This window comes from Oxalicibacterium solurbis (assembly GCF_014635845.1).
Classification (GTDB): domain Bacteria; phylum Pseudomonadota; class Gammaproteobacteria; order Burkholderiales; family Burkholderiaceae_D; genus Oxalicibacterium; species Oxalicibacterium solurbis.
Genome location: NZ_BMDP01000003.1, coordinates 1 through 111,075, shown reverse-complemented (window position 1 = coordinate 111,075; position 111,075 = coordinate 1). Strand labels below are relative to the sequence as shown.

120 protein-coding genes and 3 tRNA genes (1 of these 123 only partly in view) are annotated in these 111,075 nt (G+C 59.0%); 97 read left to right on the top strand and 26 right to left on the bottom strand.

Annotated elements, in window-relative coordinates; translation table 11 throughout:
• Positions 1–164, bottom strand: the beginning of a protein-coding gene (locus IEV40_RS10455) for a LysR family transcriptional regulator (RefSeq protein WP_188421415.1). It extends 709 nt beyond the left edge of the window; 164 of the gene's 873 nt are visible here — the first part of the coding sequence; its start codon is at positions 162–164; its stop codon lies beyond the left edge, outside the window.
• A 120-nt stretch (positions 165–284) separates the two neighbouring features.
• Here IEV40_RS10455 and IEV40_RS10450 point away from each other — a divergent pair, with 120 nt between their 5' ends.
• Positions 285–1,472 carry an MFS transporter gene (locus IEV40_RS10450; RefSeq protein ID WP_188421413.1) on the top strand — a complete coding sequence of 396 codons (1,188 nt, stop codon included), beginning with the start codon at positions 285–287 and terminating at the stop codon, positions 1,470–1,472.
• A 37-nt stretch (positions 1,473–1,509) separates the two neighbouring features.
• On the opposite strand, the gene IEV40_RS10445 is transcribed toward IEV40_RS10450, so the two are convergent.
• Entirely contained in the window at positions 1,510–2,316 is an 807-nt protein-coding gene (locus tag IEV40_RS10445; protein WP_188421411.1) for an SDR family NAD(P)-dependent oxidoreductase, read from the bottom strand.
• Positions 2,317–2,476: 160 nt separating this feature from the next.
• Between IEV40_RS10445 and IEV40_RS10440 the strand changes: the two genes are divergently transcribed.
• Positions 2,477–3,415, top strand: a complete 939-nt coding sequence (locus IEV40_RS10440) for a GlxA family transcriptional regulator (protein WP_188421409.1) — start codon at positions 2,477–2,479, stop codon at positions 3,413–3,415.
• 29 nt (positions 3,416–3,444) lie between these two features.
• On the opposite strand, the gene glmU is transcribed toward IEV40_RS10440, so the two are convergent.
• Positions 3,445–4,812: a bifunctional UDP-N-acetylglucosamine diphosphorylase/glucosamine-1-phosphate N-acetyltransferase GlmU gene (gene glmU, locus IEV40_RS10435; RefSeq protein WP_188421407.1), complete on the bottom strand. Its 1,368-nt coding sequence runs from the start codon at positions 4,810–4,812 to the stop codon at positions 3,445–3,447.
• A gap of 18 nt (positions 4,813–4,830) precedes the next feature.
• Here glmU and IEV40_RS10430 point away from each other — a divergent pair, with 18 nt between their 5' ends.
• On the top strand, positions 4,831–5,727 hold the full coding sequence (locus IEV40_RS10430) for a DUF6279 family lipoprotein (protein WP_188421405.1): 897 nt from the start codon (positions 4,831–4,833) through the stop codon (positions 5,725–5,727).
• 24 nt (positions 5,728–5,751) lie between these two features.
• Here IEV40_RS10430 and IEV40_RS10425 read toward each other — a convergent pair whose 3' ends face one another.
• Positions 5,752–6,522 carry a helix-turn-helix transcriptional regulator gene (locus IEV40_RS10425; protein ID WP_188421403.1) on the bottom strand — a complete coding sequence of 257 codons (771 nt, stop codon included), beginning with the start codon at positions 6,520–6,522 and terminating at the stop codon, positions 5,752–5,754.
• Between the two features lie 131 nt (positions 6,523–6,653).
• On the opposite strand from IEV40_RS10425, the gene IEV40_RS10420 reads away from it, so the two are divergent.
• Both IEV40_RS10420 and IEV40_RS10415 read left to right on the top strand, forming a co-directional pair.
• The gene (locus IEV40_RS10420; RefSeq protein ID WP_188421401.1) at positions 6,654–7,415 is read left to right on the top strand and encodes a class I SAM-dependent methyltransferase; all 762 of its coding nucleotides are present in this window, start codon (positions 6,654–6,656) and stop codon (positions 7,413–7,415) included.
• Positions 7,416–7,541: 126 nt separating this feature from the next.
• Positions 7,542–7,922, top strand: coding sequence for a DUF1090 domain-containing protein (locus tag IEV40_RS10415; RefSeq protein WP_188421399.1), 381 nt, complete (start codon positions 7,542–7,544; stop codon positions 7,920–7,922).
• A gap of 74 nt (positions 7,923–7,996) precedes the next feature.
• Here the strand turns inward: IEV40_RS10415 and IEV40_RS10410 are convergent, their stop codons facing one another.
• From IEV40_RS10410 to IEV40_RS10395, 4 genes are all read right to left on the bottom strand, one after another.
• On the bottom strand, positions 7,997–8,317 hold the full coding sequence (locus IEV40_RS10410; protein WP_188421397.1) for a DMT family transporter: 321 nt from the start codon (positions 8,315–8,317) through the stop codon (positions 7,997–7,999).
• Positions 8,318–8,434: 117 nt separating this feature from the next.
• Positions 8,435–9,388 (bottom strand): tRNA 2-thiocytidine(32) synthetase TtcA, encoded by a 954-nt coding sequence (gene ttcA, locus IEV40_RS10405; protein WP_188421395.1) that lies wholly within the window; start codon positions 9,386–9,388, stop codon positions 8,435–8,437.
• A 2-nt stretch (positions 9,389–9,390) separates the two neighbouring features.
• On the bottom strand, positions 9,391–9,786 hold the full coding sequence (locus tag IEV40_RS10400) for a dihydroneopterin aldolase (RefSeq protein ID WP_188421393.1): 396 nt from the start codon (positions 9,784–9,786) through the stop codon (positions 9,391–9,393).
• Between the two features lie 26 nt (positions 9,787–9,812).
• Positions 9,813–10,589, bottom strand: coding sequence for an SDR family oxidoreductase (locus IEV40_RS10395; RefSeq protein WP_188421391.1), 777 nt, complete (start codon positions 10,587–10,589; stop codon positions 9,813–9,815).
• Between the two features lie 100 nt (positions 10,590–10,689).
• Between IEV40_RS10395 and IEV40_RS10390 the strand changes: the two genes are divergently transcribed.
• The 5 genes from IEV40_RS10390 (at position 10,690) to IEV40_RS10370 (ending at position 15,810) form a co-directional block, all read left to right on the top strand.
• The gene (locus IEV40_RS10390; protein WP_188421388.1) at positions 10,690–11,856 is read left to right on the top strand and encodes a class I SAM-dependent methyltransferase; all 1,167 of its coding nucleotides are present in this window, start codon (positions 10,690–10,692) and stop codon (positions 11,854–11,856) included.
• A 54-nt stretch (positions 11,857–11,910) separates the two neighbouring features.
• On the top strand, positions 11,911–12,105 hold the full coding sequence (locus IEV40_RS10385) for a DUF2905 domain-containing protein (protein WP_188421386.1): 195 nt from the start codon (positions 11,911–11,913) through the stop codon (positions 12,103–12,105).
• Between the two features lie 25 nt (positions 12,106–12,130).
• Positions 12,131–12,340 carry a DUF2905 domain-containing protein gene (locus IEV40_RS10380; protein ID WP_188421384.1) on the top strand — a complete coding sequence of 70 codons (210 nt, stop codon included), beginning with the start codon at positions 12,131–12,133 and terminating at the stop codon, positions 12,338–12,340.
• A 158-nt stretch (positions 12,341–12,498) separates the two neighbouring features.
• On the top strand, positions 12,499–13,830 hold the full coding sequence (locus IEV40_RS10375) for a hemolysin family protein (protein ID WP_188421382.1): 1,332 nt from the start codon (positions 12,499–12,501) through the stop codon (positions 13,828–13,830).
• Between the two features lie 309 nt (positions 13,831–14,139).
• Entirely contained in the window at positions 14,140–15,810 is a 1,671-nt protein-coding gene (locus IEV40_RS10370) for a tetratricopeptide repeat-containing response regulator (protein ID WP_188421379.1), read from the top strand.
• A 2-nt stretch (positions 15,811–15,812) separates the two neighbouring features.
• Here the strand turns inward: IEV40_RS10370 and arsC are convergent, their stop codons facing one another.
• Positions 15,813–16,184 carry an arsenate reductase (glutaredoxin) gene (gene arsC / locus IEV40_RS10365; RefSeq protein ID WP_188421377.1) on the bottom strand — a complete coding sequence of 124 codons (372 nt, stop codon included), beginning with the start codon at positions 16,182–16,184 and terminating at the stop codon, positions 15,813–15,815.
• 190 nt (positions 16,185–16,374) lie between these two features.
• Here arsC and IEV40_RS10360 point away from each other — a divergent pair, with 190 nt between their 5' ends.
• The 37 genes from IEV40_RS10360 (at position 16,375) to IEV40_RS10180 (ending at position 36,905) form a co-directional block, all read left to right on the top strand.
• Positions 16,375–17,448, top strand: a complete 1,074-nt coding sequence (locus IEV40_RS10360) for a gamma-glutamyl-gamma-aminobutyrate hydrolase family protein (protein ID WP_188421375.1) — start codon at positions 16,375–16,377, stop codon at positions 17,446–17,448.
• Between the two features lie 129 nt (positions 17,449–17,577).
• Positions 17,578–17,663, top strand: a tRNA-Tyr gene (locus IEV40_RS10355).
• Between the two features lie 59 nt (positions 17,664–17,722).
• Positions 17,723–17,796, top strand: a tRNA-Gly gene (locus IEV40_RS10350).
• A gap of 43 nt (positions 17,797–17,839) precedes the next feature.
• Positions 17,840–17,914: transfer RNA gene (locus tag IEV40_RS10345), tRNA-Thr, on the top strand.
• Positions 17,915–18,028: 114 nt separating this feature from the next.
• The gene (gene tuf, locus IEV40_RS10340; protein ID WP_188421373.1) at positions 18,029–19,219 is read left to right on the top strand and encodes an elongation factor Tu; all 1,191 of its coding nucleotides are present in this window, start codon (positions 18,029–18,031) and stop codon (positions 19,217–19,219) included.
• A gap of 80 nt (positions 19,220–19,299) precedes the next feature.
• A complete protein-coding gene (gene rpsJ, locus IEV40_RS10335; RefSeq protein ID WP_188421371.1) occupies positions 19,300–19,632 on the top strand; it encodes a 30S ribosomal protein S10 in 333 nt (110 codons plus the stop codon).
• Between the two features lie 198 nt (positions 19,633–19,830).
• Positions 19,831–20,493 (top strand): 50S ribosomal protein L3, encoded by a 663-nt coding sequence (gene rplC / locus IEV40_RS10330; RefSeq protein ID WP_188421369.1) that lies wholly within the window; start codon positions 19,831–19,833, stop codon positions 20,491–20,493.
• Between the two features lie 3 nt (positions 20,494–20,496).
• Positions 20,497–21,117 carry a 50S ribosomal protein L4 gene (rplD, locus tag IEV40_RS10325; RefSeq protein ID WP_188421367.1) on the top strand — a complete coding sequence of 207 codons (621 nt, stop codon included), beginning with the start codon at positions 20,497–20,499 and terminating at the stop codon, positions 21,115–21,117.
• On the top strand, positions 21,114–21,431 hold the full coding sequence (rplW, locus tag IEV40_RS10320; RefSeq protein WP_188421365.1) for a 50S ribosomal protein L23: 318 nt from the start codon (positions 21,114–21,116) through the stop codon (positions 21,429–21,431). The genes rplD and rplW overlap by 4 nt, the downstream gene beginning before the upstream one ends.
• A complete protein-coding gene (gene rplB, locus IEV40_RS10315) occupies positions 21,431–22,258 on the top strand; it encodes a 50S ribosomal protein L2 (protein WP_188421363.1) in 828 nt (275 codons plus the stop codon). The genes rplW and rplB overlap by 1 nt, the downstream gene beginning before the upstream one ends.
• 9 nt (positions 22,259–22,267) lie before the next feature.
• Positions 22,268–22,543: a 30S ribosomal protein S19 gene (rpsS, locus tag IEV40_RS10310; protein WP_186911225.1), complete on the top strand. Its 276-nt coding sequence runs from the start codon at positions 22,268–22,270 to the stop codon at positions 22,541–22,543.
• The gene (rplV, locus tag IEV40_RS10305) at positions 22,540–22,872 is read left to right on the top strand and encodes a 50S ribosomal protein L22 (protein ID WP_188422352.1); all 333 of its coding nucleotides are present in this window, start codon (positions 22,540–22,542) and stop codon (positions 22,870–22,872) included. The genes rpsS and rplV overlap by 4 nt, the downstream gene beginning before the upstream one ends.
• Positions 22,873–22,881: 9 nt before the next feature.
• Complete coding sequence (rpsC, locus tag IEV40_RS10300; protein WP_188421361.1) at positions 22,882–23,664, top strand: 30S ribosomal protein S3; 783 nt, start codon at positions 22,882–22,884, stop codon at positions 23,662–23,664.
• A gap of 2 nt (positions 23,665–23,666) precedes the next feature.
• Positions 23,667–24,086: a 50S ribosomal protein L16 gene (gene rplP, locus IEV40_RS10295; RefSeq protein WP_175624651.1), complete on the top strand. Its 420-nt coding sequence runs from the start codon at positions 23,667–23,669 to the stop codon at positions 24,084–24,086.
• Positions 24,087–24,098: 12 nt separating this feature from the next.
• Entirely contained in the window at positions 24,099–24,290 is a 192-nt protein-coding gene (rpmC, locus tag IEV40_RS10290) for a 50S ribosomal protein L29 (protein ID WP_188421359.1), read from the top strand.
• Positions 24,290–24,562, top strand: a complete 273-nt coding sequence (gene rpsQ, locus IEV40_RS10285) for a 30S ribosomal protein S17 (RefSeq protein WP_188421357.1) — start codon at positions 24,290–24,292, stop codon at positions 24,560–24,562. Before rpmC ends, rpsQ begins: the two co-directional genes overlap by 1 nt.
• 212 nt (positions 24,563–24,774) lie before the next feature.
• Complete coding sequence (gene rplN / locus IEV40_RS10280; protein ID WP_188381164.1) at positions 24,775–25,143, top strand: 50S ribosomal protein L14; 369 nt, start codon at positions 24,775–24,777, stop codon at positions 25,141–25,143.
• Positions 25,144–25,152: 9 nt separating this feature from the next.
• Complete coding sequence (gene rplX / locus IEV40_RS10275; RefSeq protein ID WP_188422350.1) at positions 25,153–25,467, top strand: 50S ribosomal protein L24; 315 nt, start codon at positions 25,153–25,155, stop codon at positions 25,465–25,467.
• Positions 25,468–25,473: 6 nt separating this feature from the next.
• Complete coding sequence (rplE, locus tag IEV40_RS10270; RefSeq protein WP_188421355.1) at positions 25,474–26,013, top strand: 50S ribosomal protein L5; 540 nt, start codon at positions 25,474–25,476, stop codon at positions 26,011–26,013.
• A 7-nt stretch (positions 26,014–26,020) separates the two neighbouring features.
• Complete coding sequence (gene rpsN, locus IEV40_RS10265) at positions 26,021–26,326, top strand: 30S ribosomal protein S14 (protein ID WP_188421353.1); 306 nt, start codon at positions 26,021–26,023, stop codon at positions 26,324–26,326.
• 14 nt (positions 26,327–26,340) lie between these two features.
• Entirely contained in the window at positions 26,341–26,736 is a 396-nt protein-coding gene (gene rpsH / locus IEV40_RS10260; protein WP_188421351.1) for a 30S ribosomal protein S8, read from the top strand.
• 10 nt (positions 26,737–26,746) lie between these two features.
• Complete coding sequence (gene rplF, locus IEV40_RS10255) at positions 26,747–27,280, top strand: 50S ribosomal protein L6 (RefSeq protein ID WP_188421349.1); 534 nt, start codon at positions 26,747–26,749, stop codon at positions 27,278–27,280.
• Between the two features lie 9 nt (positions 27,281–27,289).
• Positions 27,290–27,652 carry a 50S ribosomal protein L18 gene (rplR, locus tag IEV40_RS10250; protein WP_188422348.1) on the top strand — a complete coding sequence of 121 codons (363 nt, stop codon included), beginning with the start codon at positions 27,290–27,292 and terminating at the stop codon, positions 27,650–27,652.
• A 12-nt stretch (positions 27,653–27,664) separates the two neighbouring features.
• On the top strand, positions 27,665–28,183 hold the full coding sequence (rpsE, locus tag IEV40_RS10245; RefSeq protein ID WP_188421347.1) for a 30S ribosomal protein S5: 519 nt from the start codon (positions 27,665–27,667) through the stop codon (positions 28,181–28,183).
• Between the two features lie 10 nt (positions 28,184–28,193).
• Complete coding sequence (gene rpmD / locus IEV40_RS10240) at positions 28,194–28,373, top strand: 50S ribosomal protein L30 (RefSeq protein WP_229724068.1); 180 nt, start codon at positions 28,194–28,196, stop codon at positions 28,371–28,373.
• A gap of 25 nt (positions 28,374–28,398) precedes the next feature.
• Positions 28,399–28,830, top strand: coding sequence for a 50S ribosomal protein L15 (gene rplO, locus IEV40_RS10235; RefSeq protein ID WP_188421342.1), 432 nt, complete (start codon positions 28,399–28,401; stop codon positions 28,828–28,830).
• Between the two features lie 24 nt (positions 28,831–28,854).
• The gene (gene secY, locus IEV40_RS10230; protein WP_188421340.1) at positions 28,855–30,186 is read left to right on the top strand and encodes a preprotein translocase subunit SecY; all 1,332 of its coding nucleotides are present in this window, start codon (positions 28,855–28,857) and stop codon (positions 30,184–30,186) included.
• A gap of 24 nt (positions 30,187–30,210) precedes the next feature.
• Positions 30,211–30,429: a translation initiation factor IF-1 gene (gene infA, locus IEV40_RS10225; RefSeq protein WP_014004414.1), complete on the top strand. Its 219-nt coding sequence runs from the start codon at positions 30,211–30,213 to the stop codon at positions 30,427–30,429.
• 40 nt (positions 30,430–30,469) lie between these two features.
• Positions 30,470–30,583 (top strand): 50S ribosomal protein L36, encoded by a 114-nt coding sequence (gene rpmJ / locus IEV40_RS10220; protein WP_151449224.1) that lies wholly within the window; start codon positions 30,470–30,472, stop codon positions 30,581–30,583.
• Between the two features lie 28 nt (positions 30,584–30,611).
• A complete protein-coding gene (gene rpsM, locus IEV40_RS10215) occupies positions 30,612–30,977 on the top strand; it encodes a 30S ribosomal protein S13 (RefSeq protein ID WP_188421338.1) in 366 nt (121 codons plus the stop codon).
• Positions 30,978–31,014: 37 nt separating this feature from the next.
• Positions 31,015–31,416 carry a 30S ribosomal protein S11 gene (gene rpsK, locus IEV40_RS10210; protein WP_188421336.1) on the top strand — a complete coding sequence of 134 codons (402 nt, stop codon included), beginning with the start codon at positions 31,015–31,017 and terminating at the stop codon, positions 31,414–31,416.
• Positions 31,417–31,566: 150 nt separating this feature from the next.
• Positions 31,567–32,190: a 30S ribosomal protein S4 gene (gene rpsD, locus IEV40_RS10205; RefSeq protein ID WP_188421333.1), complete on the top strand. Its 624-nt coding sequence runs from the start codon at positions 31,567–31,569 to the stop codon at positions 32,188–32,190.
• Positions 32,191–32,339: 149 nt separating this feature from the next.
• Complete coding sequence (locus tag IEV40_RS10200) at positions 32,340–33,317, top strand: DNA-directed RNA polymerase subunit alpha (RefSeq protein WP_188421331.1); 978 nt, start codon at positions 32,340–32,342, stop codon at positions 33,315–33,317.
• Positions 33,318–33,441: 124 nt separating this feature from the next.
• The gene (gene rplQ, locus IEV40_RS10195) at positions 33,442–33,837 is read left to right on the top strand and encodes a 50S ribosomal protein L17 (protein WP_188421329.1); all 396 of its coding nucleotides are present in this window, start codon (positions 33,442–33,444) and stop codon (positions 33,835–33,837) included.
• Positions 33,838–33,963: 126 nt separating this feature from the next.
• On the top strand, positions 33,964–34,317 hold the full coding sequence (gene cutA, locus IEV40_RS10190; RefSeq protein ID WP_188421327.1) for a divalent-cation tolerance protein CutA: 354 nt from the start codon (positions 33,964–33,966) through the stop codon (positions 34,315–34,317).
• Positions 34,318–34,374: 57 nt separating this feature from the next.
• Positions 34,375–36,120, top strand: coding sequence for a protein-disulfide reductase DsbD (gene dsbD / locus IEV40_RS10185; RefSeq protein ID WP_188422346.1), 1,746 nt, complete (start codon positions 34,375–34,377; stop codon positions 36,118–36,120).
• A 146-nt stretch (positions 36,121–36,266) separates the two neighbouring features.
• Positions 36,267–36,905: a peroxiredoxin gene (locus IEV40_RS10180; RefSeq protein ID WP_188421325.1), complete on the top strand. Its 639-nt coding sequence runs from the start codon at positions 36,267–36,269 to the stop codon at positions 36,903–36,905.
• Positions 36,906–36,960: 55 nt separating this feature from the next.
• On the opposite strand, the gene hemB is transcribed toward IEV40_RS10180, so the two are convergent.
• Together hemB and yihA are read right to left on the bottom strand one after the other, a co-directional pair.
• Entirely contained in the window at positions 36,961–37,974 is a 1,014-nt protein-coding gene (gene hemB, locus IEV40_RS10175) for a porphobilinogen synthase (RefSeq protein ID WP_188421323.1), read from the bottom strand.
• A gap of 217 nt (positions 37,975–38,191) precedes the next feature.
• Positions 38,192–38,893 carry a ribosome biogenesis GTP-binding protein YihA/YsxC gene (gene yihA, locus IEV40_RS10170; RefSeq protein WP_188421321.1) on the bottom strand — a complete coding sequence of 234 codons (702 nt, stop codon included), beginning with the start codon at positions 38,891–38,893 and terminating at the stop codon, positions 38,192–38,194.
• A gap of 179 nt (positions 38,894–39,072) precedes the next feature.
• Between yihA and IEV40_RS10165 the strand changes: the two genes are divergently transcribed.
• From IEV40_RS10165 to msrQ, 5 genes are all read left to right on the top strand, one after another.
• Complete coding sequence (locus IEV40_RS10165; RefSeq protein WP_188421319.1) at positions 39,073–39,732, top strand: c-type cytochrome; 660 nt, start codon at positions 39,073–39,075, stop codon at positions 39,730–39,732.
• Positions 39,733–39,843: 111 nt separating this feature from the next.
• Positions 39,844–41,973 (top strand): cytochrome c biogenesis protein ResB, encoded by a 2,130-nt coding sequence (locus IEV40_RS10160; RefSeq protein ID WP_188421317.1) that lies wholly within the window; start codon positions 39,844–39,846, stop codon positions 41,971–41,973.
• Positions 41,974–42,052: 79 nt separating this feature from the next.
• Complete coding sequence (gene ccsB, locus IEV40_RS10155; RefSeq protein WP_188421315.1) at positions 42,053–43,204, top strand: c-type cytochrome biogenesis protein CcsB; 1,152 nt, start codon at positions 42,053–42,055, stop codon at positions 43,202–43,204.
• Between the two features lie 99 nt (positions 43,205–43,303).
• Positions 43,304–44,281, top strand: coding sequence for a protein-methionine-sulfoxide reductase catalytic subunit MsrP (msrP, locus tag IEV40_RS10150; RefSeq protein ID WP_188421313.1), 978 nt, complete (start codon positions 43,304–43,306; stop codon positions 44,279–44,281).
• 26 nt (positions 44,282–44,307) lie between these two features.
• A complete protein-coding gene (gene msrQ / locus IEV40_RS10145) occupies positions 44,308–44,949 on the top strand; it encodes a protein-methionine-sulfoxide reductase heme-binding subunit MsrQ (RefSeq protein ID WP_188421311.1) in 642 nt (213 codons plus the stop codon).
• 69 nt (positions 44,950–45,018) lie between these two features.
• On the opposite strand, the gene lysA is transcribed toward msrQ, so the two are convergent.
• Both lysA and lptM read right to left on the bottom strand, forming a co-directional pair.
• Entirely contained in the window at positions 45,019–46,302 is a 1,284-nt protein-coding gene (lysA, locus tag IEV40_RS10140; protein ID WP_188421309.1) for a diaminopimelate decarboxylase, read from the bottom strand.
• Positions 46,303–46,318: 16 nt separating this feature from the next.
• The gene (lptM, locus tag IEV40_RS10135) at positions 46,319–46,543 is read right to left on the bottom strand and encodes an LPS translocon maturation chaperone LptM (protein ID WP_188421307.1); all 225 of its coding nucleotides are present in this window, start codon (positions 46,541–46,543) and stop codon (positions 46,319–46,321) included.
• 39 nt (positions 46,544–46,582) lie between these two features.
• Between lptM and cyaY the strand changes: the two genes are divergently transcribed.
• Positions 46,583–46,912, top strand: coding sequence for an iron donor protein CyaY (gene cyaY / locus IEV40_RS10130; RefSeq protein ID WP_188421305.1), 330 nt, complete (start codon positions 46,583–46,585; stop codon positions 46,910–46,912).
• An 81-nt stretch (positions 46,913–46,993) separates the two neighbouring features.
• Here cyaY and IEV40_RS10125 read toward each other — a convergent pair whose 3' ends face one another.
• Positions 46,994–49,192, bottom strand: a complete 2,199-nt coding sequence (locus tag IEV40_RS10125; RefSeq protein ID WP_229724107.1) for a penicillin-binding protein 1A — start codon at positions 49,190–49,192, stop codon at positions 46,994–46,996.
• Between IEV40_RS10125 and IEV40_RS14660 the strand changes: the two genes are divergently transcribed.
• The 8 genes from IEV40_RS14660 to IEV40_RS10090 all read left to right on the top strand — a co-directional run bounded on the left by IEV40_RS14660 (position 49,191) and on the right by IEV40_RS10090 (position 57,605).
• Complete coding sequence (locus IEV40_RS14660; RefSeq protein ID WP_229724067.1) at positions 49,191–49,412, top strand: hypothetical protein; 222 nt, start codon at positions 49,191–49,193, stop codon at positions 49,410–49,412. The genes IEV40_RS10125 and IEV40_RS14660 overlap by 2 nt on opposite strands.
• 281 nt (positions 49,413–49,693) lie before the next feature.
• Positions 49,694–50,773 carry a pilus assembly protein PilM gene (locus IEV40_RS10120; protein ID WP_188421301.1) on the top strand — a complete coding sequence of 360 codons (1,080 nt, stop codon included), beginning with the start codon at positions 49,694–49,696 and terminating at the stop codon, positions 50,771–50,773.
• A complete protein-coding gene (locus IEV40_RS10115; protein ID WP_188421299.1) occupies positions 50,770–51,393 on the top strand; it encodes a PilN domain-containing protein in 624 nt (207 codons plus the stop codon). Before IEV40_RS10120 ends, IEV40_RS10115 begins: the two co-directional genes overlap by 4 nt.
• Positions 51,394–51,404: 11 nt before the next feature.
• Entirely contained in the window at positions 51,405–52,073 is a 669-nt protein-coding gene (locus tag IEV40_RS10110; protein WP_188421297.1) for a type IV pilus inner membrane component PilO, read from the top strand.
• A gap of 11 nt (positions 52,074–52,084) precedes the next feature.
• Positions 52,085–52,606: a pilus assembly protein PilP gene (locus tag IEV40_RS10105; RefSeq protein WP_188421295.1), complete on the top strand. Its 522-nt coding sequence runs from the start codon at positions 52,085–52,087 to the stop codon at positions 52,604–52,606.
• A 50-nt stretch (positions 52,607–52,656) separates the two neighbouring features.
• Positions 52,657–54,729, top strand: a complete 2,073-nt coding sequence (gene pilQ / locus IEV40_RS10100; RefSeq protein WP_229724066.1) for a type IV pilus secretin PilQ — start codon at positions 52,657–52,659, stop codon at positions 54,727–54,729.
• Between the two features lie 56 nt (positions 54,730–54,785).
• Positions 54,786–56,447: a bifunctional shikimate kinase/3-dehydroquinate synthase AroKB gene (gene aroKB / locus IEV40_RS10095; RefSeq protein ID WP_188421290.1), complete on the top strand. Its 1,662-nt coding sequence runs from the start codon at positions 54,786–54,788 to the stop codon at positions 56,445–56,447.
• 9 nt (positions 56,448–56,456) lie between these two features.
• Entirely contained in the window at positions 56,457–57,605 is a 1,149-nt protein-coding gene (locus tag IEV40_RS10090; RefSeq protein ID WP_188421288.1) for a deoxyguanosinetriphosphate triphosphohydrolase, read from the top strand.
• 6 nt (positions 57,606–57,611) lie between these two features.
• Here the strand turns inward: IEV40_RS10090 and IEV40_RS10085 are convergent, their stop codons facing one another.
• The gene (locus IEV40_RS10085) at positions 57,612–58,700 is read right to left on the bottom strand and encodes an enoyl-CoA hydratase/isomerase family protein (protein WP_188421286.1); all 1,089 of its coding nucleotides are present in this window, start codon (positions 58,698–58,700) and stop codon (positions 57,612–57,614) included.
• Between IEV40_RS10085 and IEV40_RS14725 the strand changes: the two genes are divergently transcribed.
• From IEV40_RS14725 to IEV40_RS10050, 7 genes are all read left to right on the top strand, one after another.
• Positions 58,689–59,291 (top strand): type IV pilin protein, encoded by a 603-nt coding sequence (locus IEV40_RS14725; RefSeq protein WP_308632382.1) that lies wholly within the window; start codon positions 58,689–58,691, stop codon positions 59,289–59,291. The genes IEV40_RS10085 and IEV40_RS14725 overlap by 12 nt on opposite strands.
• Entirely contained in the window at positions 59,225–59,923 is a 699-nt protein-coding gene (locus tag IEV40_RS10075) for a GspH/FimT family pseudopilin (RefSeq protein ID WP_371870053.1), read from the top strand. The genes IEV40_RS14725 and IEV40_RS10075 overlap by 67 nt, the downstream gene beginning before the upstream one ends.
• Positions 59,920–60,387: a PilV family protein gene (locus IEV40_RS10070; RefSeq protein ID WP_188421282.1), complete on the top strand. Its 468-nt coding sequence runs from the start codon at positions 59,920–59,922 to the stop codon at positions 60,385–60,387. The genes IEV40_RS10075 and IEV40_RS10070 overlap by 4 nt, the downstream gene beginning before the upstream one ends.
• A gap of 15 nt (positions 60,388–60,402) precedes the next feature.
• Entirely contained in the window at positions 60,403–61,479 is a 1,077-nt protein-coding gene (locus tag IEV40_RS10065) for a PilW family protein (protein ID WP_188421280.1), read from the top strand.
• Positions 61,469–62,110 (top strand): pilus assembly PilX family protein, encoded by a 642-nt coding sequence (locus IEV40_RS10060; RefSeq protein WP_188421276.1) that lies wholly within the window; start codon positions 61,469–61,471, stop codon positions 62,108–62,110. The genes IEV40_RS10065 and IEV40_RS10060 overlap by 11 nt, the downstream gene beginning before the upstream one ends.
• Before the next feature lie 70 nt (positions 62,111–62,180).
• Positions 62,181–65,561, top strand: a complete 3,381-nt coding sequence (locus IEV40_RS10055; protein ID WP_188421275.1) for a pilus assembly protein — start codon at positions 62,181–62,183, stop codon at positions 65,559–65,561.
• Positions 65,551–66,192: an energy transducer TonB gene (locus tag IEV40_RS10050; protein ID WP_188421273.1), complete on the top strand. Its 642-nt coding sequence runs from the start codon at positions 65,551–65,553 to the stop codon at positions 66,190–66,192. The genes IEV40_RS10055 and IEV40_RS10050 overlap by 11 nt, the downstream gene beginning before the upstream one ends.
• Before the next feature lie 60 nt (positions 66,193–66,252).
• Here IEV40_RS10050 and hpf read toward each other — a convergent pair whose 3' ends face one another.
• The 7 genes from hpf to IEV40_RS10015 form a co-directional block, all read right to left on the bottom strand.
• Positions 66,253–66,606 carry a ribosome hibernation-promoting factor, HPF/YfiA family gene (gene hpf, locus IEV40_RS10045; protein ID WP_188421270.1) on the bottom strand — a complete coding sequence of 118 codons (354 nt, stop codon included), beginning with the start codon at positions 66,604–66,606 and terminating at the stop codon, positions 66,253–66,255.
• A gap of 98 nt (positions 66,607–66,704) precedes the next feature.
• Positions 66,705–68,207 (bottom strand): RNA polymerase factor sigma-54, encoded by a 1,503-nt coding sequence (locus IEV40_RS10040; protein ID WP_188421268.1) that lies wholly within the window; start codon positions 68,205–68,207, stop codon positions 66,705–66,707.
• Between the two features lie 17 nt (positions 68,208–68,224).
• Positions 68,225–68,965, bottom strand: a complete 741-nt coding sequence (lptB, locus tag IEV40_RS10035; protein ID WP_188421266.1) for an LPS export ABC transporter ATP-binding protein — start codon at positions 68,963–68,965, stop codon at positions 68,225–68,227.
• Position 68,966: 1 nt separating this feature from the next.
• Positions 68,967–69,518, bottom strand: a complete 552-nt coding sequence (gene lptA, locus IEV40_RS10030; protein WP_188421263.1) for a lipopolysaccharide transport periplasmic protein LptA — start codon at positions 69,516–69,518, stop codon at positions 68,967–68,969.
• Positions 69,519–69,549: 31 nt separating this feature from the next.
• Complete coding sequence (lptC, locus tag IEV40_RS10025; protein ID WP_188421261.1) at positions 69,550–70,152, bottom strand: LPS export ABC transporter periplasmic protein LptC; 603 nt, start codon at positions 70,150–70,152, stop codon at positions 69,550–69,552.
• Positions 70,149–70,697, bottom strand: a complete 549-nt coding sequence (locus IEV40_RS10020; RefSeq protein WP_188421259.1) for a KdsC family phosphatase — start codon at positions 70,695–70,697, stop codon at positions 70,149–70,151. The genes lptC and IEV40_RS10020 overlap by 4 nt, the downstream gene beginning before the upstream one ends.
• A complete protein-coding gene (locus IEV40_RS10015) occupies positions 70,697–71,725 on the bottom strand; it encodes a KpsF/GutQ family sugar-phosphate isomerase (protein ID WP_188421258.1) in 1,029 nt (342 codons plus the stop codon). The genes IEV40_RS10020 and IEV40_RS10015 overlap by 1 nt, the downstream gene beginning before the upstream one ends.
• A 168-nt stretch (positions 71,726–71,893) precedes the next feature.
• Between IEV40_RS10015 and IEV40_RS10010 the strand changes: the two genes are divergently transcribed.
• From IEV40_RS10010 to IEV40_RS09980, 7 genes are all read left to right on the top strand, one after another.
• The gene (locus IEV40_RS10010; protein WP_188422343.1) at positions 71,894–73,918 is read left to right on the top strand and encodes a monovalent cation:proton antiporter family protein; all 2,025 of its coding nucleotides are present in this window, start codon (positions 71,894–71,896) and stop codon (positions 73,916–73,918) included.
• 189 nt (positions 73,919–74,107) lie between these two features.
• On the top strand, positions 74,108–75,613 hold the full coding sequence (locus tag IEV40_RS10005; protein ID WP_229724065.1) for a UbiA family prenyltransferase: 1,506 nt from the start codon (positions 74,108–74,110) through the stop codon (positions 75,611–75,613).
• Positions 75,610–75,987, top strand: a complete 378-nt coding sequence (locus IEV40_RS10000) for an SMR family transporter (RefSeq protein ID WP_229724064.1) — start codon at positions 75,610–75,612, stop codon at positions 75,985–75,987. Before IEV40_RS10005 ends, IEV40_RS10000 begins: the two co-directional genes overlap by 4 nt.
• A gap of 97 nt (positions 75,988–76,084) precedes the next feature.
• Complete coding sequence (locus IEV40_RS09995) at positions 76,085–77,623, top strand: ArnT family glycosyltransferase (RefSeq protein WP_188421254.1); 1,539 nt, start codon at positions 76,085–76,087, stop codon at positions 77,621–77,623.
• 138 nt (positions 77,624–77,761) lie between these two features.
• The gene (locus IEV40_RS09990; RefSeq protein ID WP_188421252.1) at positions 77,762–78,676 is read left to right on the top strand and encodes an AEC family transporter; all 915 of its coding nucleotides are present in this window, start codon (positions 77,762–77,764) and stop codon (positions 78,674–78,676) included.
• A 121-nt stretch (positions 78,677–78,797) separates the two neighbouring features.
• A complete protein-coding gene (locus IEV40_RS09985; protein WP_371870052.1) occupies positions 78,798–79,457 on the top strand; it encodes a response regulator in 660 nt (219 codons plus the stop codon).
• Positions 79,458–79,460: 3 nt separating this feature from the next.
• Positions 79,461–81,356 carry a sensor histidine kinase gene (locus IEV40_RS09980; protein ID WP_188421250.1) on the top strand — a complete coding sequence of 632 codons (1,896 nt, stop codon included), beginning with the start codon at positions 79,461–79,463 and terminating at the stop codon, positions 81,354–81,356.
• Between the two features lie 65 nt (positions 81,357–81,421).
• On the opposite strand, the gene IEV40_RS09975 is transcribed toward IEV40_RS09980, so the two are convergent.
• From IEV40_RS09975 to uvrA, 4 genes are all read right to left on the bottom strand, one after another.
• Complete coding sequence (locus IEV40_RS09975; RefSeq protein ID WP_188421248.1) at positions 81,422–82,327, bottom strand: transporter; 906 nt, start codon at positions 82,325–82,327, stop codon at positions 81,422–81,424.
• 471 nt (positions 82,328–82,798) lie between these two features.
• Positions 82,799–86,263, bottom strand: a complete 3,465-nt coding sequence (locus tag IEV40_RS09970) for an autotransporter outer membrane beta-barrel domain-containing protein (RefSeq protein ID WP_188421246.1) — start codon at positions 86,261–86,263, stop codon at positions 82,799–82,801.
• Between the two features lie 348 nt (positions 86,264–86,611).
• On the bottom strand, positions 86,612–86,890 hold the full coding sequence (locus IEV40_RS09965) for an acylphosphatase (RefSeq protein WP_188421244.1): 279 nt from the start codon (positions 86,888–86,890) through the stop codon (positions 86,612–86,614).
• 2 nt (positions 86,891–86,892) lie between these two features.
• Positions 86,893–89,742: an excinuclease ABC subunit UvrA gene (uvrA, locus tag IEV40_RS09960; protein WP_188421242.1), complete on the bottom strand. Its 2,850-nt coding sequence runs from the start codon at positions 89,740–89,742 to the stop codon at positions 86,893–86,895.
• A 187-nt stretch (positions 89,743–89,929) separates the two neighbouring features.
• On the opposite strand from uvrA, the gene IEV40_RS09955 reads away from it, so the two are divergent.
• The 22 genes from IEV40_RS09955 (at position 89,930) to IEV40_RS09850 (ending at position 110,923) form a co-directional block, all read left to right on the top strand.
• Entirely contained in the window at positions 89,930–91,123 is a 1,194-nt protein-coding gene (locus IEV40_RS09955; protein WP_188422337.1) for an MFS transporter, read from the top strand.
• A gap of 37 nt (positions 91,124–91,160) precedes the next feature.
• Positions 91,161–91,640: a single-stranded DNA-binding protein gene (gene ssb, locus IEV40_RS09950; protein ID WP_188421240.1), complete on the top strand. Its 480-nt coding sequence runs from the start codon at positions 91,161–91,163 to the stop codon at positions 91,638–91,640.
• Positions 91,641–91,786: 146 nt separating this feature from the next.
• The gene (locus IEV40_RS09945; protein ID WP_188421238.1) at positions 91,787–92,899 is read left to right on the top strand and encodes an NADH:flavin oxidoreductase/NADH oxidase; all 1,113 of its coding nucleotides are present in this window, start codon (positions 91,787–91,789) and stop codon (positions 92,897–92,899) included.
• Positions 92,886–93,374: a DUF1810 domain-containing protein gene (locus IEV40_RS09940; RefSeq protein WP_308632394.1), complete on the top strand. Its 489-nt coding sequence runs from the start codon at positions 92,886–92,888 to the stop codon at positions 93,372–93,374. Before IEV40_RS09945 ends, IEV40_RS09940 begins: the two co-directional genes overlap by 14 nt.
• 210 nt (positions 93,375–93,584) lie before the next feature.
• Entirely contained in the window at positions 93,585–94,313 is a 729-nt protein-coding gene (locus IEV40_RS09935; RefSeq protein WP_188421236.1) for a GntR family transcriptional regulator, read from the top strand.
• A 410-nt stretch (positions 94,314–94,723) separates the two neighbouring features.
• Positions 94,724–96,451 carry a fumarate reductase/succinate dehydrogenase flavoprotein subunit gene (locus IEV40_RS09930; RefSeq protein WP_188421234.1) on the top strand — a complete coding sequence of 576 codons (1,728 nt, stop codon included), beginning with the start codon at positions 94,724–94,726 and terminating at the stop codon, positions 96,449–96,451.
• A gap of 15 nt (positions 96,452–96,466) precedes the next feature.
• Positions 96,467–96,700, top strand: a complete 234-nt coding sequence (locus tag IEV40_RS09925) for a 4Fe-4S dicluster domain-containing protein (RefSeq protein ID WP_188421232.1) — start codon at positions 96,467–96,469, stop codon at positions 96,698–96,700.
• A 9-nt stretch (positions 96,701–96,709) separates the two neighbouring features.
• Positions 96,710–97,660: a HEAT repeat domain-containing protein gene (locus IEV40_RS09920; protein ID WP_188421230.1), complete on the top strand. Its 951-nt coding sequence runs from the start codon at positions 96,710–96,712 to the stop codon at positions 97,658–97,660.
• Positions 97,657–97,986: a ferredoxin FdxA gene (gene fdxA / locus IEV40_RS09915; protein ID WP_188421228.1), complete on the top strand. Its 330-nt coding sequence runs from the start codon at positions 97,657–97,659 to the stop codon at positions 97,984–97,986. The genes IEV40_RS09920 and fdxA overlap by 4 nt, the downstream gene beginning before the upstream one ends.
• Positions 97,987–98,039: 53 nt before the next feature.
• Positions 98,040–99,491, top strand: a complete 1,452-nt coding sequence (locus tag IEV40_RS09910; RefSeq protein ID WP_229724063.1) for an ABC transporter substrate-binding protein — start codon at positions 98,040–98,042, stop codon at positions 99,489–99,491.
• 2 nt (positions 99,492–99,493) lie between these two features.
• The gene (locus IEV40_RS09905; RefSeq protein WP_188421226.1) at positions 99,494–100,435 is read left to right on the top strand and encodes an ABC transporter permease; all 942 of its coding nucleotides are present in this window, start codon (positions 99,494–99,496) and stop codon (positions 100,433–100,435) included.
• The gene (locus IEV40_RS09900; protein WP_229724062.1) at positions 100,432–101,313 is read left to right on the top strand and encodes an ABC transporter ATP-binding protein; all 882 of its coding nucleotides are present in this window, start codon (positions 100,432–100,434) and stop codon (positions 101,311–101,313) included. The genes IEV40_RS09905 and IEV40_RS09900 overlap by 4 nt, the downstream gene beginning before the upstream one ends.
• Positions 101,303–101,638 carry a DUF971 domain-containing protein gene (locus IEV40_RS09895; RefSeq protein WP_188421225.1) on the top strand — a complete coding sequence of 112 codons (336 nt, stop codon included), beginning with the start codon at positions 101,303–101,305 and terminating at the stop codon, positions 101,636–101,638. The genes IEV40_RS09900 and IEV40_RS09895 overlap by 11 nt, the downstream gene beginning before the upstream one ends.
• A gap of 12 nt (positions 101,639–101,650) precedes the next feature.
• Complete coding sequence (locus IEV40_RS09890) at positions 101,651–102,424, top strand: ferredoxin--NADP reductase (RefSeq protein ID WP_188421223.1); 774 nt, start codon at positions 101,651–101,653, stop codon at positions 102,422–102,424.
• Positions 102,425–102,543: 119 nt separating this feature from the next.
• On the top strand, positions 102,544–103,302 hold the full coding sequence (locus IEV40_RS09885; protein WP_188421221.1) for an electron transfer flavoprotein subunit beta/FixA family protein: 759 nt from the start codon (positions 102,544–102,546) through the stop codon (positions 103,300–103,302).
• A 40-nt stretch (positions 103,303–103,342) separates the two neighbouring features.
• Positions 103,343–104,302, top strand: coding sequence for an electron transfer flavoprotein subunit alpha/FixB family protein (locus IEV40_RS09880; protein WP_188421219.1), 960 nt, complete (start codon positions 103,343–103,345; stop codon positions 104,300–104,302).
• Positions 104,303–104,371: 69 nt separating this feature from the next.
• Positions 104,372–105,121 carry a sulfite exporter TauE/SafE family protein gene (locus tag IEV40_RS09875; RefSeq protein WP_188421217.1) on the top strand — a complete coding sequence of 250 codons (750 nt, stop codon included), beginning with the start codon at positions 104,372–104,374 and terminating at the stop codon, positions 105,119–105,121.
• A gap of 149 nt (positions 105,122–105,270) precedes the next feature.
• Positions 105,271–106,596 (top strand): GGDEF domain-containing protein, encoded by a 1,326-nt coding sequence (locus IEV40_RS09870; RefSeq protein WP_188421215.1) that lies wholly within the window; start codon positions 105,271–105,273, stop codon positions 106,594–106,596.
• A gap of 14 nt (positions 106,597–106,610) precedes the next feature.
• Positions 106,611–106,955 carry a hypothetical protein gene (locus IEV40_RS09865; protein WP_188421213.1) on the top strand — a complete coding sequence of 115 codons (345 nt, stop codon included), beginning with the start codon at positions 106,611–106,613 and terminating at the stop codon, positions 106,953–106,955.
• Entirely contained in the window at positions 106,939–108,642 is a 1,704-nt protein-coding gene (locus IEV40_RS09860) for a putative bifunctional diguanylate cyclase/phosphodiesterase (RefSeq protein ID WP_229724061.1), read from the top strand. The genes IEV40_RS09865 and IEV40_RS09860 overlap by 17 nt, the downstream gene beginning before the upstream one ends.
• An 18-nt stretch (positions 108,643–108,660) precedes the next feature.
• Entirely contained in the window at positions 108,661–110,154 is a 1,494-nt protein-coding gene (locus IEV40_RS09855; protein ID WP_188421211.1) for an HDOD domain-containing protein, read from the top strand.
• Between the two features lie 64 nt (positions 110,155–110,218).
• Complete coding sequence (locus IEV40_RS09850; RefSeq protein ID WP_188421208.1) at positions 110,219–110,923, top strand: transposase; 705 nt, start codon at positions 110,219–110,221, stop codon at positions 110,921–110,923.
• The last annotated feature ends 152 nt before the right edge of the window (positions 110,924–111,075 follow it).

Here is a 111,075-nt window from a genome sequence, read left to right as displayed (position 1 = left end):
AGGCTTTTCGTATTGCGTTCGATCAGCCGCGCGCCGAGTTCGTCTTCCAGCATTTTCAATTGCAGGCTCAATGGCGGCTGCGCCATATGCAGACGGCGTGCGGCGCGGCTGATCTGGCCCTCTTCGACGATGGCCATGAAGTATTTCAACTGGCGGATATCCATATGACACCTCTTGAATTTACGTTCATATTTTATCTGTATGGATGTCCGATAAAAACGGTATTTTCCTTATAAGTCGATGCTGCCTAGACTGCCTGCATTCATATGAACAGCAGGTAAGGGATGGCGCAAAGCATGGTGAACAAGTCGACGATCTGGATCATGGCAATCGCCGGCGGCGTGGTGGTCGCCAACAACTATTACAACCAGCCGCTGCTGGTGGAGTTTGCACACACCTTCGGCGTGACGGAAAAATCGGCCGGCATCGTCGCCGCGCTGACACAGTTCGGCTATGCGCTGGGCATGTTGCTGTTCCTGCCATTAAGCGACAAGGTCGAGCGGCGCGGCATGATCCGCACATTGCTGCTGGTGTCGATGTGCGCGCTGATTGCTGCAGCGCTGGCACCGTCGATGTGGTGGTTGTCGGTATTCGGTTTCGCGATCGGTTTCGCCAGTGTGGTGCCGCAATTGCTGACGCCGTTCGCCGCGCAACTGGCCGAACCGAAGGAGCGCGGCAGTGTGGTCGGCATCGTGATGGGCGGCTTGCTGACCGGCATTCTGCTGTCGCGCACGGTCGCGGGTTTCGTCGGCGCGCATCTGGGCTGGCGCACGATGTACTGGATCGCTGCCGGTTTGATGGTCGTGCTTTTCTTCGTTCTTGGCCGTGCGTTGCCGAAGGGGCCGCCGACGTTCAAGGGCAGTTATCTGTCGCTGATGAAATCGATGGGCGAACTGATCCGCACCCAGCCGGTATTGCGCGAAACGTCATTGGTCGCTGCATTGCAGTTCGCTGCCTTCAGCGCATTCTGGACCACGCTGGTATTTCATCTGCACAACCTGCCGCAGCATTACGGCAGCGATGTGGCAGGCATGTTCGGTCTGGTCGGCGTGATCGGCGCGACGGCCGCGCCGTATGCAGGCAAGCTGTCGGATCGCCGCAGTCCGCGCTTGACGGTGATGCTGAGCAGCATCCTATTCGTCGTTGCGTTCGTCGTGTTCGGCTCGGTCGGATATGGATTGCTCGGCGTTGCAGCCGGCGTGGTACTGCTCGACCTCGGCATGCAATCCGGCCATGTATCGAACATGACGCGCAACTTCGCGCTGAAGAGCGAAGCGGTGGGGCGGCTGAATACCGTCTACAACGTCACACGCTTTCTCGGCGGCGGTATCGGCTCGGTGGCCGGCAGTCTGGCGTGGAATCACTGGCAGTGGCTGGGTGTGTGCGTAATGGGCGCCGTACTGTCGTTGCTGGCAATTGCCGTGCAGTTGTATTTCGGTCGCCGTCATGCCGCCGCGCCGCTATCCTGCTGAGCGGCGTGACGGCATGTGAAACATTTCGTTTGCGCGTTCAGGCAACTGCTTTCGTGCGGTACCGTTCTGCCGCATGCGTGCGCGACAGATTGGGCATCATCTTCTGGCGGGCTGCTTCATAGGCTTGCCAGTCGGCGATGTCCGGCAATGCAGGGATTGTGACCAGTTCGCCCTGATCGAGACCGGCCAATGCCGCGTCGACCATTTCTTCCGTTTTCATCACCCATTCCTGCGGCAGCTGTTCGATGGCGACGCCGGCGGCTTCCCAGAAGTTGGTCGCCGTCGCGCCTGGTGCAACGACTTGCACACGAATGTTTTTGTCTTTCAACTCGTGATGCAGCGATTGGCTGAATGCCAGCACGAATGCCTTGGAGCCACTGTAGACGCCGTTCAGGACTTCCGGCGTGATGGCGGCAATGGATGAAATATTGATGACGGTGCCTTTGCCGCGCGCGACCATGCCGGGAACCGCGGCGTAGGTCAGGCGTACCAGCGAAGTGACGTTCAGGTCGATCATCGCCTGCATGTCTTCCGGATTGGCGGCCAGCAGCGGCGTGGCGCTGCCGACGCCGGCATTGTTGACCAGTGCGGTGATGCTGGAATCGGCGCGCAACGCTTGCTCGACGCGCGCCAGATCGGCTTTGTTGTTGAGATCGGCGGCGATCACTTCTACGGTGCGCCCCGTTTTGTCGGCCAGATCGCGTGCCAGTGCATCGAGGCGCTGGCGATTGCGGGCGACAAGAATCAGGTTGTAGCCACGGCGGGCGAGGCGGTCTGCATAGAGGGCGCCGATGCCCGACGATGCGCCGGTGACGACGGCGGTGCCCATATTGGTTTGCGTCATGATGATTTTCCTTGGTTCCAGTGGTGTGCTTGCCGGGATGGCTTGCTGCTGGAAATCAGAATAGGGGCGCTTGCGTTTGACGTAAATGTCATATATACAGCTTTTTGAGACATTGCAATATCGTGGAATTGCCGTGTCCTGCATGTTGAAAGGCACCCTTATGCAAACCATCGGTTTCGTTGTTTATCCCGGATTCCAGGTCATGAGCCTGTCAACCGTCGCTGTTTTTGAAACGGCTAATCACGTTGCCGGTGAGGACGTTTATCGTGTTGCACTATTGTCCGAACATGGCGGGCTGGTGCCGACTTCTGCCGGGTTCTCCATCGATACCGCGCCGTTCGGCAATCGCCGTTTCGATACGGTGATGATCGGCGCCGGCATGGAGATCACGCCATCGACGCCGGGCTTGCTGGATTTCGTGCGCAAGGCGATGAAGACATCGCGCCGTGTTGCGGCTCCGTGCACAGGCGCTTTCGTGCTGGCGGAAGCCGGCCTGCTGGACGGCAAGCGGGCAACCACGCATTGGGCATTCGCGCGTACCTTGCAGAAGGACTATCCGCGACTGAAGGTCGAGGAAGACCGCATCTTCATCATCGATGGTCAGACGTGGACCTCGGCCGGCATGACTGCCAGCATCGATCTGGCGCTGGCGATGGTGGAAAAGGATCTCGGTGCGGAGGTCGCGCGTGAAGTGGCGCGCAAGCTGGTTGTATATCACCGCCGTGCCGGCGGGCAATCGCAGTTTTCGGCATTGCTCGAACTGGAACCGAAATCGGACCGCATCCAGAAAGTGCTGGATTACGCGAAGAAGAATCTGAAGAATGCGTTATCGGTCGATGAGCTGGCGGCTGTCGCCAGTCTGAGTCCGCGCCAGTTCAGCCGTGCCTTTACCGAAGAAACCGGACAGTCCCCGGCCAAGGCGATTGAACATCTGCGGGTGGAAGCGGCGCGCCTGATGATGGAGCAGGGCCGCTTGCCGATGGATACGATTGCCAATGAAACCGGGTTTGCCGATCGTGAGCGGATGCGGCGGGCATTCTTGCGCGTCTTGCATCAGCCGCCGCAGGCCGTGCGCCGCAATGCGCGTGTAGCTGCCTGAGCGAATCCGAGCAGGCTTGCGAGAAGAATTTATTTTTTCTTGACCGGCCGCTGCCAGTTGTCGACGGTAACCTGCTTCGCACGTGATACGGTCAGCTTGTCGGCCGGCGCATCCTTGGTCAGCGTGGTGCCGGCACCCAGCGTTGCGCCGCGGCCGACGCGGATCGGTGCGATCAGTTGCGTGGCGCTGCCGACGAATACGTCGTCTTCGATCACGGTGCGCGATTTGTTGACGCCGTCGTAGTTGCAGGTGATGGTGCCGGCGCCGAGATTGACGCGCGAGCCGACGGTGGAGTCGCCGACGTAGGTCAGATGATTGGCCTTGCTGTGTGCGGCGATTTCGCTGTTCTTCACTTCGACGAAATTGCCGATGTGCACATCCTCGGCCAGCACGGTGCCAGGACGCAGCCGCGCGAACGGGCCGATGATGCAGTCGTCGCCCACCACGGCGTTTTCGAAATGGCTGTACGGACGCACGTGCACGTTCGTGCCGATCTTCGTATTCGCCACCACGCAGTAGGCATCGATGCGCACGCCGTCGGCCAGTTCCACATTGCCTTCGAATACGCAGCCGACATCGATCGAGACGTCGCGGCCGCAGGTCAGCGAACCGCGCACGTCGAGGCGGGCGGGGTCCGCCAGCGTCACGCCGCGTTCGAGCAATGCATGGGCGATATTGCGTTGATGCGTGCGTTCCAGTTCGGCCAGTTGCACCTTGCTGTTGACGCCGTGGGTTTCCCACACGTGATCGGGTTGTGCCGAGACGACCTTGACGCCGTCGGCCACAGCCTGGGCGACGATGTCCGTCAGGTAATACTCGCCTTGCGCATTGTTGTTGGACAGTTTGGTCAGCCACGTTTTCAGTTGCCGGGTCGGTGCGACGATGATGCCGGTGTTCACTTCGCGGATGGCGCGCTCGTCGGCGCTGGCGTCCTTCTGCTCGACGATGCGAACGATGTTTCCCTTGCCGTTCTTGCCGTCGCGCACGATACGGCCGTAGCCGGTCGGGTCGTCCATGTTGACTGTGAGAATGCCCAACTTATCGCGGCCGGCCGTGTCCAACAGGCGTTGCAGCGAAGCGGCAGTCGTCAGCGGCACATCGCCGTACAGGATCAGTGTCGGTACATCGTCGTCCAGATGCGGCACGGCCTGCATGACGGCATGGCCGGTTCCCAGTTGCGGTTCCTGTTTGGCGAATTGCAGATCCTTGGCCTGCAGCAATTGCGGCACCTGTTCACCGCCATGACCGTAGATCACGCACAACTTTTGCGGCGACAGCGTGCGCGCAGTATCGATGACGTGCGACAACAACGGCTTGCCGGCAAGGAAGTGAAGGACTTTCGGTAGCGCGGATTGCATGCGCTTTCCCATGCCGGCGGCGAGGATGACGATGTTCATAGGAAACCAATGAAAAGAATGCAAAAGTTTATCATGCGGCCGGATCGTTTCTGGATGCAAAAACTGTGCATTGCCGGCCTGGCGCTGTTGTTATTTGCGTGCAGCGCGGCGCGCATGGGCTATAACAACGGCGAGCTTGTTTCATACTGGTGGCTGGATAGTTATGTCGACTTCGAGAACGATCAGAAACCCTGGGTCAAACAACATATAAGCACGCTGTTTGACTGGCATCGCAAGACGCAGCTGCGCGATTACGTGCAATTCGTATCGCGTATCCAGCATCGCGATCTTTCAACCGCCAGGCCGGCGGATCTGCTGAACGACTACAACGAAGGCAAGGCACGCATCCTGCGCATCGCCGACCGCGCCGCGCCGGAACTGGCCGACCTGGCGTTGTCGTTGACCCCGGCTCAGATCGCCAATGTCGAGCAGAAGTTCACGCGGAACAGCAACAAGTTCCGCAAGGAATATCTGTCTGGCGATACGGACGAGCGCCAGAAATTTCGTTACAGGAAAATGATGAAGCAGGCCGAATACTGGTTCGGCAACTTCGATCGGGATCAGGAAATACGGTTACGTGCATTGTCCGATGCGCGACCGTTGAACAATGAAATGTTGCTGGCCGAACGTCTGCAGCGCCAGCAGGAATTGCTCGCGTTGCTGCGGAAAATCCATGCGGAACGGCCGTCGCGCAACGAGGCGGCAGCGATGATCCGCAAATACATTACCGATACCGTCGACCGCTTCGGCGATCCGGAGCGGCAGAAGTTTGCCGAGGCGAGCAATCAGGCCAATGCGGCGCTGGTGGCGCAAATGATGCGCATGGCGACGCCGGAACAGCGGCGGCATTTCGTCAATACATTGCAGGACTGGATCGGCGATTTCAACCGTCTGTCGGCGCAGGCGCGTTCCTGATCACGTTCTGGATCACGTTTCTGATCAAGCAGGCAGCAGCATGACGAGCTTGTGGCCGCGGCTCGATGCCACATTGAACGTCACTTGTTCGTAGCGCAGCTCGCCTTTCTTCGGATGCCGGAACTGCCGCAATCCGCCGTCGCGGCCGACTACCTGTTGCGAATTCCATAGACGATCGAATTCTTCGCTGCCTTGTCGCAGTTGTTCGATCATGCCGGCCAGCGGCTCTTCGTCCGTCGCCTTGCCGCAATCGGCGCGAAATTCCGCCACCAATCGTTGCGCGCGTTCGGGCCAGTTCGTGATCAGCGTGCGTGCCCCCGGCGACAGGAATGTGAACTGCAGCAGATTCGGTTGCGGCACCTGTTTTGTGCGCTTGTCCAGCCAGCCGGTGAACAGGGTTGCCGCCGGCTTGTTCCATGCGACGACATCCCATTGGCGATCCAGCATGTAGGCAGGCACATCGATGGCACCGACGATGGCATTCGCATCGATCGCCGCGCGTTCGGTTGCGGGTTCGCGCGGATCCAGCCGGTCGGCCAGACGGAACAGGTAGGCGCGTTCGGCCGGCGTCAGCCGCATCACATCGGCCAGCTTGTCCAGCACCTTCACCGAGGCGGAAACCGGCCGACCCTGTTCCAGCCACGTGAGCCAGGTCGGGCTGACGCCGCATAACTGCGCCAGTTCTTCGCGCCGCAGGCCCGGCGTGCGGCGTGATCCGGTCACGTGCAGGCCGATGTCCTGCGGCTTGATGTGTTCGCGGTGTGTGCGGATGAAGCTGCCGAGCTTGCTGTGCATGGTGCTGCACTCCATGAAAAATCGGGATGCGGGTTCTGTCTGGCACAAAACATACCAGGATGTTTTGTTATCTTGTTACAGGATGAATGATTGCATATTCTGGCCTCACCCTCATGCAACCGGAGAGCAACATGAAGCAAACGGCAGTGGCAGCAAAACAATTCGGCGAAACGGCATCGGCCTATCTGACCAGCACTGTGCATGCGCAGGGCGAAGACCTGAAGCGGCTGCAAACCATCGTCGGAGGGCAGTCGATAGCGAAGGTGCTCGATCTCGGATGCGGCGGCGGCCATGTCAGTTTTGCGGTGGCGCCGTCGGTGGCTTCCGTGGTCGCCTGCGATCTGTCGGTGCAGATGCTGGAGGTGGTTGCGGCGGCGGCGCAGCAGCGCGGCTTGTCGAACATCGTTACCCAACAGGCGCAGGCGGAAAAATTGCCTTTCGACGATGCGTCGTTCGATATCGTGATCACACGTTTTTCCGCGCATCATTGGTACGATGTGCCGGCCGGATTGCGCGAAGCGCATCGCGTACTCAAGACAGGCGGCAGGATGATCGTCATCGATATCGTCGCGCCCGAACAGCCGTTGCTCGATACGATGCTGCAGTCGGTGGAGATATTGCGCGATGCGTCGCATGTACGGGACTATCGCATCTCCGAATGGTCGGCGATGTTGCGTGCCGTCGGTTTTGCTACACAGGATGCGGTGCAGCAGTGGCGGTTGAAGATGGTGTTCGCCGACTGGATCGCACGCATGCGTACGCCGGCAGAGCGCGTGACGGCCATACGCAGCCTGTTCGATGGTGCATCGGAAGAGGTGCGCCACCACTTTGCGGTGGAGTCCGATCATTCCTTCACGATCGATTCAGCCTTTTTCGAGGCAGTGAAGTCCTGAAGAAGAAATGAAGACTGGTTTGCGTGTGCGGATTGCGTGAGTGGTTCTGGCGCTAGAATGGCATGCCAAGTTTATATTTTCAGCCGCTTGTCGGCATAACCTGAAGCAATGACGAAGGAGAAATCCATGAAGCGATTTGCCATTCTGTTGCTGTTGTCTTCCGTATCTGCGTTTTCCGTTGCGGACAATGCGGCGAATTCCTGTGAGGAAAAGCGCGCAGATATCCTGGAGCAGATCGATCACGCCAGGCAGAATGGAAATGACAAGCGCGTCGCCGGCCTGAACAAGGCCTTGCGTGAGCAGGAAGCAAACTGTTCGCCGGCATCGCTGCGCAAGGCGCGCGAGAAAGATGTCGCCGAAGTGCGCGAGAAGCTGGCCGAACGCGAACGTGAGTTGCAGGAAGCCAGGGCGGAGGGCAAGGATGCCGGCAAGCTGGCCAAGCGCGAAGCCAAGGTGAAGGAAGCGCAGGATGAATTGCAGCGCGCACAGAAAGCGCTGGGCGAATAGTTGGCGCGGTTGAATGGTGTACAAAAAAGGCAGGTGTCGTTTCGACCACCTGCCTTTTCTTTTTCAATGCTGCATCAATGCGGCGTGGCGAGTTTCATCAATACCAGGCCGCTGACGATCAGGACGACGGCGACCATGCGCAATGCCGTCAACGGTTCGCCCAGTACCGTAACGCCGACCACAAACGCGCCGACGGCGCCGATGCCTGTCCAGATCGTATAGGCGGTGCCAAGTGGCAGCGTGCGCATCGCTAGCGCCAGCAACCAGAAGCTGGCAATCATGGCGACGAGGGTAATGGCGGTGGGGCCGAGGCGGGTGAAGCCGGCGGATTGCTTCATGCTCCATGCCCAGACGACTTCGAGCAAACCGGCGATCAACAGATAGATCCAGGACATTTCATTTCTCCAAACGGGTCGTCCCGGACAGTGGCAAAGGCGGGAGGTCGTCCACCCGCCTGGAAATTTTACTACTTGCTGTTGCTGTTTTGTCGTTGCTTCGTCGTTGCTTAGTCGCTATTCGTCCGCATGCAGCTTGATGACGCCGACTTGCGTAGCGGTGGTCGCGCACGGCTCTTCGTCGAATGCGATATCGCCGTTTGCCATCGCTTCGCCGGTCGGTTTCAGATCGGCGAATCCGAACAGATCGCGATCCATCAGGTGCGACGGCACGACGGTGGACAGCGACGCGAAGATGTTGTCGACGCGCCCCGGATGTTTTTTCTCCCATTCGCGCAGCATGTTCTTGATCTGCTTGCGCTGCAAGTTTTCCTGGCTGCCGCACAGATCGCACGGGATGATCGGGAAATCCTTCACCTGCGCATAGCGTTCGGTATCGGCTTCCTTCACGTAGGCCAGCGGACGGATCACGATGTGGCGCCCGTCGTCCGACTGCAGCTTGGGCGGCATGCCCTTGATCTTGGCGCCGAAGAACATGTTGAGGAAAAAGGTTTCCATGATGTCGTCGCGGTGATGGCCGAGCGCGATCTTGGTCGCGCCCAGTTCGTCGGCCACGCGATACAGGATGCCGCGGCGCAGGCGCGAGCATAGCGAGCAGGTCGTCTTGCCTTCCGGGATCAGGCGCTTGACGATGCTGTAGGTGTCCTGGTTCTCGATGTGGAACGGAATGCCGAGCTTTTCCAGATAGGCCGGTAGCACATCGGCCGGGAAGTTCGGCTGCTTCTGGTCGAGGTTGACGGCGACGATCTCGAAGTTGATCGGCGCGCGTTCGCGCAGCGTCATCAGAATGTCGAGCAAGGCGTAGCTGTCCTTGCCGCCGGACAGGCAGACCATCACGCGGTCGCCTTCCTCGATCATGTTGAAATCGCCGATCGCCTGGCCGACCTGGCGGCACAGCCGCTTGTGCAGCTTGTTGTTTTCGTAGGCGATCTTTTCGGCCTGCTTCGCCGTCGGCGGTGCAGCTTTTTCTGTTGCGTGCGGCGCTGCGAACTGCAATGCGGTGTCGGACATGTTCAGTCCTCCTTGATGCGGAATACTTCGACGCCGACCGATTGGCAATCCGGATAGACGTCGGGTTTTTCGGTGGAGACGCGCGCGGCGCGTACTTTCGGATGCGCGAGCATCGCCTTGATGACATCGTCGCACAGCGTTTCCTGCAGATGGATATGGCCTTCAGCCATGCGCTTGGCGATAGTCGAGCGCATGAAGTCGTAGTCCACCACTTCCTCCAGCAAATCGTGCGTCGGCGTCGATTCATTCAGCGGAATGAACAGGTCGACGTTGATCAGCACGCGCTGCTCACCCTTCTTTTCGAAGTCGTGTACGCCGATGTTGATCTGTACTTCGTAGTCGCGCAGGAACAGGCGGCGGCAATTGGCGAGGCTGGGATGAAAGAGGAAGGAATTCATGATTGTGGGTTGAGACGGAAAAAGGATCAGCCGGCGACGAACATCACGTCGCGCGGCAGGGAAATCAGGTGCTGGCCGCCGTCGACGACCAGCGTGGTGCCGGTGATGGCCGGCGATTCGGCGACGAAGCAGACTGCGGCGGCGATGTCGTCCGGCGTGCTGGAGCGGCCCAGCGGCGTCGCTTGATGTGCTTGCGCGAAGCCGGCTTCGGTCTGGTTGCCGGATACCAGTGTGATGCCGGGCGCGACGCCGACCACGCGCACCTTCGGCGCCAGCGCCTGCGCCAGCATCGTCGTGGCGCTGTGCAGCGCGGCTTTCGACAAGGTGTACGACAGGAAGTCGGGATTCAGGTTGTACAGCTTCTGGTCCAGCAGGTTGATCGTGACGGCTTGCGCGTCTTCCGGTGTCGCCGCGTGCAGCGCTTGCGCCAGCAGAACCGGGGCCAGCAGATTGGCATGCATGTGCGCATCCAGCGAGGCGCGTGAAATATCCTGCACTGTGTCGTAGTCGAAGCGCGAAGCATTGTTGATGACGCACGAGATAGGGCCCAGCAACGATGATGCGCGACGCAGCAGCGTGCGCACGGCTGTTTCATCGGCCAGATCGCACGACAGCGCAACGGCGCGCCGGCCCAGCGCTTCGATCTCGCCGACGACATCCCGCGCGGCATCGGCCGAACGGTGGTAATGCACGACGACGTCCCAGCCGCGCTGTGCCAGCGCGAGCGCAATCGTGCGGCCGATGCGCCGGGCGGCGCCGGTCACCAGTACGGTCTTTCTGGAAGCGTTCGACTGTGCGGACATGATCGTTTCGGTTGTGCCGGAATTTTTGTGCCGGGTGTAACGGTTGCGTCGGATTCGCCGGATTCAGATTATTTGCGCCGATTTCTCTACAATACGCGCCATGCAAGCCCACGCCCATTTACCAGAACCCTCGCCGGACGCGCTCGCTGCGTCGCAAGCCCTGAAGCATCTGATCGTCGACGAGATCCGCCGCCATGACGGCTGGATTCCGTTTTCGCGTTACATGGAATTGACGCTGTATGCGCCGGACCTCGGCTATTACAGCGGCGGCGCGGCCAAACTCGGCAAAGACGGTGATTTTACAACCGCGCCGGAGATGACGCCGCTTTTCGGCGCCACGCTGGCGCATCCGATCGGCGAACTGATGGCGCAGAGTGCGCCGCACATCCTGGAATTCGGTGCCGGCACCGGCAAGCTGGCAGCTGACATCCTTGCCGAATGTGCAACGGCCGGTATCGCGGTCGAAAGTTACGCGATTGTCGATTTGTCCGGCGAATTGCGCGCGCGCCAGCAGGAAAGGCTGGCCGCTTATCCGCAGGTGACGTGGCTGGATGCGATGCCGCGGGCGTTTTCCGGCGTGGTGGTTGGCAACGAAGTGCTGGACGCGATGCCGGTGTCGCTGGTGGCGAAGGGCGAACAGGGCTGGCGGGAACGCGGCGTGGCGTGGCGCGACGACCGCTTCGTCTTCGAGGACCGCGATTGCGATGCGGCGTTGCTGGCGCAGATTCCGGATGCGGATGCGCTGCCGGTCGGCTATGTCACCGAAGTGCATCCGGTTGCGGCAGGCTTCATGCGTTCGCTGGCTGGCATGTTCGACGCCGGTTATGCACAATCCGGCCGTGGCGGTGCGGCGATCCTGATCGACTACGGCTTTCCGGGGCATGAATACTATCTGGACCAGCGCAGCACCGGCACGCTGATGTGCCACTATCGGCATCATGCGCATGGCGATCCGTTCTATCTGCCGGGACTGCAGGATTTGACCGCGCACATCGATTTCACGGCGATGGCGCACGCGGCGGTGCAGGGCGGGCTGGACATGATCGGCTACATGAGCCAGGCCGGCTTCCTGTTGTCGGCCGGGCTGGCCGATCGCTTGCTGGGAACGGCACCGGAAAACGTGCAGGCTTATCTGCCGCAATCCAACGCGGTACAGAAATTGACGTCGCCGGCCGAAATGGGCGAGCTGTTCAAGGTGCTGGCGGTCGGCAAGGCGGTGGAATTGCCGGATCGCTTCGACCGTGCCGATCGGAGCTGGCGTCTCTGACGCGCTGTCTGTCGGACGGCGCATCAATCACATGGTTTCCCCTGAAAGGCGGTCATGGTCCGCTGGTTTCTTGTTATCTTTATAGCCGTCATCGTGTTCTCCGCTGCGTTGCCGTGGCTGGAAAAACTCGGCATCGGCCGCCTGCCGGGCGACCTGCGCTTCCGCTTGTTCGGAAAAACGCTGTTCCTGCCGTTCGCATCGACGGTGCTGCTGTCGTTGCTGGCCTTGTTGCTGGCGCGCCTGCTGTGACGGCGCGATTCGTCATGGAGGAAGAATGATTCGCTGGGTTGCCGCGATTTTTGTCGGGCTGACGGTGTTTTACGCGTTATTGCCCTGGATACTGGAAAAAGTGGGCGTCGGCCGCATCATCGGCGATGTACGTATCGATCTGGGACGACTGAAGCTGGTGCTGCCTTTCGGCTCGACGGTGCTGTGGTCGGCGGTCGTCTTTTTGATCGCCGAAGCAGTGAAACGATTCTGGTGAGGGCGTTTTGCAGGAAATGGCGCGTTTAAAAATGTCATGTTTTAGCGGGGATTTAAACCGGATTTCGTCAGTTTTGCTGCGTGATCGCATGCGGATGTTATGATTCCAATCCTTTCAACAGCAGGGCAGGCGGGTCCAAACCGTCGGTTCCCTTCGTAGTGGACATATTTATCATCATCGGCCTGATTCTCGTCAATGGCGTATTCGCCATGTCGGAAATCGCCATCGTTACCTCCAAACGCATTCGTCTCCAGAAACTCTCCGAAAACGGCAGCCGCGGCGCCAAGGCAGCGCTCGATCTGTCGGAGAGCCCCAGCCGCTTCCTCTCCACGATCCAGGTCGGCATCACGCTGATCGGCATTTTCAACGGTGCGTTCGGTGAAGCTTCGCTGGTCGAAAAATTAACGCCGGAAATCGCGCTGATCCCGGTCCTGACCGTCTATGCGCGCGAAATCGCGCTGGGCATCGTGGTTGTCGGCATCACGTTCGGTTCGCTGATTCTGGGTGAACTGGTTCCCAAGCGCATCGCGATGCAGTATCCCGAAACGATCGCCTCGCTGGTCGCCGCGCCGATGTTGTGGCTGTCGCGTCTGATGGCACCGTTCGTCAAGGTGCTGACGTTCACCACCGAATTCGTGCTGCGCATCCTCGGCATGCATCACAAGAAGGACGATGCGGTCACCGAGGAAGAAATCACCGGCCTGTTCCGCGAAGGTGCCGATGCCGGCCTGTTCGAAAAGACCGAGCACGACATCGTGTCGCGCGCGCTGCGGCTGGATGACCAGCGTGTCGGCAGCCTGATGACGCCGCGCATGGACATTCATTACATCGACATCGAAGATCCGATCGAAACCAATCTGGCGAAGATTGCCGACAGCTCGTACAGCCGTTTCCCGGTTTGCAAGAGCGATCTGTCGCACATCATCGGCATCGTGCACGCCGGCAGCCTGTTCGATCAGGCGATCCACGGCAAGGCGATCACGGCGGTCGATATCGAAGCTGCCGCACGTCCGCCGCTGTTCGTGCCGGAAACCATCAGCGCGATGCAACTGCTGGAAACGCTGAAGAAGAACCGCGCTGAACTGGCGCTGGTGATCGACGAGTACGGCGAGATCGAGGGCGTCGTCACGCTGAGCGACGTGCTGGGTGCGCTGGTGGGCGATGTTTCGGTGATCGACGAGCATCATGAAGTCGATGGCGTGCAACGCGACGACGGTTCGTGGCTGATCGACGGCGGCATGTCGTTCGATCGTTTCCGCGAACTGTTGCAGACGGAAGTGCGCTTCCCGGAAGAGGCGGCCGGCACCTATCACACGCTGGCCGGTTTCGTGATGACCTTCCTCGGCCATATTCCGCAAATGTCCGACAGTTTCGAGTGGGAAGGCTATCGTTTCGAAGTGGTGGACATGGATCGCAACCGTATTGATCGCCTGCTGGTCACACAGTTGGAGACGCCGGCCGAAGAGCCGGCTGCGAAAGTGGAAGCCTGAACCAGGTAGTCTTGCGGAAAACGACGGGCCGGCTTGCCGGCCCGTTTCATTTTGTCTTGACGATTCGGGCAGGTGGCAAGTGTCCACGCATTGTGCGAGGCTGAGATTTTTGCGATGTGCGCCGGATAGCTGGATGCATCGATCGGTTCGAAGGCCGGCTGCGACTGCCGGGCAGCTTGTTTTTGCATCAACGAAAGCACAGCTTGCGCATCAAAATACAACGGCATTCTTGCAAAGAATTTCCGTGCGGTAATATTCTGCATGGGGAGCAACCGCTTTCCACTGCTCTCTCGTCATCGGTTTTACATCATGCAAGAACTCGCCGGACTTACCGCTCTGATCATCGAACCGCATGCAGGCATGCGCGCCAGCATCCACAACATGCTGAGCTCGAGCGGCATGACCAGGATCGAATATGCCGCCAGCGCCAGCAGCGCGATTCGCCCGTTGAAGGGCAAGGCATTCGATCTGGTCGTCTGCGAATACGATCTGGGCGAAGGGCAGGACGGCCAGCAACTGCTGGAAGACCTGCGCCACAACAAACTCATTCCGCCTTCCACCGTTTTCATCATGGTGACGGCCGAGCGCAACCACGAAAAAGTCGTCAGCGCCGCCGAACTGATGCTCAACGACTATGTGCTGAAGCCGTTCACCGCCGAGATGCTGCTCGAACGCATTGCCAAGGCCATCGACAAGCGTGATGCGCTGACGCCGATTCACCAGATGATCGATCACGGCGGCTTGAACGAAGCGATCGAAGCCTGCGAGGTTGGCGAGCACACACATCCGCGCCACCAGGCGGACTTCATGCGTCTGCGGGCCGAGGTGCATATGATGCTGGGTGAGCTGGACGAAGCCGAAGCGCTGTATTCGGAATTGTTCGCGAAGCGCTCCATCGCTTGGGCGCGGCTTGGTCTGGCGACCACGCTGTTCATGCAGAATCGCCTGGCCGAAGCCGAAGACATGTTGCAGACGCTGGTCGATGAAAAGCGGCAATTCCTTGAAGCCTACGACTGGCTGGCGCGTACGCAGGAAGCGATGGGCCGGATGAGGCAGGCGCAGCAGACACTGGAAAATGCCGTGCATCGTTCGCCGTATGCGTTGCAGAGGTTGCGCCGGCTCGGCTGCGTGGCGCTGGAAACGGGCGACACCGATACTGCGCATCGCGTCTTCCAGCAAGTGGTCGCGAAGGCGCGGTTTTCGGAATTTCGCGAACCGGAAGATCATGTGCGGCTGGTCGAGACATCGATCGGCAAGGGCGAGTTGAAACTGGTGACATCGGCGATCCGCGAGCTGGCGAAATCGCTTGCCAATGTCCGCAAGACGCCGGCTTGCCGCGCGCTGGCGACGGCGATGCTGCACAAGCACAATGGCGATACGGAACAGGCGATCGAAGAACTGGAAGCGGCGATTGCCGCCTGCCGTGAACCGATCGGCATGTCCAACGACACGAAAATTACCCTGGCGCGCAATTGCCTGCAGAGCGGGCTGGAACAGGGCGCCGTCGAGGTGATGACGGCAGTGGTGGGCAATGCATCGAATAGCACGGCGGTATCACGTGCGATGCATGTATTCCGCGAAGCTGGGCGCGACGATCTCGCCAAGCGCGTCGCGCGGGAGAGCAAGAGCCAGGTTGTCGATCTGGTTGCGGCCGGTGCTGAAAAGGCGCGGCTGGGCGACTATCACGGCGCCGTGGCATTGATGTCGGAAGCGGCGGCCAAGTTGCCGGAGAATCCGCAGGTCGTCTTCAATGCGGCGGTCGCTGTGCTCAAGTGTCTGGACAGTACGGGCTGGGATGCGCAGCTTGGCGAACTGGCGCGCGACTATATTGCCAATGCGCGCCGCCTCGATCCGCGCAATCCGCGGCTTTCGCTGTTGACCAGCATGTATCGCGACATTTTGAAGAAATACGAAATCACGCGCGCCTACAAGCTGATTCCGCGTGTGCCGCCGGCCGAATCGGTCAGCTGGTCGGCCTAGTTTCAGCCCGCTTGCAGGATGCGCTCGACAAGCTCCGGCGGGCGGGCGATGACGGCGCGTTCATTGAAGCAGACGATGGGGCGTTGCAACAAGCCGGGATGTGCTGCCAGGGCGTCCAGCAGCGTATCGTCGTCAGCCTCGGCGAGCTGTAGTTCGGTGAAGGCGGTTTCACCATCGCGCACCATGTCGCGTACGGAGACGACACTTTCGGATTGCAGCAGACGGTGCAATTCCACCAGTTGCGCGCGCGTCGGCGGCGTCTTCTGATAATCGACGACCTGCAGATCGAAGCCGTGTCGTTCTGCGAAGGTTGTTGCCAGTTCGAGGGCGCCGCGGGATTTCGAGCAGCGCGGATTGTGATAGATGGTCAGCATGATCGGTCGGCAATGAAGAAAATGTGTGTCGCATTATGCCGTTTTCGGCATGCACGCGTTTGCTGCGACGGCGGATTTTTCTATAATCGACAGGCCGGTTCCGATCGCGATTTATGCAACGAAGCGGGCAAGCGCGGATAATTTGGCGAAAGCGGTTGTCTATCCCTGTTCCAGAATCTGAAGCGAAGCCATGTCCGATCAATCCGATATCAATCTGCCCCCCGTTCCCCCTGCCACTCCGGATGCGCGTCCCACTGCGGATCCGCTGCCGCCCGACCTGCCGACTGCATCGTCAGCTGCGCCGCCGACAGCGGCCGAAGATTCTGCTGCCGCCTCTAGCGCACCGTTCGTTCCCAGCGCCAAGCTGGAATTCAACCGGGATGGCACGCCGGCCTATCAGGCGCCGGACGATACGCCATGGAAGCATGTATGGCGCGTGTTTTCGGCGCGCATGCAAAGCCTGTCCGATCAGGCCGGTCGACGGCTGACGCAGCGCACGCTGAAGATCGGCGTCTCCGCGCGCATCTTCCATCCTGAAGCCGGTGCCAGGGGTTTGCAGGCGAAGACCTTGCAATACCTGGAAGAATCGATCGCGCAATGGGTAATGTCGCGTGACGTGCTGGTCTTGATGATCCCGACCGTCAATACCAACGGCATGCTGCATCCGAGCAAGATTCGCCTGCGCGACTACGCCAAGCATCTGGACGGCTTGGTATTGCAGGGCGGTGCCGACGTCGCGCCGCAGACCTATTCGCAAACGCCGACGCGCCCCGAATGGATAGGCGACAGTGCGCGCGACATGTACGAACTGGAGCTGCTGCACGAGTTCATCGAGGCCGGCAAGCCGGTGCTCGGCGTTTGTCGGGGTTGTCAACTGATCAATGTCGCCTTCGGCGGTACGCTGTATCAGGATATTGCGACCGACGTGCCGGATGCGATGCCGCATGTGAACGATTTGTACGACAGTCATCGCCATGCGATCAGCTTCCCGCCCGGCTCTTCGCTTGGGGCCTTGTTCGAATCCAATGCCGCGCCGCTGGTCAACTCCATCCATCACCAGGCTGTGCGGGACCTGGGGCGTGATCTGGTGGTCGAGGCCATCTCCGAAGACGGTATTGTTGAAGCGGTGCGCCACGCGAAATCGCGGTTCGTGATGGGTTTGCAGTGGCATCCGGAATTCCATCGTGCTGGCGGTGCGGAGCTGCTGGATTGCACGCCGATTCTCGACAATTTCCTGCGCGCGGCACGCGAAACGCGGTTTTGACCGGTTTCCGCCAGTCGGCGGGAACATCCGCTGCCGCATCTTCATTTTCATGCTGCAAAAATAAGTCTGCCAAACCCTTTCTTTTGTTGACAAAGGGCGATCACTCACATATAGTTTGGGGTTCCCCGCGGAGGGGTGGCCGAGTGGTTAAAGGCAGCAGACTGTAAATCTGCCCTCTTACGAGTACGCTGGTTCGAATCCAGCCCCCTCCACCAAGATGTACGCGGGAAAAGAATTGAAGCAGCAGGTTTGTTTGGCGAAGCAGGTAGCCCTCGCGGGTGTAGCTCAATGGTAGAGCTGAAGCCTTCCAAGCTTAAGACGAGGGTTCGATTCCCTTCACCCGCTCCAGTTTTCAAGTCGGACGCGCACAGTTGGCGCGGGCGGCAGGTAAGCCCTTGTAGCTCAGTGGTAGAGCACTCCCTTGGTAAGGGAGAGGCCACGTGTTCAATCCACGTCAAGGGCACCAAAGCATTTCGTTGCAAGGCGTTTCGTTGTTTTCGCGGTTGCGGTTTCAGTTTTAAACAAGCAGTCGGTCGGGCGTGTGCCTGAACATTCTCATCAAAATTGTTAGGAGTTCAAGATGGCAAAAGGCAAATTCGAGCGGACGAAGCCGCACGTGAATGTGGGCACGATCGGTCACGTTGACCATGGCAAGACGACGCTGACGGCGGCGATTGCGACGGTGTTGTCGGCGAAGTTCGGTGGCGAAGCGAAGAAATACGACGAGATCGACGCTGCGCCGGAAGAGAAGGCGCGTGGCATTACGATCAACACCGCGCACGTCGAATACGAAACTGCGAACCGTCACTACGCCCACGTTGACTGCCCAGGCCACGCCGACTACGTCAAGAACATGATCACTGGCGCTGCGCAGATGGACGGCGCAATCCTGGTCTGCTCCGCAGCCGACGGCCCAATGCCGCAAACGCGTGAGCACATCCTGCTGTCGCGTCAGGTCGGCGTGCCGTACATCATCGTCTTCCTGAACAAGGCAGACATGGTCGACGACGCAGAACTGCTGGAACTGGTCGAAATGGAAGTGCGCGAGCTCCTCTCCAAATACGAATTCCCGGGCGACGACCTGCCAATCATCAAAGGTTCGGCCAAGCTGGCCCTGGAAGGCGACAAAGGCCCGCTGGGCGAGCAAGCCATCCTGGCCCTGGCAGAAGCACTGGACACCTACATCCCGACGCCGGAACGTGCTGTTGACGGTACCTTCCTGCTGCCGGTCGAAGACGTGTTCTCGATCTCCGGTCGCGGCACCGTTGTGACCGGTCGTGTCGAACGCGGCATCGTCAAGGTCGGCGAAGAGATCGAAATCGTCGGTATCCGCGATACGCAAAAAACCACCTGCACCGGCGTCGAAATGTTCCGCAAGCTGCTCGACCAAGGTCAGGCAGGCGACAACGTCGGCGTGCTGCTGCGCGGCACCAAGCGTGAAGACGTCGAGCGTGGTCAGGTTCTGGCCAAGCCGGGTTCGATCAAGCCGCACAAGCACTTCACGGGCGAGATCTATGTGTTGTCGAAAGACGAAGGTGGTCGTCACACCCCGTTCTTCAACAACTACCGTCCGCAGTTCTACTTCCGTACGACGGACGTGACGGGTTCGATCGAACTGCCGAAGGACAAGGAAATGGTCATGCCGGGCGACAACGTGTCGATCACGGTGCAACTGATCAACCCGATCGCAATGGAAGAAGGTCTGCGCTTCGCCATCCGTGAAGGCGGTCGTACCGTCGGCGCCGGTGTCGTCGCTAAGATCATGGACTAAGTAACAAGTTGATGGTAACCAACGTTGCCGTCGTTCATGCTGCGGGTTTCGGCCCGCGGCTCGCTCTTTAAGGAAAAATCATGTCAACAGCATCGAAGTCTGCTCCGAACCAGAAGATCCGTATCCGCCTGAAGGCATTCGACTATCGTCTGATCGATCAATCCGCACTGGAAATCGTCGATACCGCCAAGCGTACCGGCGCTGTCGTCAAGGGCCCGGTTCCTCTGCCGACCCGTATTCAGCGTTTCGACGTTCTGCGTTCGCCGCACGTCAACAAGACCTCGCGTGACCAGTTCGAAATCCGTACGCACGTTCGCCTGATGGACATCGTGGATCCGACCGACAAAACGGTCGACGCCTTGATGAAACTGGATTTGCCGGCTGGCGTAGACGTGGAAATCAAACTGCAATAACCGGTTTGAAATACGCGGAGTTGTTTTTTCGCAGCAATCGGGACTGAAAGCGGCACTCTTTGATTTGGGTATTGTAGAAGTCCCGATCGACGGTTATAATGGCCGGCTTCGCCGAGGATTCCTTTTTTGGAGTCCTTTGGTTGTTTGTAGTTTTAAATACATCAGCCCCGCCCAATCGTAGGCGGGAATGGAGAAAAAATGAACCAAAACCAAGGCCTCTTGGGTCGCAAGGTTGGGATGATGCGCATCTTCACGGATGACGGGGATTCGATCCCTGTGACCGTGCTCGACGTGTCGAACAATCGCGTGACGCAAATCAAAACGCCTGACACCGATGGCTATTCGGCTGTCCAGGTTGCATTCGGCGCCCGCCGTGCTTCCCGTGTCAACAAGGCTGCTGCCGGTCACTTCGCCAAGGCTGGCGTCGAAGCCGGCACAATGCTCAAAGAATTCCGTATCGCTGCTGAAGCTGCCGCCGCCCTGAAGGTTGGTGACGCGCTGTCCGTCAGCCTGTTCGAAGTTGGCCAAAAGGTCGACGTCCAGGGTGTGACGATTGGTAAAGGCTATGCCGGTACCATCAAGCGTTACAACTTCGGCTCCGGTCGCGCTACCCACGGTAACTCGCGTTCCCACAATGTTCCTGGCTCCATCGGTATGGCGCAGGATCCGGGTCGCGTTTTCCCGGGCAAGCGCATGACGGGTCACATGGGTGACGTTACCCGCACCACGCAAAATCTGGAAATCGCTCGCATTGATGCTGAGCGCCAGTTGTTGCTGGTCAGGGGTGCAGTTCCGGGTGCAAAGAACGGCCAAGTGGTCGTGTCCCCGGCTGTCAAAGTCAAAGCAAAGAAAGGGGCTTAATCCATGGAACTCAAGCTCCTGAATGATCAAGGTCAAGCTGCATCGAACGTTGCTGCGCCGGATACGATTTTCGGTCGCGACTACAACGAAGCGCTGATCCACCAGATCGTCGTCGCTTACCAGGCGAATGCGCGTAGCGGCAATCGCAAGCAGAAGGATCGTGAAGAAGTCGCGCACACGACCAAGAAGCCTTGGCGTCAAAAAGGTACGGGCCGTGCTCGTGCCGGTATGTCGTCCTCGCCTCTGTGGCGTGGCGGCGGTCGCATCTTCCCGAATTCGCCAGATGAAAACTTCTCGCACAAAGTCAACAAGAAGATGTATCGCGCAGGTGTCTGCTCGATTCTGTCTCAGCTGGCTCGCGAAGGTCGTCTGTCCGTGATCGAGAGTCTGTCTGTCGATGCGCCGAAAACTAAATTGCTGGCCCAGAAGCTGAAAGGCATGGGTCTGGATTCGGTTCTGGTCATTACCGACAACCTCGATGAAAACCTGTTGTTGGCCGCCCGCAACCTGCCGAACGTGCTGGTTTGCGAGCCGCGCCACGCCGATCCGGTTTCGCTCGTGTTCTACAAGAAAGTGCTGATCACGAAGCCGGCTCTGGCCAAGATTGAGGAGATGCTGGCATGAGCGCCGTACAGAAATTCAGCGATGAGCGCCTGATGAAGGTGCTGCTCGCGCCGGTCATTTCCGAGAAGGCAACTTTTGTTGCCGAGAAAAACGAACAAGTTGTTTTCCTGGTCGCTCCGGACGCAACCAAGCCTGAAATCAAGGCAGCGGTTGAAATGCTGTTCAAGGTCCAGGTGGAATCGGTTCAGGTCGCCAACCGCATCGGTAAGCAAAAGCGTTCGGGCCGTTTCACTGGTCGTCGTAACCATACCAAGCGCGCGTTCGTGTCCTTGCAGCCTGGTCAGGAAATCAACTTCACCGAGGAGGCTAAATAATGGCACTCGTTAAAGTCAAGCCGACCTCGCCTGGCCGTCGCGGCATGGTCAAGGTCGTCAACAGCGACCTGTATAAAGGCCGTCCGTTTGCCGGTCTGGTGGAGGCGCAATCGAAATCCGCTGGCCGTAACAACAACGGTCACATCACCACGCGTCACATCGGTGGTGGTCATCGTCAGCACTATCGTGTCATCGATTTCAAGCGCAACAAAGATGGTATCCCGGCGAAAGTGGAGCGTATCGAATACGATCCGAACCGTACGGCCAACATCGCGCTGATCCTGTATGCAGACGGCGAGCGTCGCTACATCATCGCGCCGAAGGGTGTTGCTGCTGGCGATCAGTTGATGAGCGGTTCGGAAGCGCCGATCAAGGCTGGTAACTGCCTGCCGATCCGTAATATTCCGGTCGGTACCACGATTCACTGCATCGAAATGCTGCCTGGCAAGGGTGCGCAAATCGCCCGTACGGCTGGTGCCGGTGTTGTGCTGATGGCGCGTGAAGGTACGTACGCGCAGGTTCGCCTGCGTTCCGGTGAAGTTCGCCGCATTCACGTCGAATGCCGTGCAACCATCGGTGAAGTTGGCAATGCCGAACACAGCCTGCGCAAGATCGGTAAGGCTGGTGCAATGCGTTGGCGCGGTATCCGCCCGACCGTTCGTGGTGTTGTCATGAACCCGATCGACCACCCGCACGGTGGTGGTGAGGGCAAGACCGCCGCAGGCCGCCATCCGGTGTCGCCATGGGGCCAGCAGACCAAGGGCAAGAAGACGCGCAGCAACAAGCGCACGACTTCCATGATCGTCTCGCGCCGCGGCAAGAAATAAGGATAAGTCATGACACGTTCATTGAAAAAAGGGCCGTTCTGCGACGCCCACCTGGTGAAAAAAGTCGAAACCGCGCAAGCGAACAAAGACAAGAAGCCGATCAAGACCTGGTCCCGTCGTTCGACGATCATGCCGGATTTCATCGGCCTGACGATCGCGGTGCACAACGGCAAGCAGCACGTGCCGGTGTATGTCTCCGAGAACATGGTTGGTCACAAGCTCGGCGAATTCGCGCTGACCCGTACCTTCAAGGGCCACGCTGCTGACAAGAAGGCGAAGAAATAATGGAAACCAAAGCTATCCTCAAAGGCGTACGCCTGTCGGATCAGAAAGGTCGCCTGGTTGCTGACCAGATCCGTGGCAAGAAAGTTGATGCTGCACTGAACATCCTGCAGTTCAGCCCGAAAAAAGGTGCTGCGATCATCAAGAAGGTGCTGGAATCCGCTATTGCGAATGCCGAGCACAACGATGGTGCTGATATCGACGAACTGTTCGTGAAAACGATCTACGTCGAAAAGGGCCCGATCCTGAAGCGCTTTACTGCTCGTGCAAAAGGCCGCGGTGATCGTATCTCGAAACAATCCTGTCACATCTACGTGACTGTCGGTAATTAAGGAGTCGCGATGGGACAGAAGATACATCCAACCGGTTTCCGCCTCGCGGTTTCGCGTAACTGGGCGTCGCGCTGGTATGCCGGTAATGGCAACTTCGCTTCGATGCTCAACGAAGATCTGCAGGTTCGTGCCTATCTGAAAAAGAAACTGAAGAACGCTTCGGTTGGTCGCGTCGTCATCGAGCGTCCGGCCAAGAATGCGCGCATCACAATTTTCAGTTCGCGTCCTGGCGTCGTTATCGGCAAGAAGGGCGAAGACATCGAAGTGCTGAAGTCGGCGTTGACCAAGATGATGGGCGTGCCTGTGCACGTCAACATCGAAGAAATCCGCAAGCCGGAAGTCGATGCACAACTGATCGCCGATTCGATCGCTCAACAGCTCGAAAAGCGCATCATGTTCCGCCGTGCGATGAAGCGTGCGATGCAGAACGCCATGCGTCTGGGCGCGCAAGGCATCAAGATCATGTCGTCCGGTCGTCTGAACGGCATCGAGATTGCACGTACCGAATGGTATCGCGAAGGCCGTGTGCCTCTGCACACGCTGCGCGCTGATATCGACTACGGTTTTGGTGAAGCAGAAACGACCTACGGCATCATCGGCATCAAGGTCTGGGTTTACAAGGGCGATCGCCTCGCAAGTGGCGAAGCACCGGTTATCGATACGCCGGCTGACGACGACAAGAAGCGTCGTGCGCCACGCCGTGACGATGGAAAACCAGGCAGCCGTCCGGCAGCTAAGCGCGTGCGCGCTAAGAAGTCTGAAGATGCCCCGGCCGAGAAAGCAGGAGAATAATCATGCTGCAACCAGCACGCAGAAAATATCGTAAAGAGCAAAAAGGCCGTAATACCGGTATTTCGCACTCGCGCGGCACGGCTGTGTCGTTCGGCGAATTCGGTCTGAAGGCAGTCGGCCGTGGTCGTATCACCGCTCGCCAGATCGAAGCGGCGCGTCGTGCGATGACTCGTCACATCAAACGTGGCGGCCGTATCTGGATCCGTATCTTCCCGGACAAGCCGATTTCGAACAAGCCGGCCGAAGTCCGTATGGGTAACGGTAAGGGTAATCCGGAATACTACGTGGCTGAAATCCAGCCGGGCAAAATGTTGTACGAGATGGACGGTGTCGACGAGGCGCTGGCACGCGAGGCATTCCGCCTGGCTGCTGCCAAGCTGCCGCTGGCGACGACCTTCGTTGTCCGTCAAGTCGGCCAATAATCGGGAGTGACCATGAAAGCATCTGAACTCCAGGGCAAGGACCAAGCAGCCTTGACCAAAGAACTGAATGATCTGTTGAAGGCACAATTCGGCTTGCGTATGCAGTTGGCTACGCAGCAGTTGAGCAACACGTCGCAACTGAAAAAAGTGCGTCGCGACATCGCTCGTGTCAAAACGGTCATGAACCAGAAGGACGCTAAATAATGAACGATCAGGTAAAGCAAGCGCTCCGCCGCACGCTGGTTGGCAAGGTTGTATCGGACAAGATGGACAAGACCGTGACCGTGCTGATTGAGCACCGTGTCAAGCATCCGCTGTACGGCAAGATCATCATGCGCTCGAAGAAATACCATGCGCATAACGAAGGTAATCAAGCCAAGGCTGGTGACACCGTGGAAATCCAGGAAGGTCGTCCGATTTCGAAGACCAAGGCCTGGAGCGTGACCCGTGTCGTGCAAACGGCACAGATTGTCTAATTAGTTGTTGCAGGCCCGCCATTTCGGTGTGATAATGGCGGGCTTCGTTCCTGGAATTGCGGGAACGGCAGTAGATAGTGCCAAGCAGTAGTAGTAAGTCGAAGTTATTAGCAATCGTCCACCCCATCAGTTCGCTCCTGGTGAACTGCCGGGACCAAGACTGACCGCAAGCGCGTTGTGTGCTGACGGATTAAGTTGGGAAAGAAAACACTATGATTCAAACTGAAAGCCGGCTCGAAGTAGCCGACAACACGGGCGCTCGTGAAGTCCTGTGCATCAAGGTGCTGGGCGGCTCCAAGCGTCGCTATGCAAGCATCGGTGATGTGATCAAGGTCACGGTCAAGGTCGCTGCGCCGCGTGGTCGCGTGAAAAAGGGCGAAATTTACAACGCGGTTGTTGTGCGTACGGCCAAGGGCGTGCGTCGCCAGGACGGTTCCCTGGTTAAGTTCGACGGCAATGCGGCAGTTCTGCTGAATGCAAAACTGGAGCCGATTGGCACGCGTATTTTTGGCCCGGTCACTCGTGAGCTGCGCACCGAGCGCTTCATGAAGATCGTGTCGTTGGCGCCTGAAGTGCTGTAAGGAGTCGTGATGGATAAGATTCGTAAAAACGACGAAGTCATCGTTTTGACCGGTAAGGACAAGGGTAAGCGTGGCGTTGTGCAACGTCGCGTGGACGCCGAGTACGTGGTCGTTGAAGGCGTTAATGTCGCCAAGAAAGCGACCAAGCCGAACCCGATGACGGGTGCAACCGGTGGCATCGTCGATAAGTTGATGCCAATTCATGTGTCGAATGTTGCGTTGTTCAACGCGGCAACCGGCAAGGCAGATCGTGCTGGCTTCAAGGATGTGGATGGCAAGAAAATCCGCGTCTACAAGTCGAACGGCGAAGTTGTGAAGGTTTGATAGATCATGGCCCGTCTCCAACAATTCTATAAAGAAAAAGTCGTTGCCGACTTGACTTCCAAATTCGCCTATAAATCGGTGATGGAAGTGCCGCGCATCCTGAAGGTCACCCTGAACATGGGTCTGTCGGAAGCCGTTGCGGACAAGAAAGTGATTGAGCATGCTGTCGGTGATCTGACCAAGATTGCTGGTCAGAAGCCGGTCGTGACCAAGGCGCGTAAGGCTATCGCGGGTTTCAAGATTCGCGAAGGTTATCCGATCGGTTGCATGGTCACGCTGCGCGGCGCTCAGATGTACGAATTCTTGGATCGCCTGATCACGGTTGCGCTGCCGCGCGTTCGTGACTTCCGTGGTGTGTCCGGTCGTGCATTCGACGGTCGTGGCAACTACAACATCGGTGTGAAAGAGCAGATCATTTTCCCCGAGATCGAGTACGACAAGATTGACGCGTTGCGTGGTATGAACATCAGCATCACGACGACTGCGAAGACCGACGACGAAGCGAAAGCGCTTCTCGCCGCATTTAAATTCCCGTTCAGAAACTGAGGTCGCCATGGCAAAACTGGCACTGATTAACCGTGAACAAAAGCGTGCAGCACTGGTAAAGAAATATGCCGGCAAGCGCGCCGAGTTGAAGGCAATCATCGATGACCAATCGAAATCGGAAGAAGAGCGTTACGAAGCGCGCCTGAAATTGCAGGCTCTGCCGCGTAATGCCAATCCGACACGTCAACGTAATCGCTGCAATTTGACTGGTCGTCCTCGTGGCACTTTCCGCAAGTTCGGTTTGGGCCGTATCAAGCTCCGTGAAATCGCCATGCGTGGTGAGATTCCGGGTATGACTAAAGCAAGCTGGTAATAGGAGAATAAGCAATGAGTATGAGCGATCCTATCGCCGATATGCTGACCCGTATCCGCAATGCGCAAGGCGTGCAAAAAACTTCGGTGGCGATGCCGTCGTCGAAAGTCAAGATTGCCATTGCCAATGTGCTGCGCGACGAAGGCTACATTGAAGATTATGCAGTGACGGAAGCTGGCGGCAAGGCTGAGTTGAAAATCGGCCTGAAATACTATGCCGGTCGTCCAGTCATCGAGCGCCTGGAGCGCGTGTCCCGTCCGGGTCTGCGCATCTACAAAGGCAAGGATGAGATTCCGAGCGTCATGAACGGTTTGGGTGTGGCCATCGTGTCGACCCCGAAAGGCGTCATGACCGATCGCAAGGCGCGCGCAACCGGTGTCGGTGGCGAAGTCATTTGCTACGTCGCTTAAGGAGTGCAAGATGTCTCGTGTAGGTAAAATGCCGATTGCACTGCCGAGTGGCGCGGAAGCGTCCATCTCTGCAACGCAGATTACGGTCAAGGGCCCGCTGGGCTCCCTGAGCCAGGCGCTGAATGGTCTGGTGCAAATCGAAAACAACAATGGCACGCTGAATGTGGCGCCGGCAGATGACAGCCGCGAAGCCAATGCGATGTCCGGCACGATTCGTGCGCTGGTCAACAACATGGTCAATGGCGTCACCAAGGGCTTCGAGAAGAAGCTGACGCTGGTTGGTGTGGGCTTCCGTGCTGCGGCGCAAGGCGACAAGCTGAACCTGTCGCTGGGCTTCTCGCACCCGGTTGTTCATCAGATGCCGCAAGGTATCAAAGTGGAAACGCCGTCGCAGACCGAGATCCTGATCAAAGGTATCGATCGCCAGCGTGTTGGCCAGGTGGCTGCTGAAGTCCGCGCTTACCGCGCTCCGGAGCCTTACAAGGGCAAGGGCGTTCGCTATGCGGATGAAGTGGTTGTGCTCAAAGAAACCAAGAAGAAGTAAGGGTTGATGATGGACAAGAAACAATCCCGTCTGCGCCGCGGCCGCCAAACCCGCGCCAAGATTGCCGAGCTGAAGGTCAATCGCCTGGCTGTGCATCGTACCAACCTGCACATCTATGCCACGATCATCAGCCCGGATGCAAAGGTGCTGGCTTCGGCTTCCACGCTGGAAGCAGAGGTTCGCCAGCAGCTGGCAGGCCAGTCCGGCAAAGGTGGCAACGCTGCTGCCGCCGCACTGATCGGCAAGCGTGTTGCAGAGAAAGCATTGAAAGCAGGAATCTCCGAAGTTGCGTTCGATCGCTCCGGTTTCCGTTATCACGGCCGTATCAAGGCAGTTGCTGAAGCTGCGCGCGAAGCCGGTCTGAAGTTCTAAGGAAGAATCGTCATGGCAAAAATGCAATCGAAAATGCAAAGCGAAAAGCCGGATGATGGCATGCGCGAAAAAATGATCGCGGTTAACCGTGTGACCAAAGTGGTCAAGGGTGGTCGCATCATGGGCTTTGCCGCACTGGCAGTGGTTGGCGACGGCGACGGCCGCATCGGCATGGGCAAGGGCAAGTCGAAGGAAGTCCCGGTGGCCGTGCAGAAGGCAATGGAAGAAGCACGTCGGAAGATGATCAAGGTCACCTTGAAGAACGGTACGCTGCAACACACGGTGAACGGCAAGCACGGCGCATCGTCGGTGTTGATGCTGCCGGCCAAGGACGGTACTGGTGTTATCGCCGGCGGCCCGATGCGCGCGATCTTCGAAGTGATGGGCGTGACGAACGTGGTTGCCAAGTCGACCGGTTCGACCAATCCGTACAACATGGTGCGTGCAACACTGGACGGTCTGTCCAAGATGAGCACTCCTTCGGAAGTTGCCGCGAAGCGTGGCAAGTCCGTTGAAGAAATCCTGGGCTAAGGTGAACGCAATGGCAAATACGATCAAAGTCAAACTGGTCAAGGGTCTGATCGGCACGCGTGAGTCGCATCGTGCGACGGTTCGTGGCCTGGGCCTGCGTCGCGTCAATTCGGTTTCCGAATTGCAGGACACGCCGGCAGTGCGCGGCATGATCAACAAAGTAGCGTATCTCGTGAAAGTGGTGTCGTAAGCCTGGCTTACGTACGGAGAAAATCATGGAATTGAACACCATTCAACCTGCAGACGGCGCCAAGCACGCCAAGCGTCGCGTCGGTCGCGGTATCGGCTCCGGCCTGGGCAAGACAGCCGGTCGCGGTCACAAAGGTCAGAAATCGCGTTCGGGCGGTTTCCACAAGGTTGGTTTCGAAGGCGGTCAGATGCCGCTGCAACGTCGTCTGCCTAAGCGCGGTTTCAAATCGCTGGCGACGCCGTACAAGGCGGAAGTTCGTCTGTCCGATCTGCAGGCTTTGCCTGTCGAGGAAGTCGATATTCTGGCGCTGAAGCAAGCTGGCATCGTCGGCGAACTGGCTCGCGTTGTGCGCGTCATTCTGTCGGGTGAAATCAGCAAGAAAGTGACGCTCAAGGGCTTGATCGCGACTAAAGGCGCGAAAGCAGCGATCGAAGCAGCCGGCGGTTCGGTTGCGTAAAGCAGTCTGATAACGGGGTAAACATTGGCTACTGCTCCTCAGCTTGCCAAAGGTTCGGCCAGCGGATTTCCGTGGGGTCGTCTCTGGTTCCTGCTTGGTGCGCTGATCGTGTTCCGTATCGGTGCGCACATTCCTGTTCCGGGCATTGATCCGGATCAGCTGGCGCAGTTGTTCAAGCAAAACCAGGGCGGCATCCTGGGTATGTTCAACATGTTCTCCGGTGGCGCACTGTCGCGCTTCACGGTGTTCGCGTTGGGCATCATGCCGTACATTTCTGCATCGATCATCATGCAGCTGATGACGGTCGTGTCGCCACAATTGGAGGCGCTGAAGAAGGAAGGCGAATCAGGTCGTCGCAAGATTACCCAGTACACGCGTTACGGCACCTTGTTGCTGGCGACGTTCCAGGGCTTGGGTATCGCGATTGCACTGGAATCGCAGGTCGGACTGGTGATTGACCCGGGCTTGGCTTTTCGCCTGACGACGGTTATCACGTTGGTGACCGGTACGATGTTCCTGATGTGGCTGGGTGAGCAGATCACCGAGCGTGGTCTGGGCAACGGTATCTCGATCATCATCTTTGCCGGTATCGCTGCAGGCTTGCCGAATGCGATCGGTGGATTGTTCGAGCTGGTGCGTACCGGTTCGATGAGTACGTTGTCGGCAATCCTGATTTGTGCAGTGGTGGCTGTGGTGACGTATCTGGTCGTGTTCATCGAACGCGGTCAGCGCAAGATTCTGGTGAATTATGCGAAGCGTCAGGTCGGTAACAAGATCTATGGTGGACAGAGCAGTCATCTGCCGCTGAAGCTGAACATGGCGGGCGTGATTCCGCCGATCTTTGCATCGTCGATCATCCTGTTCCCGGCGACGATCACCAGTTGGTTTACGTCAGGTGAGACGACAAGTGCTTTCATTCGCTTCCTGAAGGATTTGGCGGCATCGATGGCGCCAGGCGAACCGATCCATGCGCTGCTGTATGCGATTGCCATCGTTTTCTTCTGCTTCTTTTATACCGCACTGGTATTTAACAGCAAGGAAACGGCGGATAACCTGAAGAAAAGTGGTGCGTTTGTTCCTGGTATTCGTCCAGGCGATCAGACGGCGCGTTACATCGACAAGATTCTGACGAGACTGACGCTGGCCGGTGCTGTGTACATCACGCTGGTTTGCCTGTTGCCGGAGTTCCTGATTGCGCGCTGGAAAGTGCCGTTCTATTTCGGTGGTACCTCGCTGTTGATTATCGTTGTCGTTACGATGGATTTCATGGCGCAAGTACAGAATTACGTGATGTCGCAGCAATATGAATCGTTGCTACGCAAGGCGAATTTCAAGGGTGGTATTCCGTCGCGATAAGTACGGGGACACAGGCGAGAACGAATGGCAAAAGACGACGTAATTCAAATGCAGGGCGAGATTCTCGAGAATCTGCCGAATGCAACGTTTAGGGTCAAGCTGGAAAACGGGCATATTGTGCTCGGGCATATTTCGGGAAAGATGCGGATGAACTACATTCGCATCCTTCCAGGCGACAAGGTGACGGTTGAGCTGACACCTTACGATTTGAGCAGGGCGCGGATTGTGTTCCGCACGAAGTAACTTTTAGAACGAATCAGAACTGTAGGAAAGAGGGCAAAAAATGAAAGTGCTCGCATCAGTCAAGCGGATCTGCCGCAACTGCAAGATCATCAAGCGCAAAGGCGTTATTCGTGTCATCTGCACCGAACCACGCCACAAGCAGCGCCAAGGTTAATTTAACGTTATCGATTGAGGAATAACGAATGGCACGTATCGCAGGGGTGAATATCCCCAACCATCAACATACCGTAATCGGCCTGACCGCAATTTATGGTATCGGTCGTCCTCGTTCGCAACAAATTTGCGAAGCGACGGGTGTGCCGACCACGAAGAAGGTCAAGGACCTCGACGATAACGAGCTGGAAAAGCTGCGCGATGAAATCGCCAAGTTCATCGTCGAAGGCGATCTGCGCCGTGAACTGTCGATGAACATCAAGCGTTTGATGGATCTGGGTTGCTACCGCGGCCTGCGTCATCGCCGTGGTCTGCCTCTTCGCGGTCAGCGTACGCGTACCAATGCTCGTACCCGTAAGGGCCCGCGCAAGGCAGCGCAGTCGCTGAAGAAATAATCCAGGCAAACGCTAGTCGGATTCAAGGAAACTTATAATGGCAAAAGCACCGAATAACGCCGCAGCACGTGTGCGTAAGAAAGTTAAGAAGAACGTTGCTGAAGGCATCGCGCACATTCACGCGTCTTTCAACAACACGATCATCACGATCACCGACCGTCAAGGCAATGCCCTGTCTTGGGCAACGTCCGGCGGCGCAGGCTTTAAGGGGTCGCGTAAATCGACCCCGTTTGCTGCGCAGGTTGCTGCAGAAGCTGCAGGCAAGGTCGCGATCGAATGCGGTATCAAGAACCTGGAAGTGCGTATCAAGGGCCCGGGTCCTGGCCGTGAATCGTCGGTTCGCGCGCTGAACAACCTGGGTATCAAGATCACCCAGATCCAGGATGTGACGCCGGTTCCGCACAACGGCTGCCGCCCGCCGAAACGTCGTCGTATCTAAAATCCGGGCGGTCGTTTCGACCGTCTGAATTGCAGTAAATGCCCGCCAATGCCCTTGGCGGGTTTTGTTCTTAAGCCCACCGTCTGATTGCAGGCAGATCAGACTAGCGCCCGATGAATTTGGGGCGTCATTTGATAAAAGGAAAACACCGTGGCACGTTATATCGGACCAAAAGCAAAACTCTCGCGTCGCGAGGGTACCGACCTGTTTCTGAAGAGCGCACGTCGTTCGCTCGATTCCAAGTGCAAGCTCGACTCCAAGCCGGGTCAGCATGGCCGCACCTCCGGCGCACGTACGTCGGATTACGGCAACCAGCTGCGTGAAAAGCAGAAGGTCAAGCGCATGTACGGCGTGCTGGAGCGCCAGTTCCGCCGCTATTTTGCCGAAGCGGATCGCCGCAAAGGCAACACCGGTGAAACGCTGCTGAAGCTGCTGGAAGGCCGTCTGGACAACGTCATCTATCGCATGGGCTTCGGCTCGACCCGCGCGGAAAGCCGTCAGCTGGTTTCGCATAAAGCCTTCACCGTCAACGGTATCGTCGTGAACATCGCGTCGTATCAGGTCAAGCCGGGCGATGTCATCGCCGTGCGCGAAAAGGCCAAGAAGCAGGCGCGTATCGTCGAAGCGCTGTCGCTGGCTGAACAAGTCGGCATGCCGTCGTGGGTGTCGGTTGATTCCAAGAAGATGGAAGGCACCTTCAAATCGGTTCCGGACCGCAGCGAAATTGCCAACGACGTCAACGAATCGCTGATCGTCGAACTGTATTCGCGTTAATCGTAGTATTTGCCGCCGCTGTATCGCATTCAAGAGCCGGATTACAAGCGCGCGGCGGCGCTGTTTTCTCCGGTTCTTCCAGCAGCAGTCGTTATCACTCCATCAGCCTTATCGGTGTAACGAGCCGAGGGTATTGAAAAGGACATTACATGCAAAACAGTTTGTTGAAGCCTCGTATCATTGAAGTCGAAGTGCTGGGTGCCGGTCACGCGAAAGTCGTGATGGAGCCATTCGAGCGCGGCTACGGTCATACGCTGGGTAATGCGTTGCGCCGCGTGCTGCTGTCATCGATGATCGGCTATGCGCCGACCGAGGTGACGATCGCGGGCGTCGTGCACGAATACTCGTCGCTGGACGGCGTGCAGGAAGACGTCGTCGATCTGCTGTTGAACCTGAAAGGTGTGGTCTTCAAACTGCACAACCGCGATGATGTCACGCTGATCCTGAAGAAGGAAGGCGAAGGCGCCGTGCTGGCTTCGGATATCGAACTGCCGCACGATGTCGAACTGATTAATCCAGACCACGTGATCGCGCATCTGACCGCCGGTGGCAAGCTGGATATGCAGATCAAGGTTGAAAAAGGCCGCGGCTATGTGCCGGGCAACGTGCGTCGCCTGTCGGAAGATACCAACAAGACGATCGGCCGTATCATTCTGGACGCATCGTTCTCGCCGGTTCGCCGCGTGTCGTACGCAGTGGAATCCGCTCGCGTCGAGCAACGTACCGATCTGGATCGTCTGGTCATCAACATCGAAACCAATGGTGTGATCACGCCGGAAGAAGCGATCCGCCAATCGGCCCGTGTGCTGGTCGATCAGTTGAATGTGTTCGCAGCACTGGAAGGCACAGAAGTGCCGGCAGATGCTCCTTCGCGTGCACCGGCTGTCGATCCTATCCTGCTGCGTCCGGTCGACGATCTGGAACTGACGGTCCGTTCCGCAAACTGCCTGAAAGCAGAAAACATCTACTACATTGGCGATCTGATCCAGCGTAGCGAGAATGAACTGCTGAAGACGCCGAACCTCGGCCGCAAGTCCCTGAATGAAATCAAGGAAGTGCTGGCATCCCGCGGTTTGACGCTGGGCATGAAGCTGGAAAACTGGCCGCCTGCCGGTCTGGAGAAGTAATTTGCTGCGAGGCGGGGTATACTTCGCCTCGCTTTGTTTGTTATTGATTGAACTACCGGTCCGCGTCGCTGGCAAGCGACGATAGAAGAACTGGATTTAAACTCGAAACCTGAAAGGAATCACCATGCGTCACCGTCACGGCCTCCGTAAGCTGAACCGTACTTCCTCGCACCGCCTCGCGATGCTCCGTAACATGACTGTTTCGCTGTTGCGTCACGAAGCGATCAAAACCACGCTGCCGAAAGCCAAGGAACTGCGTCGCGTCGTCGAACCGATCCTGACCCTGGGCAAGACCGATACGCTGGCGAACAAGCGCTTGGCCTTCAACCGCCTGCGCGATCGTGAAATCGTCGGCAAGCTGTTCTCCGAACTCGGCCCACGCTACGCAAACCGCAACGGCGGCTATCTGCGTATCCTGAAAATGGGTTTCCGTGTCGGCGACAACGCTCCGATGGCGTTTGTCGAACTGGTCGACCGTCCGGAAAACACCGAAGCTGTCGAAGACAACAGCGCGGAATAACGATCGCTTGACGCCGTCATTGATGGCGCGGCAATCGATAAAAAAGCCAGGCTTGTGCCTGGCTTTTGTTTTTTCGGCATATTCGTTTACTGTAACCGGATCGAACAAGCTGACGTACTACAGAACATGAACGACAAGGATGGATTCTGCGCGCTGCTGGTCATGACGACGGTTCCCGACGAGGCAAGCGCACAGAAACTTGCACATGCCCTCGTCGAACGACGCTTGGCTGCCTGTGTCCATCTGTTGCCGTCGATTCGGGCTGTCTATCGATGGCAGGATGCGATCGAGGAAGCCACCGAAGTGGCGGTTCATATCAAATCCGTGCAGGCGCGTTATGCAGAGCTGGAGATTGCGATACGCGAATTGCATCCGTATGACGTGCCGGAAATCGTGGCGGTGCCGATTGTAGCCGGTTCGCGGGATTATCTTGAATGGTTGAAAAAGCAGGTCGCTGGCGGTACAGACATCCAGGAGTAACAGGTGGATAGAGTGGGTAAAGAGAAACAATATTCGTTGTTTGCGCATGTGCGCAGCATGGCGGCAATGCTGCAAATGCTGATCGCGGTGATGTGCGCGATGATGGTGCTGCCTGCGCAGGCCGACGAGGATTATCTGGCCCCGGACGTTGCGTTCCAGCTGTCGGCGGGAATGGCTGATGCCGGAACCGTCGTCGTCCATTTCAAGATCGCGGACGGCTATTACCTGTATCGCGAGCGCTTTGCCTTCAAGGCATCCGATGCAGTGCTGGGAGCGGCGAATATTCCCGCTGGCGTCATCAAGTTCGACGAGACTTTTCAAAAGAACGTCGAAACCTATCACAGGGAAGTGACGATCCGCATTCCGGTCGAGGCAAGCGCCCCCTTCGTGTTATCGGTGACCAGCCAGGGATGTGCGGATAAAGGGTTGTGCTATCCGCCGATGGAAACGCATGTCAAATTGGATCCTACGGTCCTGACCGCAGGTGGAGTTGTCGGCAATGCCGCAAGCGGAGCGGCGGCTGGAGCAATGCACGACTCCGAAACCGGCCGAATCGAGCGTGCATTGCAGAGCGGTAGCCTGCCAACCATACTGCCGCTGTTTTTCCTGCTCGGCCTCGGCCTTGCCTTCACGCCATGCGTGTTGCCGATGATTCCAATTCTGTCGGGCATCATTGTTGGCGAGGGCGCACGCGTCGGCCGTACGCGCGGTTTCATCCTGGCACTGGTTTATTCATTGGGGATGGCGATAGTCTATACCGCCCTCGGCATCGCAGCCGGCCTGATCGGCGAAGGGCTGGCGGCCGCACTGCAGAATCCTTGGGTTCTCGGCGCTTTCGCGATCCTGATGGCCGTACTGGCCTTGTCGATGTTCGATGTATATCAATTACAGGTACCGGCAGCATTGCAGACACGTTTGACGCAGACGTCCGGCCGGTTTGCCGGCGGCAAGATGCTGGGCGTGTTTGTGATGGGGGCGATTTCCGCGCTGATCGTGGGGCCCTGCGTCGCGGCGCCGCTGGCCGGTGCATTGGTTTACATCAGCCAGACGCGTGATGTTGTCATCGGCGGTAGCGCACTGTTTGCGATGGCAATAGGGATGAGTGTGCCGTTGCTGGTGGTTGGCCTGTCGGCAGGCAGCCTGTTGCCGCGTGCCGGCATGTGGATGAGCGACGTCAAGCATTTCTTCGGGGTACTGATGCTGGCGGTGGCTTGGTGGATGGTGTCGCCTGTCATTCCAGCAGTGGTTCAGATGCTGGGATGGGCGGCAATCGGTCTCGGTTACGGTGCCTACCTGTTGTGGGGCGTGGGCAAGGGCTGGGCGTTGCGTGCGCTAGGATTGGCTTTCGCCGTGCTGGGTGCCGTACAACTGGTCGGCGTAACCGCCGGCGGGCACGATCCGCTGGCGCCACTGTCGCATCTGCAATCGACACCGGAAGCTCGGGTCAGCTTCGTTCGCGTGAAGACCGTGACTGAACTGGACAGGGTGCTAACGCAGTCTGCCGGCAAATATGTCATGCTGGATTTTTATGCGGACTGGTGTGTCTCGTGCATCGAGATGGAAAAACTGACTTTCCCCGATTCGCGCGTGCGCGCACAGTTGGCGGATATGGTGCTGCTGCAGGCGGACGTCACGAAAAACGATGCCGATGACAAGGAGATGTTGAAGCGTTTTCAACTGTTCGGCCCGCCTGGCATCATCTTCTTTGACAAGAGCGGCCATGAGATTCCGGGCGGTCGCGTTGTCGGTTTCCAGAATGCCGACAGATTTTCGCAATCGCTGGCGAACATACGCCGGTTCTGACGCGCGTTTCCTGCGGGAAGCGCAGACTGAAAGTCATACACATAGCTTCCCGTTATTTGTATAGTGGATATCTGTCTTTGGGCGGCACGACTATTTCGTTGTAGTCTTGCTGTAGTGAGATCGATTACAGTGCAAAGGAGAAAGTAATGACATTACGTTTGGGCGATACCGCACCTGATTTCGAGCAGGAGTCGTCGATCGGGAAGATCAAGTTTCATGACTGGGCTGGCGATTCGTGGGTGGTCCTGTTTTCCCATCCGGCGGATTTCACGCCTGTATGCACCACGGAACTTGGCCTGACTGCCAAGCTGAAACCCGAGTTCGACAAGCGCAACGTCAAGGCGATCGCACTGTCGGTGGACGCGGCGGAAAAACATCTGTCGTGGATCAAGGATATCGAGGAAACGCAGAAAACCGTCGTCGGTTTTCCGATCATCGCCGATTCGGACAAGACCGTTTCGACGCTGTATGACATGATTCATCCGAATCAGTCGGCAACGGCGACGGTCCGTTCCCTGTTCGTCATCGATCCGAAAAAGGCCGTGCGCCTGATCATCACCTATCCGATGAGTACCGGCCGCAACTTCGATGAAGTGTTGCGCGTCATTGATGCGCTGCAGTTGACGGATGGTTATGCGGTGGCGACGCCGGGCAACTGGCGCGACGGCGACGATGTCATTATTCCGTTGACCGTACAGGACGAGGCTGTGATCAAACAGAAGTATCCGAAAGGTTACAAGGCCGAGCGGCCGTATCTGCGCTTGACGCCACAGCCGAACAAATAATATTTGCACCAATAAAAAAGCGCTCCGCGGGGCGCTTTTTTATTGGGCGGCATGTTCAGCTGGTTTTCAGCCGGCGTGCAATATCCAGCGCGAAATAGGTCAGTACGCCATCGGCACCAGCACGTTTGAAGGCGATCATTGCTTCCATCATCGCCTTGTCGTGGTCGATCCAGCCGTTCTGCGCAGCAGCCTTGATCATCGCGTATTCGCCGCTGACCTGATAGGCGAAGGTCGGTACCTTGAATTCGTCTTTCACCCGCCGCACGATGTCCAGGTACGGCATGCCCGGCTTGACCATCACCATGTCCGCGCCTTCGGCAAGATCCAGCGCCACTTCCCGCAATGCTTCATTGCTGTTGGCTGGGTCCATCTGGTACGTCATCTTGTTGCTCTTGCCCAGCGTGGCCGACGAGCCGACCGCATCGCGGAACGGGCCATAGAAGGCCGAAGCATACTTGGCCGAGTACGCCATGATGCGTGTATGGATATGGTGACTGGACTCCAGCGCGACGCGGACGGCAGCGATGCGGCCATCCATCATGTCCGACGGCGCGACGATGTCCACGCCGGCCTCTGCCTGGGTCAATGCCTGCTTGACGAGAATGGCGCAGGTTTCATCGTTTAGTACATATCCCTGGGAATTGAGCACGCCGTCCTGGCCATGGCTGGTGTAGGGATCGAGGGCAACGTCGGTCAGGATGCCGAGCTCGGGGAAGCGTTTCTTGAGTTCGCGCACGGCACGCGGTACCAGGCCGTCGGGATTGGTGGCTTCGATACCGTCCGGCGTCTTCAGCGATGCACTGATGACAGGGAACAGCGCCAGAACCGGAATGTGCAGCGCCACGCACTCTTCAGCCACATTCAGCAGCAGATCGATCGACAGCCGTTCGACGCCGGGCATCGATGAAACTTTTTCACGCTGGTTCTCGCCATCGGTAATGAAGACGGGATAGATCAGATCCGCCGGCGTGATGGCGTTTTCCCGCATCATCGCGCGCGAAAATGCATCCTTGCGCATGCGTCGCATGCGGACGGCGGGGAATTGTGCGTTGGTCAAGAGTTTGGACATGGCGGTCTTCGGCAAAGAGGCAATCGTTAAAAAAGCGGCGAACCGGTGAAACTTTTTCGCTGCATGCTTATCCTAGATGGCAGATGCTATGCATCTCCCGCTTCTCCTCCCTGAGCGGGGCCGCATCGCTACCATAGCGATATGGCGTTATTGCCCTGGAGATACTCCCCTTTCTCCAGGGCTTTTTTTATGCGCGGCCGGTTCGCGGAATCCATATTCACGAGATGACCGGCGCGACATCGGAGGTCTCCTCCGCATCGTTCAATCCCAGCAATGACAGGATTTTATCGTCGGCCTCGTCGATGCCGCTGCGCTTGAGCGCGGAAAAAAGCTGGGCGGTGAATGGAAACGGCTTCCCTTCTTCATCCACATAGCTGCCGAGGCGGGCGCGTACCGCGCGCAGGGCATCGGCGCTTTCGCTGCGGTTCAATTTGTCCGCTTTCGTCAGCAGGCAATGAATGGGCTTGCCGGTCGGCGCAAACCATTCCAGCATCTGGATATCGAGATCGGTGAACGGCCGGCGCGAGTCCATGATCAGGATCAGTGCCGCCAGCTGCTTGCGCTGCCGGACGTAATCGCCCAGCAATTCCTGCCAGTGCAGCTTGGCGGAGCCGGAAACCTCGGCATAGCCGTAGCCCGGCAGGTCGACCAGCAGCCCGCGGATTTCGTCCACGCGGGTTTCATCCTTGCGGTGCTGGCCGACGTGGGCGCCGCCGATCGAAAAGTAATTGATGTGCTGCGTACGCCCCGGCGTCTTGGAGGCAAACGCGAGTTTCTTCTGGTTGGCCAGAATGTTGATGGCCGTCGATTTGCCGGCATTGGAACGCCCGGCGAAAGCAATTTCGGGAACTTGCGTATTTGGCAAATCGCGGAGATGATTCACCGTGGTGAAGAAACGGGCTTGCCAAAGTAGGGACATAGGGGGGATGGGAAAATACGTGAAGGCTGGCAAAAATGCCGAAAAGCTATTGTACAATCAACGACTAGGCATAATTGCCCCACGGAGGAACTAAAGCTTTCAATTGCAGTACGTGCAGAACGAACGGTAACAAAACGTCGCCACCTCAGGCCAGAATTTTAAATACTCAGGGTGTTTGAATGAATCGAGTTTGTTTTCCAATCATAAAAATCGCGTCCGTTGCAATGTTGGCAATCGTTTCCTCTCTCGCCAGCGCCCAAGCCCCTAAACCTGCCAAGTCCGATCCCGCCAAGGGAGAGGCGCTTTACAACACAGGCGATGCGGCACGCAACATTACGGCCTGTATTGCCTGCCATGGCGCTGCCGGCAATTCGACCATTTCGCAAAACCCGAAGCTGACCGGCCAGCCCGGCGCTTACATCCATAAACAGCTGCTCGACTTCAAGAGCCCTGCGCGCAACAATCCGATCATGACCGGTATTGCCAAGGCCATGACGGAAGAAGATATCCAGAACGTCGTGGCCTATCTGGCCAAGCAGAAACCGGCGCCGGGTGCGGCGCGCAATCCGGCGACGGTCGAACTGGGCAAGAAGATTTTCCGCGGCGGCATCGCCGAGAAGCACATACCGGCCTGTGCCGCATGCCACAGTGCGAATGGCGCAGGCATTCCGGCGCAGTTTCCGCGTCTGGCGGGGCAGCATCAGGACTATACGACGGCACAATTGGTCAATTTCCGTTCCGGCGCACGCAAGAACAGCGAGCCGATGACGACAATTGCCAAGCGGATGTCGGACGAGGAAATCCAGGCAGTCGCGGATTACGTGGCAGGCCTGAAATAAAAGGAATTACGCGGAAAAACAGGACGGGGGCGGCCTAGGCTGCCCCTTTTGTTTTTCAAGAAAGCATGTGGTAATGCGGCGCATGCCTGCGAACGAGAAATGAAGAGCGGAATGACGAGCGAAACTGAAACGAATGCCGCGGAGATAAATACCAGCGGTTGGGAATTGCAGACCAGCCGCCGCTGGCTGGCCGAAACAGTGGAACTGCTGTCATCCATGCGTTTTGCCATCAGCCTGCTGACGTTGATATCGATCGCATCGATCATCGGCACCGTGCTGAAGCAGAACGAGCCGATGCCGAACTACGTCAATCAGTTCGGGCCGTTCTGGTTCGAGATTTTCGACAAGCTGAGCCTGTATGCCGTCTATTCGGCCTGGTGGTTTTTGCTGATCATGGGCTTCCTCGTCGTCTCGACTTCGTTGTGCCTGATCCGGAATGCGCCCAAGATGCTGCACGACATGCGCAGCTGGCGCGACAACGTGCGTGAACAGTCGCTGCGCAATTTTCACCATCGAACGGAATGGGAAAGCGGTCTGGATCATGCAGCATTGGCTGAACAAACTGCCAACCGTATCGCCGCCGACGGCTACAAGGTGAAAGTATTCGAGCGGGAAAACGCCACGCTGATCGCGGCGCGCCAGGGGGCAGGCAACAAGTGGGGCTACATCTTCGCCCATGCCTCCATCGTCATCATCTGCCTGGGCGGTCTGCTTGATTCCGATCTGCCGATTCGCATCCAGAAACTGCTGTTCGACAAGACGCCATTCTCCGGCAGCGGCCTGATTTCGCAGATTCCGGCGGCGCATCGTCTCGGTCTCGGCAATCCGACTTTTCGCGGCAATACAATGATTCCGGAAGGCGGCAGCAGCAATACTGCAATCATTCCGCAGGCGGACGGCGTGCTGATCCAGGACCTGCCGTTCACTATTCAGTTGAAGCGCTTCGTCATCGACTATTACTCGACCGGCATGCCGAAACTGTTTGCCAGCGACGTCGTCATCACCGACAGCGAGAATGGCAAGTCTTTCCCTGCGACGATCAAGGTGAACGAGCCATTGATCTATCGCGGCATCGCCATGTATCAATCCAGTTTCGAAGATGGCGGAAGCCATCTGAAACTGGCCGGTTATCCGATGCAGGGCGTACAACGCACATCGTTCACGATGCAGGGCGAGGTCGGCAATTCATCGCCCTTGCAATCTGCAGGCAGCGATTACACGGTCGAATGGTCGGGCTTTCGTCCGTTCAATGTCGAGAACATGGCGCAGAACGGACAGGATGTGCGTGCCGTCAATCCACGACAGGGTTTCGGGCAATCCTTTTCCGCCAGCCTCGATAAACATCTGGGCTCGGCCGCGAAGAATGCCGAAAACAAGGATTTGAAGAACGTCGGCCCCAGTGTGCAGTACAAGCTGCGCGACAAGAACGGCCAGGCACGCGAGTACTTGAACTACATGCAACCGGTACTGATCGATGGTTCCTGGGTTTTCCTTGCCGGCATGCGCGATACGCCGGATGGCCCGTTCCGCTACCTGCGCATTCCGGCCGATGACAACGACACGGTGGAAGAATGGATGCGCCTGCGTGCAGCACTGGTGGATCCGGCCTTGCGTGTACAGGCAGCACAACGCTACGCAAGGCGCGCGGCGCCGGACGCGCGGGAAAACGTCACGCGCCTGCGCGAGCAGCTGCAAGCATCGTCGTTGAAAGGCTTGACCATCTTCGCCGGCGACGAACATGAATCCGGTTATGTTGCCGTTTCTCGCTTCCTCGAGAAAATTCCGCCGCAGGAACAGGAAAAAGCGGCGGACATCTTCATGAAGATACTCAACGGCAGCCTGTGGGATCTGTGGCAATTGGCGCGCGAACGCGACGGCCTGCCGCCGGTCGAACCCGATGAAAAGCACGGACGCTTCCTGCAGTTGGCGACCAATGCCTATTCGGATGCGTTTTTTTACGGTGCGCCGGTTTATCTGCAACTGCAGGGTTTCGAGGAAGTGAAGGCTTCTGTCCTGCAGGTGACGCGCTCGCCCGGCAAGAATGTCGTCTACTTCGGCTGCCTGCTGCTGGTGATTGGCGTGTTCTCGATGTTTTACATACGTGAGCGCCGTCTGTGGGTTTGGATCAAGCCGTCCGGCAACGGTGCATCGCATGCGTTGATGGCGATGAGTTCGCAGCGCAAGACGCTGGATTTCGAAAAGGAATTTGAAACGCTGAAACAGCAATTACCGTTGCCATAAATGGTGACGTGCTCACTATATACTGTGCGCTTTCGCCGACTGTAGGCGAGGCGACGCAGACTCATCACGGAGACATCGCATGGAAGTCGTACAAAATCGCATGTATGCGCAGGCCCCCGGATTTTTCCGGCGTCTTTCCACGATCGACTGGCTATATGGCGCAGCATTGCTGATCGGCACCTTGTTCGCGTTGCGGCAGTACGGCCATCACATGGATGGCTATGAACGTGCGGTTCTGGTGCTGGCGGCGCCGGTCTTCGCCTGGCTGGGCTGGCACTGGAAATCGGTGCGTTGGCTGATGGCGTTGCTGGCGGTGCTGTCGTTGTCGGCGATCGGCATGTATGGCGGCGTGCTGCAGGCGGCCGAGCAGAAGTTCTTCCTGAAATACCTGTTGTCCAGCCAGTCCGCCATCCTGTGGATGAGCACATTGTTCGTCTTGTCGACGCTGTTCTACTGGGGCGGTTTGGTATTGAAGTCGCCGACCGGCGCATCGATCGGTAGCAAGCTGTGCTGGGCCGCCGTCGTCATGGGGTTTACCGGCATGCTGGTGCGCTGGTACGAGTCGTATCTGATGGGTGCCGACATCGGCCATATTCCGATCTCGAACTTGTACGAAGTCTTCATCCTGTTCTGCATGGTGACGTCGTTGTTCTATCTGTATTACGAACAGACTTACGCGACACGCCAGCTCGGACCGTTCGTGCTGCTGGTCGTCAGCGCGGCTGTGGCCTTCCTGATCTGGTACATGGTCACGCGCGATGCGGCCCAGATCCAGCCGCTGGTGCCGGCGCTGCAAAGCTGGTGGATGAAGATTCATGTGCCGGCCAATTTCATCGGTTACGGCACATTCTCGCTGGCGGCGATGGTCGCGGTGGCTTATCTGCTGAAATCGCATGGCATGCTGGCGGATCGCCTGCCGTCGCTGGAATTGCTGGACGACGTGATGTACAAGGCGATCGCCGTCGGCTTCGCTTTCTTCACGATCGCGACGATTCTCGGTGCGCTGTGGGCGGCCGAAGCCTGGGGCGGCTACTGGTCTTGGGACCCGAAGGAAACCTGGGCGTTGATCGTCTGGCTCAACTATGCGGCATGGCTGCACATGCGGTTGATGAAAGGCTTGCGCGGTCGCGTAGCTGCATGGTGGGCGCTGGTCGGTCTGCTGGTGACGACCTTCGCTTTCCTCGGCGTCAACATGTTCCTGTCCGGTCTGCACTCCTACGGCGAGTTATAACAAAACCGGGATACATTGTTTAGCTTTCCGTAACGAAACTTCCATTGCGGCGGCCCGGTCAGACAGGCAACATACAGTCATTGTCTTGCAGGAGTCGCCATGCTGATCAAGCGCCAGCCCAACGGTATCGATCTACCGTTTTCGTCCGAAATCACGCCGCGCGCGGTGTTCGAATCGCGCCGTTCCTTCATCCGGCAGATCGCGCTCGGTTCCATTGCTGGCAGCGCATTGCTGGAAATGGCGACGCGCGAAGCGTTCGCTGCATCGGGTGCGCAGAAACTGACGGCCAAGGCGAACTCCTCCTATGTCGTGCTCGACAAGCAAACGCCATATCAGGACGCCACGACCTATAACAACTTTTACGAATTCGGCACTGACAAGAGCAGCCCGGCACGCAATGCCGGCGCCATGAAAACGCGTCCGTGGACGGTGTCGATCGAAGGCGAAGTCAAAAAGCCGATGACGCTCGACATCGATGCGCTGCTGAAACTGGCGCCGCTGGAAGAACGCATCTATCGGTTGCGTTGCGTCGAAGGCTGGTCGATGGTGATTCCGTGGATCGGTTATTCGCTTTCCGAATTGATCAAAAAGGTCGAGCCGACGTCGAATGCCAAGTACGTGCAATTCGTCACGGTCGAAGACAAGCAGACGATGAACGGCCTGCGCTATCCGGTGCTGGACTGGCCGTACACGGAAGGCTTGCGCATCGACGAGGCCAACCACCCGCTGACGCTGCTGACGCTCGGCATGTACGGTGAAGTGCTGCCGAATCAGAACGGTGCGCCGGTACGCATCATCGTGCCGTGGAAGTACGGCTTCAAGTCGGCAAAATCCATCGTCAAGATCCGCTTCGTCAAGGAGCAGCCGGCTACCGCCTGGAATCTGGCGGCTCCCAAGGAATACGGCTTCTATTCGAACGTCAATCCGCAAGTCGATCATCCGCGGTGGTCGCAAGCCAGCGAGCGACGCATCGGCGAAGACGGTTTCTTTACGAAGAAGCGGCCGACGCTGATGTTCAACGGCTACAGCCAGGTGGCGTCGCTGTACAGCGGCATGGATCTCAGAAAATATTTCTGATGCCGACGAACGGCACACACGCTGTCATGACATTCAACCCTACTCCGCGACAATTGAGCGTCATCAAGGTGCTGATCTTTCTACTGGCACTGATTCCGTTCGTCCGTCTGGCTTATGGCGCATTCACGGATGGATTGGGAGCGAATCCGTTGGAATTCATCACCTGGAATACCGGCGAATGGACGCTGTATTTTCTGACGATGACGCTGGCGGTAACGCCTTTGCGCCGACTGACGAAGTGGAACTGGCTGGTGCGACTGCGCCGCATGCTTGGCTTGTTCGCCTTCTTTTACGTGCTGCTGCATTTCACGGCGTTTTTCTGGTTCGACCATTTCTTCGACGTACAGGAAATGCTGAAGGACGTGGCGAAACGGCCTTTCATTCTGGTCGGCTTTACTGCTTTCGTATTGCTGATTCCATTGGCGGTGACGAGCACCAACGGCATGGTGAAGCGGCTGGGCGCCAAGCGCTGGCAATGGCTGCATCGGCTGATCTATCTGATCGTGCCGCTCGGTCTGCTGCATTTCTGGTGGATGCGCGCCGGTAAGCACAATTTCACCGAGCCACTGATTTTTCTTGTGATCGTCGGTGTGTTGCTGCTGGTGCGAGCGGTATGGGCGATGCAGAAGCGTGCGAAAGAAGCGAGGCAGGTGCGGTCGCCTGCATGAAGAATTTATTGCGCAGAAAAGAAAAAAAGCGGATGACGTGTCATCCGCTTTTTGTTTTTTATCCGCCGTTCACGGTAGCAACGATTCCAGCGCAAACAGATCGGCTGCCGATTCGCGCTGGCGGATCAGATGCACTTGCGCACCATCCACCATGACTTCCGCCGCGCGGCCGCGCGTATTGTAGTTGGAAGACATCGTCATGCCGTAGGCACCGGCGGAGAGAATGGCAAGCAGATCGCCTTGTTCGATTGCCAGCTCGCGCGCGCGCGCCAGCCAGTCACCGGATTCGCAGACCGGGCCAACCACGTCGTAGATCGCAGTCGCAGCATCGCGCTGCTTGACTGGTTGCACACCGTGCCACGCCTCGTACATTGCCGGACGCATCAGATCGTTCATCGCGGCATCGACGATCGCGAAATTCTTCGTCTCGCCATGCTTGATGAATTGCACTTCGGTCAGCAGTACGCCGGCATTGCCGACGATGGAGCGGCCGGGTTCGAACAGTACCTTGATCGGCGTGCCGTCGTATTTTGCCGCGCGCCACGCATCGATCTTGGCAAACAGCCGCGCCAGATAATCGCCGACGGCGACGGGTTTGTCACCATCGTAATCGATGCCGATACCGCCACCGATGTCGAGATGGTGAACATGGATGTTTTCTGCAGCCAGTGTGTCGATCAGTTCGATCAGTTTGTCGACTGCTTCCAGCAGCGGGGCATCGTCCAGCAATTGCGAACCGATGTGGCAGTCGATGCCGGTTACGTCGATATGCGGCAGCGATGCGGCGACACGATAGGTTTCCAGTGCGTCTTCATAGGCGACGCCGAACTTGTTGTCCTTCAGCCCGGTGGAAATGTAGGGATGTGTTTTCGCATCGACGTTCGGGTTCACGCGCAGCGAGATGGGCGCCTTCTTGCCCAGTTCGGCCGCAACCTCGTTCAATCGGTGCAGCTCAGGAATCGATTCGACGTTGAAGCAGAGGATGTCGTGCGACAGTGCCAGACACATTTCCTCACGCGATTTGCCGACGCCGGAAAAGATCACCTTGCGCGGCGAGCCGCCGGCTGCCAGCACGCGCAACAGTTCGCCGCCAGAGACGATGTCGAAACCGGAGCCGAGTTTGCCGAGCAAGTTCAGTACGGCGATGTTGGAATTCGACTTGACCGAGTAGCAGACCAGCGCGCCGTCGTCGCCACGGCCATGCTTTTTGCAGGCATCGGAATAGGAACGGAAATTTTCGACTAGTGCAGCCTTGGAATAGACGTAGGTAGGCGTACCGAACTGGTGCGCAATCTGCGTCAACGGAACATTTTCGGCGTGCAGTTCGCCGTGCTGATAGGAAAAGTGCGGCATGGAGCGGATGGGGCGATTATTTTGAATCGGGTGAAGCGGTCGACGGTGCTGTTTCGGCATCGGGGGCCGGCGCGGTTGCAGCCGGGCCGACCGTGCGGGCCGATGCGGATGAAGGCTTGCCCTGTTGAGGCATATAGAGCGGGCCGCGCTGTCCGCAGCCGCCGAGCACGATCAGCAAGGTCAATCCCATAGCTACGGACAGAGAGGGAAGGAAACGGGGCGTGCCGGAACGGAGCTTCACGATAGAATCACGGTTTGATGAAACGTGTTGGAGTGTAGCATGACCGAATCGGAATTCCTGGAGCAGGCGGAAGCCATGCTGGGCCGCATCGAGGCGGCGCTGGAGCGGGCGAACGACAGCGGCGATCTCGACGTCGAATGTTCGCGTAATGGCAATGTGCTGGAAATCGAATTTATCGACAACGGGACGAAAATCATCGTCAACAGCCAGGCGGCGATGCAGGAATTGTGGGTGGCGGCCAAATCCGGCGGATTCCATTTCAAATCGGACGGCACGCACTGGATTGGCACGCGCGATGGTGCGGAATTGCTGACGGCCTTGTCGAAGATGGTCAGCGAGCAGGGCGGCGCTGCGGTCACGCTGAACTGATTTGCATTTGCCTGCATAAAAACGGGAAGCCTTGGCTTCCCGTTTTTATGACCGAATAACGATCAGAGTCGGAACGCAGCGTCAGAACAGTTCGTTCTTCACCTCGTCGCGCGTCGGCTGGCTGGTTCCGGTCGAATCGCCGATACCCAGGCTGCGCACGCCGAGCTCCGGCGGGCTCTCTGCATAATAGTATTCGCCATTGACGGTGATGATGCCGTCCGGCACCGTCAAGTCGGCCATGGGCACGCCCTTCAGCGCGTTCTGCATGTAATTGATCCAGATCGGCAAGGCGAGGCCGCCGCCGGTTTCGCGGTTGCCCAGATTGCGCGGCTGGTCGAAGCCCATCCATGCGACGGCGACGATGCCGGGCTGATAGCCGGCAAACCAGGCATCGAACGAATCGTTGGTGGTACCGGTCTTGCCGGCAAGATCCGTGCGTTTCAATGCCTTGGCCTTGACGGCCGTGCCGCCGTTGACGACGTCCCGCAGCATGCTGTTCATGATGAAGGCATTGCGCGCATCAATGACGCGATTGGCTTCGTCGCCGGCACGTGCCGGTTTCACTTCGGACAAGATGTTGCCGTCGGCATCGGTGATCTTCGAGATCAGGTAGGGATTGACCTTGTAGCCGCCGTTGGCAAATACGCCATAAGCGCCGGCCATCTGCATTGGTGTAACGGCGCCGGCGCCCAGCGCCAATGTCAGGTACGGTGGATTCTTGTCGGCATCGAAGCCGAAGCGGGTCGCATATTCCTGGCCGTATTTGGCACCGATCTTGTGCAGGATGCGGATCGAAATCATGTTCTTCGATTTCATCAGGCCGCGGCGCATCGTCATCGGACCATCGTACTTGCCGTCGTAGTTTTTCGGCTCCCACGGCGGGCCGCCGGTCTGGCCGCTGTCGAAACTGATCGGTGCGTCATTGATGATCGTTGCGGGCGACAGGCCTTTTTCCAGCGATGCCGAATAGATGAACGGCTTGAACGACGAGCCCGGCTGCCGCCACGCCTGCGTGACGTGGTTGAATTTGCTGCGGTTGAAGTCGAAGCCGCCGACCAGCGCGCGGATAGCGCCGTCTGCCGTGTTGGCGGCGACGAATGCGGCTTGCACTTCAGGCATTTGCGTCACGTTCCAGTCTTTGCCTTCTTGCGTGACACGGATGACGGCGCCGCGCTTGATGCGTTTGTTCGGCGGTGCCTTGTCGCTCAGCATGGCGGCAGCAAAACGTAAGCCCGTGCCTTCGATGCGGATTTCCTCGCCGGAAATCAGTACAGCGCGTATCAGTTTCGGCGTGGCTTCCAGCACGACGGCGGCGACCAGATCGTCGCTGTCCGGATGATTGGCAAGCTCGACCTCGATCGCGTCCTCGGCCTCTTCCTTGTTGTCCGGAATATTGATGTAGCTCTCCGGTCCGCGGTAGCCGTGGCGCTTTTCGTAATCCATCACGCCGCGGCGCACGGCGAGATAGGCGGCATCCTGATCGGCCTTGGTGATCGTGGTGAAGACGTTCAGGCCGCGCGTGTAGCTGTCGTCCTTGAATTGATCGTAGGCAAGCTGGCGCGCCATTTCGGCGACATATTCGGCATGGATGCCGAATTCGCTGCTGTTGGTCTTGACCTTGATTTCCTCGGTCTTGGCCTGTTCATATTGCGGCTGGCTGATGTAGCCGAGCTGGTACATCCGCAACAGGATGTATTGCTGGCGTGCTTTCGCGCGTTTCGGATTGACGACCGGATTGTAGGCGGAAGGCGCTTTCGGCAGGCCGGCCAGCATCGCAGCTTCTGCAACGCTGATATCCCGTAATTGCTTGCCGAAATAGATTTGCGCGGCAGACGAGAAACCGTAGGCGCGTTGCCCCAGATAAATCTGGTTCATGTAGATCTCGAGAATCTGGTCCTTGGTCAGGTTGTTCTCGATTTTCCATGCGAGCAGGGCTTCATAGACTTTACGTTTCAATGTCTGTTCGCTGGACAGGAAGAAATTGCGTGCGACCTGCTGCGTGATCGTCGAGGCGCCTTGGCGCGCACCGCCGCCCAAGTTGTGGATTGCTGCACGCGCGATGCCGATATAGTCCACGCCGCCATGCTCGAAGAAGCGATCGTCCTCGATCGCCAGCACGGCTTTTTTCATGATGTCCGGAATATCCTTGCTGCGGACAAGATTGCGCCTTTCTTCGCCAAATTCGCCGATTAACACGCCATCTGCAGAGAAAATGCGCAAAGGAATCTTGGGGCGATAGTCGATCAACGCGTCCAGTGTCGGTAGATTCGGATAGGCCATGACCAGCGTGAAAAACACGATCAGGGCGCCAATGACGCCCAGTCCGGTGATCAATCCGATGAATCCCAGGCCGATGCGCAAAACGGTGTTGAGAGCGCTTTTCTGGGGTTTTTTACCTGCGCCGCCGGAGGCGGATTTTTTGGAAGCCATGCAAGAAAAGGAGAAGAAGCAGGAGAAAAAGTATCGCGCCATTATAGCGACGACGTTGCCGGAGGGATGAGTGTGTCCGGGAATGGCGGCAATTGCAAAATCTGCCGAGCCGCGTGGACAATTGGCAACGGATTTGCAAATTACTCGATGGAAATTGCTTTACACTTTTCAACCCTTGTTGCTAGGATTTAACGCGACGATTTATCAAAGTTCGCTAAATACGCGTTTTTAAAAGGTTTTTTCTTAACAAAGTCATTACATCGTCATCCGGACCGGGTTAAATCGGGCTTGGACAAGCTAAACGGCATCGCGTTCATATCTATAACAAATAAACGTTGGGGAGAGTTGCCCTTGGCCTTAGATTTTGGCTCCTTATTCGGCAAGAAGAATTCGCCGTTGATTGGTTTGGATATCAGTAGTTCCGGCGTGAAACTCGTCGAGCTTTCCGATACCGGCAAAGAATTGCGCCTCGAATGCTTTGCATCGGAGCCGCTGCCTCGTGGCGCGGTGGTCGACGGCAATATCGAGAACATCGAACAGGTGACGGACGCCGTTTCGCGCGTATGGAAAAAAAGCGGCACCAAGGCCAAGCTGGTCGCGATGGGCATGCCGCCTGCTTCCGTCATCACCAAGAAAATCATCCTGCCGGCCGATCTTTCCGAAGAGGGGCTGGAACTGCAGGTCGAAACTGAAGCCAGCCAGTACATCCCGTTTGCACTGGATGAAGTGCGTCTGGATTTCGATGTGATCGGCCCGGTCGAGAATTCGGAAGACGACGTCGAAGTCATGCTGGCTGCGACGCGCAAGGAAAAGGTCGAGGATCGCGTGGCAGTCGCCGAAGCCGCCGGCCTGACGCCGACCGTCATGGACATCGAATCGTACGCCGCACGTGCGGCAGTCGAGCGTCTGGCGGCGCAGTTGCCGAAGGGCGGCCAGGGACAGATTCTCGGCTTGTTCCAGATCGGCATGCAGGTCATGCATATGTCGGTTCTGGTGGACGGACAACTGGTCTACGAGCGCGAGCAGCCGTTCGGCGGCCATCAACTGACGCAGGAAATCGTCCGGACGTACGGCTTGTCTTATGAAGAGGCGGAAGCCAGAAAGAAGATCGGCGATCTGCCGGACGGTTATCAAACTGAAATTCTGGAACCTTTCCTCGATAGCGCCGCCGCAGAAATTGCGCGCGCCATGCAATTCTTTTTTACCTCCACGCCGTATACCCGTATCGACCAGCTGTTCCTTGCCGGCGGCTGCGCAATCATTCCCGGCCTGGTCGAGAGAGTCGCCGACAACACCAAGGTATCGGCATCGGTCATCAGCCCCTTCAAGGGCATGCAGCTCGGTCCCAATGTGCGCGAGAAACAGTTGCGCAATGAGGCACCGGCCTATCTGGTCGCGTGCGGGCTGGCTATGCGGAGGTTCGACCGATGATCAAGATCAACCTGCTTCCGCACAGGGAAGAAAAACGCAAGCAGCGCAAGAAGGAATTCGCGGCATTGATGGTGTTGAGCGCCATCATCGGCGCATTGATCGTTCTGCTGGGCGGTGGCTATTTCGCCAGCAAGTTGTCCGGCCAGGAGCAGCGGAACAATTTCATCAAGACCGAAAATGCCAAGCTCGACGTACAGATCAAGGAAGTGTCCACCCTCAAGCAGGAAATCGAGGCGCTGAAGGCACGCCAGCAGGCAGTGGAAGACCTGCAGAGCGATCGCAATCAGCCGGTCTACCTGATGGACGAGCTGGCGCAGCAGGTGCCGGAAGGCGTCTACCTGAAATCATTCAAGCAGAACGGGCAACGCGTCACGCTGAACGGCTATGCGCAATCCAACGAACGCGTTTCCGAACTGCTGCGCAATCTCGGCAATCAGTCGCAGTGGCTGGAGAAGCCTGATCTGATCGAGATTCGCTCCGTCAACTTGGGCAAGGATAAGGACGCGAAGAAGATATTCGACTTCTCGATCAATGTCGTCATCAAACGTCCGCGCGACAAGGACAAGGATGCTGCCGGTGAAAAACACAATGCGCCTGTGAAGGCCTCGAAGAAATCCTGAGGGAGGGCGACATGGCAGACATAAAACATATCAGCAGGTCGGTGCGTGCGCAATTCCAGGGGCTCAACGGTTTGCATCCGGGCCAGTGGCCGATCGTACCGCGCATGCTGTGCGCAGCAGGTGTCGTGGCAGCCGTCGTGGTCGTCGGCTGGTACTTCTACTGGAGCGATCAACTGGCCGATATCGACCGTGCCGTTGCGGCAGAAGTCTCATTGAAGGATGCCTACAAGTCCAAGGTGCAGCAGGCGGTCAATCTCGAAGGCTTGCGCAAGCAGAAGGAACAGGTCAACGAATACGTCGCCGCGCTTGAAAAGCAGTTGCCGAGCAAGGCGGAAATGGATGCGCTGCTGTCCGATATCAACCAGGCCGGTCTGGGGCGCGGCCTGCAGTTCCAGTTGTTCAAGCCGGGGCAAGTCATCGTCCGCGACTACTACGCCGAACTGCCGATCGATATCCGCATTACCGGCAATTATCACGACATCGGCGCTTTCACCAGCGATATTGCCAACATGCCGCGCATCGTCACGCTGAACAAGATGAACCTCGTGGCCGGCAAGGACAGCAGCGTGCTGACGCTGGATGCGGTAGCCAAGACCTTCCGTTATCTGGACGAGGAAGAGATCGCCGCGCAACGCAAGGCTGCTGCCGACAAGAAAAAGAAAGGCGGTAAGAAGAAATGAGGCGCATCGCGATGAACCGTCTGATTTTTTCGCTGTTGCTGCCGGTCGTGTTGTCCGGTTGCGGCGATGGCGGCGTACAGGAACTCAGTCAATGGATGAAAGATGTCCGTCAACACACGCGGGCATCGATCAAGCCGTTGTCGGAACCCAAGAAATTCGAACCGTTTACCTACGACGCCAAAGGGCGTGAAGACCCGTACAGCCCGAACAAGCTGGCCAGTGCACTGGCCAAGGCGCGCAAGAGCGGCGGCATCCAGCCGGATCTCGATCGTCGGCGCGAACCGCTGGAAAGCTATCCGCTGGATACGATGCATATGGTCGGCACGCTGATCAAGCCGGGGCTGACCTATGGTGTGCTGCAGGTGGACAAGTCGATCTTCCATGTGAAGGTGGGCAACTACATCGGCCAGAATCTGGGGCGCGTGATGCGTATCACCGATTCCGCCGTGGAGATTGTCGAGACGGTTCAGGATGCGTCCGGCGAATGGGTCGAACGCGAAGCCAAGCTAGAGTTGCAGGAGACGCAAAAATGATGTCGCTACAAAAACAACAATCGAACAATTCGCGGGGAGGCTTGCAGAAAATGCGGCAATTATTTGCGTTTATCGCCTTTGCGCTGATCGGCGGCACCGCCATGGCGCAGCAGAACGAAATCCAGTCGATCACGGCCGCCCAACAGGGAAGCAATGTCATCGTAAAAGTGGCGATGAAGAGTCCGGTTGCCAAGGCGCCGTTGGGGTTTGCGATCACAAATCCTGCGCGGATTGCGCTGGATTTTTCCGATACGGGTAACGGCACGGGCAAAGGGCTGCAGGATATCGGCCTGGGCGACGTGCGTAGCGTCAATGTAGTACAGGCGGGAGATCGGTCGCGGCTGGTTTTCAACCTGCAGCGCTCGCTGAATTATGCGACTGTCGTGGAAGGCAATGACGTCATCGTGACGATCGACGGCTCGGGTGGTCCGGCCAAGGCGCTGAATGCGGTTGGTGTGCCGGTTGCTTCTGCCGCACCGGCGGCGGGGGCGTCGCAGGCATTGCGCGATATCGATTTCCGTCGTGGCAGCAATGGTGAAGGCCGCGTGGTTATCGGTCTGCCCAGCGATCAGACGGTGGTGGATGTTCGCCAGGAAGGCAAAAAGATCGAAGTCGATTTCATGAAGACGACTTTGCCGGACGTGCTGCGCCGCCGTCTGGACGTTGCCGATTTCGGTACGCCGGTCAATATCATCACGACGCAGCAGCGCGGCGACAACGTCCACATGACGATCGAGCCGAAAGGCATTTGGGAGCACAGCGTCTATCAAAGCGATTCGCAGCTGGTGGTCGAAGTCAAGCAGATCAAGGAAGAGCCCAACAAGCTGGGCATGGGCACGCGCGATTATCGCGGTGAAAAACTGTCGCTCAATTTCCAGAACGTCGATGTGCGCGCAGTGCTGCAGGTGATTGCAGACTTCACCGGCCTGAACATCATTACCAGCGATACCGTCAGCGGCAACCTGACGCTGCGTCTGAAGGACGTGCCATGGGATCAGGCGCTGGATATCGTCATGCAGGCCAAGGGGCTGGACATGCGCAAGAACGGCACCGTGATCTGGATTGCGCCGCGCGACGAACTGCTGACGAAAGAGAAACTGGAACTGGAGCAGCGCTCGCAGATTGCCGATCTTGAGCCGTTGAGGACGGAAACCTTCCAGCTCAATTACCAGAAGGCCGAATCGTTCAAGAAGATCTTTGGCATTGACGATACCGGCGGCGGTTCGCGCAGCATCCTGACCAAGCGCGGCAGTGCCGTGGTCGATCCGCGTACCAACCAGTTGTTCATTACCGATATTCCTTCCAAGCTGGAAGAGATCCGTTCGCTGGTCAAGAAAACGGATATCGCGACGCGTCAGGTGATGATCGAGGCACGCATCGTCGAGGCGAGCGATACTTTCAGCCGCAATCTCGGTGCGAAACTGTCGTTCGGCGTGACGGGCCAGGGCAATTACCAGTTGGGAGGCAATCAAGCCACGCCTTCAGGTGGCAATACGACCGGACTGGCGCTTCCCGTGCTGGGCGGCAATTCGGTGAACCTGCCGGCGGCATCGATCAATTCGAACACTCCCGGTAGTGTTGCGCTCACGCTGTTCAATTCGGCGATGACGCGTTTCATCGGCCTCGAATTGTCCGCGCTGGAAGCAGACGGCAAGGGCAAGGTGATTTCCAGTCCGCGCGTCATCACGGCAGACCAGTTGAAGGCATTGATCGAACAGGGTACGGAATTGCCGTACCAGGAAGCGACCAGCAGCGGCGCGACCAGCATTTCGTTCCGCAAGGCGAACCTGAAACTGGAAGTGACGCCGCAGATCACACCGGACGGCAACGTCATCCTGGATGTGGACGTCAACAAGGATAGCGTCGGCGCCGAAACGCGTGCCGGTTTCGCGATCGATACCAAGCACATCAAGACGCAGGTGCTGATCGACAACGGCGGTACGGTCGTCATCGGCGGCATTTATACGCAGACCGATCGCTCGAACATCAGCAAGGTGCCGTTTTTCGGCGACATTCCGCTGTTCGGCAACCTGTTCAAGACGACCGGCAAGGTCAACGAAAAAACGGAGCTGCTGATCTTCCTGACCCCGCGCGTTCTGAACGACGAGGTTGCAATCAGGTAGGATGCCGGGTGTAGGCGGCGCCATATCGGCTGCCGCACCTGAAGAAAGTACGGGCAGTGAGCGGTAATATTTTTCTGGTCGGCCTCATGGGGGCCGGCAAAACGACGGTCGGCAAGGCGCTGGCCAAAAGACTCAACAAGCGTTTCGTCGACTCCGATCACGAAATCGAGGCACGCACCGGTGCCTCGATTCCGTTGATCTTCGAGATCGAGGGCGAGGCCAGTTTTCGCCAGCGCGAGGCGGAAGTCATCCGCGATCTTACGAGCCAGCAGGATATCGTGCTGGCGACCGGCGGTGGCGCAGTGCTGAATCCGCAAAGCCGTGCCTACCTGAAGGAACGCGGCACCGTCATCTACCTGCGTGCCAGCGTCCACAGCCTGCTGCAACGTACCAGCCACGACCGCAATCGCCCCCTGCTGCAGAATGCCGATCCGCGCAAGACGCTGGAAGATCTCACGCGCATCCGCGAACCGCTTTATAACGAAGTTGCCGACTTCGTCATCGATACCGGCCGTCCTAACGTACAATTCCTGATGCAATCGATTCTGTCGCAACTGGGGCCGGAATTCGGCCAGGGCGAACAGGATTGCGGACACCACTCATCATCAAGGCACGCCATGACGCCACCGCTTTCCACTTCCCAGACGCTGAACGTCGATCTGGGCGACCGCAGCTACCCGATCACGATCGGGCAGGGATTGCTCGGCGACAAGACGGTAGTCGCAGGCAAGATTCCCGGAAAACGTGTCGCCATCGTGACCAATACGGTGGTCGCTCCTCTGTACCTGCAACAGATCACTGCAGCGCTGACTGCCGCCGGCAAACAGGTCGTGCCGATCGTGCTGCCGGATGGCGAAGAAGAAAAGAACTGGGCCAGCCTGATGAAAGTGTTCGACGTGCTGCTCACCGAAAAATGCGACCGCAAGACGACGCTGGTCGCGCTCGGCGGCGGCGTCATCGGCGACCTGACCGGCTTTGCGGCAGCTGCCTACATGCGCGGCGTGCCTTTCGTGCAGGTGCCGACCACGCTGCTGTCGCAGGTCGATTCGTCGGTCGGTGGCAAGACCGGCATCAACCATCCGCTCGGCAAGAACATGATCGGTGCCTTCTACCAGCCGCAGGCGGTGGTGGCGGATACGTCCACGCTGAATACGCTGCCTGCGCGCGAACTCAGCGCTGGATTGTCGGAAGTCATCAAGCATGGCGCGATCATCGATCCGCCTTTCTTCGACTGGATCGAAGCGAATATCGACAAACTGGTGAAGAAGGATGCTGCGGCACTGGGCTACGCGATCAAGCGTTCGTGCGAGATCAAATCCGATGTCGTGCGCCAGGACGAACGCGAAGGCGGCCTGCGTGCCATCCTCAATTTCGGCCACACCTTCGGCCACGCGATCGAGGCCGGCATGGGCTACGGCGTCTGGCTGCACGGCGAAGCAGTCGGCTGCGGCATGGTGATGGCGGCGGATCTGTCGCATCGACTGGGCTTCATCGACGAGCATGCCAAGGCGCGCATCACTGCCGTCGTCAAGGCAGCCGGGCTGCCGACGGTCGCGCCTGACTTGGGCGAGCGCTGGATCGAATTGATGGAAGTCGACAAGAAGAACGAAGGCGGCCAGATCAAGTTCATCCTGCTCAAGCCGCTCGGCAAGACCGTCATCATGCCGGTGCCGCTGGACGTGCTGCAGCAGACGCTCGCAGCCTGCACCAAGGCCTGACGCGACTTGATGGATATCGAAATCCATCTCGCCCCCTATGCGGCCCGTTCCGAGCTATCGGCGGGCCGTCGATTCCCGGAAGAAGCGCCGTCGTCGCGCACTGAATTCCAGCGCGACCGCGACCGCATCATCCATTCCACGGCTTTTCGCCGCCTCGAATACAAGACGCAGGTCTTCGTCAACCATGAAGGCGACCTGTTTCGCACGCGGCTGACGCACAGCATTGAAGTCGCGCAGATCGCCCGTTCGATCGCCCGCAATCTGAAGTTGAACGAAGACCTGGTCGAAGCAATTTCGCTGGCGCACGATCTCGGCCATACACCGTTCGGCCACGCCGGCCAGGATGCGCTGAATGCCTGCATGGATGAATACGGCGGCTTCGAACATAACCTGCAGAGTCTGCGGGTGGTCGATCAGCTGGAACAACGCTACGGCGCGTTCGACGGATTGAACCTCACGTTCGAGACGCGTGAAGGCATCCTCAAGCATTGCTCGCTGAACAATGCGAAGAAGCTCGGCGAGATCGGCCGCCGCTTCATCGAAAAGAAGCAGCCGTCGCTGGAGGCGCAACTGGCCAACTTCGCCGATGAAATCGCCTACAACAACCACGACATCGACGACGGTTTGCGTTCGGGTTTATTGACGACTCAGCAGCTCGACGAAATCGATTTCTATGCGCGGCATCGTCAGGAGGTTGAGCAGGCCTATCCCGGTATTGCCGGTCGCCGCGCCATCAACGAAACGATACGCCGGATGATCAATGCGTTGATCGTCGACCTGATTCGTACGTCGCAACAGCGTATTCGGGATGCAAACGTGCAAAGCGTCGATGACGTTCGCAATGCACCACCGCTGATCGCGTTTTCCGAGGCGATGCAATCGGACGCCACGTTGTTGAAACGCTTCCTGCGCGAGAACCTCTACCGGCATTACCAGGTGAACCGCATGACCAGCAAGGCGCGTCGTATCGTCACCGAACTGTTCGATGCTTTCATGCGCGAGCCGAATCTGCTGCCACCGGATTACCAGCTTCCTTTGACGGAATCCCCGGCCGGTGTATCGGCACAGGCACGCGAGATTGCCGACTACATTGCCGGCATGACGGACCGCTACGCGATCCGCGAGCACAAGCGCTTGTTCCTGATCGACGAAATGTAAATGCGATCAGGCCAGTCCGCGTAGCGGATGGGTCTCGTCCCGCCATACCGGCGCAAAGAAGCGCTGCACCATATCTTCCGATACTTCCTCGATAGTGGCAGGTTGCCATTGCGGCCGATTGTCCTTGTCGATGATGGCTGCACGTATTCCTTCCATTGCATCCGGATGTTCGAAACAGTGATGCATCATCGTGCGTTCCATACGCAGGCACTCGGCAATCGTCATCGTGCGGCCGCGACGCAGCTGTTCAAGCGTCACGCACAACAACAGCGGCGAGCGCCGGCGCATGGTTTCTGCGGTGTGTCGTGCGAACGGATCGGCACCGTCGGCTAGTGAATGCATGATGTCCTGCACACTATCCAGAGAAAAGTGTTTGTCGATCAGCTGGCGATGCCGGGCAAGTGTGCCGGAGTTTGTGTCCACTTTTTCCTCGAAGGGCGCGCAGAAATGCCTTGCCGCATGAATATGATCGGTGTCGCGGGCTTGCAGCATGTCGCGAAGTGCTGGCAGCGTATCGGATGGAACGAAGATATCCGCCAGCCCTGTATGCAATGCGTCTGCTGCGCCAATCGTTTCCCCCGTTAGGGCTAGCCAAGTACCGGTTTCTCCCGGCATGCGCGATAGAAAGTAGCTGCCGCCGACATCCGGAAACAGGCCGATATTTACCTCCGGCATTGCCATACGCGTCTGTTCTGTCACGATGCGCAGACGTAGCGGAGAGCTGCTCTGCGATATTCCCATGCCGCCACCCATGACCAGCCCGTTCAGCAAGGCGATGTAGGGTTTGTGGTAGTGGTGAATCAGGTGATTGAGTGTGTATTCCTCGGTGAAGAAGGCCTCAAGCAAAGGACTGTTCGCCATCCCGGCGTTACAGAAAATCTCGTAAAAGAAGCGTAGGTCGCCACCGGCACAGAAAGCTTTCGGACTGACACTCTCGATCAGGGCGGCCTGGATGTGTGAATCCTGGAGCCAAGAGGAAAGGGCGGCGTTCAAGCCGCGGATCATTTCCAATGAAAGCGCGTTCAAGGCCTGTGCACGATTCAATGACACGACGCCAACCGGCCCTGCCTGGTCGGTAAGTAAATGCTCGCTCATGATGTGTGCCGAATGGATCGAAGACAGGCCATGTGCCGTTCGGAAAAGAAAAGACGCCGTTTGTCGGATAACGATGGCATGACTGCCGGGTTGATTTTACATTTCCGAAACAAGGGGGATTCCATGCAAGCAAAGTCATATTCTGCCATTCGACACGTCCGCGGATTCACGCTGATCGAAGTCATGATTACCGTCGTGATCATTTCGATTCTGGCGGCGGTTGCTTTGCCAGCCTATACCGATTATGTCACGCGAGGAAAAATCCCCGAGGCGACCAATGGATTGGCCAGCATGCGCATTCAGCTGGAACAGTATTACCAGGACAACAGAACCTACGAAGACGATGGCAAATGCGGCGGCATAAAAGACCCGGCCGAAAAAGACTTCACCTTTGCCTGTGTCCCTGCCAATAGCGGTCAGACCTACACGATTACCGCTACCGGTGCTGCAGCAAGCGGGATGAGTGATTTCGTCTATACGATAAATGAGAACGGAGACCGTCAAACGACAGGACTCCCGGAAAAATGGGGAACTGCCTCCACTTCCAGTCCTGTGAATTGCTGGGTAACCAAAAAGGGTGGTGGATGCTAATCCGGCGACATCAACATGGCGTGAGTCTGATCGAACTGATCATCGGCATCGCCGTGCTCTCCTTGTTGTTGGCAGTCGGCATGCCTTCGTTCGGCCTGTGGATTCAGAACTCTCAGACGCGCACGGCAGCGGAATCCATCCTGAACGGTTTGCAACTGGCGCGCAACGAAGCTGTGCGCCGGAATGCCAATGTACGTTTTACGCTGACCAGCGCGACAGGCTTGGTTGCATGGCAAGTTGGTTGCGTTGACGTCCGGGGCGATACATGTCCGGCGCTGATTCAGGAACAGGATGCAAGCGAGGGTGGCGGTAACGCGCGTGTCGGTATCAATACATTATTGCCGGCTGATCAGAACTATGATTCGGCGCTCGAAATCGGTGCCGGCATGGCTGCTGGCGAAGCGTCGGAAGATGGTAGCGAAGAGGCAACGCCTGGCGGCGCAGGTGTCACGTTCAATGGTGTGGGGACAATTCCGGATGCAAATATCGGCACCGACATTACACGCGTCGATGTAATGAATGCGGCATCGGCGGAAGCCCGACGTCTTGTGTTGATTGTCGGTGCTGGAGGTTTGGTAAAAATGTGCGATCCGAAATTTTCGCTGGCAGATAACGCGCAAGGATGCAAATGATGAAGCGTATGCCTAAACGGGTATCGAACTCGATCCAGCGCGGATCGGTCTTGTTGGAAAGCCTGATTGCCATTCTAATTTTCTCGCTTGGCATCCTCTCTCTGGTGGGTTTGCTGGGCGCGTCGGTCAAAGATACTGCGAGCTCAATGTATCGCACGCAGGCCAGTTTGCTGGCAAGCGAGGTCATCGGTGAAATGTGGGCGAAAAGCCAGACGACGACGAACGTCCCGACACTTCTTGCCGGTTACAAGGGCTCCGGACCGGAAGCGTGGCGCGAGAAAGTCGCCGCAGCGTTACCTGGTGTGGTTGAAGGAGCGGGCGAAGACGATACAGGCAGCAATCTGCCGGTCATTGATGTGGATGGCGACACCGTCACGGTGACGATCTATTGGAAGGCGCCAGGCGATACTTCGGCGCACCAGTATGTGATTGCGACACGCATCGTCGGCAACACCAATAGCTGACAGGAAGGACAAGGAATGCGATCACCTGTTTCACGGTTTCGGCAATGCGGCTTCAGTCTGGTCGAGCTCATGGTGGGCGTCGCCATCGGCCTGCTCGGTGTACTGATCATCATGCAGGTCTCGACCGTATTCGAAGGGCAAAAGCGCACCACGACCACCGGTTCCGATGCGCAGACATCGGGAAGTCTTGCGTTTTATTCTGTTGAACGCGATGTGCGACGTGCCGGCTTTGGTTTCAGCGTGCCGGGAATCATGGGGTGTACTGTCAAGCGCTATAGCGACGGCAAGGTGCTGCCGGATCTGATACTGCAACCGGTTGAAATTACCAAGGGAACAGGTAATGCGCCGGATGCGATTCGTGTCCTGTCCAGTGCCAAGAGCAACTGGAGCGTTCCGGTTCGCATGATCAAGGCGCATGCACAGAGTGCTACTGAAATGTCTGTCAATTCGACGCTGGGCATTCGGGCTGGCGATTTGCTGATTGCCTACGAGCCGGGCAAGAATTGCACGATGTTTCAGGCCACCGGCCCGGTCGGCAGTACGGGCAAAGCTATTTCCGATCCGGTGAAGGTGGAGCACGAGGCAGGCACGGCGCAGAGTGAGGGACTGTGGAATCCGGAGGACCCCACAGAAATATTCCCGCCAGGAGGATATGGCGTGGATGCGCAGGTATTCAATCTGGGCGGAATGATCGACCGCACCTATTCTTTGGATGGCACCAACCTGCAGGTCAGTGATGACGGCGGAGTGACGCAGCGTGTTATCGCAGCGGATGTCATGAATCTTAAGGCGCAATATGGAACGGTCAACGCTGCCAAGACATTGGTATGGGGAGATACCCTGGCCTTGGCCGATATCGGGCGTCTGGTGGCAGTCCGGCTGGCGATCGTGGCGCGCAGCCCATTGAAGGAAAAAGCGGATGCCGAAGGAAATTGCAACGCGACAGCAGCAGCAAATGCGCCGAAATGGGCAGGTCAAAAAGAGGATGAAAGTCTTGTCAGTGGAGACGACTGGCAATGCTACCGCTACAAGACATTTGAGAACGTCATCCCGTTGCGTAACATGATGTGGAAGGAAAGCGATGCGTCATGATTTTTTCAAGCGGCAGCAGGGCGTGGTCCTGCTGATTGCGTTGATCGTGCTGGTTGCCATGACGTTGGCGGGCATTGCCTTGGTGCGTTCGGTCGATACGGGCAATCTGGCTGCAGGCAATCTGGCTTTCCGCCAGGGGGCATCGCTCGCAGCGGATGATGGAATCGAGGCGGGTATTACATGGTTGAGCGGGCAGCAAGGTGGCGGCAACAGCCTGAAAGACGATCAGGCAGGCAACGGCTATTACGCCACCAGCCAGGATGCGCTGGATGTCACCAACAAGACCATCACATCGGCAGCGGTTGATTGGGATCACAACAGCTGCAAAGACCTTGATGTAACGAACTGCATACAGCCGTCGGCCTCCGTGGAGGTAAAGGACGATGGCGTGGTGTTGTACACCTACTCCTACATCATCCATCGTCTGTGCAGCAAGCCGCTCGGCTATAACGACAAGGACAATTCCTGCGTCACCTACCAGGGTTCGGACGACAAGAGTCCGAGCCGGGATGCGCCACAGGCCGGCGATACGCGTTTTGCCGGCGAGCCGGTTCCCTATTACCGAATTACCACGCGCGTGCTTGGTCCGCGCAACACGACGAGCTTCGTGCAAGCCGTCGTGCACTACTGAACAACTTTACTGCTTATTTGCAAAGTCTATTCACTGTTGCACGCGCAGCCGTGCAGCTTCGGGAGAAGTGATGAAGAACGATCGTCTGAAAAAGATTGCCTTCGCAGGCCTGCTACTGTGCGTGACGCATGCGTATGCCGATGTGACAGATATCGCCGATACGCCGTTGGCATCTTCGTCAGATAGTGTCGTCAAGCCAAACGTGATGTTCATCCTCGATGATTCGGGAAGTATGGCGTGGGACTACTTGCCTGATGTGGCTAATTTCAGCTCGGCTAGAGATAACAATGGCGATCGTCGTACTCGGTACTCTCCTTCTCCTTATGGAGAAAAGGCGAGCCAATGTAACGGTGTTTATTACAACCCCAATGTTGTATATAAGCCTCCAGTGTATGCGGATGGGACGAGTTATCCTGATGCGACTTTCAGTAAGGCTTGGGATGATGGATTTGACACATCAGATGGCACCACCAATTTAAAAGGCAGCTATTACTACACTTATTCAGGAAGCGAAAAAGCTTTAGGGTTTGTTTATAAGTCTAGTGGAGATGTAGATACAAGCAAGAATTTTTATCGGGAGTGCAATAGTGGCGAAGGGAGTAATCCAGGCTATAGCGTTTTCGTTAAGCATACGGTGGCAAGTACTTCTAGTGAAGCGGTAAACTTCGCCAATTGGTACAGCTATTACCGTACACGTATTCTGGCCATGAAGACAGCAGCGGGTTTGGCATTTAAATCAATTGGCGATAATTATCGTATTGGTTATACGACGCATAGCTATACCGGTGTTAATACCAATAATGCAGAATTTGAAAGAATCGACGATTTTACTTACGCTGATGATGGCAGCGGACAAAAAAACAAATGGTATGACAAGTTGTATAAAGCTATACCAAAAGACGGGACTCCTTTAAGGGCTGCGTTGTCCAAAGTCGGACGTATTTACGCAGGAAAATCTGATACTGGTGGTTCTCTCACAGGAAAGGACGATCCTGTTCAATATTCCTGCCAGCAGAACTTTGCGATTCTGGCGACAGACGGTTATTGGAATGGCGGGAGTGGCTATAAGATTGACGGGTCATCCATTGGGAATCAAGATGGCGGAAAGGATGTGCCGCGGCCATTGCGTGATGACAAGGGCAGTGAGGGAACGCTATCTGATATAGCTATGTATTACTACCAGACTGACTTGCGTGCCGATGGTGCTATCGGTGCATTGGGTGCAGACATTGATGTCGGAAAGGATAATGTTCCTGGTTCGGGCTCCGACAATGCGCTTCATCAGCACATGACTACATTCACACTGGGATTGGGGGTTAGCGGTTCACTAAAATATCCGGATGCACTCCAAAATCTGACGCAAGGTGCTCAGTCGTGGCCAGTTGCGCAGGCAGACAGCCCAACGGCAATCGACGATCTCTGGCATGCCGCTGTCAACGGACGTGGCACTTACTACAGTGCTCAAAAAGCGGATGATTTGGTATCGGGGCTCAGCAATGCACTGGCCGGCGTCAGCGCCCGTACCGGTGCCGCTGCCTCGGCCGCTACCAGTACGCTGGAACCGGTGGCCGGTGACAATCAATTGTTCATCGCGTTGTATCGCACCGTCAAATGGGATGGTGATTTGCAGGCGAAAACCATCAATCCGACAACAGGTGAAGTGTCGAATACGGTTGTCTGGAGTGCGCAGGCGCAACTGGATCAGAAGATCGCTACGACTTCTGATACCCGGACAATCTATACCTACGATGCCGATGCCTCAAACAAGCTGAAGGCGTTTTCATGGGCAGCCTTGGATGATGATGAAAAAGCCTTGTTCATGAACAAGTGCACAGACAATCTGCTATCTCAGTGCCCGGACCTTGCGGACGATGATGCGCGAACAAAAGTAGACGAAGGGGAAACTCTGGTGAATTTCCTCCGCGGGCAGAACGGCAATGAAGATCAGTCGGGTAATACGGATCTGCTTTATCGAGACCGCGAGCATGTGCTGGGGGATATGGTCGGTGCGCAACCTGTCTACGTGAAAAAGCCGACGTTCCCCTACCTGGATACCAATTACGCCGCTTTCAGGGATGTGACGCAAGTCAATCGTGCAGCAACGGTTTATGCAGCCGCCAATGATGGCATGCTGCATGCATTCGATGCGACGACTGGCGCCGAGCGCTGGGCGTACATCCCGCCGATGGTGTTGCCGAATTTGTACAAGCTGGTGGACAAGAACTATGCGTCCAAGCATCAATATTATGTGGATGGCTCGCCGTCTGTAGGCGACATCTGCCCTAATGCACCGACGACAACCTGCCAGGCCAGCGAATGGAAGACGATTCTGGTTGGCGGATTGAACAAGGGCGGCAAAGGGTATTACGCTCTTGACATTACCAATCCAGCCAGTCCCAAGGCATTGTGGAATTTCACCGATGTTGACGATGAAGACATGGGGCTGAGCTACGGTAATCCCATCATCACCAAACGTGCGGATGGAACCTGGGTTGTGGCGCTGACTTCGGGTTATAACAATACGAGTGGTGACGGCAAGGGCCATCTTTATCTGTTGAATGCCAATACCGGCCAACTGTTGCTCAAGCTGGATACGACGGCGGGCAGTTCTGGCACGCCGAGCGGGCTGGCAAAGATCAATGGCTGGGTCGATACGCTGAACGACAATACGGTCAAGCGTTTTTACGGTGGCGATTTGCTGGGCAACGTCTGGCGTTTCGATACGGACAACCTTGTATTGCCGGATGGTGCGGAGGCAACCAAACTGGCGGAATTGGGGAATGTCGGTTCGGTTGGCATCCAGCCGATTACCACACGCCCGTTGTTGAGTGAGATCGAGACGGGTGGCACACGCTATGCCGTTGTGACGGTCGGGACCGGCAAATATCTGGGAGATTCCGATCGTAATGACAAGTCGCAGCAGTCCATCTATGCCATCAAGGATAAGTTGACGGATGCCGGCTATGGCAGGCTGCGTCAGGACACAAGCTTTGTTCAGCAGACGTTGACGACGAACAAGGCAGGAACGGAGCGCGAAGGTTCGGACAATCCGGTGGACTGGAATACTAATTCCGGATGGTATGTCGATCTGAACCCGAACAACGAATCGCCAGGCGAGCGGATCAACGTCGATATGCAGCAGCAGCTGGGTATTCTTGCCGCGGCAGGCAATGTGCCGGAACAGAACGCCTGTACGGTTGGTGGTTATGCGTGGCTGTATTTCTTCGATTTTCGCACGGGTAGCTTCCTCGAATCGGATGGAACGGTGGGGCAGCGATTGATGGGCAATTCATTGGTGGCCGGTCTGCGTATTCTGAAGCTGGATAACGGCAAGACGATTACGCTGGTGACCGATACCAGCGGTAAATCCACGCCACAAAGCAATCCGGAAACAGGTGCTGGCGGCACGGTCGCACGCAGGATTTCCTGGCAGGAGCTGATTGTCGACTGACGGGCCAATGATGCGGCGTGGCACTTTATCAACGGTGCCGATTCTTTGCATGGGAGCGGTGGCGATTGCGCATGCCGCCCTCATTTCCATCCTGTTTCTCGGACCGTTCCCTTCCTTGCGGGAAATGCCTGATCTCGTTCATGTCGCACTTCTTCCTCACGAAGAACAAGCGCAACGAAAAGCGGTCGATATACCGACAGAAGATCATCCGGCGAAAGAGGCGCAGGCTAAACATGTCGTGAAGCAGGGCGACGCTCCAGCATCCGTATTGATGGATGAGCACGCAATGTTGCGCGAGACGCGATATTACGAAACGCGCGAATTGACGCAGAAACCGCTGGTCAAGGTGGATGTGCCGACAGCGTTGATGTTGAAGCTCGATGGCATGGAACCGCAGATTGTTGTCGCGCATCTCTGGATTGGCGAATATGGCGATGTCGATCGTGTCGATATCGAAAGGAGCGCCGTGTTATCCGAGGAAGGAAAAGAGAAGCTGCAACAGGTTTTCAGCATGGCGAGATTCCATCCCGGTGAAATCGATGGCGTTCCGGTCAGAACACATATGCGGATTGCGGTTCGGCTAGATCGGCCAGATCAGCCGATGCAAAGCGAGAAACGTGGGACAGAATGAATAAAGGGCGCAATCCGCGCCCTTTTTCATTGACGGCCATGCTCGGCCGAAATGTATCGCTTACGAGGCAGCGGCCTCTGCATTGTCCGGCAACCGCTTGATGCCCTCGTGCTGGTGATCCTGCAGTTTCGTTTTGTACTTGATCACCTGGCGATCCAGTTTGTCGATCAGCAGATCGATGGCGGCATACAGGTTGTCCGCAATGCTTTCCGCGTGCAGGTCTTTGCCTCGGACGCGCAGGTTGATTTCCGCTTTCTGGCGTTTTTCTTTCTCGGGAAGATTGTCCACAGTCAGGATGACTGCGATGTCGATCACATGATCGAAGTGTCGCTTGATGCGTTCCAGTTTGCCTTGTACGTATTCTCTGATGGCGGGGGTCAGTTCGAGGTGATGTCCACTGATGGTGAGATTCATACAGCGCTCCTAAGGAAATTCGCTGGCGGTTCAGGCGCCGTTGCCGGCTGCGCCGAACACAGCAACATGATGCAACTACAAAACAAAATCCGGAAGGATTACAAAGACTTGCGCAGATTGACCGGGGGAATCTTGAGGGCTTCGCGGTATTTGGCGACGGTGCGTCGGGCTACCACGATCCCTTGTTCCGCCAGCATGTCTGCAATCTTGCTGTCAGAGAAAGGTGTTTTCGGGTCTTCAGCTCCTATCAATTGTTTGATCAGGGCCCGTATCGCGGTAGAGGATGCTTCTCCGCCTGCTTCCGTCGCAACATGGCTGCCGAAAAAGTATTTCAATTCGAACATTCCATGAGGAGTGAGCATGTACTTCTGGGTGGTAACACGAGAAATTGTGCTCTCGTGTAAACCCAGTGTATCAGCAATTTCACGCAAAACAAGAGGGCGCATCGCGACGGCGCCATGCGAGAAAAAATTGCGCTGACGTTCGACAATGGCCTGTGCCACGCGCAGGATCGTATCAAAACGCTGGCGCATGTTCTTGATCAGCCATTTGGCTTCCTGCAGTTGCGTGCCGAGCGAACCTTCTCCCTTGTTCTGCTTGAGGATGCTGGCGTACATCGCATTGACGCGCAGGCGCGGCATCACTTCGTGATTGAGCATGACCTGCCAGCCGTTGCGTGTGCGCTTGACGATCACATCCGGTACGACGTAGTCGGAAGCATCGCTGGCAAAGGCTGCGCCGGGATGCGGATTGCATTGGCGAATGACGGCTTGCGCCTCGCGCAGATCTTCGTCGTCGCAGTCGAGCGCCTTGCGCAATTTATTGAAATCGCGTTGCGCGAACAGCGTGAGGTGGTTTTCGACGATGTTCAGCGCCATGCGCCGCGTGACGAACGCAATGCCTTCCATGCGGCGTATCTGCAGCGCCAGACATTCTGCGGCGTCGCGTGCGCCAATGCCGGCAGGATCGAAGCTCTGCAGCATGTGCAGCGCGACGGACAATTCTTCAGGCTCGATTTCCAGCTCTTCCGGCAGGCGCGCATGGATTTCTTCCAGGCTTTCTTCCAGATAGCCGTTGTCGTCCAGCGCATCGATGATCAGTTCGAGCAGGGCGCGGTCGCGCAGTTCGCGCACGGTAACGGAAACCTGTTCGAGCAGATGCTCGCGCAAGGTGACTTCGTGCGCTTCCAGTTGCGGGCGCGCATCGTCGTCGTCGGAGGACGACGATTTCGATGTGCGGGCAACGTCGTCGAAGCTCCAGTCGCTGTTGTCGGCGTTGCCATCCGTATTGCTGCCTTCGGTATTTGGTGAGTCGCCGGATTCGAAGGACGATTCCACATCGGCGGACTGGGCTGGAGATTCTGCCGGAATGTCGCCATCCGGCGACGTGCCGTTGCCGACATTGACGGCACCGTCGGCCAGCAGGCGCACGGCATTGTCGAGCGGATCGTCGGTGCGTTCCAGCATCGGATTGTCGGCCAGGATCTGTTCGATCTCCTGGTGCAGTTCCAGGGTCGACAGTTGCAGCAGGCGGATGGATTGCTGCAATTGCGGCGTCAGTGCCAGATGCTGGGAGACGCGTAGTTGCAGTGATTGCTTCATGGTGATTCTCTTCGCGCTTACATGCGGAAGTGTTCGCCGAGATAGACGCGGCGGACAGATTCGTTGGAGATGATGTCGTCGGGCCGGCCGCTGGCCAGGACCGCGCCCTGGTTGATGATGTAGGCGCGGTCGCAGATGCCGAGCGTTTCGCGCACGTTGTGATCGGTGATCAGCACGCCGATGCCGCGCTCCTTCAGGAAGCGCACGATGCGCTGAATCTCGATGACGGCGATCGGATCGACGCCGGCGAACGGTTCGTCCAGCAGCACGAAGCGCGGATTGGTGGCGAGCGCGCGTGCGATCTCGACACGACGACGTTCGCCGCCGGATAGCGACATGGCCTGGTTCTCGCGCAGTTTCTCGATCTGCAGATCGGCCAGCAGCGTATCGAGCCGTTGTTCGAGTTGTTCCTTGGATAGTGCCTTGCCGTTGACGCGCTGCAGCTCCAGCACGGCACGGATATTGTCTTCGACGCTGAGCTTACGGAATACCGATGCTTCCTGCGGCAGATACGAAAGGCCGAGTTGTGCGCGTTCGTGGATCGGGCGGCGCGAGATGTCGGTGCCGTCCAGTTCGATCTGGCCGGCATCTGACGGCACGAGGCCAACGATCATGTAGAACGAGGTGGTCTTGCCGGCGCCGTTCGGGCCCAGTAAACCGACCACTTCGCCGCTCTCGACCTGCAGGGCGACATCACGCACGACCTGGCGCGCGCCATAGCTTTTCTGCAGTCCGCTGACGATCAGTTTGCTCGACATCTCAGTTTTCCTTCTTCTCGGCGCGCGGCTGGATTACGGCCTTGATGCGTCCGGCGCCGGGTTTGCTGTCGCCGGACGATGTGTTGTGTACGGTGAAGAATTCGGCGCGCGTGTCATAGGAGATGTATTCGCCAGCGACTTCGTCGGTGATCTTGCCGTTCTCCAGCCGTCGCATCTTGGCGCGGGTGAAGAGCTTCATGACTTCGTTCTTGTCGTCGTATTCGATGCGTTCGGCCTCGCCCTCGATCCATTGATCCGGGCCGCCGTCGCGCTTCTGGCGGAAGCTGGCCAGCCCGTTCGGCGGCGCATACATCGTCATGAACTGAAAGCCTTCCGGATCCTGCGTGACGACCATGCGTGCCGATTTCATCAGGATCGTACCGCGCGTCAGCACCACGTTGCCGACGAAAGTGTTGACCTGCTTGACGTCGTCGTACTCCATCTGGTTGGCCTCGACGTTGGTCGGCTTGGTGCGGTCGGCCTTTTCGGCGTGCGCGCCGGTTGCGGCGATCAGGCCGGCGAGGACGAGGAGTACGGAAAGCAGTCGTGTCATGAAAACGTTCTCTGTAATGTGCGTGCCGGAATCAGTTCTTCGCGGGCGGGGCCTGATATTGCCCCTTGACGTTGCCGTCCAGTTTGAATTCGCCGGTGGCATTGTTGGCGTACATGCCGGTGCCGGTCAGTACGGATGCGCCCTGTTGCAGTTCGACGGGTTTGGGCGTCGTCATCGCGTCTTCGTCCGGCAGCAGCAGCAGGTAGGAAGTCTTCAACTGGAAGCGCGGCTTGGTGGCCGATGCAGGGCGATCGATATGCACGTCGTCGTACATGCGGATTTCGCTGTTGTTGTTCTTCACGGTGGCGTAGCGCGATGTGCTGACCATCGGCGGCCTGTCCTTGCCGTAGCTGTGCATGACGGGAGTCTGCACCAGATAGGAATCGTCGCCCGGGTAGTGCTTCAGTTCGCTGCCGGTCAGGTTGTAACGCGGTTCGCCGGTCTTTGCCATGCGCACGAAATTGAAATGCTGGACATAAAAATCGGGATCGGTGCGCACTGCACGCGGCAGCGAATCCTCGGTCTTGCGTTGCATGACTTCCACCAGCCACAAGCTGCCGAGCGCGAGTGCGCCGGTAATCACCAGCAGCGCGATTACGCGTATGGCGTCGCCAGGGCGGGCAGTGATTTTCATAGCAGGTACGGCGCGATGGCCGCTTCGTACTTGTCCTGCGCATGCAGGATCAGGTCGCACAGTTCGCGCACGGCACCGCGGCCGCCGCCGGCCTGCGTGACGTAATGCACGCGCGAGCGTACTTCGGGATGGCCGCCCGGCACACTGGCGGCAAAGCCGACGCGCGACAGGATGGGCAGGTCGATCACGTCGTCGCCGACGAAGCCGCAGGCCTCGGGTGCGATGCCGGTTTCCGCCAGTAATTGTTCGAAGATCGCGCGCTTGTCGTGCGCGCCCTGATGCACATGCGTGACGCCCAGATCGGTGGCACGGCGCAGCACGATGGCCGATTTGCGCGCGCTGATGATGGCGGTGACGATGCCGGCATTCTGCAGTAGCTTGATGCCGTGGCCGTCGAGCACGTTGAAGGTCTTCATCACTTCGCCGTCGGGACTGAAGTGCAGGCTGCCGTCGGTCAGTACGCCATCGACGTCGAAGATCATCATCCGCACATTCGCTGCGCGGGCGGTGGCATCTGCCGTGGCGGTCGGAATCGGCGACGTCATCAGATCACCTTCGCACGGGTCAGATCGTGGATGTGCAGCGCGCCGACCAGCGTGCCGTTTGCATCGGTGACCAGCAACTGGTTGATGCGGAATTCTTCCATCAGCTCGACCGCTTCGACTGCCAGTTGCTCCGGTTGCACGCTGCGTGGATTGCGGTGCATGACTTCGGCGATCGACACTGTGGAGAAATCCTGCACATTCTCGATCAGGCGGCGCAGGTCGCCGTCGGTGAAGACGCCGATGGCGCGGTTCTGGTCGTCGACGATGGCCGTCATCGCCATGCCTTTGCGGCTGACTTCGAGCAGCGCGGCATACAGCGTCGCATCTTCGCCTACTTTAGGGATTGCATCGCCGGTGCGCATCACGTCGCGCACATGCGTCAGCAGGCGGCGTCCCAGCGCACCGCCTGGATGCGAGCGAGCGAAATCGTCTTCGCCGAAGCCGCGCGCATCGAGCAGCGCCATTGCCAGCGCATCGCCCAGCGCCAGCGTCGCCGTGGTGCTGGCGGTCGGTGCCAGGTTCAGCGGGCAGGCTTCCTTGTCGACGTGAACGTTCAAATGTACGTCCGACAGCGTCGCCAGCGTGGACGTATCGCTGCCGGTGATGGAAATCAGCTTGGCGCCCATGCGCTTGACGATGGGCACGATGGAAACCAGTTCGCCGGCCTCGCCGGAATAGGAAATCGCGATCAGTGCGTCGTCGGCCGTGATCATGCCGAGATCGCCGTGCGAAGCTTCGGCGGCGTGCACGAACAGTGCAGGTGTGCCGGTCGAAGCGAGCGTGGCGGCGATCTTGCGGGCGATGTGGCCGGATTTGCCGATGCCGGAAATGACGACGCGACCATGGCAGTTCAGCAGCAACTGGGTTGCCTTGACGAAGGGGGCAGCGCCATCGCCGCTCATGCGTTGCTTCAGCGCAAGCAGGGCGTCGGCTTCGATCTGCAACGTTTCGCGGCCGAATTTCAGCGCGCGTTCGGCATCGACGGCAACGGTTGCCGGCGCGGCAGGGGGGGCATGGTTTACACTCATGCGGGAAAGTATAAACGATTCGTAAAGCAAAAAACCTGCCAGATAATACAAAAGTGTGGTTTGATTGGCATCGGGCAATTGGCATTGGCAACGCATTGCGCCATCCATGCCATTTGGTCCAGCTCATCCTGCCAGCCCTGTATTCATCCGCAGATCACCGCCATCATGCTGCTGTCCCCACTTGAACTCACCCTGTTGCTGCTGTCCGCCGCCGTTCTTGGCGTGGTCGCCTTTCGTACCCTGAACCTGCCGCCGATGCTCGGCTATCTGGTGGCTGGCATCATCATCGGCCCGTATACGCTGGGCTGGGCCGAAGACAGCGCGACCACGCATGCGCTGGCCGAATTCGGCGTGGTGTTCCTGATGTTTTCGATCGGGCTGGAATTTTCGCTGAGCAAACTGTCGGCGATGCGGCGCATCGTGTTCGGCCTCGGACTGGCGCAGGTGTTGCTGACGATAGCGGGGACGATGGCTTTCGGCTGGATCGTCGCGCATCTGTCGCAGCGGTTGACCGGCATCAGCTGGCAGGCCGCGTTCGCGTTGGGCGGCGCGCTGGCAATGTCGTCGACCGCGATCGTGTCCAAGATCCTGACCGAGCGGCTGGAGCTGGAAAGCGAACACGGGCGCCGCATCATCGGCATCCTGCTGTTCCAGGATCTGGCGCTGGTGCCGCTGCTGATTCTGGTGCCGGCGCTGGCCGATCATAGCGATGGCTTGGCGACGACGCTGCTGCTGGCCGCGGGCAAGGCGGTTGTCGTGCTGCTGTTGCTGCTGTTCGTCGGGCACAAGATATTGCGCAGCTGGTTCCGCATCGTCGTCAAGCGGCGCTCACAGGAACTGTTCATGCTGAACCTGCTGCTGATCACGCTGGGTGCGGCATGGATCACCGAGATGGCCGGCCTGTCGCTGGCATTGGGCGCGTTCGTCGCCGGCATGCTGATTGCCGAGACCGAATACAAGCACCAGGTGGAAGAAGACATCAAATCCTTCCGCGACGTGCTGCTGGGCTTGTTTTTCATCACTATCGGCATGCTGCTCAACGTGCGGCTGGTCGCCGAGCACTGGTTCCTGGTCTTGCTGCTGCTGACGATTCCGGTCCTGCTGAAATGCATCCTGATCGTATTGCTGGCGCGCGTGTTCGGTGCGCCACTGGGCGTGGCGATGCGCACCGGCCTGGCGCTGGCGCAGGCCGGCGAATTCGGTTTCGTGCTGCTGAACCAGATCGGCGGGCTGAATCTGCTGGAGCCGATGTTCGTGCAACTGATTCTGGCGTCGATGGTGCTGTCGATGCTGGTGGCGCCGTTGATTCTCGCCAAATCCGACGCCATCGTGATGAAGCTGTCGCGCAACGACTGGATGATGCAGTCGCTGGCGCTGACGCAGATCGCCACGCGCACGATGAAAACGCAGCAGCATGTGATCATCGCCGGCTTCGGCCGGACGGGACAGAGCCTGGCGCGCCTGCTGGAGGAAGAGGGCGTGCCGTATCACGCGCTCGATCTCGATCCCGATCGCGTGCGCGATGCGCAGGCGGCCGGCGTGCATGTGTCGTACGGCGATGCCGGCCGACGCGAAAGCCTGGTCGCGGCCGGCATCAATCGTGCCGCCGCACTGGTCATCACCTATGCCAGCACGCCGTCGGCATTGAAGGTCTTGCATCATGTGCACGAGATGGCGCCGGCGCTGCCGGTCATCGTGCGCAGCATGGATGACAGCGATCTCGACCGCCTGCGCGCGGCCGGTGCGACGGAAGTGGTGCCGGAGGTGATCGAAGGCAGCCTGATGCTGGCCTCGCATGCGCTGTTGACGCTGGGCGTGCCGCTGCGCCGAGTCATTTCCCGCATACAGATGGCGCGCGGCGAACGCTATGCGTCGTTGCGCGGCTTCTTTCATGGCGTCAGCGATACGTCCGATATCGCCGAAAACCTGCAGGTGCGCCTGCGCTCGATCGTGCTGCCGGAAGGCGCGCGTTCGATCGGCAAGTCCTTGGGCGAACTGGAACTGGACGAACTGGGCGCCGAAGTGATCGACCTGCGCCGCAATCGCAACCGGCTGGAGTGGACGCCGGAGACGACCTTGCTGGCCGGCGACATTGTTGTGCTGCGCGGCGCGGTGGAGGAGCTGGCGCGGGCTGAAGAACATTTGCTGAAGACGCGTCGCAACCAGCGCAGCGCCAGTGCCGGCGCCGGTTGACGGTATCCATATGAAGAAGGACAATTGCCGGCCTTGGTCCGCAAGCGGCGGGCCGATGCAGCGAATGTCCACATGGAGCAGCGGTGTGCCGCTTCGCCATGGCATCGACAGAGACAGGCGGTGCGTCGAAGGCAATGGCCGGGCGCGCTTTTCCATGACACCCATATCTCGTTTGTTCCAGGTGGCGATTTGAGCGTTTCCCCAGGCAGCTTTTCCCGCGCGAACCGTGAGCCGTCCGCTTCCGACAATGGAACGGCACAGGCCGGCGCATCGCTGCCGCTGTACGTCGATCTGGACGGCACGCTGATCTATAGCGACCTGCTGTTCGAATCCTTTTTGCTGCTGATCAAGCGCAATCCCTTCTATCTATTTCTCTGCATGTGGTGGCTGTTGCGCGGCCGCGCCTTTCTGAAGGTGCAGATCGCGCAACGCGTGGAACTCGATGCGTCGCTGCTGCCGTACAACGAAACCTTGCTGGCGTGGCTGCGTGGACAGCATGCCGGCGGCCGCCGGCTGGTACTGGCGAGCGCATCGGATGCGGGGTTGGTGCGACAGGTGGCAGATCATCTCGGCCTGTTCGACGATGTGCTCGGCAGCGATGCCGCGCACAATCTGAAATCGCACAATAAACTGCGGGCCATCGCACAGCATGCCGGTGCACAGGGTTTCGCCTATGCGGGCAACAGCACGGCCGATCTGGCCGTCTGGGAGCAGGCGGCGGAAATCGTCGTCGTCAACGCTTCGCAATCCGTCGCACGCCGTGCCGAAGGCATGCGCAAGCCGGCGCTGGTCATCGCACCGCGCCCGTTCAGCTGGCGCGCACTATTCAAGGCATTGCGTCTGCATCAATGGACCAAGAACGTGTTGCTGTTCGTGCCGCTGCTGGCCGCGCACAATCTTCAGTGGGAATTCTGGTGGCCGACGCTGCTGGCTTTCGTCGCCTTCGGCATGTGCGCATCGGCTACCTACATCGTCAACGATCTGTTCGACCTCGCATCCGATCGCGCGCATCCGCGCAAGCGCCTGCGGCCGTTTGCCGCGGCGACGCTGGCGATTCCACTGGGGTTGATTCTTGCCGGTGCGCTACTGCCTTTGTCGCTGCTGCTGGCGGCGTGGATTTCGCTGCCTTTCCTCGGCCTGATGATTGTCTATGTCGTTGCCACGCTGCTGTATTCGGCACGCCTGAAACAGCTGGCCATCGTCGATGTGCTGGTGCTGGCTTCGCTCTATACGCATCGCATCCTGGCCGGCGGCATCGTTGGCGGCATCGTGATTTCGAACTGGCTGCTGGCGGTGTCGCTGTTCATCTTCCTCAGTCTGGCGCTGGTCAAGCGCTGCGCGGAACTGGAAGTGATGAGCGAGGGCGGCCGTACTTCCGCTGCCGGGCGCGGCTATCGCACCAGCGATCTGCCGTACCTGATCTCGATGGGCATCGCCAGCGGTTTCGTCGCCGTGCTGCTGCTGGCGCTGTACATCGATACACGGAAGGCCGATGCGCTGTATCCGTATGCCGATCTGCTGTGGATGATCCTGCCGTTGATGCTGTTCTGGATCATGCGCCTGTGGCTGAAGATCGCACGCATGGAAATCCATGACGATCCGCTGCTGTTCGCGATCACCGACCGCGCCAGCTGGATCGTTGCGCTGCTGGTCGGCGTCATTGCACTGGCTGCATCGTTCGGAGGATGGGCATGAGTCAGATGGCGGCATTGGGGCTGGCGTTCTTTTGCGTGTGCCTGACGGCGCTGGCGCAGGTATTGATGAAGATGGGCATGTCGACGCCGGCGATCCAGCAGGCGATGGGTGGCGATCTGCGTACGATGGTCGGGCTGGTGCTGACGAATCCGCTGATCTGGGGCGGCATGCTGTGCTTCGGCGCGAGCGCCGGGTTGTGGCTGCTGGTGCTGGGCAGGCTGGAAGTCAGCATGGCGTATCCGCTGGTGTCGCTCGGCGTGGTGCTGACGACGCTGGCCGGCATTTTCCTGCTGGGCGAGACGCTTAGCGTCGCCAAGGTGCTGGGCGTAGGGCTGATCGTGGCCGGCGTGCTGGTGCTGGCGGTAAAGAGCTAGACGGCAAACCTGCGCAGCAAAACGAAGCAGTGCACTGGATAACGAAACCAGCGGCAAACCAAGAAGCAAATCAAGAAGCGGAATCAAGGAAGCGGTAATGAAATTGAACACGACGCGCGCGCTGTATGCCGACGCAGATCCGATACACGCCCGCCGGGTGTTCTGGTGGACTTTCATTGTCACGCTGGCGATCAGGCTGTGGCTGGCGGCCACCTTTCCGGTCACCGGCGACGAAGCCTTCTTCTATCAGTGGGGCGTCTATCCGGCATGGGGCTATTCCGATCATCCGCCGATGGTGGGCTGGTTGCTGTATGTACTGAACAGTATTTCCTCGTCGCCGCTGTCGATCCGTTTCTTCACGGCCGTGATGTGGAGCTTGATCGCGCTGGGCATGGTCGACCTGATGAAGCGCCTGCAGCCGTATCAGGAAGGATCGGCATGGTGGATGGGCACGCTGTTCCTGGTGCTGCCGTTCACGCTGCTGCTGAATTTCGTGACGACGGATACGCCGCTGATCTTCTTCATGTTCCTGTCCGGCTACTGCTTCATTCGCAGCATGCAGGCGCGCAATCACTGGTGGTCGGTGGCTTGCGGCATTTTTCTGGGACTGGCGCTGCTGTCCAAGTATTTCGCCGGCCTGCTGGCGATCGCCTACTTTTTCTACCTGTTCCGTTCGCGCCGCGGATGGATCGACCTGATCATCATTGCGCTGTGTTCGGCACCGTTGTTCGCGATCACCGTCGCCTTCAATGCCGATCATTGCTGGACCAATGTGATGTTCAATCTGATCAACCGCAACGAAGATGCGCACTGGTCATGGAAAACGGTCGGCACCTATCTCGCGATGATGGTCTACCTGATCACGCCGTGGGCGACGCTGCGCGTGCTGCGTTCGGTGCCGTCGATGGCGCGGTGCGGTGCGGTGGCCGTGCTGTTCGTCGTGCCTTTCCTGCTGTTCCTGCTGCTGTCGGTCGAGAAGACCATCGGCCTGCACTGGGTACTGGGCTTCATGCCTTTCGTTTTTCTGTTCATCGGCACGGTAGCCAGCGCCGGCGATCTGCGCCGCTATGCGATCTGGACCGGTCTTTTCTCGGTGCCGCATTTCCTGTTTCTGGCGGCGATCATCCTGCTGCCGACGACGATGTGGAAGGATGTCGGCGGCTTGCACGACGACATCGTGTTCCACAAGGAAGCGAAGAACATCGTCGCTGCCTTGCGTACCAACCTGCCGCCGGGCACGCCGATCATGGCGCGTGCCTACACGCCGGCGGCGCTGCTGTCGTATCACGCCGGCGAATACTGGCCGACCTTCGGTGAGGGAAAGTTCCATGCACGACAGGACGATCTGCTGGTCGATTTTCGCAGCTATGCCGGCAAGAGCATTCGCATCTTCGATCGCAAGCAGATCGATCCGAAGGACTTCGCGCCGTATTTCTCGTCGGTGACGGTGGGCACCATCATGGCCGGCGGTGTGCGCTACTGGTATGCGGACGGCCACGATTTCAACTATCCGGTCTATCGCGAGCGCATTTTGAAGACGGTGGCCGACAAGTACTATCGCATTCCGTCTTTCCTGCCGATGAACGGCTGCCCGTTCCTGGAACGCTACGATCTGCCGCGCCCGCCGGCGCACTAATAACGCGAATGACGGCGTCGTCGGTAAAAATCCGGCAGCCGTTGTAAAGTGTCGCATCCGGATGCCGGACGGGTTTTGCCCCTCCGGCATTTTTCAATCCGGCCTCTGTAATTTCTCCAGCATCCCCGGCAAGCAGCAATGGAAATCTTCGAACGCATCCTCGGCATCATCCTGCCGGTCTTCATCATCATTGCGCTGGGCTACGGCTATGCGCGACTGCGCGGCGAGACCGTGCGAGGCGACATGCTGGCGGTCAATCGCATCAGCATGGATGTGCTGTGCCCGCTGCTGATCTTCACTGCATTGGCAGCCAAGGATTTCGATCTGGCGCACAACGGCACGCTGATCCTCGCCGGTGCGCTGATCTCGATCGGTTCGGGTGCGCTGGCATGGCCGGTCGCGCGGCTGTTTGGTTACGACGTGCGCAGTTTCGTCCCGCCGATGATGTACAACAATTGCGGCAACATGGGATTGCCGCTGGCGGTGCTGGCTTTCGGTGGGGCCGGACTCGGTTCGGCGGTGGCGCTGTTCATGGCCTGCAACCTCGTCTATTTCTCGCTGGGCATCAAGATTCTCGAAAGCGGCCGCAGCGAAGGCGTGCGTGTGTCGCCGTGGAAGTTTCTCGCCAATCCGATGATGATCGCGATGATCATCGGCACCGCCTTCGCCGCGGTGCACGTGCCGCTGCCGGGGCCGCTGTTCCAGGCGATGAAGATGCTGGGCGATGCCTGCATTCCGCTGATGCTGTTTTCGCTCGGCGTGCGGATGCTGGATGTGAATTTCCGCAGCTGGCACATCGGCGTGGTCGGCGCGATCGTGTGCCCCGTCGCCGGCATGGCCGTCGCGTTGCTGCTGGATCAGGTGCTGGGTCTGACGACGGAGCAGCGCGGACAGATGTACCTGTTTGCTTCGCTGCCGCCGGCCGTGTTCTGCTTCATGATGGCCGAACAGTACAAGCAGGAGCCGGACAAGGTGGCTTCCATCGTGCTGCTCGGGAATCTCGCGGCGCTGGTGTTCGTGCCCGTCGGCCTGTGGCTCGGTTTGCCGAAATAACAAGAAACGCACCATGTCGCGCGGTTGATGCGCCGACGCATCAAAACCGGCATCAACCCCTGGCGGATGTGTTCCGGCAGGCAGGCTTCCGTTACACTGCGGCATCGGCAAGGGGAGCGCGGTGAACAGAATTTCGGTAGCGATGGTGGAAGACGATGCGTCGTTCCGTGAATCGGTGTGTGCCGCAATGGTCGCCGCGCCGGACATGGCCATCGATGCCGTCGCTGCCAGCGTCGCGGAAGGCATGACCCTGCTGAACGGCGATCCGGCAGATGTGCTGGTCGTCGATCTCGGATTGCCGGACGGCTCCGGCATTCAATTGATCCGCGAGGCGCGGCAGCAGTGGCCGCAATGCGAAGTGATCGTGGCGACGCTGTTCGGCGACGAGGACAAGGTGCTGTCGGCGATCGAGGCCGGTGCGTCGGGTTATCTGCTGAAGGATGCGCTGCCGCTGTCGCTGGTCGACGAAATTCGCAATGTATGCGCCGGCGGCAGCCCGGTCAGCCCGATGATCGCGCGCCAGCTGCTGCGGCGTTTGCGATCCATCCCGGTCGTCAGCAATGCCGGCGATGCCGACAGGGAGCCATTGTCGGTGCGCGAAATCCAGGTGCTGGAACGCATGGCGCTCGGTTACACGATGGCCGAGACAGCGGAACATCTCGGCATCGCCGTGACCACGGTCAATACCTTCGTCCGCCGCATCTATACCAAGCTGGGGGTCTGCTCGAAAGTGGAAGCGATCGACGCCGGTTATCGGCGCGGATTGCTGCATCGGAATTGAGCGATGAAGATCGTGCGTCTGCTTCTGTCGTTATGGCTCTGTTGTCTGGCCGGACATGCGGCGGCGGAAGAGGCCATGCACATCGTGCGGATCGAACGCCTGATCCAGAGCGCCGACGCGAGCTTGCCGCATCCCGGAAAGATATTGCCCGCGCTGCCCGAGCAAGGATGGGAAGAAGTCGCGCTGCCCGACGTGGCAATGCAACGCACGCCGGGCCGGATCGCCGAGGGAAAAACGCAGACCACGTGGTATCGCTTCACGCTGGATGCGCAACGCGCACAGACGGCGCAGGAGCTGTACTTCTATCTGCCGCGCTGGCAGACGGTCGGGCAGGTGGCGCTGTACGGCGACAGATGGCTGCTGTGGCGTTCCTCCGGCGATCCTGTCTGGAACGGATTCAACCAGCCGGTATGGGTGACGCTGGACGCACCTGAAATGACGAGGCGACCGCAGGTCGTCCTGCTGCGCATGGACAGCGTGCCGGGCGCGGGCGCCGGCATTTCGACGGCATGGGTCGGACCGCGTTCGGCACTGGCATGGCGCTACTACACGCGCATGGCGCTGCAGGTGTACGTGCTGCTGGCGACCGGCATTGCCTTTCTCGGACTCGGCTTGTTCTGTCTCGGCGTGTGGCGCAAGCGCCGGCATGAAATCCTGTATCTGCTGTGCTTCCTGGCATCGCTGTGCTTTGCCGGGCGCTACCTGCATTACGTCACGCCGCTGAATGCGAATTTCATTTCTCCCGCCTGGTATGGATGGGTCAGCGTCAATGCGGTGAACTGGCTGGCGGTCGTCATCCTGATCTTCAATTTCCGCCTTTGCCGCCGCCACTATCGCTGGCTCGAGCGCGGCATGATCGCCAGCGTCGTATTGCAGAGTGCGGTGACGCTGCCGCTGCTGGAAAGCAGCGAAGCGATCGCCGCCTTGTCGTCCTATGTGTATCTGCTGGTGCTGCTGATGGCGATTCCGGCCTGCGGGTTTGCGTTGTATGCGGCATGGCAGGAACGTGAAAAGTCAGGCATGCTGCTCGCGCTGATTTCGCTGACCGGCATTCCGCTCGGCATACACGACATGATGCTGCACGGTTACCGGATCGGCGTGGAGCACGTCTATCTGCTGCCGCTTGCGCAGATCGGGTTCTTCATCGTGTTTGCCTTCATCATCCTGCAGCGTTATCTGAACGGCATCGAACATCTGGAACACAGCCGCGAACTGCTCACGCAACGCCTGCAGCAGCGCGAGGCCGAGCTCGCCGACAGCTATGCCAAGCTGCGCGAAATCGAACAGCGCGATCTGTTGAGTCGTGAACGCCAGCGGTTGATGCAGGACATGCATGACGGCCTCGGCGGCGCGCTGGTCGGCATGATGCGCATGGTCGATCGCGGCGACCTGCAATCGGAACGGTTGAAGACGGCGCTGCAGGATTCCATCGACGAACTGCGGCTGACGATCGATTCGCTGGAGCCGGTCGGTTCCGACATCAGCGTGCTGCTTGCCGGTCTGCGTTTCCGTCTGCAGCCGCGCCTGGAAGCCGCAGGCGTGCAACTGCGCTGGCAGCCGGAAGCCTTGCCGCCGGTGCCGTGGCTGACACCGGGATATGCGATGCATCTGGTTCGCATCGTGCAGGAAGCGGTGACCAATATCGTCAAGCACGCCGGCGCCAGCGAGATCGTTTTCGCGACGCATGCGGATGCGACGCATGCGCGCATTTGCATCAGCGATGACGGCAACGGCTTCGCGGGCGGCGATAACGACAATGGCGGCCGGGGATTACGCAACATGCATTACCGTGCGGAACAGCTGGGCGCCGTATTGCGCTGGCAGGAAATCGTCGATGGCGGACGCGTGCAGGGCACGCGATTCACACTGGAATTGCCGTTGGCGCGCGCCGGGTTGTAAAAGCCTGCTGCCGGCCGGACGGACGGCAAGCAAGAACATCGGTCTGAGCGGGAACGGGAAGAAGTCTAAAAGAGCCAGTGCACCGCCAGCACCCAGTCGGAGGTGATGCGCACTGAATTCTGCACCGACGTATCGCGCGAGTAGCGCAAGCTGGCCGCGACATCGGGAGCAAGCATGGTGTTGAGGCTGAACAGCACGCGCTGCTGGTCGGGCTCGTTGTTCTGGCGCACGCCATCGATGATCTGATCGCCGCCGCGATTGCTCTGGAAGCCGACGCTGGCCGACCATGCTCCATAAAACCGCCAGCGCAGATAGCCGGTCAGCGCATAAGCGTTTTCCTGTTTCATGTAGGTGCCGACATAATCGTCGTTGTCGCCATGCCAGCTGAACTCGGGTGTCAGTTCCATGCTGACGGTCCGCGACAGCGGTTCTATCCATGTGAGCTGGAAGGTCAGGCGATTGCGGTTGTCGCCGGGGCTCAGCACCTGGTCGCGTTCGTACCTGCCCGTATTCGGCTGCCAGACGCCGGTCAGTGCGACGTAGCGTCCGCGTTCGGGATCGTTGACCGGCCACACCGAATACTTGAGCCGCAGATCCGACAGGCCGCTGCTTTCATCACCGAACCAGACCGGCAGCGTGCCTGCCGTCTTGTGGAAATCGATATAAGGCAGCGTGATCGACCACGCCGACGTCAGGCCGCCGATCTGTCCATAGCGCGTATAGGCGGCAACGCTGGCGCGTGCCTTCGCTCTCGCACCGCCGACACGTTCGCCATTGAAATAGTAGCCTTCGAAGTCGCGTTCGTATTGATAGAAACTCAGCACTTGCGTGCCGGACGGCAGGGCGACGAGTTCGCCCGGATAGACCTCGCTGCCGGCGGCGTGCGCGGGCGATGCGGCATACAGCGGCGCGAGCATGCAGAACATGCGCGCGCAATGAGCAACGATGGTGCGCAGGCGTCGGGCCTGCATGCCGGAAGATGGGGGCGTTGCAGAGTCCACCGTTAAGGGAAAGTAGGCATCAGCGTGTGCAGCCGGATGTTTCTTCAGCCCGTTCCGATTCGTGCGGCAGCTTGTCCGTGCATGCCATCGCCGGCGGATGCGGTTCGTGGGCTGGAAGGGAAACGGCGGCGACGAGAGTTCCTTCTGCAAGTGCGATTCGTCTGGCGATGCGTCTGGCATTTCTTCGGCCCGGTATGCGATGCGGGCATCGCAGTGCTGTGATCAACCGCGCGAGTTTGCCGAAACGGGAAGGTTTTGTCCATGAGCAACATGCGGGGCAGAACGATTGCATGTTGCGGAAGGTGTCCGGTCAAATGCACAGCCGCTTCAGAGCAGTGCCGTGCATGCCGGGCTGTGCGTTATCGAAGTGATAACCGGACGGATGTTCGGACGGATTTTTTGCGAAACCGGTCCGGGAGTGAAGACTTGGGCGCGTTATCTTCAGAACGCCCAGCTGGCTTTGACGGAAGCGGTCTGGTTGACGTAATCGCTGCGGCCTTCGGCGTCGTAGCGCAGCGTGATCTGCATGTCGCGACGGGTCTGCATCGTGTAGCCGAAACCGCCGAAGATCGTCCACGGCGAATGATCGATACCTGTGGTGGTGAAGGTCTGTCCCGGCGCGCCGGCGTAGGCGGAGACGATGCCGGCGCGGTCGTTGATGAGATCGTAGCCGGCACCGAGATTGGCGGACAGCCACGCGCGTTCGCCGACTGCGTGGCGGATTCTGCCTTCGGTGCTCAGCACGAAGGCCTCGGTCGTATTCGCATCCACATCCAGGTTCAGCGCATCGGCGCCGGATTCGCGATAGCTGCTGTCGCGCAGCCAGGTGTAATCGGCACGGATTGCCGGCGTGAAGATCGTGCGTTCGCCGCTTGCGATGTCCTTCGACAGTTCCGCGCCGATATGCGCGCTGTAGCTGACATAGCTGGAAGTGGCGGTGCGCGTGAAGCCGCCGAAATCGATGGGGCGCGTACCGTCGGTGCCGTGGCGTCCGATGTCCGCCTGCCACGCCAGTTGCAGATCGCCGGCCAGCGCACGGCTGCCGTACACCGCCAGCATGTGCGAATCCACCTGCGCGCGTTGCCGCATGCCGGAGAGCGTGGTGTTGCCGTCGACATCGCTGTTCGCATACGCATAGGCCACGCCGATGCGGGTGTCGCGATCCAGTTCGCCGTCGACGCCGAAAGCCATGCCCCAAGAGTCGGCGGAAAAGCCGGAGGTGCCGTCGCGGTCGTCCTGGTCGGCGCGCGAGCCGAATGCTTTCGCCCATGCCTGCCGGTTGGCGAAGCCGTCGCCGCCGGCGAGGCCGGATGCGGTGCCGCCGGAAGACGGTTGGTGGTTCTGCACCACGCCATTGAACGACGACAGCATGCCTAGCGTGCCTTGCTGCACGCCGCCCGCCAGCAGCGGCAGCGTTTGCGCCGCGGCGCGGCTGACGTCCTGTTGCGTTGGCAACTGGCCCAGCGCGGTCACGACGTCGGCCATGCCCGTCGCGCCGCTCAGCAGCACGCGATCGAGCACGCGTGCCGCGCCGAAGGCGGAATTAACACGGTTGGCGGCGACCGCGTCATAGACGCCGCCGGTCGCCGACAGGATGAGCAGATCGACGGCATTGCCGTTGCGCGTCGCAAGGAAATTGAACAGGCTGGAATTGTCGGTCACGTCGAATGTGGAGGCATTCAGCGTGCCGGCGGAAATGACGTCGGCGAGCCGCTGCCCCAGCCCCAGCGTATTGACGCCGGCGACATCGACGGTAATCGCCGCATTGGCGGCAAAGGTTGCGGTGCCGCTCACGGCCAGCTTGCCGTAATCGGTACTGCTGCGGGCGCCGATGCCCAGCGCCTGGCTGGCACCTTGGGTATAGCTATCGAACTGCAGCGTGCCGGCAGATATGGTGGTGTTGCCCGTGTAGGTATTGCCGCCGGCAATGCTCAGCGTGCCGCTGCCTTGCTTGGTCAGGCCGCCGCTGCCGTTGATGGCGCCGGAGAAGGTCGTGCTGGCGTTGTTGCTGCCGACGGCCAGCATGGCCGCGCCGAGCGCGACATCGCCGCTGCCGGCCAGCGAGCCGAGCGTCTGGTCGAAGCCGTTCAGGTCGAGCGTCGCGCCGCCGGCGACGTTTGTCGCGCTGCCATTGCCCAGTACATTGACTGCGCCAGCCCGTACGGTGCCGCTGCCGATGTCGGTATTGCCCGTATAGGTGTTGGTGCCGGAAAGCGTCAACGTGCCGTTGCCTTGCTTGGCCAGGCCGCCGCTGCCGTCGATGGTGCCGGCGAAGGTGGTGCTGGCGTTGTTGCTGCCGACGGCCAGCGTGGCCGAACCGAGGGTGACATTGCCGCTGCCGGCCAGTGAGCCGAGCGTCTGGTTGAAGCCGTTCAGGTCGAGCGTCGCGCCGCTGGCGACGTTTGTTGCGCTGCCATTGCCCAGTACATTGACTGCGCCAGCCCGTACGGTGCCGCTGCCGATGTCGGTATCACCCGTATAGCTGTTGGCACCGGAAAGCGTCAACGTGCCTGCGCCTTGTTTGGTTAAGTCGCCGCTGCCGCTGATGACGCCGCTGTAAGTCACCGCGTCGCTGCGATTGAAGACCAGCGTCGCATCGTTGGCGATGTCGCCGTTGATCGCGCCGGACGTGCCGCCGTTGCCGATCTGGAGTGTGCCGCCGGTGATGCTCCAAGAAGTGGTCGTGCTGCCGGTTACCACCCAGGTGCTGCTTCCCGTTTTCGAGAAATTGTTGAAGCCCTGGTATTGGGAGCCGATCTGTGAAAGATCGAAGTCGTCATTTGTGCTGCCGCCCAGCGTCAGCGTATCGCCACCGTTGGTGCTGCCGCTGCTGCTGACGACGTTGCCCTGAAACGAGTAGCCGCTGCGCAATTCCAGCGTGTTACCACCGCCGGAGAGCGTCATGGCATTGGCGCGGACACCAGTGGCAGACAAGCCGCCGCGGATGCTGCCGCTGTTGACGACGATATTGTTGCCGCCGCTGACGACCAGGCCGACACCGCCGGCGCCGCCGTTTCCTGCCCCAGCGCTGCAGAAGTTGGTACATGCGCCGCCGCTGCCGCCGTCGCCGCCTTTGATGTCGCCGGTAATGGTATTGGTCAGTTGAATCCGGCTGCCGGACAACTCCATGCCGTTGCCGCCATTGCCGGCATTGCCGCCCCGTCCATTGCCGCCGCCATTGCGGCCGCCATTGCCACCATCGCCGCCGTCGACATAGGTATTGTTCGTGATGGAGGTTGTGCCGGGCGCCGTGGAAACGAATTGCAGGCCGCTACCGCCGCCGCCGCCGCTGCCGCCGCCGCTGCCGTTGTATCCAGAGGTACCGACGCCGCCCGAGCCACTGCTGTTGCCGCCGGCGCCGGCAGTCGTGTTGTAGCCGCCGCCGCCGCTGTCGCCACCGGCACCGCCGGCACTGCCTGTCAGGGCAGCATCGATTGTCAACGATGTGCCGGTGGTGCTTGTTTCCACGTACAGCGCTGAACCGCCGCCGCCACCGCCGCCGCCGCCATAACTGCCAAAGCCGCCGCCGCCGCCCGTGCCGCCGGTAATGGTGGCGTTGCTGTCCAGATTGCCGCTGGCATTCGACAATACGACGCCGAAACCGCCGGCACCGCCGCCGGCACCCCAGCCGTCGCCAACGATGGCTGTGCCGCCATTGACACCGCTGATCGGCGATCCACTCAAGGCGGTACCGCCATTGCCGCCGCCATTGCCGCTGTCAGCGTTGCTGCCTGCAGTCGGACCGGAAACGCCGGCATTGCCGCCGATGCCGCCGGCGTCCACGCCGTTGCCGGGCGATCCGGAAGCACCGCCACCGCCGTACGCAATGCCGAGTGTTTGCGCATGCGATGGCATGCCGGCCGCCATCAGCAGGCAGGCCACGGCCGTCAGACTGCGTAGCGGCATTGAATCGGCGAATGCGATGCGGGAGATCGATGACGTCGATGAAGGGAATGCATCCCGGGAAGGTTTGAAACTGTCGCTGTTGTCCATGATCCGCCGGTGGTCCTGCTATTGAATTGCCGAACTATATCGATGCAGGAGAGGGCTTGTCTGTCCTCTAAACAGATGACAAGCACAGGTGTTTGTGCCGGCCGGCATGAGGGTTGTGTCGTACTTCTGTAGTCTGATTGACAAGCCAGGGATGCATGTTTGCCGTGGCGTGCGACGTGGTGCGTTTTCGATGGCCAATAAAAAAGCGAGCCGAATGACTCGCTTTTGTGTGTCGTGTCTGCCGCTGTGATGCAGGTGAATTTATTCAGTAGGGCGGATGTAGAAAGATTCCATGGCGATCTGTGCATCCTTCGTCTCGACGATGTCGATATGATCGACGCGCGCCATCGCCGGTCCGCGATGCGCCCACGTGATCAACTGCTGCAGCAAGGCATCGTCGCCGCGCACCATCGCTTCGACCGAACCGTCGCGCCGATTGCGCACCCAGCCCGATACGCCGAGTGCGCGTGCCTGCGCATCGAAGCCGGCGCGATAGCCGACGCCTTGCACGATGCCATGGATGCGCAGGTGCTTCGCCATGATTACTTCTTCAGTAGCGGCGCCAGATACTTGCCGGTGAAGCTGGCCGGATTCTGCGCCACGTCTTCCGGCGTGCCTGCCGCGATGATCTGGCCGCCGCCGGCGCCGCCTTCAGGGCCGAGATCGACGATCCAGTCGGCCGTCTTGATGACGTCGAGATTGTGCTCGATGATGACCACCGTGTTGCCCTGGTCGCGCAGGCGGTGGATCACCTTCAGCAGCAGATCGATGTCATGGAAGTGCAGGCCGGTGGTCGGTTCGTCCAGGATGTACAGCGTGCGGCCGGTGTCGCGCTTCGACAGTTCCAGCGACAGCTTGACGCGCTGCGCTTCGCCGCCGGACAGCGTGGTCGCGCTCTGGCCGAGACGGATGTAGCCGAGGCCGACGTCGAGCAGCGTCTGCAGCTTGCGTGCGATGGCCGGCACCGGTTTGAAGAACTCGTGCGCTTCTTCCACCGTCATGCCCAGCACTTCGGTGATGCTCTTGCCCTTGTAATGGATTTCCAGCGTTTCGCGGTTGTAGCGGTTGCCGTGGCAAACGTCGCACGGCACGTAGACGTCCGGCAGGAAGTGCATCTCGACCTTGATCACGCCGTCGCCCTGACAGGCTTCGCAGCGTCCGCCCTTGACGTTGAACGAGAAGCGTCCGGCCGAATAGCCGCGCTCCTTCGCCTGTGGCACGGTGGCGAACAGTTCGCGGATCGGTGTGAACAGGCCGGTATAGGTTGCAGGGTTCGAGCGCGGCGTGCGGCCGATCGGCGCCTGATCGACCGAGATCACCTTGTCGAAATGCTCGAGGCCGGAAATCGATTCGTGCGCTGCCGGTTCCGCTTGCGAACCATACAGGTGGCGCGATGCAGCCAGGTACAGTGTGTCGTTGACCAGCGTCGATTTGCCGGAGCCGGAGACGCCGGTCACGCAGGTCAGCAAACCGACCGGCAGTTCCAGCGTCACGTTCTTCAGGTTGTTGCCGGAAGCGCCGGTGATGACGAACTGCTTCTTCGGATTCGGCGCGGTGCGTTTCTTCGGCACGTGGATCGCCAGCGTGCCGTTCAGGTATTGCGCGGTCAGCGACTTCTTGTTCTTCAGGATGTCCTTCAGCGGTCCTTCGGCGATCACTTCGCCGCCGTGCACGCCGGCGCCGATGCCCATGTCGACCACGTAGTCGGCGCAGCGGATCGCGTCTTCATCGTGTTCGACCACCAGCACGCTGTTGCCGATGTCACGCAAGTGTTGCAGCGTGGCAATCAGGCGGTCGTTGTCGCGCTGATGCAAACCGATCGACGGTTCGTCCAGCACGTACATCACGCCGGTCAGGCCGGAGCCGATCTGCGAGGCAAGACGGATACGCTGCGCTTCGCCGCCGGACAAGGTGTCGGCGCTGCGTTCGAGGGAAAGATAGTCGAGACCGACGTTGTTCAGGAAGGTCAGGCGCGAGACGATTTCCTTGATGATGCGATCGGCAATCTCTTTTTTCGCACCGGTCAGCTTCAGCTTCTGGAAGAAATCCAGCGTCTCGCGCAACGGCGTGGCGGCGATCTCGTAGATCGCGCGCTGCTGGCGGCCGCTGCCGACCTTCACATGGCGTGCTTCCACGCGCAGGCGCGCACCGTTGCAGCTCGGGCATTCCTTTTCGTTGATGAACTTCGCCAGCTCTTCCTTGACGGCGATCGAATCGGTTTCGCGGTAGCGACGCTGCAGGTTCGGCACGATGCCTTCGAACTCGTGCTCGCGGATGACGGTACGGCCTTTTTCATTCACGTACTGGAACGGAATCTTCTGCTTGCCGGAGCCGAACAGGATGACCTGTTGCGCTTTTTCCGGCAGCTTCTCGAACGGTACGTCGAGGTCGAACTCGTAGAAGTCGGCGAGGTTCGACAGCATCTGGAAATAGAACTGGTTGCGCCTGTCCCAGCCCTTGACCGCGCCGCTGGCTAGAGAAAGATTCGGAAACGCGACGATGCGCTTCGGATCGAAGAATTCGATATGGCCGAGGCCGTCGCATTCCGGGCAGGCACCCATCGGGTTGTTGAACGAGAACAGGCGCGGCTCCAGCTCCTGCAGCGAATAGCCGCAAACCGGACAGGCGAACTTGTTCGAATACAGATGCTCGACGCCGGTGTCCATCTCGACCGCGAGCGCGCGGCCTTCTGCCAAACGCAATGCGGTCTCGAAACTTTCGGCGAGGCGCTGCTTCATGTCGGCCTTGACCTTGATGCGGTCGATGACGACGTCGATCGTGTGCTTCTCCGCCTTCTTCAGTTTCGGCAGCGCATCGACGTCGTAGACGTGCGGATTGCCGGTGCCGCTCTGCACGCGGAAACGCACGAAGCCCTGCGCCTGCATCTGTTCGAACAGATCCAGATGTTCGCCCTTGCGATTCGCTACCACGGGCGCGAGGATCATCAGCTTGGTGTCTTCCGGCATCGCCAGCACGGCATCGACCATTTGCGACACCGATTGCGCCGCCAGCGGATTCTGCGGATGGTCGGGGCAGTAAGGCGTGCCGACGCGTGCGTACAGCAGGCGCAGGTAATCGTGGATTTCGGTGACAGTGCCGACGGTCGAGCGTGGGTTGTGCGAGGTTGCCTTCTGCTCGATCGAGATTGCCGGCGACAGGCCTTCGATCAGGTCGACGTCGGGTTTCTCCATCAGTTGCAAAAACTGGCGCGCATAGGCCGACAGCGATTCGACGTAACGGCGCTGGCCTTCGGCGTACAGCGTGTCGAATGCCAGCGACGACTTGCCGGAGCCGGACAGTCCGGTGATGACGATCAGCTTGTTGCGCGGGAGGTCGAGATTGATGTTCTTCAGGTTGTGCGTGCGCGCACCCCGGATGCGAATTTCTTCCATTCACTCTTTCAGTCAAGGATGGTTCGGTCGCCGGGCGTCCTTTTTGGAGACGTGAGGCGAGAGTCAACCTGCTACTATAACGGGTTTTGAAGCAGGCCGTAAAAGCGCTTTTGCGCGGCGGTATCATCCCTTCAACCCTTGCCAGTCCTACATGTCATCGAACCATTCCCTCGATGCCGACCACGGCATGACACGCACCGAAATCCGCGCCAGCACGTCGCTGGCCGGCATCTTCGCGCTGCGCATGCTGGGACTGTTCCTGATCCTTCCCGTCTTTGCGGTGCACGCACATTCCATGCCGGGCGGTGGCAGCGCCACGCTGGTCGGGCTGGCGATGGGCATCTACGGGCTGACGCAATCGTTCGGGCAGATTCCGCTGGGTATCGCTTCCGATCGTTACGGCCGCAAGCGCGTGATCGTCATCGGACTGATCCTGTTCGCGCTCGGCTCCTTCGTCGCGGCGGCGGCGACCGACATCTACTGGATCATCGCCGGGCGAGCATTGCAGGGCGCCGGCGCGATTTCCGCCGCGATCACGGCGCTGGTGGCCGATTCCACGCGCGACGAACACCGAACGAAAGCCATGGCGATGATCGGCGGCTCCATCGGGCTGACATTTGCTGCGTCGCTGGTGCTGTCGCCGCTGTTGTACCGCGCGATCGGCATGGGCGGCATCTTCGCGCTGACCGGCGTGTTGTCGCTGCTGGCGATCGTCGTCGTCATCTATGTCGTGCCGGCGGCACCGCCGTTGCCGGCCGAGCGCACGCCGATCCGTGCCGTTCTGGCAAATCGCGAACTGATGCGGCTGAACTATGGCGTGTTCGCCCTGCATGCAACGCAGATGGCGATGTTTGTCGTGATGCCGGCAGCGCTGATCCGTCTCGGCCATCTGCCGCTGACGGAGCACTGGAAGGTCTATCTGCCGGTGGTCGCGCTGTCCTTCCTGCTGATGCTGCCGCCGATTTTCGTCAGCGAAAAACACGGCAAGTCCAAGCAGGTCTTCGTCGGCGCGATCGCCTTGCTGCTGCTGGTACAGATCGGCATGGGTGTGCTGCTGTCGGGCGTGCATGCAAGCTGGCCGTGGCTGCTGGCGCTGCTGCTCGCATTCTTCCTTGCATTCAATATTCTTGAAGCCAGCCAGCCGTCGCTGGTATCGCGCATCGCGCCGCCATCGGCCAAGGGGGCGGCGCTTGGCGTCTACAACACGCTGCAGGCGCTCGGCCTGTTCTGCGGCGGTGCGCTTGGCGGCCTGCTGGCTCAGCATGCGGGACCGAATGCGGTCTTCGTGCTGGGCGGCGTGCTGACGACCGCGTGGCTTATAATTGCCGCCAATATGAAAAACCTGCCGCGCCGCAGCCGGATCGAAGCTGCCGCCGTGTAATTGCACAAACAAACCATCGGGAAACTCGGAGAAAACAATGGCATCAGTCAACAAAGTCATCATCGTCGGCAACCTCGGCCGCGATCCCGAAACGCGCTACATGCCGAACGGCGAAGCCGTCACCAACATTGCCGTTGCAACGACCGAAAGCTGGAAGGACAAGAATTCCGGCGACAAGAAGGAAGTGACCGAGTGGCACCGCATCACTTTCTACCGCCGTCTGGCGGAAGTGGCCGGCCAGTATCTGAAGAAAGGTTCGTCGGTCTATGTCGAAGGCCGCCTGCAGACGCGCAAGTGGACCGACAAGGATGGCGTCGAGCGTTACACGACCGAGATCATCGCCGACACGATGCAGATGCTGGGCGGTCGTCCGGGCGCCGGCGGTGGCAGCGCTTCGATGGACGACGACTACGGCAGCGGTGCGCCGGCTCCGCGCCAGAGCGCGCCGGCGGCGCGTCCGGCAGCCAAGCCGGCGGCATCGAACTTTAGCGACATGGACGACGACATTCCGTTCTGATCGTTCAAAGCGTTTGAAACGAATGGCCTGGATACATTGTGTTCAGGCCATTTTTGCATTCAAGGGCGCATCCGATTGCTTAAGCGGCATGTGCCGGAATGGTTTAAGGTCGTGACAACGTTGTCGGATCCGATGGGAGAGTAGAAATGAGTCAGCCTGTTTTGTTTACCCCGCTTCAAGTCGGAAAGCTCGATCTGTCGAATCGCATCGTCATCGCGCCGATGTGCCAGTACTCGGCGACCGATGGATGCATGAACGACTGGCATCTGATTCATCTCGGCCATCTGGCCTTGTCGGGCGCCGCATTGCTGACGATCGAGGCAAGCGCGGTGTTGCCGGAGGGGCGCATCACATGGGCGGACGTCGGGCTGTATGACGATCGGACGGAAGCGGCGATGCAGCGCGTGCTGGATGGGGTTCGCGCGCATTCCGCGATGCCGATCGCCATCCAGTTGAGCCATGCAGGACGCAAGGCATCGACGGAAGTCCCGTGGAAAAAGGCGAAACAGTTCGCGCCGGATGAAGCGCAAGGATGGCAGACCGTTGCGCCATCCGCAGTGCCTTTCGCGGAAGGGCAGGCCGCGCCGACGGCACTGGACAGACAGGGCTTGCAAAATGTGCGCGACGCTTTTGCCGCTTCCGCGAAACGCGCGGCGCGACTGGGTATCGATGCGGTCCAGATTCATGCGGCTCACGGTTATCTGCTGCACGAATTCCTTTCACCGCTTTCCAACCGGCGGCAGGACGAATATGGCGGTTCGCTGGAAAATCGCATGCGTTTCCCACTGGAGGTGTTCGATGCTGTTCGGCAGGCGTTTCCGGCCGATCGCCCTGTGACCGTGCGTGTTTCCGGAACGGACTGGATGGAAGGCGGTTGGGATATCGCGCAGACGATCGCGTTTGCGCAAGCACTGGAGGCGAAGGGCTGCGATGCGATCCACGTCTCCAGCGGCGGCTTGCATCCTGCCCAGAAGATTCCGGTGGCGCCCGGCTATCAGGTGCCGCTGGCGCGGGCCGTGAAAGCCGCGGTGAAGATGCCGGTGGTCGCCGTCGGATTGATTACCGGTTTCGAGCAGGCCGAATCCATCGTCGCGAACGGCGATGCCGACATGGTGGCCCTGGCGCGCACGATTCTCTATGACCCGCGCTGGCCCTGGCATGCCGCGGCGGCGCTTGGTGCAACCATACGCGTGCCCAGTCAGTACCTGCGTTCGCAGCCGCATCAGTTCAAGAATCTTTTTGAAAGTGACAGCGAATGATGTTCGTGATCGTCAATCCGATCGGCGACCTGTCTCTGTTGGCGTCATGAATGCGGATCGTTTCAATCTGCAACGATTTGTGGATGCACAGAACGATGTGTATGAGGAGGTATTGGTTGAACTGGCGCATGGCAGGAAAACGACGCACTGGATGTGGTTCGTTTTTCCTCAGCTGCGTGCGCTCGGGCGAAGCGTCACCGCGCATTACTACGGCATCGCTTCTGCGGAAGAGGCCGTCACCTATCTTCGCCATCCGCTTCTTGGCGCAAGGCTGCGCCAGTGCGTCGACCTGCTGCTGACGTTGAACATGTCCAACCCGCATGGCATCTTCGGTTCGCCGGACGATCTGAAGTTGCGCTCCTGTCTTACGCTGTTTGACGCAGTCGCTCCCGATGAGTCGCGGTTCAAGGAGGCCCTGGACAGGTTTTATCCGGACGGCCCCGACGGCGAGACACTTGGTTTGTTGACGGAGTGAGTCGAGCGGGGCGCTGCTGATGTGCATGCGATTGCGGCATTGTCCCCGCAACGATGCTCCGGGATAATCGAAGGGCGATCAGGCGTGTGCCGGAACGATGCAAGTAAAGACGGCGTAGTGCCGGCTTGCCGCAACGGGAAACCGGCATCCTATAATGAGTGCCGCTCATGATGAGCATTCATCCGTTCGCCTTCAGATACGATCGATTTCATGCCACTTGCACCTTCTTCCTCGCTTCCTCTCTACATCCAGATTCGGGAAGCGCTGCGCGCGAAGATCCTTGACGGCACCTATGCCGCACACGAGCGCCTGCCATCCGAACGGGAAATGATCGATGCGTTCGGTGTCAGCCGCATCACGGTACGCCAGGCGATGAACGATCTTCAGAAGGAGGGGCTGCTGTTCAAGGTGCATGGCAAAGGTACTTTTGTGGCAGCGCCCAGCGTGTCGCAGGAGCTGATGCACCTGCAGGGATTCGGCGAGGCGATGCGCCAGCAGGGGCACGAAACGCACTCCGACGTGTTCGGCCTGTCGACAGTGAAGGCCGGCAGCCTGATTTGCAGCAAGCTGGGTATTGCGGACGGATCGGATGTGACGGAAATCCGGCGCGTGCGTTATCTGAATCGCGATCCGGTTTCCATCGATTATTCGTGGGTGCGACATGAAGTCGGCACGAAACTGAACGAGAAAAACCTGCGCGAGAAAGACTTGTTTTCCCTGCTCGAAAACGCGCTGCGTCAGCCGCTGCATTCGGCCGATCTCGAAATCGAGGCGACGTCGGCCAGTGCCGATGTGGCGGAACGTTTGCGGGTGGCGAACGGCTCTCCGATCCTGTGCATCGAACGCCTGACCTATGCATCGGAAAACAATCCGCTGGTATTCGAGTATCTGTATTACCCGGCAGAACGATTCAGGTACAAGATGAAAATCATGCGTTGACGATGCATGTTTGCATGACAGCGATCGCGATATGCGTGGGCTGCATATGCAAGTGCAAAATGCTTCGTTCTGTTTTTCCTTCCGCGCCGTTACGCTTTCACGCATGGAAAGTATCGGGCGCACCAGTCGGGTTGGTGATGCTGTCGTTGAATCGGCAATCGCATTCACCAAATTGAACCGACACTCACCAATGACGGTCAGCCGTCGCCTCTTTTCGCACCGTTCGCGAACAATCTTTTGTTGCTGAAGCCGATTCAGGCAGTGAAATCGATTGGCACACGTTTTGCATAACTGGTTATGACGAGTTATGACGAGATGTGTTTAGCTGATTTGTTGCGACATGCCCGTTTCGTCGAACCAATGCTGTTTCACTTCGGCAAGAAAGGCCGTAACACTCTGGAAAGGCAGACATGAAGACCATCGAACTGGAATACGACATTGTGATCGTCGGCGGCGGAACAGGCGGGCCGATGGCAGCTGTCAAGGCGAAGGAAAAGAATCCGAAATTACGCGTGCTGGTGCTGGAAAAAGCCAACGTCAAGCGTAGCGGCGCGATCTCGATGGGAATGGACGGCCTGAACAATGCCGTCATTCCCGGCCACGCGACGCCGGAACAATACACGAAGGAAATCACCGTCGCCAACGATGGCATCGTCGATCAGAAGGCGGTCTATGCCTATGCGGCGAACAGCTTCGACATGATCCAGGAACTGGATCGCTGGGGCGTGAAGTTCGAGAAGGACGAGACCGGTGATTATGCGGTGCGCAAGGTGCATCACCTCGGCAGCTACGTGTTACCGATGCCGGAAGGGCACCACATGAAGAAGGTGCTGTATCGGCAACTGAAACGCCAGCGTGTCGATATCACGAACCGCGTGGTCGCCACGCGCCTGATTACCGGCACCAACGGCGAGATCGCCGGCGTCATGGGCTTCGACTGCCGTACTGCGGATTTCTACGTGATCAAGGCGAAGTCGGTCGTGTTGTGCACGGGCGCCGCCGGCCGTCTCGGCCTGCCGGCTTCCGGTTACCTGTTCGGCACCTACGAGAATCCGACCAATTCCGGCGACGGCCATGCGATGGCATATCACGCCGGTGCGGAGCTGACCAACCTCGAATGTTTCCAGATCAATCCGCTGATCAAGGATTACAACGGCCCTGCCTGTGCCTATGTGACGGGACCGTTCGGAGGCTTCACGGCCAATTCGCAGGGATCGCGTTTTATCGAGTGCGATTACTGGAGCGGCCAGATGATGCTGGAGTTCTACAACGAACTCGAAGGCGGTCGCGGTCCTGTCTTCCTGAAGCTTGACCATCTGGCGGAAGAAACGATCGCCGAGATCGAGCACATCCTGCACACGAACGAGCGGCCGAGTCGCGGACGTTTTCACGAAAAGCGCGGCAACGACTATCGCTACAAGGCGGTCGAGATGCACATTTCGGAAATCGGCTTCTGCAGCGGTCACAGTGCGTCCGGCATCTGGACCAATGAAAAGGGCGAGTGCTCGATTCCCGGTCTGTATGCAGCCGGCGACTGCGCCAGCATTCCGCACAACTACATGCTGGGTGCGTTCGTCTACGGCAAGTTCTGCGGCGAGAACGCAGCCGACTATGTGTCCGGCAAGGGCGATCCGGTGATCAACACCGACATGATCGAAGCCGAACGTAAGCGCATCGCCGCACCGCTGTCGCGCAGCGAAGGGCTGACGCCGTTCCAGGTCGAATACAAGACGCGCCGCATCGTCAACGATTACCTGCAGCCGCCGAAGATCACCCGCAAGATGGAAATCGCGCTGGAACGCTTCGGTGAAATCAGCGACGACCTGCATGACATCAGTGCGGAGAATCCGCACGAACTGATGCGCGCGATGGAAGCCAGCACGATCCGCGACTGCGCCGAACTGGCGGCGCGTGCCTCGATGTTCCGCGAGGAAAGCCGCTGGGGTCTCTATCACCTGCGCGTCGATCATCCGGAAAAGAACGATGCCGACTGGTTCTGCCACACCAACGTCGGCAAGGGCACGGACGGCAGGATGCGTTTCCGCAAACGCGAGATCGAACCGTACATCGTCGAGCTGAACGACGAGGAAAAAGCGGCCTATCAACGCCTGCGTGTCGCCGGCGGCAGCCAACACTAAACGAGGGAAACCATCATGACCATTGCAACCACCCGTACCCAGGCCCCGGTCGTCGTCGATCAATCGAAATGCATCGCCGAGAAGGGCTGCACCGTCTGTGTCGATGTTTGTCCGCTCGACGTGCTGGCCATCGACATGGTGTCCAACAAGGCATTCATGAAGTTCGACGAATGTTGGTATTGCATGCCCTGCGAGCAGGACTGCCCGACCGGCGCCGTGCACGTGAACATCCCGTATCTGGTGCGTTGAGGAGGCAGCATGCTTGCGAACACTATTCACGACAGATTGCAGAGCGACGATCCCGGTGTGCGTCGCATCGCGGTGCTCGACCTGCCGTATTCCGAGGAGGAAGACGACATCGTGCCGCTGCTGGTGACGGCGATGGCCGACCCGGACGCCGGCGTCCGGCTGGAGGCGGCGAAGGCGATCGAAGGCTATGAAGAGCCGGAAGCGCTGGCGGCGCTGGTGCCGTTGCTGAAGGACTCGGATGCCGAAGTGCGGCAGGCGGCGGCGATCACGCTGGCCGAGCTGAAGGAGCCGGCCTCGGCTGTGCACTTGCTGCCGTATCTGTCGGACGGCAGTCCGCAGGTCAAGGCCGATGCACTGCGCGCGGTACGCGCATTGCGGGTGGATGAAGCCTTCTCGCCGGCGATGGTGGCGCTGGAAGACCGCAATCCGCAGGTGCGGCGCGAAGCGGTCGGCGTGCTCGGCTACCTGAAGAAGCCGGAAGCGATTGGCGCCTTGACCAATGCTGCTGCCAACGATCCGGATCAGGAAGTGCGGCGCGTCGCCATCGGTGCGCTCGGCTATTCGTCGGCGATCAGCATCCAGCCGACGCTGAGTCGCGTGCTGGCCGATGCGGCATGGCAGGTGCGCGAGGAAGCCGCGGCGACGATGGGCAAGCTCGGCCTGGCACTTGGCGCGCCGGATCTGATCCAGGCGATGGAAGACGAATTCTGGCAGGTACGCGTGAAGGCCGCGCGCAGTCTCGGCAAGCTGAAGGCGAAGGCGGCGGTGCCGGCCTTGTGCGAGGCGCTGCAGCATCCGATCAGCAATCTGCGCAAGGAGTCCGTGATTGCACTGGGCGAGATCGGTGACGTGCGCGCGATCCCGTTCCTCGAAGCGGCGCAACACGATGCCGATTCAGACGTGCGCAAGCTGTCGAAGCTCGCCATCACCAGCATTCACATGCAGGGAGGCGCGTCATGACACACGTGGTCGGAGAGTCGTGCATCGGCTGCAAGTACACGGACTGCGTCGCGGTCTGCCCGGTTGAATGTTTCCATGAAGGGCCGAACTTCCTGGTGATCGATCCGGAAGTCTGCATCGACTGTGGCGTGTGCGTCGCCGAATGTCCGGTCGAGGCCGTGTATGACGAAAAGATGCTGCCGGCGGAACAGGGCGAATACGTGGAACTGAATGCACGGCTGGCGAAGCAGTGGCCGCTGATCGTGCAATCGACGGAACCGTTGCCGGAAGCGGATACCTGGGCGGAGAAACAGGACAAGCGGGAGCACTTGATGGAGATGAGTTAGGCGAAGTTGTAACGGTATGAATTTTCTCTAGGCGAACACTGAAGGGGGTCCCCATGACGATCTTGCATATGACGGCACGTAGCGGCAGCACCAAACTGGTCGCGCGTTTTCTGGTTTCATCCGCGGCGCTGCTGTTTGCCGCCGGTGCCCACGCGAAGGAAGTGGTCACCATCGGCATCGGTACGCAGAACACGACGACCAACACGGTGACGGGCGGTGTCGTCATCAAGGAACTCGGCCTGCTGGAAAAGTATCTGCCGAAGACCGGCAAGTACGCCAACATCGATTTCAAGCTGGAATGGCAGAACTCGACCTCCGGTCCGCCGATCACCAACGGCATGATGGCCAACAAGATCCAGATCGGCATGATGGGCGACTATCCGTTGCTGGTGAACGGTGCGATCGGGCAGAACAGCAGCGGCAATGCCACCGAGCTGATCGCCATCATTGCGTATAACCAGTTCGGCGCCGGCAATGGCGTGGTGGTGCACAAGGACAGTCCGTACTATCAGTTATCCGATCTGAAGGGCAAGACGGTGTCGGTGCCGTTCGGTTCTGCGGCGCACGGCATGCTGCTGCAGGCGATGCAGTCGCGCGGCTGGACTGGCGACTACTGGAATCTGGTGAGCCAGTCGCCGGAAGTCGGCACGACCAATCTGCAGGAAAAGAAGATCGATGCGCATGCCGACTTCGTGCCTTTCCCTGACCTGCTGCCGTATCGCGGCTTTGCGCGCAAGATTTTCGACGGCGTTGAAACCAAGCTGCCGACCTTTCATGGTGTGGTGGTGCGCAAGGATTTCGCCGAAAAATATCCGGAAGTGGTGGTGGCCTACATCAAGGCGCTGATGGCAGCGAACGACTGGCTGCGCAAGAATCCGAAGCAGGCAGCAACAGATATCGAGAAGTGGACCGGCATCGAGAAGGAAGTGGCCTATCTGTTCCTCGGCCCGGGCGGCATCCATACGCTCGATCCGAGCATCAAGCCGATCCTGGTCGATGCGATCAAGACCGATCATGCGGTGCTGGAAAAACTCAATCGCGTGAAGCCGCTGGACGTGAATGCCTGGGTCGACGAGAAATACGTGCGCGAAGCCTTCAAGGAAGACGGCCTCGACTACGATGCCCAGAAGAAATCGTTGAAAAACTATTACAACATCAGCGGACATGATCCGATCTGCAACAAGGAGATCAGCGATCCGGCGAACGCAGCGGAAATCTGGATCGATGGCGGCGATATCGTGCCGGTCAGCTCTCCCGTGTGTGCCTTCAAGGGCATTGCGCAATACCAGAAGGCAGGCAAGAAAATTGCTGTGTCGTATGTGTACGACCATGCACTGGGCATCAAGGTCTTCGGCGGCAAGGCGTTCTATGCCATGTCCGGCAGTACGCCGGCCAAGCTCGACGTTGTGCCCTTTCTGCTGAAGAAGGATGCGGAAGCGTATGCAAAGAAGAACGGCGGCAGCGTCGTTTCGTATGAGCAAGTGCTTGCAACGATGGAGAAATAATCATGGCTCTGACCGATCGAGCCGTGGAGTCGCCGCCAGTGGCGGCGCCAGCGGCCCACAAGAAAAGTGCTCCGGCATCCCGGCCGGCATTGCAGGCGATCCAGGGTGGCATGAGCGATGCCTTGTCGCCGCAGCAGGGATTGCAATGGAGAACGATGCTGGCATCGACCTGGATGCAATATCTGCTGGGTGCGGTCTCGATCGGCAGCGTGTTGCTGTTGTGGTATCTGGCCACGAAGTATCGCTGGGATTTCTATGTCCGCTTCAGCAATATCCCGACGCCGGGCGACGTCTGGCAGACGATGCTGGAGGTCAACCAGTCGACCAAGTTCCTGACCAATGTTTGGATGAGCCTGCGCCGCATCCTGGAAGGTTTCTTCATCGCGGCGGTCACGGGCGTGGCGCTCGGCATCCTGGTCGGCCGCTACCGGCTGTTCCGTTCGCTGACGATGCCGGCAATGGAAATCTTCCGTCCGATCCCGGCGATCGCCTGGGTGCCGATGGCGATCATGATCTGGCCCAGCAACGAGGGCAGCATCGTGTTCATCACCTTCATCGGCGCCTTCTTCCCGATCCTGCTCAACACGATCCACGGCGTGGAAGAGATCGACGACGTACTGTTCCGCGCCGCGGCCAGCCTGGGGGCGAAGGAGAAGGACATCATGCTGTACGTGATTCTGCCCGGCGCGCTGCAGCACATCTTCACCGGCCTCGCGGTCGGCATGGGCGTGGCGTGGGTGTCGCTGATCGCTGCCGAGATGATCTCGGGCCAGTTCGGCATCGGTTACTTCACCTGGGAATCCTATTCGCTGATCGAGTATCCGAAGATCGCGCTGGGCATGCTGACGATCGGCATTCTCGGTCTGTTGTGCAGCAAGGTGATCCAGTTGTGCGCCAAATGGTCGACGCCATGGATCGGTGCTGCTGCGGGAGGACGTAAATGAGTGCACAGATGAATGCGCAGATGAATGCATCTGCCGGACATGTGAACGCGCGCGACGTCAGTATCGCGTTCACGTCGCGCGGCACCACCGTGCAGGCGGTCAAGTCGGTGTCGATCAATGTGCAGCCGGGCGAGTTCGTGTCCATCATCGGGCCGTCCGGTTGCGGCAAGTCGACGCTGATGAATGCGGTGGCGGGCTTTACGCCGATCAACAGCGGCGTGCTGACGCTGGACGGCAAGACGATCGACGGTCCCGGTGCGGATCGCGGCGTGGTGTTCCAGCAGTATTCGCTGTTCCCGTGGATGACGGTACGCAAGAACGTCGAGTTCGGCCTGAAGATGCAGGGCATGTCGGCGGCGCAGCGCGAATCGCAGGCGCGCACGCTGCTGGGACTGGCCGGTCTGCTGGCGTTCGAGAATCACTATCCGTCGCAATTGTCGGGCGGCATGCGGCAGCGCGTTGGCATCGTGCGTGCGCTGGCGACCAGCCCGCAGGTGCTGCTGATGGACGAGCCGTTCGGTGCGCTCGATGCGCAGACGCGCACCGTGATGCAGGAAATCCTGACCAACATGTGGCAGCGGCTGCGGCTGTCAGTACTGTTCATCACGCACGATATCGAAGAGGGCATCTTCCTCTCCGACCGCATCTACGTGATGACAGCGCGGCCGGGCCGCGTGAAGGCCGAGATCGTGGTGCCGCTGCCGCGCCCGCGCAAGCCGGAGATGATGGAGTCGCCGGAATTCACCGGCCTGCTGCGCACGATACGCCGGCTGATCCGCGAGGAAAGCCTGGCGGCGATGGGCGGCGAGCTGGACGAAGGTGGCTGTGCTGGCCTCAGCACCGAAATCGGACCGGAGGGTGTGCGCCATGTCCTGTGACACCTTGCCGAGCGAGATGATGCTGCATGCAGCCAACCGGGCATTGCAATTGCAATGGGACGGACGCAGGGCGAGCGTGCCTTATGCAAGATTGCGCGCGGCCTGCCGTTGCAGCGTCTGCGAAAGCCTGCGGCGCAAGACACATGCCGATCCGGCGGTGGAGCAGGATGTCGCGCTGGTGGATATCGCGCCGGTCGGCTCGGTCGGCGTGCAACTGTTTTTTTCCGACGATCACGATCGCGGCATTTATCCGTGGGCTTATCTGCACGAACTGGCTTTCGGCAGTGATGGCGACGGTGCGGTGCATGCGGTTCGCTTTTCCTGAAAGGATGCAACGATGAGCAATTTCTATTCTGCGGAAGTTTTGTCGGTCCATCACTGGACGGACCGGCTGTTTTCCTTCACGACGACACGCGAATCCAGCTTTCGCTACCAGAGCGGACAGTTCGCGATGATCGGCCTCGATGTCGAAGGCAAGCCGCTGATGCGTGCCTACAGCATGGTCAGCCCGCACTACGACGATCAGCTCGAATTCCTCAGCATCAAGGTGCCGGACGGTCCGTTGACCTCGCGCCTGCAGAACATCCAGGTCGGCGACAGCATTCTCGTCGGCCGCAAGGCCTCGGGCACGCTGCTGTCGCAGAATCTGCTGTCCGGCAAGCGGCTGTACCTGCTCGGTACCGGCACCGGTCTTGCGCCGTTCATGAGCATCATCCAGGATCCGGATGTCTACGAGAAGTTCGAAAAGATCATCCTGGTGCACGGCTGCCGCCATGTGCACGAACTGGCCTACCAGCAGCGCATCGTCGATGAATTGCCGCAGCATGAATTGCTGGGCGAGATGGTGGCGGACAAGCTGATCTATTACCCGACTGTCACGCGTGAACCGTTCCGCAACCAGGGGCGCATTCCCGTGCTGCTGGAAAGCGAAGCCTTCTTCGAACAGCTTGGCGTGCCGGCCTTCGATGCGGCCGATGACCGCTTCATGCTGTGCGGCAGTCCGGCGATGCTGAAGGATACGGTCGATGTGCTGGAAGCGCACGGCCTGGCCGAGGGCAACATGAGCCATCCCGGCCACTACGTGATCGAACGCGCCTTCGTCGACAAGTAGGCCGCCCTTTCCCTTTGCTGCAATGAACGAACCGCATCGACGATGCGGCAGGGCGGCGTCTTGCCTGCTGTTGCGCAAGGTGTCGCAATGGAACCGAATCCGAACTGGAAGGAGCGACGATGAAAGTACTGGTCCCGGTGAAGCGGGTGGTGGATGCCAATGTCAAGGTCCGCGTGCGGCAGGATGGCAGCGGTGTCGAGCTGGCCAACGTGAAGATGGCGATCAATCCGTTCGACGAGATCGCCGTCGAGGAGGCGGTGCGACTGAAGGAAGCGGGCAGGGCAAGCGAAGTGATTGCGGTTTCCTGCGGTACGGCGGCCTCGCAGGACACCTTGCGCACTGCGTTGGCGATCGGCGCGGACCGCGCGATCCTGGTCGAAACCGATGTCGAATTGCAGCCGCTGGCGGTGGCGCGCCTGCTGGCGGCGATCGTCGCGCGCGAACAGCCGCAACTGGCGATCCTCGGCAAGCAGGCGATCGACGACGATTGCAACCAGACCGGCCAGATGCTGGCAGCGCTGCTGGACTGGCCGCAGGCGACGGCGGTGTCGCAAGTGTCGATGGCGGCACCGGATGGCGGCGCAATCGAGGTCGTGCGCGAGATCGACGGCGGCATCGAGCGGCTGGAACTGAGGCTGCCGGCGGTATTGACGGCGGATCTGCGCCTGAACGAGCCGCGCTTTGTCAGCCTGCCGAACCTGATGAAATCGAAAAAGAAGCCGCTGGAAACGCTACCGGCAGCCGAGCTCGGCGCCGACATCGCACCGCGCTGGACGACGCTGAAGGTGGCCGAGCCACCGCAGCGCCAGCCCGGCGTGCGTGTCGACGATGTGGCGACGCTGATGGCGCGGCTGCGCGACGAAGCCGGCGTGTTGTAACGCATGCCCCGAACGGAACGACGAAAGGAAAGGAATCCTCATGACGACATTGGTTCTCGCCGAACACGACAATGCAGCGCTGCATCCGGCCACGCTGCATGCCATTACCGCAGCGGCGCAATGCGGTGGCGCTGTGCATGTGCTGGTGGCGGGCGCCGGCTGCCAGGCCGTGGCGCAGGCGGCCGCCGGCGTTGCCGGCGTGGAGAAAGTGTTGCTGGCCGATGCGCCGCATCTCGCAGATGGCCTGCCTGAAAATCTTGCGGCACAAGCGTTTGCGCTGGCTGCGCACTATACGCATGTGGTGGCGGCGGCCACCGCGCAGGGCAAGAGCGTGCTGCCGCGTGTGGCGGCGTTGCTGGGTGTCGGCCAACTGTCGGACGTTACCTGTGTGCAGGCTCACGATATCTTCGAGCGACCGATTCATGCCGGTAATGCAATCGCGACCGTGCAGTCACAGGACAGCCCGTGTGTGCTGACCGTGCGTACGACCGGTTTTGTACAGGCGGCCCATGGTGGCAATGCCGTCATCGAGGCAGTCGCGGTCGCGGCGGACGCTGGCAAGACACGTCTGTTGTCGCGCGAACTGGCGGTTTCGGCCCGGCCGGAACTGACGGCAGCGCGCGTGGTGGTCGCCGGCGGGCGCGGTCTTGGATCGCAGGAAAATTTCCGGATTCTCGATCCGCTGGCCGATCGTCTTGGCGCTGCCGTCGGCGCGTCGCGTGCCGCTGTCGACGCCGGCTTCGTGCCGAACGATCTGCAGGTGGGGCAGACCGGCAAGGTGGTCGCGCCCGAACTCTACATCGCCATCGGCATTTCCGGCGCCATCCAGCATCTGGCCGGCATGACGGATTCCCGCGTGATCGTCGCGATCAACCAGGACCCGGATGCGCCCATCTTTGGCGTGGCCGATTACGGACTGGTCGGTGACCTGTTCCAGATCGTGCCGGAACTGGTGCAGGCGCTGGTAGCAGCGGGAGGCGATCTGGAGAAGGCGGCCTGATTTTTGTTTACTGCAACTGGTTATAACAAGTTATAATATGAAATTCCACGTGCCATAACCCGGAGCGCCATGACGACCTATGTCAGCTTGATCCTGATTTCCATCGGAATCGGCGCATTGGTCGGCGCTGCCGGGATCGGCGGGTTTTTCATGGCGCCGGCACTGGTGCTGTTGACCGGCCTGACACTGCATCAGGGAATGGCGACGGCGCTGTTCACCTTCATCTTTACCGGACTGGTCGGCGCCTTCTATTTTCACCGGCAGGGAACCATAGACTGGAATACGGCGGTGCCGGTGTGTCTCGGCGCGGCCATGACGGGATTTGGTGGCGCATGGACCGGTTCGCTGCTGAGCGCCGCGATGCTGTCGCTGGTGCTCGGTATCGTCATTCTGGCTGCGGGCATTTATGCATTGGCGGCGAGAGGCGGTCAGTATGTGTTGCGGCTGCCGTATGGCGCACGCGGCCGCTGGCTGGCGCTGTTCGGTATCGGTGCATTGACCGGCTTCTTGTCCGGTCTGACCGGCATCGGCGGGCCGGCGCTATCGGTTCCGTTGATGGCACTGTTCGGTTTTTCGATCCTGATGTCGATCGGTATCGGGCAGGTGCTGCAGATCGTCGGCGCCTTGTCCGGCTCGATCGCGAATCTGCATCTTGGCCATATCGATTACAGCCTGGCTTTCTTCATCACGGCTTTCGAGATCCTGGGCGTCTTGCTGGGCGCCTATGTTACCCATCGTGTCGACGAAATTGCGGTACGGCGATTCGTCGGTGTGCTCTGTCTGCTGGCCGGCAGCGTCTTCATAGGACGCGCATTGTAGGCATCGTGCCTGCTTTGCAGGTTTGTGACTTTCTTCATGATGCGGGCTACGCAATAAATGGCGCTTCTCGATGGCGTCTCTATATAATACGAACGCCTGTCGCATTGCGGCCCGGGATAAAACGCGCATTGGTTTACGTGGTCCGTTTCATGACATTCAACAAGACCGATTTTTCCGGCTTTGCCGATCTGATACTCGATGCCGTCTGCGTGGTGGATGAGGCCGGCTATTTTGTCTACCTGAGCGCAGCGTGCGAGCGCATTTTCGGCTACCGTTCGGACGAGCTGATCGGCACGCCGATGATTGCGCTGGTTTTTCCAGAGGATCGCGAGCGTACGCTGAATGCCGCCGCAGAAATCATGTCCGGCCATCCCAATCTGCATTTCGAGAATCGCTATGTCCGCAAGGGCGGCGGCATTGTCCACATCATGTGGACGGCGCGCTGGTCGGAAAAGGACCGGCTGCGCATTGCTGTGGCGCGCGACATCACCGAATACAAACGCACCGAATCCGTGCAGACAGCGCTCCACATGATTTCCGAGGCGGCACATGCAGCAGGCGATCTGCCGGAACTGATCGCCCGGTTGCGCGACATCGTCGGCATGCTCTTGCCGTTTGTATCGTTTGCCGTCGCCGTATGTGACGAAAAGAACGGCCGACCGGCATTTCCCTGCCAAAGGGATAGTGCGTGTTTCGATCTGCAGGTGCTTGCTGCCGGGGCCTTCTGTGCGGAAAGACATGGCCGGCCATCGTCGGCAGCGGAACTCGCTGTCGACGGCAACATCCTGATGATGCCGCTGCATTCGGAGCGCGGCCCGGTTGGCGCCATGCTGCTGGCGACGGATGGGGCGGGAAACTATGTGGAAAGGGACGGCGAGCTGCTGTCCCCGCTTGCAGGCCGCATTGCCGAGGCGATCGAATGCAAGCGTCAGCAGGAACGCCTGCAGCACACGGCGCAATACGACGAATTGACCGATCTGCCGAACCGCCGGTTGTTGCACGATCGTCTGGAAACGGCACTGATTCGCGCGCGGCGCAATCGCGACTGCATGGCGTTGCTGTATCTGGATCTGGATCGCTTCAAGGAAATCAACGACAGCTATGGTCATGCGGCCGGAGATGTGCTGTTGCGGGAAGCTGCGGATCGCCTGAAACATTGTGTGCGCGATGCCGATACGGTGGCGCGTATCGGTGGCGACGAATTCATCGTATTGCTGGAAGGATTGCACGCACGCGAAGAGGCTGCGCGGGTGGCGGACAAGATCCGTGCGGCGCTGCAGCGCCCGGTCAGCGTGAATGACGATGTGCTGACGATATCGCCCAGCATCGGTATTGCCTTCTATCCCGAACATGGCGAAGAGGCGCAGGCGCTGTTGCATCATGCCGATGCGGCGATGTATGCCGTCAAGCATGCCGCCAGAAGCCTTGGCGGGCAATCCGCGGATTGCCCGCCGATGGCGTCCGATGGGCGTTGAGTGCCGCGCTGACAATGGCAGTCGATCCGAAAACAGGCGGCATGTGCGTTTTACATTGTTGCGGCTTCAATTTTGCATTTCGATGCACGACGCCGCCAGATGACTATCTGGACACAATGGCCGATGCATATGGCATGTCGGCGGTGCAGTTTCGTTTTTTTCATGCAAACTTTCCTATTCTTTTCCTTCGCGCTGCATTAAGATTTGAAGCGTTCTGTTTGCAGGTTTTTACATTTCAGGATTGTGAAATTGCCACTCCTGCGAGAATTTTTCAGGTTTGTCATAAAGCGATCTTTCTCCGCGGCGGCAAGGCCATTCCCCCCAACCTCCAATTCTTCAAGCATGTCACCACAGCGTAACGACTTGTCCGATGTCCGGCTTTCCAGTCTGATGGAAGTGGCTGGCGAGGTGGTGTTGCGACTCGATGCGCGAGGGGATATCCGGTATGCCAGCCAGCGCGCCGTCGGCGCCATCGGGCTGGATGGCGCTACGCCGTTGACGGGGCTGAACCTGTTCGATCTGGTGCGTCCGTCGGATCGTCATGCAATCGAGGCGGCGCTGCGGCAGGCGGTGGAATCGCGTGAGGTCACACGTGTCAACGTGCGTCTGATGACGCAGGCCGGCGCAGTCTGGTTCGAACTGGAAATGATCGCGTGCGAGACGGACGAAACACGGACACTCGAGATTCTGGTCGTCGGCCGCGACGTCTCGGGTTTGCATGCAACGGAAGAGCGCTTGCGCCATATCGCCACGCATGACGAATTGACCGGCCTGCCGAATCGTTCGCTGCTGGCCGACCGCTTGCGCATGACGGTTGCGCAGTCGCGCCGCAGCAGTGCGGGCTTCACGGTGATCGCACTCGATCTGGATGGTTTCAAGAAGGTCAACGATGCGCTCGGCCATCCGGTCGGCGATGTGTTGCTGCGTGTGGCGGCGGATCGCCTGCGCATGACCTTGCGCGACGGCGATACGCTGGCACGCGTCGGCGGTGATGAATTCGTCGCGGTGCTGCCGGGCGTGATCGACGAACACGAGATTCACAACATTGCGCGCCGCATGATTTCCGGCATGCAGCTGCCGTTCGAGATCAACGGCAATACGCTGTATGTCAGCACGTCGATCGGTGCGGCGATCTATCCGATCCACGGCGATAGCGACGTCAAGCTGCTGGCGCACGCCGATACCGCGATGTACCGCGCCAAGGAACTCGGCAAGGCGCGTTGCATCGTCTACAACCAGATGGCGTTCGATCAGGTCGAGCATGACGTGTCGATGGAAGCGGCGATGTTCGAGGCGGTGCGCAACGGCGAATTCCTGCTGCACTATCAGCCTATCGTCGATGCACACAGCGGCCAGATCATGGGTTTCGAGGCGCTGATGCGCTGGATGCGGCCGGACATCGGCCTGGTGTCGCCGGCGCAGTTCATCCCGATGGCCGAGGAAAACGGCCTCATTCATCTGCTCGGCGCCTGGGCCTTGAAGGCCGCCTGCGTGCAGCTGAAGCGTTTCGAGGAAGCGGCCGGCCGCCCGTTGTATGTATCGGTCAACGTCAGCCCGCGACAGTTCCGCAACGACCAGTTCATCACGACGGTCGACGATGCGATCCGCCTGTCCGGTCTCGATGGCCATCAATTGCTGCTGGAAATCACCGAAGGCATCCTGATGGCGGATCCCGAGCATGCCGAGCAGCTTTTGACTAGAATTGCCAGCCGCGGCGTGCGCATCGCGATCGACGATTTCGGGACCGGCTATTCGTCGCTGGTCTATCTGAAGAGATTCCCGATCGCTGCACTGAAGATCGATCGCACCTTCATCCGCGATCTGCCGGATTCCGTCAAGGATGCGGCGATCTGCAATGTGGTGCTGAGCCTTGCCAGCCATCTGAGTCTGCTGACGGTGGCGGAAGGTGTGGAAAACGAACATCAGCTGCGCTTCCTGTCCGCGCAGGGATGTTCGCTGATACAAGGGTTTCATACGGGTAGTCCAATGTTGCCGGATGCTGTAATCGAAATACTGAAGGCAGACGCGGAAGCGCTGCAAAACTAGGCAACAAGAATTTGATTCATGAACACACATGACAGCATTGCGCTGAGCCCGGAAAAAACGCTCGATCTGCTGTTGACCCGCGTGCGGCAACGCGGCGATCTTCCCGGATTCTCGAAAGTCGTCAGTGCGATCGTCGGCGCCATGCACGGCGAAGACGACCGCGAATTCAGCATGACGCGCACCGTCCTGTCCGATCCGACGCTGACGCAGCGTGTGCTGCGGCTGGCCAACAGCGCGATGTATTCGGCATTCGGCCAGGGCATCAGCACCGTCTCCAAGGCCGTCATCGTGCTCGGCACGGAAACGATCGGCCATCTGGCGCTGGGATTGAAACTGATCGACGGCCTGTCGGCCGCCTCGCTGGGCACATCGGAAACGCGCAACGAGATGGAAAAGGCGGTACTGGCAGGGAAGATCGCGCGCCAGGTGGCGCTGATTTCCGCGCGCCGCGATGCCGAGGAAGTGGTTGTCAGTTCCATCCTGCATTCGCTCGGCCGGCTGATGGTTTCCTTCTACCTGCCGGAACATTGGGCGCAAATCCAGCAGGAGGCCGAGGAAAAGCGGCTTTCCAATAACGACGCGGCGCAAGGCGTGCTTGGTTTAAAGCTGGACGAAATCGGTCGTCTGGTCGGCAAGCGCTGGGGATTGCCGAACGGGCTGGTTGCCAGCCTGACGGACATGCCGCCGCGCATCGATATCGCCGAACCGCTTGAACATACCGAATGGCTGGCAGCGGTATCGACGATGTCGACACACTGCGCCACCGTGTTGTGCGAAGACGATGTGGCGACCGCGGATCTGGCGGACATCGCCGACGGCTATGCCGGCATGCTGGGGCTGGAGGCGGATGCGGTGCTGGTTGCCGTCGATGCCGCGCAGAAGAATGTCGAGCAAGAGACGGCGGACGAGAATGGCGCCGACGAGCCGGAAAAGCAGTTACTGCTGCCGCTGGGGAAGCCGGCCGATTCCATCGATATCCTGCAGCGCGGCGTCGCCGACATGTGCGGCGAAGTGATGACGTCCAGCACCGGGCAGATGATGACGGTGGCGCTGGAAACCGTTTATCAGGGTCTGGGACTGAGTCGCGCGATCGCCTTTTTGCGCCATCACGAAGAAGGCCGCTATGTGGCGCGCATGTGTCTTGGCGAATGCACGGAGGAATTGCTGCCGCGCCTGAAATTCAGCGATGCCTACCAGCCCGATGTCTTCCATGCCTCGCTTGCCAACGACAAGATGATCTATGTCGAGGACGCGCGTGCGCGCGGTTTTGCCAGCAAGTTGCCGCGCTGGTGGCAGAACGAACTGGGCACGTCGCACAGTTTCGTGATTCTGCCGCTGATGCTGAATTTCCACCCGGTCGGTTTCATCTACGGCGATTGGCATCCGTCGCTGCCAGTCTCGAAGATCGCGCCGGGCGAGGTCGTATTGCTGGACGAATTGCGGGCGCTGGTCGTCAAGGCGATCGAACAGCGTTGCCACAAGGAACCGGCCTGGGCCGCGACAATGCGCTGAGCCTGTCGATAATTGGGGACGGAGTCGTATATGATGGTGCGACTCCCGTTTCCATCTTCATCGCATGGCCAGGCTTCCCCGACTCGTCGTTCCCAATCAGCCGCATCACGTGATCCAGCGCGGCAATGACCGCCAGCTGATCTTCCGTGAGACTGCCGACTATCTGTTCTTCCTCGACCGTCTGCGCGAAGGCGGCCGCCAGTTCAAGGTGGCGATCCACGCCTATGTCCTGATGCCCAATCACCTGCACCTGTTGGTGACGCCGTCCGACGAGCAGGGTCTGTCGCGCATGATGCAATGGATAGGCCGGCTGTACGTGCCTTACTTCAACCACAAATACCATCGCACCGGCACCTTGTGGCAGGGGCGCTACCGGGCGACCGTGATCGATGCCGAACGTTATCTGATGCTGTGTTCGCGTTATATCGAGCTGAATCCGGTGCGTGCCGGACTGGCACCATCGGCTGGCGATTATCCCTGGTCGAGCTACCAGCATCATGTTGGCATCAAGAGCGATCCGGTCATTACCGACCACTCCTTGTATTGGTCTTTGGGCAACACACCGTTCGAGCGGGAAGCAACCTATCGTGGTCAGATCGAACAGGGGCTGGATGAGCGGGAAGTACGCCAGTTGAGCGAGGCCACGCTGAAGGGCTGGCCATTGGGATCGGACCAGTTCAAGCAGGCGCTGGAGCGGCAGACGCAACGGCGCGTACGTCCATCCCGGCGCGGCCGGCCGATCCGCAGCATGCCCGGTGAAGCCCTGTAATGGTGCGGAATTTCCCGGATTTCGAACATAATGACATCACTCTGTCCCCTAATAAAACTTGAGTAAAATAGAGGGACGGCCGGGATTCTTGCAAAATTTGCCAAAATCCCACCTAACTTTTTGATTTAAATAATTTTTGTCTTGTAGTTCAT

Bases quoted from the DNA above. Each gene is read 5' to 3' on its own strand.
- IEV40_RS10450 (WP_188421413.1), top strand. From the start codon at position 285: ATGGCGCAAAGCATGGTGAACAAGTCGACGATCTGGATCATGGCAATC.
- IEV40_RS10445 (WP_188421411.1), bottom strand. From the start codon at position 2,316: ATGACGCAAACCAATATGGGCACCGCCGTCGTCACCGGCGCATCGTCG.
- IEV40_RS10440 (WP_188421409.1), top strand. From the start codon at position 2,477: ATGCAAACCATCGGTTTCGTTGTTTATCCCGGATTCCAGGTCATGAGC.
- glmU (WP_188421407.1), bottom strand. From the start codon at position 4,812: ATGAACATCGTCATCCTCGCCGCCGGCATGGGAAAGCGCATGCAATCC.
- IEV40_RS10430 (WP_188421405.1), top strand. From the start codon at position 4,831: ATGCAAAAGTTTATCATGCGGCCGGATCGTTTCTGGATGCAAAAACTG.
- IEV40_RS10425 (WP_188421403.1), bottom strand. From the start codon at position 6,522: ATGCACAGCAAGCTCGGCAGCTTCATCCGCACACACCGCGAACACATC.
- IEV40_RS10420 (WP_188421401.1), top strand. From the start codon at position 6,654: ATGAAGCAAACGGCAGTGGCAGCAAAACAATTCGGCGAAACGGCATCG.
- IEV40_RS10415 (WP_188421399.1), top strand. From the start codon at position 7,542: ATGAAGCGATTTGCCATTCTGTTGCTGTTGTCTTCCGTATCTGCGTTT.
- IEV40_RS10410 (WP_188421397.1), bottom strand. From the start codon at position 8,317: ATGTCCTGGATCTATCTGTTGATCGCCGGTTTGCTCGAAGTCGTCTGG.
- ttcA (WP_188421395.1), bottom strand. From the start codon at position 9,388: ATGTCCGACACCGCATTGCAGTTCGCAGCGCCGCACGCAACAGAAAAA.
- IEV40_RS10400 (WP_188421393.1), bottom strand. From the start codon at position 9,786: ATGAATTCCTTCCTCTTTCATCCCAGCCTCGCCAATTGCCGCCGCCTG.
- IEV40_RS10395 (WP_188421391.1), bottom strand. From the start codon at position 10,589: ATGTCCGCACAGTCGAACGCTTCCAGAAAGACCGTACTGGTGACCGGC.
- IEV40_RS10390 (WP_188421388.1), top strand. From the start codon at position 10,690: ATGCAAGCCCACGCCCATTTACCAGAACCCTCGCCGGACGCGCTCGCT.
- IEV40_RS10385 (WP_188421386.1), top strand. From the start codon at position 11,911: ATGGTCCGCTGGTTTCTTGTTATCTTTATAGCCGTCATCGTGTTCTCC.
- IEV40_RS10380 (WP_188421384.1), top strand. From the start codon at position 12,131: ATGATTCGCTGGGTTGCCGCGATTTTTGTCGGGCTGACGGTGTTTTAC.
- IEV40_RS10370 (WP_188421379.1), top strand. From the start codon at position 14,140: ATGCAAGAACTCGCCGGACTTACCGCTCTGATCATCGAACCGCATGCA.
- arsC (WP_188421377.1), bottom strand. From the start codon at position 16,184: ATGCTGACCATCTATCACAATCCGCGCTGCTCGAAATCCCGCGGCGCC.
- IEV40_RS10360 (WP_188421375.1), top strand. From the start codon at position 16,375: ATGTCCGATCAATCCGATATCAATCTGCCCCCCGTTCCCCCTGCCACT.
- tuf (WP_188421373.1), top strand. From the start codon at position 18,029: ATGGCAAAAGGCAAATTCGAGCGGACGAAGCCGCACGTGAATGTGGGC.
- rpsJ (WP_188421371.1), top strand. From the start codon at position 19,300: ATGTCAACAGCATCGAAGTCTGCTCCGAACCAGAAGATCCGTATCCGC.
- rplC (WP_188421369.1), top strand. From the start codon at position 19,831: ATGAACCAAAACCAAGGCCTCTTGGGTCGCAAGGTTGGGATGATGCGC.
- rplD (WP_188421367.1), top strand. From the start codon at position 20,497: ATGGAACTCAAGCTCCTGAATGATCAAGGTCAAGCTGCATCGAACGTT.
- rplW (WP_188421365.1), top strand. From the start codon at position 21,114: ATGAGCGCCGTACAGAAATTCAGCGATGAGCGCCTGATGAAGGTGCTG.
- rplB (WP_188421363.1), top strand. From the start codon at position 21,431: ATGGCACTCGTTAAAGTCAAGCCGACCTCGCCTGGCCGTCGCGGCATG.
- rpsS (WP_186911225.1), top strand. From the start codon at position 22,268: ATGACACGTTCATTGAAAAAAGGGCCGTTCTGCGACGCCCACCTGGTG.
- rpsC (WP_188421361.1), top strand. From the start codon at position 22,882: ATGGGACAGAAGATACATCCAACCGGTTTCCGCCTCGCGGTTTCGCGT.
- rplP (WP_175624651.1), top strand. From the start codon at position 23,667: ATGCTGCAACCAGCACGCAGAAAATATCGTAAAGAGCAAAAAGGCCGT.
- rpmC (WP_188421359.1), top strand. From the start codon at position 24,099: ATGAAAGCATCTGAACTCCAGGGCAAGGACCAAGCAGCCTTGACCAAA.
- rpsQ (WP_188421357.1), top strand. From the start codon at position 24,290: ATGAACGATCAGGTAAAGCAAGCGCTCCGCCGCACGCTGGTTGGCAAG.
- rplN (WP_188381164.1), top strand. From the start codon at position 24,775: ATGATTCAAACTGAAAGCCGGCTCGAAGTAGCCGACAACACGGGCGCT.
- rplX (WP_188422350.1), top strand. From the start codon at position 25,153: ATGGATAAGATTCGTAAAAACGACGAAGTCATCGTTTTGACCGGTAAG.
- rplE (WP_188421355.1), top strand. From the start codon at position 25,474: ATGGCCCGTCTCCAACAATTCTATAAAGAAAAAGTCGTTGCCGACTTG.
- rpsN (WP_188421353.1), top strand. From the start codon at position 26,021: ATGGCAAAACTGGCACTGATTAACCGTGAACAAAAGCGTGCAGCACTG.
- rpsH (WP_188421351.1), top strand. From the start codon at position 26,341: ATGAGTATGAGCGATCCTATCGCCGATATGCTGACCCGTATCCGCAAT.
- rplF (WP_188421349.1), top strand. From the start codon at position 26,747: ATGTCTCGTGTAGGTAAAATGCCGATTGCACTGCCGAGTGGCGCGGAA.
- rplR (WP_188422348.1), top strand. From the start codon at position 27,290: ATGGACAAGAAACAATCCCGTCTGCGCCGCGGCCGCCAAACCCGCGCC.
- rpsE (WP_188421347.1), top strand. From the start codon at position 27,665: ATGGCAAAAATGCAATCGAAAATGCAAAGCGAAAAGCCGGATGATGGC.
- rpmD (WP_229724068.1), top strand. From the start codon at position 28,194: ATGGCAAATACGATCAAAGTCAAACTGGTCAAGGGTCTGATCGGCACG.
- rplO (WP_188421342.1), top strand. From the start codon at position 28,399: ATGGAATTGAACACCATTCAACCTGCAGACGGCGCCAAGCACGCCAAG.
- infA (WP_014004414.1), top strand. From the start codon at position 30,211: ATGGCAAAAGACGACGTAATTCAAATGCAGGGCGAGATTCTCGAGAAT.
- rpmJ (WP_151449224.1), top strand. From the start codon at position 30,470: ATGAAAGTGCTCGCATCAGTCAAGCGGATCTGCCGCAACTGCAAGATC.
- rpsM (WP_188421338.1), top strand. From the start codon at position 30,612: ATGGCACGTATCGCAGGGGTGAATATCCCCAACCATCAACATACCGTA.
- rpsK (WP_188421336.1), top strand. From the start codon at position 31,015: ATGGCAAAAGCACCGAATAACGCCGCAGCACGTGTGCGTAAGAAAGTT.
- IEV40_RS10200 (WP_188421331.1), top strand. From the start codon at position 32,340: ATGCAAAACAGTTTGTTGAAGCCTCGTATCATTGAAGTCGAAGTGCTG.
- rplQ (WP_188421329.1), top strand. From the start codon at position 33,442: ATGCGTCACCGTCACGGCCTCCGTAAGCTGAACCGTACTTCCTCGCAC.
- cutA (WP_188421327.1), top strand. From the start codon at position 33,964: ATGAACGACAAGGATGGATTCTGCGCGCTGCTGGTCATGACGACGGTT.
- dsbD (WP_188422346.1), top strand. From the start codon at position 34,375: ATGGCGGCAATGCTGCAAATGCTGATCGCGGTGATGTGCGCGATGATG.
- IEV40_RS10180 (WP_188421325.1), top strand. From the start codon at position 36,267: ATGACATTACGTTTGGGCGATACCGCACCTGATTTCGAGCAGGAGTCG.
- hemB (WP_188421323.1), bottom strand. From the start codon at position 37,974: ATGTCCAAACTCTTGACCAACGCACAATTCCCCGCCGTCCGCATGCGA.
- yihA (WP_188421321.1), bottom strand. From the start codon at position 38,893: ATGTCCCTACTTTGGCAAGCCCGTTTCTTCACCACGGTGAATCATCTC.
- IEV40_RS10165 (WP_188421319.1), top strand. From the start codon at position 39,073: ATGAATCGAGTTTGTTTTCCAATCATAAAAATCGCGTCCGTTGCAATG.
- IEV40_RS10160 (WP_188421317.1), top strand. From the start codon at position 39,844: ATGACGAGCGAAACTGAAACGAATGCCGCGGAGATAAATACCAGCGGT.
- ccsB (WP_188421315.1), top strand. From the start codon at position 42,053: ATGGAAGTCGTACAAAATCGCATGTATGCGCAGGCCCCCGGATTTTTC.
- msrP (WP_188421313.1), top strand. From the start codon at position 43,304: ATGCTGATCAAGCGCCAGCCCAACGGTATCGATCTACCGTTTTCGTCC.
- msrQ (WP_188421311.1), top strand. From the start codon at position 44,308: ATGACATTCAACCCTACTCCGCGACAATTGAGCGTCATCAAGGTGCTG.
- lysA (WP_188421309.1), bottom strand. From the start codon at position 46,302: ATGCCGCACTTTTCCTATCAGCACGGCGAACTGCACGCCGAAAATGTT.
- cyaY (WP_188421305.1), top strand. From the start codon at position 46,583: ATGACCGAATCGGAATTCCTGGAGCAGGCGGAAGCCATGCTGGGCCGC.
- IEV40_RS14660 (WP_229724067.1), top strand. From the start codon at position 49,191: ATGACCAGCGTGAAAAACACGATCAGGGCGCCAATGACGCCCAGTCCG.
- IEV40_RS10125 (WP_229724107.1), bottom strand. From the start codon at position 49,192: ATGGCCTATCCGAATCTACCGACACTGGACGCGTTGATCGACTATCGC.
- IEV40_RS10115 (WP_188421299.1), top strand. From the start codon at position 50,770: ATGATCAAGATCAACCTGCTTCCGCACAGGGAAGAAAAACGCAAGCAG.
- IEV40_RS10110 (WP_188421297.1), top strand. From the start codon at position 51,405: ATGGCAGACATAAAACATATCAGCAGGTCGGTGCGTGCGCAATTCCAG.
- IEV40_RS10105 (WP_188421295.1), top strand. From the start codon at position 52,085: ATGAACCGTCTGATTTTTTCGCTGTTGCTGCCGGTCGTGTTGTCCGGT.
- pilQ (WP_229724066.1), top strand. From the start codon at position 52,657: ATGCGGCAATTATTTGCGTTTATCGCCTTTGCGCTGATCGGCGGCACC.
- IEV40_RS10090 (WP_188421288.1), top strand. From the start codon at position 56,457: ATGGATATCGAAATCCATCTCGCCCCCTATGCGGCCCGTTCCGAGCTA.
- IEV40_RS14725 (WP_308632382.1), top strand. From the start codon at position 58,689: ATGCTCGCTCATGATGTGTGCCGAATGGATCGAAGACAGGCCATGTGC.
- IEV40_RS10085 (WP_188421286.1), bottom strand. From the start codon at position 58,700: ATGAGCGAGCATTTACTTACCGACCAGGCAGGGCCGGTTGGCGTCGTG.
- IEV40_RS10075 (WP_371870053.1), top strand. From the start codon at position 59,225: ATGGGGAACTGCCTCCACTTCCAGTCCTGTGAATTGCTGGGTAACCAA.
- IEV40_RS10070 (WP_188421282.1), top strand. From the start codon at position 59,920: ATGATGAAGCGTATGCCTAAACGGGTATCGAACTCGATCCAGCGCGGA.
- IEV40_RS10065 (WP_188421280.1), top strand. From the start codon at position 60,403: ATGCGATCACCTGTTTCACGGTTTCGGCAATGCGGCTTCAGTCTGGTC.
- IEV40_RS10060 (WP_188421276.1), top strand. From the start codon at position 61,469: ATGCGTCATGATTTTTTCAAGCGGCAGCAGGGCGTGGTCCTGCTGATT.
- IEV40_RS10055 (WP_188421275.1), top strand. From the start codon at position 62,181: ATGAAGAACGATCGTCTGAAAAAGATTGCCTTCGCAGGCCTGCTACTG.
- hpf (WP_188421270.1), bottom strand. From the start codon at position 66,606: ATGAATCTCACCATCAGTGGACATCACCTCGAACTGACCCCCGCCATC.
- IEV40_RS10040 (WP_188421268.1), bottom strand. From the start codon at position 68,207: ATGAAGCAATCACTGCAACTACGCGTCTCCCAGCATCTGGCACTGACG.
- lptB (WP_188421266.1), bottom strand. From the start codon at position 68,965: ATGTCGAGCAAACTGATCGTCAGCGGACTGCAGAAAAGCTATGGCGCG.
- lptA (WP_188421263.1), bottom strand. From the start codon at position 69,518: ATGACACGACTGCTTTCCGTACTCCTCGTCCTCGCCGGCCTGATCGCC.
- lptC (WP_188421261.1), bottom strand. From the start codon at position 70,152: ATGAAAATCACTGCCCGCCCTGGCGACGCCATACGCGTAATCGCGCTG.
- IEV40_RS10020 (WP_188421259.1), bottom strand. From the start codon at position 70,697: ATGACGTCGCCGATTCCGACCGCCACGGCAGATGCCACCGCCCGCGCA.
- IEV40_RS10015 (WP_188421258.1), bottom strand. From the start codon at position 71,725: ATGAGTGTAAACCATGCCCCCCCTGCCGCGCCGGCAACCGTTGCCGTC.
- IEV40_RS10000 (WP_229724064.1), top strand. From the start codon at position 75,610: ATGAGTCAGATGGCGGCATTGGGGCTGGCGTTCTTTTGCGTGTGCCTG.
- IEV40_RS09995 (WP_188421254.1), top strand. From the start codon at position 76,085: ATGAAATTGAACACGACGCGCGCGCTGTATGCCGACGCAGATCCGATA.
- IEV40_RS09990 (WP_188421252.1), top strand. From the start codon at position 77,762: ATGGAAATCTTCGAACGCATCCTCGGCATCATCCTGCCGGTCTTCATC.
- IEV40_RS09980 (WP_188421250.1), top strand. From the start codon at position 79,461: ATGAAGATCGTGCGTCTGCTTCTGTCGTTATGGCTCTGTTGTCTGGCC.
- IEV40_RS09975 (WP_188421248.1), bottom strand. From the start codon at position 82,327: ATGCAGGCCCGACGCCTGCGCACCATCGTTGCTCATTGCGCGCGCATG.
- IEV40_RS09970 (WP_188421246.1), bottom strand. From the start codon at position 86,263: ATGCCGCTACGCAGTCTGACGGCCGTGGCCTGCCTGCTGATGGCGGCC.
- IEV40_RS09965 (WP_188421244.1), bottom strand. From the start codon at position 86,890: ATGGCGAAGCACCTGCGCATCCATGGCATCGTGCAAGGCGTCGGCTAT.
- uvrA (WP_188421242.1), bottom strand. From the start codon at position 89,742: ATGGAAGAAATTCGCATCCGGGGTGCGCGCACGCACAACCTGAAGAAC.
- IEV40_RS09955 (WP_188422337.1), top strand. From the start codon at position 89,930: ATGACACGCACCGAAATCCGCGCCAGCACGTCGCTGGCCGGCATCTTC.
- ssb (WP_188421240.1), top strand. From the start codon at position 91,161: ATGGCATCAGTCAACAAAGTCATCATCGTCGGCAACCTCGGCCGCGAT.
- IEV40_RS09945 (WP_188421238.1), top strand. From the start codon at position 91,787: ATGAGTCAGCCTGTTTTGTTTACCCCGCTTCAAGTCGGAAAGCTCGAT.
- IEV40_RS09935 (WP_188421236.1), top strand. From the start codon at position 93,585: ATGCCACTTGCACCTTCTTCCTCGCTTCCTCTCTACATCCAGATTCGG.
- IEV40_RS09930 (WP_188421234.1), top strand. From the start codon at position 94,724: ATGAAGACCATCGAACTGGAATACGACATTGTGATCGTCGGCGGCGGA.
- IEV40_RS09925 (WP_188421232.1), top strand. From the start codon at position 96,467: ATGACCATTGCAACCACCCGTACCCAGGCCCCGGTCGTCGTCGATCAA.
- IEV40_RS09920 (WP_188421230.1), top strand. From the start codon at position 96,710: ATGCTTGCGAACACTATTCACGACAGATTGCAGAGCGACGATCCCGGT.
- fdxA (WP_188421228.1), top strand. From the start codon at position 97,657: ATGACACACGTGGTCGGAGAGTCGTGCATCGGCTGCAAGTACACGGAC.
- IEV40_RS09910 (WP_229724063.1), top strand. From the start codon at position 98,040: ATGACGATCTTGCATATGACGGCACGTAGCGGCAGCACCAAACTGGTC.
- IEV40_RS09905 (WP_188421226.1), top strand. From the start codon at position 99,494: ATGGCTCTGACCGATCGAGCCGTGGAGTCGCCGCCAGTGGCGGCGCCA.
- IEV40_RS09900 (WP_229724062.1), top strand. From the start codon at position 100,432: ATGAGTGCACAGATGAATGCGCAGATGAATGCATCTGCCGGACATGTG.
- IEV40_RS09895 (WP_188421225.1), top strand. From the start codon at position 101,303: ATGTCCTGTGACACCTTGCCGAGCGAGATGATGCTGCATGCAGCCAAC.
- IEV40_RS09890 (WP_188421223.1), top strand. From the start codon at position 101,651: ATGAGCAATTTCTATTCTGCGGAAGTTTTGTCGGTCCATCACTGGACG.
- IEV40_RS09885 (WP_188421221.1), top strand. From the start codon at position 102,544: ATGAAAGTACTGGTCCCGGTGAAGCGGGTGGTGGATGCCAATGTCAAG.
- IEV40_RS09880 (WP_188421219.1), top strand. From the start codon at position 103,343: ATGACGACATTGGTTCTCGCCGAACACGACAATGCAGCGCTGCATCCG.
- IEV40_RS09875 (WP_188421217.1), top strand. From the start codon at position 104,372: ATGACGACCTATGTCAGCTTGATCCTGATTTCCATCGGAATCGGCGCA.
- IEV40_RS09870 (WP_188421215.1), top strand. From the start codon at position 105,271: ATGACATTCAACAAGACCGATTTTTCCGGCTTTGCCGATCTGATACTC.
- IEV40_RS09865 (WP_188421213.1), top strand. From the start codon at position 106,611: ATGGCAGTCGATCCGAAAACAGGCGGCATGTGCGTTTTACATTGTTGC.
- IEV40_RS09860 (WP_229724061.1), top strand. From the start codon at position 106,939: ATGTCACCACAGCGTAACGACTTGTCCGATGTCCGGCTTTCCAGTCTG.
- IEV40_RS09855 (WP_188421211.1), top strand. From the start codon at position 108,661: ATGAACACACATGACAGCATTGCGCTGAGCCCGGAAAAAACGCTCGAT.
- IEV40_RS09850 (WP_188421208.1), top strand. From the start codon at position 110,219: ATGGCCAGGCTTCCCCGACTCGTCGTTCCCAATCAGCCGCATCACGTG.